Source organism: Microbaculum marinisediminis (assembly GCF_025397915.1).
In the GTDB taxonomy this organism is placed as follows: domain Bacteria; phylum Pseudomonadota; class Alphaproteobacteria; order Rhizobiales; family Tepidamorphaceae; genus Microbaculum; species Microbaculum marinisediminis.
The window spans coordinates 1-113,906 of sequence record NZ_JALIDZ010000009.1 but is presented as its reverse complement, the minus strand read 5'-3'; the positions used below and the strand labels follow the sequence as shown (position 1 = coordinate 113,906).

The window sequence follows — 113,906 nt, the reverse complement described above, 5'->3', positions numbered from 1 at the left end:
GGATTTGCGCCACTGGCATTCATGATTGGCGGTATTGGCGCGCCGGGAGCCCAACTCTTCGCGGGTTTGGTTCTGCTTCTGTTTGCCGTCGGCTTTACCCGGATGGCGATGCGCGTCCACAACCGGGGCGCGTTCTATGCATATATTGGCAAGAGCTTGGGAAAGGTCATGGGTGGCGGAGCCGCGGCGCTCGCCACAGCCGCCTATTGCGTGATCACGTTCGGCCAGCTTGGCGCATTCGGCGCGTTCGCGTCGGGTAGCATGTCGCGCCTTGCAGGTATCGAGATCGACTGGGTCTGGTTTTCCCTCGGAGCGTGGGCACTGGTTGCCTTCCTCGGCTATCAGCAGATTTCGCTGAGCGCAAAGGTTCTCGGCGTAGCGCTGATCTCCGAGGTGCTGATTCTGGTGGTGCTTGCTGTTCCGGTCCTTCTGTCAGGCGGACCTGAAGGATTTACGGCCGAGCCGATACTTCCGACGAGCATATTCGGAGGTTTGGGAACGGGCGCGATGTTCGCGATCGTCTTTGGCGCTTTCATCGGATTCGAGTCGACGGCGGTCTACGCGGAAGAGGCGCGGAACCCCGGCAAGACCGTGCCGCAGGCCACCTTTATGGCTGTCGGGTTTCTGACGGTGTTCTACGGTTTCATGGCCTGGGTGGCGGTTGTCGCGTTCGGAGAGTCGCAAGTGGTCGCGGTGGCAACGGAGAGCCCGACGGAAATGTTCTTCATCGCCACGGAAAGATATGTCGGCCACGGCGCGACGATCGTCATGGAGTTGCTCCTCATCACGAGCACGTTCGCGTCCAGCCTAGCCTTCCACAATACGGGATCCCGCTATCTCTTCACCCTGAGTCGAGAAGGCCTGCTTCCGGCATTTCTGGGGCGTATCAATCAGGTGAACCGGTCCCCGCAAGCGGCGTGCCTGACGGTCTCCGCGATCGCCCTCGCGGTGGTTCTGGTTTCACGGCTCGTCGGCCTCGATCCGTACCTTGAGTTGTTCCTGATTGCTGTCGCTCCAAGCATTCTTGCCATCATCGTTTTGCAGCTTATTTGCTCGGTCGCGATACTCGTCTATTTCCGAACAGATAAGACGTCCGACAACGGTGTGTTCGTGACGACGATAGCGCCGGTGTTGAGCATGATCGGGTTGGCCGTCGCGACATGGCTAATTACCGTGAACTTCTCTCTTCTATCCGGTCGGGAAGGTGTTGCGAACGTAGTCATTCTTTCGTCCCTGCCGATTGTTTTTCTGATTGGCATGGGGCGGACGATCGCGTTGCGTCGCTCGGATCCCGAACGATATGGCCGACTCACGGAAACCAAAATATGGTAGCGCAAAGCCCGCCATATTGGAGTTGCCGTGAAGAAGGCCCAACGAGCCGAAACGGAATCGCGTACGCGGACGAGCAGGGATCAAGCCGTTCCGCTGGATGATATCGATCAGGAGATTGTGCGGATTCTCCAAGTCGACGGGCGTACCAACAATTCGGAGATCGCCCGTCGGCTTGGCGTTACGGAAACGACCGTAAGGAAACGCCTCTCCGCCCTGATCTCGGGAAACTACATAGAGGTCGTTGCTGTCCCGTCGCCGTTCCTCGCCGGGATGAATATCTCCGCGATACTCGGGATCAAGACGACGCTTCATCACGTCAGGAAAATCGCGTCAGCCGTTTCGGAGAGATCCGAGGTGCGATATTGCGGAATTGCCACGGGACGGAGCAACCTCATCGTCGAGGCCTTCTTCAAGGACCATGATCATCTGCTACGCTTCGTGGCCGATTTTCTTGGTCAGATCGAGGGCGTGGTCGAGGTCGAAACGTCGTTGATATTGAAGATTGAGAAATATTCTTCGGACTGGATGGTTGAAGAAGGCCCCCAGTGACTGATTGGCCGGCCAATAAGGAACGCACGCGCGGCAACTGAGATCGTGTTGGTACTCAGTCGACCGAGCAGTCTGACGAATGCCGCAGTCGTTTTCTGATCCCGTCCACGGGGCAATTCCAGCCTCAGAGCGAACTCAATAGCGGTCCAGGCGAGCCGCGCTGACTCATGGAGCCTTGCCCTCGGCACGGGCTTCGCAACGCCTTTGTCAGCGACGATTACTCGGGCCGGATGACCCACTCTCCCGCGTCTCGGGCTTCGTTCCTTTAGCCTCAGTCCTGCTCCGCGCTGTCGTCGTAGAAGGACAGCATGAGGTCGAGGGCGTCGTCGAAATGGCCGCTCCGTGCCTTCGCCCAGAAATCCTCGGAGCCGAGATCCGAGTAGCCTTCGAACTTGGCGAGGTCTGCCTCGTCGATATTGCGAAAGCCCATCGACCAGTCCGGGAAATTGCGTCCGGCGATCTCGCCTTCTTCAAGAACGACCTTTGTGTGATGGCGCGCATCGGCCGCTATGCGGGCGTAAGCGGCCAGAACCTCGTCCTTCTCGCCCTCGAGCAACTGCATGAAATTGGCTCGGCCGGCCGCTGGCGTGACCTTGTAGATGAGGAGGCCAGTGATGCCGTCGCGGCCGTTGTGGTCCCGGCTCTTCTTCAGGATATCGGCAAGTTCCGGCTCGCTCATGGGGCGATCGGCCTGGCTCACGTAGATCAGATGGTACATCCGTTCGGTTTCCTTCCATTCCCGCTGTGACCGGGCCTGCGCTGCGCTTGTTCCCGGCCGCCAGGTGACGGTTTGCCCGCGCGCCCTGTCCTACGCAAGAGGATGGGCGCCGGTTCGCTGCTATGAGCGGTCCAGTGTGCCAATGCACAGTTCTCGCCTCTGGTAAATTTGATAATATCAAATTGCTTTCGACAATAGAAAATATACTTGACTCATTGAGTGGGTTTTGGCCTCCTTGGCAAGGTCAATTCGACAGGATCAATTTGGTTCGACCATGGCAACGACCGCCGGCAATAGCGCTCTAGAGGAGCAGGGGACGCAAACGGACCCGTCCGCCGTCGCCAAGGGACCGCGAACGGTCCAGTCTGTCGCCCGTGCCCTCGATCTGCTCGAGATCCTCGGAGACGCCAACGGCGAGATGTCGTTGAACGAGCTTGCGTCCAAGTCTGGACTGAACGCCTCGACTTGCCACCATCTGCTGGCGACCCTGGCGCAGCGCGGGTTCGTCGGTCGGTCGCCGCGCACCAGGGGGTATTTCCTGGGCCCGCGCATCACCGAGCTTTCGGAATCCCGGCTCAAGCAGTTCAACCTCCTCGACGAGGCGATGCCGGAGCTGCGGCGCCTCAATGATCAGACGCTGGAGGCGGTCTATCTGGCGGTGTTGCAGGGCCTCTCGCTGGTCACGCTTGCCAGGCTGGATTCGAAGCTGCCGATCCGCGTCGGCTCGGACGGCGCCGGCAAGTCGGATGCCGCGCACGCTACCGCGACGGGCAAGGCGATCCTCGCTTGGTTGCCCGAGGCCGAGATCGCGCGGGTGATCGCCCACGGCGGATTGAAGCAGTTCACGGACAAGACCATCTCGGCCATTTCCGAGTTGATGGAAGACCTGCGGCTGGTGCGCCGTAACGGATTTTCCATGGACAACGAGGAATTCCAGCCCGGCGTCGTGTGCGTCGGCGCGGCCATACGCGATCACAGCGGTGCGGTGATCGGCTCGATCAGCTGTTCGATGCCCCGGATTCGCGCCGAGGGCGAGCATCTCGAAAACGTGAAGACACTCGTCAAGCAGTGCGCTTCGATCATTTCAGCCCGGTTCGGAAGCCCGAAGGAGGTCTTGGAGCAGCCGTAGCCGGACGCAACGATACAAAGCACCACGGGGACGTGACCGTGGGCGCAACAAGGAGGAACCGATACCCATGGCAATGCCCGCCAACGTCAAGACGAACGCCGACCATCCGATCCCGGAGACCATGAAGGCCTGGGTGCTGGGCAATCCCGGCGAACTCACCCTTCAAGACAAGCCGGTGCCGGTGCCGGGCAAGGCCGAGGTGCTGGTTCGCATCGACGCCGTCGCCATCTGCGCGACGGACCTTGAGATCATCTACCACGGCCCGCCGGCCATGATTCAGGGCGGCGACCCCTACAACAAGGGCTTCACGCCCGGCCATGAATACATGGGCACGGTCGTTGCACTCGGGCCCGGCGTCGACGAATACGAGATCGGCGAGCGTGTGACGGTGGAGATCCATGCCGGTTGCGGCCAGTGCAAGCGCTGCCGGGAAGGCATGTACACGTCGTGCCACAACTACGGAAAGAACTACGGCGACGTCGACAAGGGCCACCGCGCGAACGGTTTCACCACCGATGGTGGCTTCTGCGAGTACCAGGTCAACAACATCAATACCCTGGTTCATGTCGGCGACACCATGTCGGACGAGGAAGCCACGCTGGTGGTGACCGCGGGGACGGCCATGTACGGCCTCACCGAGCTCGGCGGCCTAGTTGCCGGCGAGAGCGTCGTGGTGACGGGCCCCGGGCCGATCGGTCTGCTCGGCGTGGCGGTCGCCAAGGCGCTGGGCGCGCAGCCGGTGATCCTGACGGGCACGCGCGACAACCGCCTGGAGATCGGCAAGCAGCTCGGCGCCGACCACGTCGTCAACGTGCGCAAGGAAGACCCGGTCGAGGCCGTGCGGCGCATCGTCGACGGCGGCGTCGACTACGTGCTGGAGTGTTCCGCCGCACCAAACGGCATCAACGAGGCCGCGCAGATGGTCAACCGCGGCGGCAGGATCTGTCTCGCCGCCTTCCCGCACGAGGCGCCGGCGGTCGATATCGCCCATCTCGTGCGCAACAACATCTACGTCTACGGCATCCGCGGTGAGGGCAAGAGCGCCACGCATCGCGCCGAGGCGTTCATGCGCCAGAAGCGGTTCGACGCGACGCTGATCCACACCCACACCTTCAGCATGGACGACCTGCCGGAGGCGATCCGCTACGCCAAGGACCGCGTCGAGGACGCCATCAAGGTGGTGGTCAAGAACAAGCACGCCGCGGCGAAACACGCCGAAGCCGCCGAATAGGGCCGCCGAACAAGACCATCGAACAAGGCCTTTGTCAGAAAAGGGCGGCAGGCCCGATAATCCCCGGGAGGGAACCTTCATGACTATTCGCACACTGGCTCTCGCCACCGCACTCGCGATCTCCGCGGGTGCCTATTCGACGGCATCCGCTGAAGGGCTTTCGCCTAATGGTGTGAAGACCTTGGCGCCGGAAGGCGGCATCAAGCCGACCGCAACCTGGTCGCTCGGCACCCGAGCCGGCGACTTCGTGTTCGTTGCCGGCATGCGCGGCATCGACGCGAAGTCCAATTCGCTCGTCGAAGGCGATGAAGGCCGAGTCCGTCAGGCCTTCCTGAATATGCAGATGATCGCCGAATCCGAAGGTGCAACCCTGCGCGATGCGGTGCGGCTCGTCGTCTACGTGACGGACATGTACCGCTATCGGCCGATCGTCAACGCGATCCAGAAGGACCTGTGGGGCGACGGGCCGTACCCGCCGCGCACGATTATCGAAGTCGACCGGTTGAACCAGGACGACATTGTCGAAGTCGAAGGCACGTTCTACGCGCCGAAGAGCTGACCGCGTTGCGGATACGCGTTGGAGACGGTCCATGCTGACCTGCGATCAGTATCACATGCCGGCGACGCTTCACGAGGCGTTGGCCCTGTGGCGCGCCGCGCCGGAGGGCAGCCGGCTGGTGGCTGGCGCGACGGATATCCTGCCGTGGGCCCGGGAGGGCCGGGGCGGGAACGTGCACCTGCCTGCCATGATCGACCTTAGCCGTGTGGCGGACCTGTCCGGCTACTCCGTGGCGGACGGGCGGGTGCGTCTCGGCGCCAACGTTGCCTACCAGCAGTTCCTGACCGACGAGACGTTGCGCCGGCACCTGCCGTGCATGCCCTATTGCGCGATCTGGTTCGCGGACGATCAGATCCGCGAACAGGCCACCTTGGCCGGCAACATCGTCAACGCCTCGCCGGCCGCCGACGGGACACCGCCCGTGCTGGCGCTGAACGGCGAGATAGAGATGGCGGGGCTTGACGGCGATGCCGTCGTGCGACGGTCTCTTCCCGTCGACGATTTCCTCCAGGGACCCGGCAAGACGGCCCTTCAGCCCGGCGAAATCGTCACAGCGGTGACCTGTGACTCCCTTCAGGGCTACGGCGGTTCGTTCCAGAAGGTCGGTCAGCGCCGGTCTCTGGTCATCTCCTCCGTCTGCGCCGTTGCCTGCGTCAAGACCGATCCGGGCGGAACCGTCTTCGAGGACGTACGCCTGGCGCTCGGCGGCATAGGGCCGGTGCCGGTACGGTTGGGCGATGTCGAGGCCATTCTGAACGGCAAGCCGATTTCGCAAGACATCATCGCGGAAGCGAGCGCCATTCCGCCGTCGCGGGTCGCGTCCCGGACGCGTCAGGATTACCGGCGGGCCGTCGTGCGCGGCTTCGTCGAGGCGGCCATCGAGGAAGCGCTGGCCGATGCCGGCGCTCCGCTCCAGGCGGCTCGGGAAAGGGAGAAATCCCATGTCTGATTTGAATCTTGAACTGGAAGTCAACGGCCGCAAGGTTCGTCGGCGCACGGGTACCCACCAGCGGCTGCTCGATTTCCTGCGCGACGACCTGAACCTGACCGGTACCAAGGAAGGCTGCGGCGCCGGCGAGTGCGGGACGTGCTCGGTGTTCGTCGATGGCAAGCTGGTCAAGTCGTGCCTGATGCCGGCCGCCAAGGCGCAAGGCACGAAGATCGAGACGATCGAGGGACTTGCGGGCGCGGGTGATCTCACGCCGATGCAGAAGGCATTCTACAAGACCGGTGCGAGCCAGTGCGGCTACTGCATTCCCGGCATGGTCATGGCGGCGACGTCGGCCCTGCGCGAGAATCCCGATGCCGACATCGAGGAGATCAAGGAGCGGCTGGGCGGAAACATCTGCCGCTGCACCGGCTACAGCAAGATTTTCGAGGCGGTGGAGATCGCCCGCGACGTGATCGCCGGCACCCGGCCCGCCGCGGCGCTGGAGGCGGACGCGGTCGATGCCTCGTATATCGGCAACAACGTGCGCCGGCTCGACGCGCCGAGCAAGGTGTCGGGCCGCCTGCGCTATGCCGGCGACATGGTCATGCCCGGCATGCTGCACATGCAGGTGCTGCGCAGCCCCCACCCGCACGCCCTCATCAAGGCGATCGACACCAGCGCGGCCGAGGCATTGCCCGGTGTCGCCTGCGTCATCACCGCCGCCGACGTTCCCGGCGAGGACGGCTTCGGGGTGTTCGTCCACGACCAGCCGATCATGGCGCGCGGCAAGGTGCGCTATGTCGGGGAAGCCGTCGCCGCCGTCGCGGCCGACGATGTGGTGACCGCCGCCAGGGCGCTGTCGCTGATCAAGGTCGACTACGAGGAATTGCCCGCCGTCTTCGACGCGGAAGAGGCGATGCAAGCCGGTGCGCCTGTCGTGCACGACTATGCGCAGGACAACCTCGTCAAGCACATCCCGATCCGCAAGGGCGACGTCGAGGCGGGCTTCGCCGAGGCGGACCTGATCGTCGAACAGACCTATTCGACCCAGCAGGTCGAGCATGCCTACCTCGAGCCGGAGGCGGGGCTGGCCTATGTCGACCACGACGACGTCGTCACCGTCGTCTCGCCGAGCCAGAACATCACCCATCACCGGCACATGCTGGCCAAGATCATCGACAGGCCGATCAACAAGGTCCGCTTCATCATGAGCCCCGTGGGCGGCGGCTTCGGCGGCAAGGAGGACATGATCTATCAGGGGATGCTGGCGCTTGCGGCCATGAAGACCGGCCAGCCGGTGCGCCTGGTGTTCACCCGCGAGGAATCGATCATTTCGACCGCCAAGCGCCACCCCGCACGCATCACCTACAAGATGGGCCTGAAGCGGGACGGTCGGATCACGGCGGTGTCGTTCAGGATGATTTCCGATGGCGGCGCCTACGGCCTGTCGACGGAAGGCGTGATGCGCAAGGCGGCGATCCTGTCGTGCGGCCCGTATGATATCCCGAACGTGCAGATCGATACCTACGGCATCTACACCAACAACACGCCGTCCGGCGCGTTCCGCACCTTCGGCGCAATGCAGGCGCAGTTCGCGACAGAGTCTCACATGGATATCTGCGCCGAGAAACTGGGCCTCGATCCCTTCGCGTTCCGCCGCATCAACATGATGCGTGACGGTGCGGTGACCCATACCCGGCAGGCGCTGGACTCCGTCTCGATGGGTGAGGTGCTCGACGCCGCCGAACGCAGCTCCGGCTGGGAGGCCGGTGCGCCGACGATGCGCGGTCCGCAGCGCGCCGACCTTGCAGGCGCCGGAACCCGCCCGCCCTGCACCCTCGGCGCGCGGGTTCGCAAGGACAGCGCGGCCAATCGGCAGGAGGTGGCGTGATGCAACGCAAGATGCGCGGCCGCGGCGTTGCCGCAAGCTGGTACGGCATCGCCCGTACGGCAACGATCGACCGGGCCGGCGCCTGGGCCGAACTCGACGACGGCGGGACCGCCAAGATCGTCACCGGCGTCACCGAGATCGGCGAGGGGATCCTCACCGTGCTCGCGCAGATCGCCGCCGAGGAGCTGGGCATCCGGCCCGAGGACGTAACCATCGGCGACAACGACACCGCGCGCTCGCCGGAGGCCGCCCACGCCGGCGCCACCCGGCAGACCTACATGATCGGCAACTCGGTGGCGCTGGCCTGCCGCGATGCCCGCGCCAAGCTGGTCGACGAGCTTGCCGATCATTGGGGCGTCGGGGCAGAGACCATCAAGGCCTTCGATGGCGCGATCTGGGCCGAGGGCACCAATCTGAAGATGTCCATGGAAGAGGCCGTCGACATCTGCAAGAAGCGCGGCGTCGTGCCGGTCGGCTCGGGCTCCTTCACCGCGCACGGCACCGGCCTCGATCCGGTCGACGGCTCGGGCAGCCCCTGGCAGACCTACGTATTCGGCTGTCAGGTCGCCGAGGTCGAGGTCGACACGGTGACCGGCGAAGTTCAGGTACTCGGCATCTGGGCGGCGCATGACGTCGGCCGCGCCATCAATCCCCGAGGCGTTGAAGGTCAGATCGAAGGCGGCGTCGTCCAGGGGCTCGGCCAGGCGCTGATGGAGGATTACCAGCTCGACAAGGGGCATACGAAGACCCACGGTTTCGCCAAGTACATCCTGCCGACGTCGTTGGACATTCCGGAAATAACGACGACGATCATCGAGGACCGCGACCCGAAGAGTCCCCTTGGCGCCAAGGGGATCGGCGAGCCGGCGCTGGTGCCTACGGCGCCGGCAATCATGAACGCGATCTACGACGCCATCGGCGTGCGCATTACCTCGCTGCCGGCGACGCCGGAGAAGATCATCGCGGCCCTCGCTGAAAAGGCACGTTCCGAAAGTTCCGTCAGGGAGGCCGCGGAATAAAGCCGGAAACCGACGGGACCAGGGAGCGCCGCGCAAGCAATAACGAACCGCCATTTGGATTACGGCGGAGTCGACAAGGCGAATGGAAGGGAGACGCCCAATGGACGTGAGCATGTACCAGAAGATGCGGATCGGCATCGTTCACTTCAAAGCCTTTCCGGGCATCGAGACCGGCGTCGGTCCGATTGTCGAGACTTTGGAGAAGATCTGCGCCGACGACTTCTTCACCGCCGTCGAGGTGGGGTGGATGAAGGACTACCGGGTCCGCAACACGGCGCGCCACCTGCTCGACCAGAGCCATCTTTCGGTGGCCTACGCGACCCAGCCGAAGGTCCTCTCCAACAAGTTCAATCTCAATTCGTTCGACGTGCGTGAGCGCGCGACCGCGATCGACGCCATCAAGAGCAGCGTCGACGAGGCCCGCCAGCTCGGCGCCGAAGTGGTGCGGCTGATCGCCGGCAAGGACCCTGGCGACGAGAAGAGAGACGAAGCCAAGAAGCTTCTCATCGACTCGATCAGCCAGATCATGGACTACGCGGCGGAAGACGACGACGGGCTTCAGTTCACGCTGAAGATCTTCGACCGCGATATCGACAAGAAGAACCTGATCGGTCACGTCGGGGACGCCGTCGATGTCGCCAAGGCGCTGCGGCCGAGCTACCCGAATTTCGGTCTGCTGACCGACCTGAGCCATTTCCCGCTGCTGGACGAGGATCCGGACGTCAGCATTCCGATGATGGCCGACTATCTGGAAGCCGTGCATCTCGGTAATTGCGCCTTCCGCGACAAGAGCCATCCCGCCTACGGCGATATCCAGCCGCGCTTCGGCGTGCCCGGCGGCGAAACTGATCTGCCGGAGGTAACGAGCTTCTTCCGCGCCCTCACCAAGAACGGCTTCTTCGACAAGCCGGAGCGCCCGGTCGTCAGCGCGGAAGTGCGTCCGGTGCTGGCTGGTGAGATCTCCGAAATCATTATCGCCAACGCCAAGCGCGTGATCCGCGATGCCTGGGCGCTCTCGCAGCTTCCCGAAGCGGATACCGAGGCAAGTCTCCAGACGAGGAGGGGCAGCCGGCTGGCCCAGAAGAAGCCGCAACTTGCGTGACCAGCGCACCGAAAACACAAACAGGGAGAGAGACCGTGGAACTTAAAGCGATGAAGTGGATCGTCGGCGCCACTGCTCTGGCGCTCGTATTCGGCCAGACGCCGGCCCGGGCCGAATACCCGGAAAAGCCGGTCGAGATGACAGTGCTGTTCGGGGGGACCGCACAGACCATCGGCCAGCTGCTCGCTGATCTGATGTCGAAGAACCTTCCCAATCCGGTGGTGCCGGTCGCCCGCACCGGTGGTGGCGGGTCCGTTGGCTACAAGTATGTCAACGCGACGGATCCGGACGGATACAACATCGTCTGGAATTCGAACTCGATCAGCACCGGCTATCATGGCGGTCGGACCGATTTCGACTACACGGCGTTCAAGCCTATCGCCAGGATTAGCGTCGAAGTGCCGGCCTTTGCGGTCCGTGCCGATGCCGGTTGGGAGACGCTTCAGGACATGGTCGATGACATCAAGTCGTCGGACAAGAAGCTGAAGGTGGGCGCCTCGGGCAAGGGCTCGTTCACGCACCTTACGACGATGGCACTGCTCGACAAGCTGGGCATCGCCGACAAGGTCATCCACGTGCCGTATGACCAGGGCAAGGCGCCGGTCGAACTGCTTGCTGGACGTATCGACGCGGCACTGCAGTGGCCGGGGCAATTCATCTCCCACGCGGAGGCGGGCACCATCAACATCCTGTGCGTGACCGGCAAGGATCGTATTACCGCGCTTCCCGATGTGCCCAGCTGTGCCGAAGCCGGTGCCGGCGATCTCGACATCACCATGTGGCGAGGGCTCGCAGCACCCGCCGACACACCCGACGAGGTCATCGCTATCCTCGAGGCCGCGGCCAAGACGGCGACTGGGAGCGAGGAGTTCATCGCCGCCTCGAAGACCGTCGGTTTCGAGCCGGCGTTCGCCGATCACGCCCAGTTCGGCGAGCAGATCGCTGCCGATGACAAGTGGATCGGCGAATTGATCAAGGACCTCGGCCTGAACCAGTAGTCCGGACGGGGCAAGCTCATGCGCGCGGTTCATCGCGACCAGATTGTCGGGACGCTCCTTCTTGTATTCGGGGCGCTCTGGACGGCGGTCGTCTTCCTCACGGTTCCACCAGGATACGGCGAGAATGTCGGGCCGCGCGCATTTCCTCTCGGCCTCGGCATCCTTCTCATCCTGCTCTCGGCCTTGATGCTTATTTCCGGATCTCGGAAAGCCCAATCGAGGGCAGACGACGCAGAAGACGAAGACGTCGTGAGCGCGACGACCCGGGCCGAACTTCGGGTCGTCGCCTCGGTGTTCGTGATCATCGTTGGCTTCGGTTTCCTTATGGAGAAACTGGGCTTCGTGATTGCGACGGTGACGATCGTCTCAATGTCGATGTGGCTAGTGCTCGGCATCCGCAAACCGACCGTAATCGCCGGGATGGCGATTGGTCTGGCAGGCGGGTGCTGGCTGGTTTTCGGCAAGATACTCGGCGCCTACTTGCCGCCGGGCACCTGGCTTTCGCTTTTCTAGGGTCGGTATCGTCAAATGGACGTCTTGTATTCCGCCCTCACCGTCGCTCTCGCGCCCGACGCCATCGTGGCCGTCGTCGTGGGGACTTTCGTCGGTCTTGTCTTCGGATCGATCCCTGGGCTGACCTTCACGGTGGCGCTGGCGCTCGTTCTGCCGGTCACGTTCTCACTCGCGGCTACGCCGGCGATAGGATTGCTGCTCGGCACCTATATCGGCGGAATGACCGGCGGCTCGGTCTCGGCAATCCTGCTCGGGATCCCCGGTACGCCATCGTCTGCTGCCACGGTGATTGACGGCTATCAGCTCACCAAGCGCGGCAAGGCATCGCTGGCCCTCGGCACGGCGGTCATCGTGTCGTGCTTCGGCGGTCTCGTCAGCCTGGTCGTGATGATCGTTTCGGTCGACGTGGTGGCCAGGATAGCCCTGCATTTCGGACCGGTTGAGATCTTTGCGCTCGTCCTGTTCGGCCTGTCCACGATCTGCGGCCTTTCGGAAAAATCGCTTGTCCGCGGCCTGATCGCCGGTGTGATCGGCCTGATGCTGATGACCATCGGCCTGGACGAGATGGAAGGCGTACAGCGACTGACGTTCGGCACGATCACCCTGCAGCAGGGTGTGAACCTGATCGTCGCGATGATTGCGCTCTTCGCCGTTCCCCATGTAATCGCGGCATTCGCTGACTACTACCATAGCGAAAAGAGTGCCGTGGGTGCCTCCGACGTGAGCGTCGAACTGCCCAGCCTCCGGACTCTGAAGGAAAATTTCTGGCTGATGGTGCGGTGCGCGTTTATCGGCACCGGCATTGGAGCGGTTCCGGGAACCGGCGGGCCGATTGCCGCGTTTCTGGCCTACGCCCACGCCAGGCGCTCGTCCAAGGACAGAGAGCGCTTCGGCAAGGGCGCACTGGCCGGCGTCGTGGCACCGGAGACCGCAAACAACGCCGTGACCGGCGGGGCGATGATCCCGCTTCTCTCCCTCGGCATTCCCGGCGACCCGGCAACGGCGCTGGTCCTGTCGGGACTTCTCATCCATGGCCTCGTGCCGGGCCCGATGCTGTTCATCCAGCACACCGGCGATATCTACGCGATCTACATCACCATCATCGTCGCCTATCTCGCGGTGTTGGCCATCCAATTGCTCGGGATCCGGTTTTTCGTGCAGATCCTGCGTGTGCCGGCGCACCTGCTCGCAGTCGCGATCATCGTCATGTGCGGCTTCGGCGCCTATGCGATCCGCAATTCGGTCTTCGATGTCTACACGATGGGCATCCTGGGCGTGCTGGCCTATGGCCTGATGCGGGCGCGCATTCCGCTCACGCCGGTCGTGCTCGGCCTCGTCCTTGGCCCGACCCTGGAGCGCGAATTCCGTACGGCGATCATCTTGTCGGAAGGCGACATGACCACGTTCTTCTCCTCCGTGACGGCCGTCATCTTCTATCTGATGGCCATCGGTGTCATCGCCCTGCACTTCGTCGGGCAGGCGCGCGAGGCGCGGGCGGAAAAGCTGAAAACCAAGCAACAACAGCAGGAAGAGGCTGTCTGAGCGATGCTGGAGCGCAGACCTGAAACCGAACTGAGCGAAGCCATGCGCCGGCGCGCGCGCGTCATTCGGCAAGCGGGCGGTCTGGACGAGGCGATCGCGTCGGGCGCGCTCGACCGCATCGTCGAGGTGAGTCTGTCCGAAGGGCTGGTGCTCGGGCTGTTGAAGCAGGGGGTGCGCAAGTACTTCGCGATCTTCGGGCACGGCTCGACGGATCTCGGCGAGGTGCTGCGCGTCTACGAGGACGAGGGCGTCACGCGGACCATCAACTGCCGCAACGAGGTTGAGATGGCCCATGCGGCCACCGCGCTCGCCTGGCAGTACGGCGATACCTGTGCTGCCATCACCTCGATCGGTCCGGGCGCCCTCCAGGCGATGGCCGGATCGCTGGCGGCCTCGTCGAACGGTGTCGGCGTCTATCACATCTATGGTGACGAGACGACGCAGGGCGAAGGCTACAACATGCAGCAGATCCCGAAGGAACAGCAGGGGCTGTTCGGACAGATCACCGCGATCATGGGTCAGTCCTATGTGCTGCACACGCCCGGCGCGCTGCGCGACTGCCTGCGCCGCGGGACCGCCTGCGTGCACCATCCCTTCAAGGCCGGCCCGTTCTACCTGCTGTTGCCGCTCAACACGCAGCCGCAGATGACCGAGGTGAACCTCGGCACGCTGCCGGGCCGGACGACGGTGGCGCCGATGGCGCCGCAGTCGAAGGCGGTCTTCGCCGAGGCGGTGACGCGGATCGCGGCTGCCGAACGGCCGGTCATCAAGGCCGGCGGCGGCACGCGCAGCCACGCCGAGGCGGTTCGCCGGCTCGCTGAGCGCATCGGCGCGGCGGTGGTCCTGTCCCCCGGTTCGACCGGGGTCCTCGCCGACGGCGATCCCCACAACATGCATGTCGGCGGTTCGAAGGGCTCGATCTCCGGCAACTATGCCATGGAGAACGCTGACCTGTTGATTGCCATAGGCACGCGCGCGGTTTGCCAGGCCGATTGCTCTGGCGTCGGCTACCCCAATGCCAGGGCTGTCGTGAACATCAACGGCGACCTGTCCGACCTCATGCACTACGCCAACACGACGGGCCTGCCCGGCGATATCTCGGCGGTCATCGGCCAGTTGCTGGAGGAGATCGCCACATCGAACGCCGTCGACCCGGCGGCCACGGCAGGGTGGCTTGAGGCGTGCGGAGAGAAGAAGCGTGAGTGGGAGGCGTTCAAGCACGCCCGCTTCGCCGCCCCGCCGCAAATGGACGAGGTCTGGGAGCGCACGGTCCTGACCCAGCCCGCCGCCATCAAGATCGTCGCCGATTTCGCCAAGGCCCGCGATGCCACCAAGTTCTTCGACGCCGGCGACGTTCAGGCCAACGGCTTCCAGATCGTCGAGGACGACCGGCCTGGCGACACCTACACCGAAACCGGCGCGTCCTATATGGGCTTCGCGGTTTCCGCCTTGCTGGCCTCCGCCGCGGCCAACGAACCGCGCTACGGCATTGCGTTCACAGGCGACGGCTCGTTCATGATGAACCCGCAGATCCTGATCGACGGCATAGAGCACGGCGTCAAAGGCATGGTCGTGCTGTTCGACAATCGGCGCATGGCCGCGATCACCGGTCTGCAGCATGCGCAATACGGCAACGAGTTCCGCACCAATGACGGCGTACCGGTCGACTACGTGCAGCTCGCTTCCTCGGTCGACGGCGTCAAGGCGGTGTTCGCCGGATACGATGCCGACAGCCTTCGCGCCGCGCTCGAGGACGCTGCGTCCCATGACGGCCTGTCGCTCGTGCACGTACCGGTCTATGGCGGCACGGACGAGATTGGCGGCATGGGCGCGTACGGGTCGTGGAACGTCGGCAACTGGGTCGCCGACGTCCAGGACCGTTATCTGAGACAGAATATCTGACGAGAGGATTGCCCGTGTATCAGGACTTCGAGCTTTACATCGGCGGGGCGTGGGCGGCGGCGATGAACGGCGCGACGAAACAGGTTTTCGACCCGGCGACCGAGGAGGAAATCGGCAAGATCGCCGACGCCGGCCCGGACGACCTCGCTCGCGCGCTCTCCGCGGCCGCACAAGGTTTTGAGATCTGGCGCCGGACCGGGACCTGGGACCGTGCGGCGAAGATCCGACGCGTCGCCGACCTGATCCGTGAGCGTGTCGATACGATCGCCCGGGTCATGTCGATCGAGACCGGCAAACCGCTGGCCGAAGCGGTCGGCGAGACCAACGGCGCCGCCGATCAGTTCGAATGGTACTCGGAAGAGACCAAGCGCATTTACGGTCAGATCATCGGGTCGCGCACCGCCGAGTCCCGCCTTTCGGTGATCTACCAGCCGGTCGGGGTCGTCGCGGCGTTTTCGGCGTGGAATTTCCCGGCGCTCCTGCCGGCCCGCAAGATTGCCGCGGCCCTTGCAGCCGGCTGCTCGGTGATCGTCAAGCCGGCCAGCGAGGCGCCGGGTTCCTGCGGCGCGATCGTCCAGGCCTGCCACGACGCGGGCATTCCCGCGGGCGTCGTGAATTTCGTCACCGGCAATTCCAGCATGATCGCCAGGCACCTGATTTCTTCGCCGGTGGTGCGCAAGGTCTCGGTGACCGGTTCGGTGCCGGTCGGCAAGCAGATCCTGCACCTGGCCGCCGACGGCGTGAAGAAGGTGTCGATGGAACTCGGCGGCCACGGTCCGGTCATCGTCTTCGACGATGCCGATGCGGAACAGGCGGCGGCCGTATGCGCTGCGACCAAGTTCCGCAACTGCGGTCAGGTCTGCATATCGCCAACGCGCTTCTACGTGCACGAAAACAGCTACGAAGCCTTCGCCGCGAAATTCGCGGAAGTGGCCAGGTCGATCAAGCTCGGCAGGGGCCTCGACGAGGGGGTCCAGATGGGTCCGATGGCCAATGCGCGCGGGCTCGACACGATCAAGACGATGGTCGCCGATGCCGTCGACAAGGGCGCCGATGTGCTGGCCGGCGGCAACGTGCCGAGCGAGTTCAATCGTGGCTTCTACTTTGAGCCGACCGTTCTCGGCCGCGTGCCGGACGACGCCCTGGTGATGAACGAGGAGCCGTTCGGGCCGATCGCCCCGCTGGCGACGTTCACCGAGTACGATGATGTGATCAGGCGGGCGAATTCCCTGCCGTTCGGCCTCGCCGGCTACGTGTTCACCAGCAATCTCGGCAACGCGACGCGCGCGTCGGAAGACCTGGAGGTCGGCATGGTGGGCGTCAACGAGATGCTGCTGGCGACTGCGGAAGCGCCGTTCGGCGGCATCAAGGAAAGCGGCATGGGGCGGGAAGGCGGATCACTGGGTATCCACGACTACCTCGAGCCGAAATACGTCAAGATGAAGCTCTGAGGACCGGCACCACCCCATGTCCGATACCGAAGACCACGGGTTTGCGCGCGGGCTGACCAATTACGGCGACCGCGACTTTTCGCTCTATCTGCGCAAGTCCTTCGCCAGCTCCATGGGCTACTCCCGCGAGATGCTTTCAAAGAAGATCGTCGGCATCGCCTATACGCCGTCCGGCTTCAACAACTGCCATCGGCACTTTCCGGAGATGCTGGAGGCGGTCAAGCGTGGGGTGCTGGCGGCCGGCGCCTTGCCGGTCGAGTTCCCGACCATCTCGCTGGGCGAGGTGTTCCTCAATCCGACGAGCCTGAAGTTCCGCAACCTCATGTCGATCGACACGGAGGAGATGATCCGCGCCCAGCCGATGGACGCGGTGGTGCTGATGGGCGGCTGCGACAAGACGGTGCCCGCTCAGCTGATGGGGGCGGCCTCCGCCGACCTGCCGGCGATCCAGCTGGTCGCCGGCCCGATGATGACATCGCGTTATGGCGAGGAAAGGCTTGGCGCCTGCACGGACTGCCGACGCTTCTGGGCCAAGTACCGTGCCGACGAAATCGACGGCGAGGAAATCGGCAAGATCGAAATGCGGCTCGCCACCACCGCCGGAACATGCGCGGTGATGGGCACCGCCTCGACGATGGCCTGCCTTGCCGAGGCGCTGGGCATGTCGCTGCCGGGCACCGCGGCCATTCCCGCCGTTCATGCCGACCGGCTGCGGGCGGCCGAGGCGACCGGTGCGGCAGCGGTCCGCCTGCTCGCCGATCCCGTCAGGCCGAGCCAGGTGATCACCCGGAAGTCGGTCGAGAACGCCTTGCGCGTCCTCCTGGCGCTCGGCGGGTCGACCAACGCGATCATCCATCTGACGGCGGTCGCCGGCCGCCTCGGGATCGATATTCCGCTGACCTGGCTCAACGAACTGTCCGACACCACGCCCGTGCTGGTGAACCTCAAGCCGGTCGGCTCGCACTACATGGAGGACTTCTTCTTCGCCGGCGGCCTCGGCGCGGTGCTGCGTGAGCTGAAGCCGCTGCTGAACCTCGACTGCCTGACGGTGACCGGAGAAACGCTCGGCGAGCGTCTGGACGCGCCGGCCGACCCGGTGGATCGCAAGGTGATCGCCAGCGCCGCCGAACCGCTGGAGCCGCAAGGCGGGCTCGTCGCCCTGTTCGGATCTCTGGCGCCGCGCGGTGCGATCCTGAAACGGTCGGCCGCCGACCCGACGCTTTTCGAGAAGGAGGGGAGGGCGGTCGTCTTCTCTTCGCTGGAGGATCTCGCCAACCGCGTGGACGATCCCGAGCTCGACATCACGGCGGACGATTTTATGGTGCTGCAGAACGCCGGCCCGACCAGCGCCTCCGGCATGCCGGAAGCCGGCTACCTGCCAATCCCCAGAAAGCTGTCGTCGAAGGGGGTGAAAGATATGGTCCGCATATCCGATGCCCGAATGTCCGGCACCGCTTTTGGCACCATCGTGCTGCATGTGACGCCCGAAGCGGCGCAAGGCGGGCCACTTGGCCTCGTGCGCACGGGCGACCGGATCCGCCTGTCGGTCGCGAACCGGAGCATCGACCTGCTGGTCGACGAGGTCGAGCTCGCACGGCGCCGCGCGGCGTTTTCACCGACCCTGCGCGACCCGGAAACGCTGCGGGGCTATGACCGTCTCTACGCCGAGCAGGTGCTGCAGGCCGATGAGGGGTGCGATTTCGCGATCCTGAAGCCAACGAAATAGCGGCATCCGGGCGGTCGCTCCCTGGACCTTGTGCCAACCGCCCGGCGGCCTTAGCCGCGACAAATAAAACTTCCCGCCTCGCGAACCTTTCCTGCCGATCCGCATCAAAGGGATCGGGTGCCGTTGTTACGGCGCCGATGTGAAACGGAAAGGAACACGACGTGAAAACCTCTCTTGCGCTCGCCGCCGCCCTTTTTGCCGCGACTTCGACCGTCGCGATCGCACAAGACGATACGGCGCTTGTTCAGGCCCCGCCGGGCGAGCCCTATATCCGAGTCAGCGACGCGTTGCCCCTTCCCGAGTTCATCCCCGGTCTCGGCACGCTGTTCGTCAATCCCGATACGCTGCCCGCCGGACCGTTCCTGGCCTATGACCACGACGGCAAGCTCTCCGCCACGGTCTACATGACGCCGCTCGAGGCGCTGGAGAACGGAAAATCCTTTGACGATCTCGGGATCGGTTCGCATGCGGTCCGCGGCGTGGACGTCTATTACAACGCCGGACATCCCGGCGTGGACGAGCCCCATGCCCATGTCGTGCTGTATCACGACGAAGGCGCCAAGGGCCGGCTCGCGAAATGAGCCGGACCCGACGACAGGTACTGGCACTGGGGGGTGGCGCGGTCGCCACCCTCGCCCTGCCGCGCTCGATTCCGGCATCCCCGATCGGAGAGGTCGAGATGGTCGGCACCGCCCGCGGGGAACGGATATGGTTCGCGCCACGCGGTCTGGCGGTTGCCCCCGGCACCACGCTGCGCTTCGTCAACCGCGATTCCGGGAACAGTCATACGGCCACGACCTATCATCCGGACCTCTACGGCAGGCCCCGCCGAATTCCGGCGGCGGCGGAGCCCTGGGACAGCGGCTTTCTGTTGCCCGGGGAGAGCTTCCAGGTCACGCTGACCGTTCCCGGCGTCTACGACTACTACTGTATTCCGCATGAGATGGCCGCGATGGTCGGCCGCATCGTCGTGGGCCGTCCAGGCGCCGCGGAGTGGGAGGGCTTGAGCGAAGAGACCGACGACATGATGCCCGAAAAGCTCGCGGCATTGCCGTCGGTGGACGCCATTCTTTCCCGCGTCCGGATCGGAGAAGACGGATCCCAATGACGACCGCCACGAAACCATCCGCCGAACCAAGGGCCGGGCCGGATACACCGGAGGAAGCGCTGGTCGCTGCAGCCCGCGCCCGCGACGACGCCGCGATCCGTGAACTGATCCGTCGGCTTAATCCGCGCCTGTTTCGCGTCGCGCGAGGGATCCTGCCCAGCGATGCCGAAGCCGAAGAGGTGGTGCAGGACGCCTATCTCGCGGCCTTCACCCGGCTGGACGAGTTTCGCGGCCGCGCGCGATTTTCCACCTGGGTCACCCGGATCGCGATCAATACCGCACTGATGCGGGTGCGACGCGCGCGCCCTCAAGAGGGGTACGACACCGTGAACGAAGAGGACAGCAGCCGCATCATCAGTTTCCCGGGGCAGCAGGCGGACTCGCCTGAGGCGTCCCTCGGTCGGTCCCAGATGCGCGGTGTCCTGGAAGCAGCGGTTGCGGATCTGCCGTCGGATCTGCGGCTGCCGTTCCTGCTGTATGAAGTCGAGGGGATGGCGATCCGCGACATCGCGCACGATCTCTCACTCAACCCGATCACCGTGAAGACCCGTCTCTTCCGCGCGCGCCGCCGACTGCGGGCAACACTGGAACAGCAGGTTCACGGCGGGTTCGGCACGATATTTCCGTTCGATGGGATGCGGTGTGTGGCCATGGCGGATCGCGTCGTAGCGATGCTGAAGGCGCAGCGGCACAACTAGCCCGGCGCCTTCCCCGACAGGGATCGCATCGTTGACATGGAGCGCCTCGGACGGGGGTGTAGCGGTCAAACCGCTGTGGCGACATCGTTCCGGTCGGGAGTTGTTGTCGGATCCTGCCTTGCTTGGCGACGCCAAGGTGGTCGGTCGACAGCATTGGCCGTAATAGCTTGTGGCCGACCGCATTGATCGACCGTTGTCGATGCATCATTTGACGGATTGATATTTTTTGAAGCTGAACCGTGCTGCTATGAATCCCGTGTTCTTTGCGATCGGGGCTCCAGCACATGAACACCTATGATAGCGGGCGGCTGAATCTTCCCTTCGTCGGCCATTGCACCTTCGCCAAGAGCCCTGTCTGCCTCGACTGGGACAGGATCGAGGCCGATGTCGCGGTGCTCGGTGTTCCCTACGACATGGGAACCCAGTACAGACCGGGAAGCCGGTTCGGCCCGCGCGCCATCCGTGACGCGTCCACGTTGTTCTCCTTCGGTCATGGCGGTGCCTACGATCACGAGGACGACGTTGTCTACCTGCCCGCCGACCGCGTCCGGATCGTCGATGTAGGCGATGCCGATATCGTCCACACCGATACGGTATCGAGCCATCGCAACACCGAGCTTGCGGTGCGCAAGATCCTCGCCAGCGGCGCCATGCCGGTCGTGCTCGGCGGAGACCACGCGATCAACATCCCCTGTGTCCGCGCCTTCGCCGACGAGGACCCGATCCATATCGTCCAGATCGACGCGCATCTCGATTTCGTCGATGTCCGTCACGGTGTCAGCGAAGGCCATGGGAATCCGATGCGGCGTGCCGCCGAACAGACACATGTTACCGGGCTGACCCAGCTTGGAATCCGCAACGTCTCTTCGACGGCGCGGGAAGGCTACGAGGAAGCGCGCAGGCGAGGCTCGCAGATCCGCTCGGTTCGCCAGTGCCGCGCGCTTGGCACCCGGGGAATGCTGGATCTCGTTCCCGAAGGGGCGCGCTACTACGTCACGATCGACATAGACGGCTTCGATCCGTCCATCGCGCCCGGCACCGGCACGCCGAGCCATGGCGGCTTCCTGTACTGGGAAGTCATGGAGTTCCTGCAGGGGCTCAGCAAGCGTGGCGACGTGGTCGGGATCGACCTGGTCGAGGTCGCCCCGGCCTACGATCCCTCGGGCGTCACATCGATCCTTGCCGCCCAGGTCTTGATGAATTTCCTCGGCTACATCTTCCACGAACGGCAGCTGCGCGCCGGGTAGACGATCCGCCGGTGCCAAGGGAGGACGCAGATGATCGCCAACCCCATCACCTGGCCGGACGGCAAGAAATGTGCTGTCGCCGTCACCTTCGACATGGATGCCGACAGCCTCGTGCATATCGCGGACCCGGCGCGCGCGCCGAAGCTGGTGTCGGCGACTTCGATGCTGCGCTACGGGCCGGAGATCGCGATCCCGCGTATTCTCGAGACCTATCGGCGGCTCGAAATCCGGCAGACCTTCTTCATTCCGGCATGGTGCGCCGAGACTCATCCCGGGGCTGTCGAAGCGATCGCGGAAGCGGGACACGAGGTCGCGCTCCACAGCTATATCCACGAGCATTCCTACGATCTGTCGCGCGATGCGGAGGCCTATCTGCTGGCCCGCAGCGCGGCCATCCTGGAACGGGTCGCCGGCACGCGCCCCCGGGGCTGGCGCGCACCGATGTATTCCTTTTCTCCAGCATCCGGTGAGCTCCTCGTCGAGGCCGGCTTCGCCTACGATTCCTCGCTGATGGGCGACGACATCCCCTATCTGCTGGATACGCCGAAGGGGCGACTGGTCGAACTGCCGACCCATTGGGGCACGGACGATTATCCTCAGTACGCCCAGACGCCGGAGCTCGACTACGCGATGCCGGTGCGGGCACCGCGCGAGGCGATCGCAAACTACACGGACGAGTTCGAAGCACATTACGCGCATGGGGGCATGTGGATACCGGTCTGGCATCCCTTCCTGACGGGAAGGCTGACCCGTTGGCACCATATCGAGAAGATGCTGGAGAGGTTCCGCGAACGCGACGATGTCTGGTTCGCGACCCTAGGCGAGATCGCCGACCACACGCTTTCTTGTCAGGCGGCGGGCACCTATTCGCCACGCGTCTGCAAGGTCCCGTTTTACGATCAGCCACTGTCGACGATGCCGCTGCCGAAGACTGGCGGCTAGAGAGACCGCATGGGAGGGATTGGGATGAACGAGACCCTGGAACCCGTTACCTCGAAGCCCTATCAGGTCCGCTTCGACAACGGCCGCCATCACCGCGCCAAGCTCGGTTTCGTGGTGCTTGCGATGGAGCAGACGGTCGAGGACGACGTCTACAAGCTCGCGCCGCCCGGCGTCGGTGTGCATTTCTCGCGCGTGCCGATGTCGAACGACGCGACGCTGGACACGCTGCGGCAGATGGAAGGCGGCATCGAAGGCGCCGCCCGGCTACTGCTGCCGGACGACGACCTGGACGCCTGCTGTTTCACCTGCAATTGCGGGGTGATGGTGATCGGCGAGGAGCCGGTGATGGCCGCGTTGAAGCGGGCGAAGTCGGAGGCCGAGCCAACCACCGTGATGACCGGGGTCGTGCGCGCGCTGCGGGCCGTCGAGGCGAAGCGGATCGTCGTCGGCACGCCGTATCTCGACGAGGTCAATGCCCATGTCCGCGCCTTCCTGCGCTCCAAGGACTTCGAGATCCTGGACATTCAGGGCCTGAACCTCCGCACCAACCAGGAGATCGATACGGTCGAGCCGGAATTCCTGCTCGAGTTCGGCGCCAGCCTCGACCGGCCCGACGCGGATGCGCTGTTCATCTGTTGCGGCGCACTGCGCAGCCTCGACATCGTCGGTGCCCTGGAGGCGAGGATCGGCAAGCCGGTCATCGTCTCCAACCAGGCGATGATGTGGGATTGCCTGCGCCGCGCCGGTATCGACGATGTGATCGAGGGATACGGCCGCCTGTTTCAGTTGCGTCGCCGCGACGTCGGGCTCGCCGGCTGAGCGACGAGCGTATCGGGGATCTCGCTGAAGACCTGGATCAGGTCGTTGCGGAAATGCCGGACAGCGAGCGACTGGCGCTCGCTCTTGCGCGAGATCAGTTCGAGCGTCGAGTTGAAGCGCAGGCGTTCTGACATCAGCGGACGCAGCCGGCCGCTTTCCACCCACTGTCGGGCGAAGTGTTCGGGCAGGTAGCCGATATAGTCGCCCGAGAGGACGAGAAACGCGACGGCCTCCATGAATTCCGTCAGCGCCGCCGGCTGCATGGAGCCGATCTCCGGCAACAGCTCATCCGGCACGTAGGGCCGTTTCACCAGGCGGCATTCGACGATGTCCTCGAGGCGAACCTTGTCGGGCCGCACGTCGAAAAGGGGGTGACCGCGGCCGCAATAGAGGGACTGTTGCTCGTTTACGAGGCGGACGTAGTCGATCCCCGACAATTGCTGGGTATAGCCGCCGATACCGAGGTCGAAACGGCCTTCGAACACGTCGCGTTCGATCGTGGCCGGTGCTGCGATGTGCAGGTAGATCTTGACGTCGCCCTGGCGCTCCTCGAACCGGGCGATGGCGGCGCTGAGCGGAAAACGCGGATTGGTCACGATGCTGTCCACCATGCCAATTTGAATCTCGCCGGAAAGCCGGCCGCACAACGCGTTGACTTCGGAACTGAAGGAATCGATTGAGCGAAACAGTCTCTGCGCCGCCTCGTAGACCTCTCGGCCCTCCGGTGTCACCCGAAAGCCTCCGCGGCCGCGTTCGCACAACCGCATGTTCAGCCGTTCTTCCAGCGCAGCCATATGCGCGCTGATCGTCGACTGGCCAATATTCATCATGATCTGTGCCGGGGTGAAGCCGCCGCTCTCCACGACCGTCATGAAGACACGCAGCAAGCGAAGGTCGCTCTGGCCGAAATTCTGCGTCCTCAACATGCGGTTTTGCCTTAGTTTAATGTTTGTCGATGTAAATTCGATAACTTTAATATTTTTCGGAGATAAATCGAGTGTCAAGATGTGTGGTTAGTGGCGCAGGCTGTCGGCGGACGGTGGACGTCACCACAAAAGAAAACAGGGGGAGTGCTCGCTGATGTCGATCATGATGTCGGAGTTGAGCTGGGACGAATATCAGCGGCGGATCCGTGACGACGCCATCGTCCTGCTGCCGGTCGGCGCGGTAGAGCAGCACGGTCACCACCTGCCTCTCGGCACCGATTGGATGATGGCCACCTACATGGCCCGCCGCGCGGCCGAGAACGTCAACGGAATTGTCGCCGCCCCAATTTCCTACGGTTATCGCTCGCAGGTGCGTACCGGCGGCGGCGCCCATCAGTGCGGGACGACCAATCTAGACGGCGGCACCCTAATCAATCTGGTCAAGGACGTGGTCAAGGAACTGGCCCGTCACGGCGCGCGGAAGATCGCTGTGATCGACGGGCATTTCGAGAACCGCTTCTACCTCGACGAGGCGTGTTTCCTCGCCATTCGGGAACTTCAGTGGGCCGGCATCGAGGATGCCCGGATCCTGAAGATGATCTACGCCGAGAAGATCAGCGACGAGACCATGGAGAAGGTCTATGCCGGGGGCGATTATCCTGGCCTAGACCTCGAGCATGGCGGCATCCTCGAAACCGCGATGATGCTCTACTGCTACCCGGATCTCGTACACTTGGACCGGGTGAAGGACGAGCCGCTTCCCGAATTCCCGCCCTACGACATGTTCCCCGGCAACCCCGATTGGGTGCCGACCTCCGGTGCCCTTTCCTCGGGAAAGCTGGCGACGGCGGAGAAGGGAAAGCTGCTTGTCGAGGAATTCGTCGCAACCGTGACGGAGTCGTTGCGCAGGGAGTTTCGCAACCCCGCGTGACCAAAGAACAGAAGAAAACTGTCGAGAATTTTCGTTTCGCCTCACGCCATTCCAGGGAGCAAGACCATGAATTCGACCAGACGCAGTTTCTTCGCCGCCACCGCAGTGGTTGCGATGTCGATCTTCAGCGCGCCGTCCGTGGCATCGGAATTCAAGGCCGCGGCGGTCCTGCCCGGTTCCATCACTGACCAGGCCTTCAACCAGGTCGTCTACGAGGGGCTGATGAAGGCCAAGGCCGACCTCGGCATCGAGGTCGCCTTCTCCGAGAAGGTCAAGCAGGCCGACCAGGCCGAGGCGATGTCCGACTACGCCCGCCGCGGCTACCCGGTCGTCATCGGCGCCGGCGGCGAGTTCACGGCCGCGGCGACCCGCGTCTCCCGCCAGTTCGACGACACGCTGGTCGTCGTGATCAACGGCTCGCCCACCGAGAACGTCGCCACGATCAACTACAACAATCCGCAGTTCGGCTACATCCTCGGCTTCATCGGGGGCAAGATGTCGAAGACCGGCAATGGTGGGCTCATCGCCGGTCAGGAGATCAAGGCGTTCGTCGACATCGCCGAAGGCTTCCGCAAGGGCTGGAAGGATGCCGGCGCGTCGGGCGAGGTGACCATCACCTATACCGACGATTGGGATGACGTCGCCAAGGCCAAGGAAGCGACCCTCAACCTGATCAACCAGGGCGCCGACGTCGTGTTGCCGTATCTCGACAACGGCATCGTCGGGGTCGTGCAGGCGGCAGAGGAAAAGGACATCTGGGTGACAGGCGTCATCACCGACCTGGGTAAGTCCTCGCCCAAGGCGAACCTCGCTTCCACCGTACTCGACTTCGCCTCCGCGACCGCCACGGCCATCGCCATGGCCAAGGACGGCAAGCTGGAGCGTGCCGACTTCCGCTTCAACCTCGGCAGCCCCGAGGGGCACATGGGGACCATCAGCGAAGCCGTTCCCGCCGATGTCCGCGCCGAAGCCGACGCGCTCATCGAGAAGATGAAAGCCGGCACCTTCCAGCCGTGATCTAGACAGCCGGGCACGGCGCGGCCGTGCCCGGCGCTATCGCCGTCTCGTCGCTCAACCGGCGATTCCGGGAGGATTCGACCGTGGCAGAATACAAGCTGTCGCTTGAGGGCATCACCAAGACGTTCGGCCAGCTGAAGGCGAACGACGACGTCAATCTGCATATCCGTCCTGGCAGCGTGCACGCCATTCTCGGTGAGAATGGCGCGGGCAAGAGCACGCTGATGAACGTGCTGTTCGGCCTCTACAAGCCGGACACCGGGCGGATCCTGCTTGACGGCAAGGAGGTGTCCTTCGCAAGCCCTCGCCACGCTCTCGAGGCGGGGATCGGCATGGTCCATCAGCACTTCAAGCTGGTGGGGCCGCTGACCGTCATCGAGAATGTCGTGCTCGGATCGCGCGACGACGGCGCCATCCTGAATCTGGCACAGGCATCGCGCAAGCTGGTCGATCTGGCCGACAGATTCGGATTCGAAATCGATCCAGACGTGCCCGTGTCGAAGCTTCCGGTCGGCATGCAGCAGCGCGTCGAGATCCTCAAGCTGCTGTATCGCGAGGTCGACGTTCTTATCCTCGACGAGCCGACCAGCGTTCTCACTCCCAGCGAGACGCGCGGCCTGATTCTGCAGCTCGACCAGATCAGGAAGGCCGGGAAGACGATCATCTTCATCACCCACAAGCTCGACGAGGTGATGGAGGTCTCCGACCGCGTGACGATCATGCGGCACGGCCGGTGCGTCGAGGAAATCGACACCGCCGAAACCGATGCGCGGTCGCTGGCCACGGCGATGGTCGGCCGCCAGGTGGTCTTCCAGGTGTCGCGCACCAAGCACGACATCGGCGATACGGTCCTATCCGTGGACGGTCTGAGCGCGCGAAACGAGCGCGGCCTGATGGCCCTGGACGGTGTCTCGCTCGAGGTCAGGGCGGGTGAGGTATTCGGCATCGCCGGTGTCGACGGAAACGGTCAGGCCGAGCTGGCCGAGGTCATTACCGGGCTGCGCCCAAAAGATGCCGGAGACATACACGTGGACGGGCGTTCGATCGCCGATGCCAGCGTCGCACAGCGATCGCGCGAGTTCGGCATCGCCTACGTACCGGAGGATCGGCAGCGTGACGGGCTCGTCCTGTCGGAGACGATCGCCCGCAACACCATTCTGCGCCGCTACAATTGCGCACCGTTCCAGCACTACGGTCTGATGGACCGCAAGGCCATCGGGTCGCACGCCGCGCGGCTCGTCAAAGCCTTCGACGTGCGTTTCCAGTCCCTGCAGCAGATAGTCGCCGACCTGTCCGGCGGCAATCAGCAGAAGATCATTCTCGCTCGCGAGATCGACACCGAGCCCAAGCTGCTCATCGTCGCCCAGCCGACCAAGGGACTCGATGTCGGCGCGATCGAATTCGTGCAGAAGCAGATCCTCGGCCAGGCCGAGCGCGGCGCCGCGGTGCTCTACATTTCCACCGAGCTCGAGCATCTGCTCCATGTCTGCGACCGTGTCGGCGTGATGTTCCGCGGCCGTATCACGGGAACCCTGTCGGCCGCGGAGGCGACCCCGGAAAAGATCGGCCTGCTAATGGGCGGCGTGGCGGAGGTGGCCTGACAGTGCAACGGTTCGTGAACTCGCTGATCTTCTTCAAGAGCGTCTTTGCCGTCCTCGCGGCCCTGATCGTCGGATCGGGCCTGATTGCGATGACCGGAAAGAACCCCATCGAAGCCTATGCGACGCTCTTCCATGGCGCGTTCCTGGACTACTGGGGTATCGCTAGCACCCTGGTCAAGACAACGCCGCTGCTTCTGGCCGGGCTTGCCGTCATCCTGCCGCTACGCGCCGGCCTGTTCAATATCGGTGCCGAAGGCCAGATCTATATCGGGGCCCTGTTCGCGACCGCCGTGGCACTCTACGTGCCCGGCATTCCGGGGCCGTTGCATATCCTCTTGTGCACGCTTGCCGGTGCTGTTGGCGGCGCGCTGTGGGCGCTGATACCGGCGCTGCTCAAGACCTACCGCAACATCAACGAGATCATCGTCACGCTGCTGCTGAACTTCGTGGCGTTGCATCTCGTCAGCTTCGTCGTGTCCGGGCCGATGATGGAAAAGGGCGCGCCCTATCCGTATTCGGAGGAGATCCCCACGGGCGTCTTCCTACCGAAGATCCTGCCGAGTACCGACGCGCATATGGGGGTTCTGGTCGGCCTGGCGCTGGCGCTGATCATGTTCTTCGTGTTTCGCAACAGCTGGGTCGGCTTCTCCCTCCAGACCGTCGGCAACAATCCGCGCGCGGCCCTCTACGCCGGCATGTCCGTGCGCAGGCACATCATCATTTCGTTCCTGGTCGCCGGCGCGCTCGCGGGCCTTGCCGGCACCTTCGAGGTGCTGGGCCATCGCTATCGGCTCTTCCACGCCTTCAGCCAGGGCTACGGCTACGACGGCATCGTTGTCGCCTTCCTCGCCAATCTCCATCCGCTCTACGCGGTGCTGTCGGCGGTCTTCATCGCCGGTCTGCGGTCGGGAGCCAACATCATGCAGCGCGCGGTCGGGATCGAGACGACGGTGGTCGAGGCGATCCAGGGTCTCGTCATCCTCTTCGTCGCCGTCAGCCTGGCGGTGCGCTACCGCGCGTCCGCCTTCGCCGGGGCGATGCGGCGCCGTCAGGCGCTCGACAATGATCTGGCCAGCGAGCCTGAAAGCTAGGGGCGCGTCATGGAGAGTTTCTTCAACCTCAATCTGCTCAGCGACTTCCTGTCGACGTCGCTCCGGCTGTCGGTGCCGCTGGCTTTCGCCGCGCTCGCGGGCGTCCTCTCGGAGCGCAGCGGGGTCTTCAACATCGCGCTTGAGGGCAAGCTTCTGGCCGGCGCGTTCGGCGCCGCCGTCGGTGCCTTCATGTTTAACGATCCCTTTGCCGGCATCGCCGTCGGCATGTTGTTCGGAGCGCTCGCGGGCACATGCCTCGCAGTGCTCGGCGTCACTTTCGGCGTCAATCAGATCGTCGCCGGCATCGCCATCAACATCTTCGTTCTCGGCATCACCGCCTTCCTGTCGCGCGTGGTCTTCGGCGCCCAGGCCAATACGTTGCGCCTGCCCGGGTTCCTTCGCTTCGAAATGCCGTATCTGTCGGAGATACCGCTCATCGGCCCGGCGATCTTCAGCCAGGATCTGCTCGTCTATGTGATGATCGTGTGCGTGGTCCTGGTGCACCTGTTCTTCTACCGCACGCGGTGGGGCCTTCAGGTCAGGGCGGTCGGCGAGAATCCGTCGGCCGCCGACAGCGCCGGGGTCTCCGTTGCCGGCGTGCGCTACGGCTGCGTCATCGCCGCCGGTGCGATCGCCGCTCTCGGCGGCTGCTATCTGGTGCTGTCCCAGGTCTTCCTGTTCTCCGAGCACATGAGCGCGGGCAAGGGCTTCATCGCGCTCGCCGCGGTCATCCTCGGGCGCTGGACGCCAGTTGGCGCGCTGCTAGCCTGCCTCCTGTTCGGCTTCTTCGACGCGCTGCAACTGCGGCTTCAGTTCAACTACCAGGAGGTGCCGCACGAGTTCTTCCAGATGCTCCCGTATCTGATTTCGATCCTCGCGCTCGTGGGGCTCGTCGGAAAGCCGACGCCCCCCGCGGCGATCGGCAAGTTCTACCGCCGGGAAGCGCGCTGACGGTTTCCAGTTCTCAGAATACCCATCACGGAGATTCCTTCCATGTACGACGAAAAGGCGATGCGCGCTGCGGCGCAGAAAGTCTCGGACGGTTCCGATCCGGTCTTTGTGCGCGCCGAGTGGGGTGAATTGAAGGAATGCGTCTATGGCGGTTACGACCAATTCGTGTTCCCCAAGTTCCTCCAGGACGCGGATGTCCGGCCGTCCGGCGCCTTCCGCCAGTTCTGGTACGAGAACCAGGAGCGCGACGTCCGTGATGCGGACCCGGAATACTTCGCCCGCTGGCAGCAACAGATCGAGACCACGATCCGGCGGCTGGAAGACCTCGGCATAAGCATTCACCTACCCACGAGGATGAGCGACGCCAACATGAAGTTCCCCCGCGGGGAGAACCACGGCGTGCTTACCGGCTGGCTCCGAGATCCCTTCGTCACCATCGGCAACAACGTCATCGAGCTCGCCCCGCGCTCGATGTTCCATCGCCGCCAGCGCTTCGCCATCCGCCATCTGCTGGCCGCCACGATGGAGCGCGGCGCGCGCTACTTCGCCCAGCCGGATTCCGGCGCCGACGACAGCAACGAGGGCCTGCCGGGCTGGGGCTATCTTGAAGGCGGCGACATTCTGGTGCTCGGCAAGACCGTGCTCGTCGGCAATTCCGGCAACTGTAGCAATCCGGAAGGGGCGCGCTGGCTCCAGCATATGCTTGGTCCGGACTACGATGTGCAGATGGTCCGCGTCGATCCGCGTTTCTCGCATCTCGACTGTGTCATGCTGGCGCCGCGCGAGGGCGTCGCGGTCGTCTCGCTCGAATGCCTTCCCGACGGCGTTCCCGACTGCATCAAGGATTGGGACCTGATCGACGTGCCCTTCGAGATCACCAAGGTCCACATGGGCTGCAACCATCTCGTGCTCAACGACCGCACGGTGATGATGCCGGAGGGCGAGCCGCAGGACGCGCTGGCCGCGGCGCTGAAGGAGCGTCGTTTCGAGATCATCCGCATACCCTATGACGAGGTCTACTGCCTCGGCGGCTCGTTCCGCTGCGCGCACCAGCCCCTCATCCGCAGCTGAGGGCGGCGCCATGCGTGCGATAGTGATCGAAAGCCCCGGCGACATCGATCAGCTGGTCTATCGCGAAATCCCCGACCCCGCCCCAAGGAGGGGCGAGGTCGTGATCGACGTCGCCTATGCGGCGGCGAACTGGGGCGACACGCAGAAGCGGCGCGGCGTCTATCCCGACCCGCTCTCCTATCCGGCGGTCATCGGCCTGGAGGTATCCGGCCGGGTTGCGGCGCTGGGCGAGGGGGTCGAAGGAATGGCGGTCGGCCAGCGCGTCGCCGCCATTACCGGCCCGACCATGTTGGGGGGGTACGCGGAACGCTGCGCGGTCGGCGCCGCTTATGTCATCCCCTTGCCCGATGACATGCCGCTGGATATCGGGGCCTCGTTCCCCGTCGTTTGCCTCACGGCCTACCATCTGCTGCACAGTGCCTATTCGGTGCGTGCCGGCGAATGCGTTCTCGTCCATTCGATCAGTGGCGCGGTCGGCCTTGCGCTCACCCAGCTCGGGGTCGCTGCCGGCGCGACCGTGATCGGCACCGTGGGGAGCCCGGGACGGGACGCGCCGGCACGCGATAAAGGCGCGGCGCTGGTGATCGACAGGTCAAGTGAGGATTTCGTGGAACGCGCGCTCGATTTCACGGAAGGTCGCGGTGTCGATCTCGTTATCGACTCCCTTGGCGGCGACGTACTGCCACGCAGCTTCGACTGCCTCAAGACCTACGGGCACATCATCAATATCGGCGAGGCCGCCGGCTACCCGGATTTCGAAATCCGGCCGAAGCTTTATGAGCGGTCAACCTCGCTTGCCGGGTTCGAGGTGCTCCATGCGATGCGCGTGCCCGGTCGCTGGCAGGCTGGCGTGGACCATGTGCTCGCCGCTATCCGCGAAGGCACGCTTTCCGTACCGATCGCCCGGTGCTTCCCTTTCGGGGAAATCAGAGAGCTGCACCGCGCCTTCGAGACGCGCACCGTTAACGGCAAGCTGCTGCTCGAGGTTGCCGGCGAGGGCGTCTAGGCCCTGTTCTAGGCTTCCAGGCTTGCCGCGAGCACCTGCACGCCGAGGACCAGATGCTCCTCGGCGGTATCCTCCGCGAAGTCGTGGCTGATGCCCCCGATCGACGGCACGAAGAGCATCGCCGTCGGCATCAGCCGCGCGAGGTTCGCCGCATCGTGCAGGGCACCGGAGGGCATGCGCCGCCACTTACCCGGTGCAAGGCGATCCGCCGCCCCACTGAGATTGCTCATCAGTCCACCGTCCATGGCGGTCGGGGCGAGGGCGGAGAAATCCGATCTCTCCAGACCCAGGCCGCGGGCGGCTGCGGTCTCGGCGGCGCAGTCGCGGATCGTCTGTGTCATCGCCTCGAGCCGCGCCTCGCTGCCGTCGCGCCACTGCACGGTGAATTCGACGTCGCCGGGGATCACCGACGGCGCGTTGGGATGAAGCCGGACATGGCCGATGGTCCAGACCGTGGTCGGCGTGACGATGCCAGTGAGCCGGGCATTCAGGTCGTTGACGAATGCGGCCAGGCCCTGGAAGGCGTCGCGCCGCATCGCCATCGGCGTCGTGCCGGCATGGTTCTGTGCGCCGGTGAACCGGAACCGTTCTGTGCGGATGCCGACAATGGCGTCGACGACACCGATGGACTCGCCCTGCTGGTCGAGCACCGGACCCTGTTCGATATGGGCTTCGACGAAGCCGCTGAAGCGGTCGGCCGGCAGGAAATCGCCAGTCACCATAGGCTCCATCCGGCGGCGGGCCTCGACGAAGGTGACCCCACTTGTGTCGACCAGGGCGTCGGCTTCGGCGAGTGGCAGGACACCGGCCCAGATGCGGCTTCCGGTGAGGACGCCAAAACGGCCTTCCTCGTCCTGGAAGGAAACGACGGCGACGGGCGGGCCGCCGGCCTCGCGCGAGGCGCGGGACACTTCCAGCGCGGCGATGACGCCATAGGCCCCGTCAAGCCAGCCGCCCTCCGGTTGCGTGTCCGAATGCGACCCCATCAGCAGGCATTTGCCCGGCTCCGGCGGCAGGCCGAACAGATTGCCGGCCGGATCGAAGGCGGGATCTAGACCCGCGTCGCGCATGCGCCCGGCAAGCCATTGGCGCGCTTCGATATCGGTATCGGAAAATGCCGGGCGGATGACGCCGTTGCCGGACGCGCCGATCGCACGCAGGTCATGCAGGTCCTTGAGCAGTCGCTGGGGATTGATGGCGATTGGCATGGACAATTCTCCCGTTCAGGCCGGCTGCAGCCAGGCCATGCGGCTTTCGAGGCGCCGCGCGATGGCGAGGATGACGAGTACGAGGGCGAGATAGAGCCCGCCGATGATCGCCCACACCTCGAAGACCTTGAATGTCTGGGCAATGACCACCTGGCCGGCGAAAGTGAGTTCGGGGACCGACACCGCGGACAGGAAGGCGGATTCCTTGGCCACCGTGCCGACGAGATTGACGCAGGCCGGCAGCGCGAAGGGCAGCAATTGCGGCAGGATGATCAGACGGAAACGTCTCAGCGAGCGGAGGCCCAGCGCGGCCGCCGCGTCCCACTGGCCTTCGGGCACGGACTTGAGGGCGCCGCGGATGATCTCGGCCATATAGGCGGACGTGTAGATGGCGACCGCCAAGACGCCGGCGAGCTGCGGATCGATCCGCAGCCGGAACACGCCCACCGTCGCGAAGATAAGCATTGCCTGGATGAGGAACGGTGTGTTGCGGATCGCTTCCACGTAACACCGGACCGGCAGCCGCACGGCCGCCCGTTTTGCGCCGAGCGGAAAGGCGAGCGCCGTTCCGGCGATCGCGCCGGCGGCGAAGCCGATCGCGACGATGGCGATCGTGTTGAACAGGCCGCGCAGGATGTCGCCACCGTGATTGTGCAGAAGCTCGATCACGATGCGCCCGCCGTGACCGGCTCGAGCCGCCGTTCGAGCCACCGCGACAGCATGGCGATCGACCACAGGACGACGAAGTAGACCAGCGCCGCCGCAAGTGTCGGGGCCAGCGGGTCGAAGGTCTGCATCGCCACCTGCTGAGAGCGGCGGGTCAGGTCGACCAGCGTGATGAGCGACAGGACGGGGGAGGCCTTGACCAGGAAGCCGATCTCGCCGGCCATCGCGGGAAGCGCCACCGGCAGGACCTGCGGGATCAGGACGAGACGCCAGGTCTGCGCCCTGTTCAGCCCGAGCGCGCGCGCCGCTTCCGCCTGGCCGTCGGGAATGCGCTGGATCGCGCCGCGGAAGATCTCGGCGAGGAAGGCGGCGCCGTTCATGGCGAGCGCCACCACCCCGACCCAGAAGGCGGAAACCCGGCCGAGGCCGAGAAGCGCCGGTAGTCCGAAGTAGAACAGGAAAACCAGGATGACGATCGGGAGGCCCCGCATGAGGGCGATGTAGGTGGTCGCCGCGTAGCGAAGCCACCTGTTTTGCGACCGGCGCGCCCCCAGGAGAGGGAGAGACAGGATGAGCGCGCCGGCCGCCGCCAGCAGGCTGACGGCCAGCGTGATGAGCAGGCCGTCAACGAGCAGGGGGATGATCGCGAAAATGTCTACCAGGTAATCCAAACCGCGGAGCTCTTCGCCGGTCTACTTCGTCTGGGCCGCACCCTCCGGCAGATATCCGTCTGCCGGGCTGTCCGAGCGAATGCCCACCCACTTCTCCTGCATAGCGTAAAGCTCGCCGCTTTCCGCCAGCCGGCTGATCGTCGCATCGACGCTCGCCAGCAGGTCGCGGCTGTCCAGACGCGTCACCCAGGAAATATAGACGGGGTCGCCGTATTCGGCGACGACCTTGAAGCTGTCTGGCGAGGCCGCCATGAACTCGCCCGCGCTGACCGAGCTGATAACGATGGCGTCGATCTGGCCCGAACGCAGTGCGAAGGCGGTGTCAGGGAAGGTCTGGAACAGCCGCAGGTCGGAGAAACCGTCGCCGCCGGCCGCCTTCAGCTCTTCGTCGATCTGCCGGGCGACAGCCTCTGTCGAGCTGCCCAGCTGGGTGCCGACGACACGGCCGTTCAGCGCCTCGATCGCAGTGATCTCGGACTCGCCGGCCGGCACCACGATGACGTTGGAGATCGCGGCGAACGGGCGTGAGAAGGCATAGGACTTAGCCCGCTCCGGATTGATCGCGACCGAGGTGGCGACGAGGTCGTACTGGCCCGCCGCGAGACCGGCGAGAATGCCCTGGAAGGGCAGGTCCAGCTGCTCGACCTCGACATCGAGGTCCTTCACGACTTCGGCCAGGAGATCGGAGCCGAAGCCGACGATCTCGCCGTTGTCGACATATTCGAACGGCTTGAAGGCGGCTTCCGTCGCCACCGTGATCTTGCCGTTGGACTTGATGCGGTCGAGCGTCTCGTCGGCATGCGCCACGGACGCGCCGAGTATTGTCAGGAACACGAAAGTCAGCAGCTTATGGATCATGGTTATCTCTTTTCGACGGCCACCGGAGACAAGCCCTGCAACGGCAAGGCGGGGCCGGAAGCCTATAAAGCCCCAGGAAGTGCGGGAACCGGAATTTTTGTCACTTCACTTGCGTAGAGACGCAAGTAAGGATTAGGTCCCGTCCATGTTCGCGGTGTCCAAATACGATATCCGGCAACTGCGCGTCTTCGCGACGGTCGTCGAGCATGGTGGCGTCTCCAGTGCCGCCAGCAAGCTGGGCGTCAGCCTGTCGACCGTCAGTCGCGATCTCTCCGCGCTCGAGGAACGCATCGGTGTGCATCTTTGCCGCCGCGGACGCGGCGGGTTCGCGCTCACGCCGCAGGGCGAGCACATCTATCAGGCGACGGTGGATCTGCTGTCGCGGCTGCACGGCTTCGAGCAGGAAGTGCAGGCGGCGCGCGAAAGCGTCTCCGGCGTGTTCAATCTCGGCGTCATCGACAACGTCATCTCCAACCCGGCCGCCGGCATCGTGGACGCGTTGTCGAAGATGCACCGGGACTATCCGGAAATGCTGGTGAATGTCAGCGTTCACGAAAGCCCCACCGTCGACATCCTGGTCCGCGAACATCGCCTCGACATCGGGACGACGGGAACGCCTGCCTGGCTGCCGCAGATCCAGTACGTTCCCGCGTTCGCCGAGGAGCACCGGCCGTTCGTGAGCCGCAAGTCGCCCTATTACGATCGCATCGTGGATGGACTCGGCGGCAAGCCGGTCGGCGATATTCCCTATATCGCGCGCGGCTTCCGCGCCGACACGTTCCGAGGCTTCGAGGAGAGCTTTCCGCTGCAGATCGCCGGCCGCGGCGCGACGCTCGAGTCCATCCTGGCGGCGGTGCTCGCCGGCGTCGGGTTCGCGCTGCTCCCAACCCATTTCGTCGAGACGGTCCGGCGCAGCGACCTCGTCGAAATTCCCCTCGATGCGCCGCCCGTCCGCGTCCAGTTCTATCTCGCCTATCACGGCGAGCTGGCCAGCCATCCGGCAATAAAGGCGTTCATGGACCGCTTCCACGGCACGATCGCTGGTGACGATCCTTTCGCTATCGCGCAAGCGTGATTGCAAGCTTTGGGGTTCTCCGGCGGTCGCCGCGCGCGTTATCTCGGCGGACTATCACAACCGGAGATGCCCGTCATGGCCGACAACGAGACGCAGACCAGCGAAGCCCCGATCCATGTCGAATCCGAGTGGGCGGATCTCAAGGAATGCGTCTATGGCTCGCCTGACACCTGGGTGCTGCCGGTCTTTCTCGACGACGTGAAACTGCGCGCGCAGGGCGAATTCGGAAAGTTCTGGACGGCGAACCAGGGGCGTGACGTCAAGGAGGTCGCGCCCGAGCTGTTCGCCGAGTTCAGCGGACAGATCCAGGGTGCCATCGACCTTCTGGAAAAGCTCGGCATCCGCGTGCACGTCGCCGGCCCGATCAGTCCGGACAACCGCAAGTTTCCGCGCGGCCAGGACCACGGCGTGTCCACCGCATGGATGCGCGATCCCTTCGTGACCATCGGCAACAACGTGATCGAGCTGGCGCCGCGCAGCCTGTTCCATCGCCGCCAGCGTTTCGCCATTCGCGAGATCTTAGCTTCGACCATGGAGCGGGGCGCACGCTATTTCGCGCAGCCCGACAGCGGCGCCGACGACTATCGCGACGGCAAGGGATGGGGCTATCTCGAGGGCGGCGACGTCTTCGTGCTCGGCAAGCAGATTCTCGTCGGCCATTCCGGTGGCTGCAGCAACCCCGAAGGCGCCCGCTGGCTGCAGCATGCGCTCGGACCGGACTACCAGGTCGACGTGGTGCCGATCGACCCGATGTTCCCGCACCTGGATTGCGTGATGATGACGCCGCGCGAAGGCGTGGTCTTCACCGCCCTCGAGGCGCTGCCCGCGGGCCTGCCCGCCTTCATGAAGGACTGGGACGTGGTCGACGTGCCGAAGACGCTCGCCAAGGCCCATATGGGCTGCAACAACTTCGTGCTGAACGATCGTCTCGTCGTCGTCCCGTCCGAGGAACCGCTGGACGTGATCGCAAAGGCACTCGAAGAGCGGAATTTCGAAGTGATCCGGATTCCCTACCGCGTGCCCTGCATGGTCGGCGGTTCGTTCCGCTGCGCCCATCAGCCGTTGATCCGACAGTAAGGCTCTGGGCCGACCCGCAACGGAGGCGATAGACTAAGACGCGGCCCATCCCTAGAGTTGGCTAACAAAACTCGATTGGGAGGAGGGCCTTGGCCCAGGAGCGCGTCCAGCGGCGCCTCGCCGCGATCCTCGCTGCCGACATGGTGGGCTATTCGCGCCTCATGCGGGCCGACGAGGAAGGCACGATCGAGCGGCAAAAGGCCCTGCGCCGCGACCTGATCGATCCCGAGATCGCCGGGCACGGCGGCCGCATCGTCAAGACGATGGGCGATGGACTGCTCGTCGAGTTTCCCTCCGTCGTCGACGCGGTCAAGTGCGCGGTGGCCGTCCAGGAGGCGATGACCGAACGCGAAGCGACGATTCCCGAAGATTTGCGGATCCGCTACAGGGTCGGGATCAACCTGGGCGATATCGTCATCGAGGACGAGGATATCGTCGGAGACGGCGTCAATGTCGCGGCGCGCCTCGAAGGCCTCGCCGAGCCGGGCGGCCTCTGCATCTCCGATCTGGTCTATCGCAGCGCTCATGGCGGCCCCGGTCTTCGGTTCGAGGATCTGGGCGATCAGAAACTGAAGAACATCCCTGAGCCGGTACGGGTCTGGCGGTGGAGACCGGAAGACATGGAGAGCGCAAAGCTCCCGGAGGTCTCGCCCGGCGCAACGCCGACCCTGCCCGACAAGCCGTCCATCGCGGTTCTGCCCTTTACCAACATGTCGGGCGACCCGGAGCAGGAATATTTCGCCGATGGCATGGCCGAGGACATCATTACCGAGCTGTCCCGCCTGCCGTGGTTCTTCGTCATCGCGAGAAATTCGAGCTTCACCTACAAGGGCCAGCCGGTTGACGTCACGAAGGTCGGGCGGGAGCTGGGCGTGGCCTATGTTCTGGAAGGAAGCGTCCGCAAGGCCGGCAACCGGCTGCGCATAAACGCGCAGCTGATAGACGCGGAAACCGGAAATCACATCTGGGCGGAGCGCTACGACCGCGAGATTGCCGACATCTTCGATATTCAGGACGAGATCAACCAGGCGATCATCAACGCGGTCGCGCCGGAACTCGTCTCCGCCGAGCAGAAGAAGACACGGCAAAAAGACCCGGCCCAGCTGAGCGCCTGGGAATGCGTGATGCGCGGCCGCGCCCATGTCTGGAAGCTTGGCCGCGAAGACGCCCGGATCGCGCGCCGCCTGTTCGAACAGGCCATAGCCCTGTCGCCCGGCAGCGGGCTGGGCGCGAGCGACCTGGCGCTGGTGCATTTCCTTGATGCCTTCTACGGCTGGAGCCGTTCGCGCGAACAGTCCTTCAAGGACATGGTCAAGACCGCGGAGAACGCGGTGGCGATCGACGACACCGATCCGATGGCGTTGACGATCCTGTCCTGGGCCTACAATTTCGCCTACCAGTGGGACGAGGCGCTCGCCACGATCGACCGCGCGATCGCACTCAGCCCCAACTTTGCCCCCGCCATCGGACTCCGCGGGGCGATCCTGGCCTGCGCGGACGAACCCGATCTCGCGATTGCGACGGTGAGGGAAGCCATCCGGTTGAGCCCGCGCGACGGGTTCATGCCCTACTGGCTGATGGGGCTGTTCTGGGCCTATCACTCGATTCAGGACTACGAGCAGGCGGTGCTGACCGCACAGCGGGCGGTCCGCGTCGCGCCCGACAACCCGACCTTTCGCCGCCAGCTGCTCGTCGCCAACCATATGCTCGGCCGAAAGGCCGAAGCCGCGGCCGCGCTTGCCGACTACCTGGCGCTGGATCCGAAGGCCACGGTTGACGACTCCCGGATCATCCCGTCCCGGAACAAGCAGCACCTCGATCGCTATATCCAGATACTGATCGATGCCGGTGTGCCCGAAAAATCCGCGTGAGATCCTGTCGCGAATATCGAGACGAGGCGACACGCGGATAGGTTTGGCCTGCCGCGATCGAGCACCGGGATCTGACGGAAGCTGCGACCATAAGACAGCACTTCGTTCCCTTGCCCGTGTCGCCGCGTCATTCGACAATGCGCGAATATGGCGCGACGACGTTCGGCCTAGTAAGGTGGCGCCGTCGCGGATCTGAATTCAAATCAAGGGGAAGCGTTGATGCGCTACGTGGCGCCCGAAACGATTGAAAGCGCGGTCGGAATTCTTGCCGGGGAAACTGGCACCGCTCATGTGCTGGCCGGAGGAACCGACCTTCTGGTGCGGTTGCGGTCCGGAGCCACCGAGCCGGACCTTATGCTCGACATCAAGCGCATTGCCGGGATGCGGACGATCGCCGAGGAAGATGGCGGTTTTCGGATTGGCGCCGGTGTCTGCGCCGCCGAAATGGGCGAGCACGCCGGCCTCAAGGCGTCCTGGCCGGGGGTGGTCGAGGCCGCCGAGCTGATCGGCTCGACGCAGGTCCAGGGTCGCGCCACCGTCGCCGGAAATCTCTGCAATGCGTCGCCCGCCGCCGACAGCGTCCCGGCGCTGGTCGCAGCCGGCGCGATCGCGCGCATCGCCGGGCCCGATGGAACGCGAGAACTCCCGGTCGAAGCCGTGCCGCAAGGCCCCGGCAAGACTGCCCTGCAGCGTGGCGAATTCATCGCGTCCATCTTCCTGCCCAAGCCTGCGCCGCAGTCCGGCGACGCCTATCTGCGCTTCATACCGCGCACGGAAATGGACATCGCCGTGGTCGGCTGCGGGATTGCCGTCACGCTGGATGAAAGCGGCGTCTGCACCGCCGCCCGCGTCAGCCTCGGCGCCGTCGCGCCGACGGTCCTGCTCGTCGATGACGCGGCCAAGACGCTGATCGGCACGGATATCGGCGACGCGGCTTTGGATCGTCTGGCCGAAGCCGCCTCCGCCGCCTGCCGTCCGATCGACGACAAGCGCGGCACCGTCGCCTTCAGAACCCAAGTTGCCGGCGTCCTCGCGCGCCGCGTCGCGGTCGTCGCTCGCGACAGAGCCCGGAGTAAATAATGAGTCAGATCCACGTTACCGCCACTATCAATGGCGACGTCACCGAGTTTCTCTGCGAGCCCGACGAGACGCTTCTGGACGTGTTGCGCGATCGCCTCGGCCTGACTGGCTCCAAGGAAGGCTGCGGCACCGGCGACTGCGGCGCGTGCTCCGTCACGGTCGACGGCCGTCTCACGTGCTCCTGCCTGATGCTCGGTGCCGAGGCGGACGGCGCCAGGGTCGATACGATTGAGGGCATGGCCGACGGAGAGACCCTGCATCCGTTGCAGCGCAAGTTCCTGGACCATGCCGCCTTGCAGTGCGGGATCTGCACGCCGGGCATTCTGGTCGCGGCCAAGGCGCTGCTCGAGCGCAATCCCGACCCGACCGAGGAAGAAACCCGATACTGGCTTGCCGGCAACCTTTGCCGTTGCACCGGCTATGACAAGATCATCCGTGCCGTTCTGGATACGGCCGCCGAGATGAGGGAGGCGCGCTGATGCTCGACAGACCAACCCCGGAAAGCCGCGTGTTCAAGGTTGTCGGCACCAGGCCGGTTCGCCCCGACGGCATCGACAAGGTCACTGGCCGCGCCCGCTTCGGCGCCGACATGACCGCACCCGGCGCGCTCGTCGGACTGGTTCTGCGCAGCCCGCATGCCCATGCCCGGATCCGGTCGATCGACGCCTCCGAGGCGGAAGCGCTGCCGGGCGTCAAAGCGGTCGTCACGCGGGCCGATTTCGCCACAGCGCAAGATCCCGACGACGACACGCTCGACAATTGCATGGCCGGCGAGAAGGCGCTCTATGACGGGCACGCGGTGGCGGCCGTCGCCGCCGTCAACCGGTCGGTCGCGCGCAAGGCGCTCAAGCTGATCAAGGTCGACTATGAGGTGCTCCCGCACGTCACCGATGTCGACGAGGCGATGAAGCCCGGAGCCCCGATATTGCACGAGGGGCGGGCCAGCGAGACCGTGCCGGAGGGGATGTCGGCCAACGTCGTCGACCGCTTCCAGTTCGGTCACGGTGACGTCGAGGCGGGCTTCGCCGCCGCCGACCGTATCGTCGAGCGGACGTTCAGGACCGCGGCCACGCATCAAGGCTATATCGAGCCGCATGCCTGCCTCGCCACGATGGGCGGCGACGGGCAGGCCGATCTGTGGTGCTGCACGCAGGGCCATTACATGGTGCGCGAAGCGTGCGCGGCGATGCTCGGGATCGAGCTCGGCAGGCTGCGTGTTACCGCCTCGGAGATCGGCGGCGGGTTCGGCGGCAAGACGACCGTCTTCCTCGAGCCGGTGTCGCTGGCGCTGGCGCGCAAATCGGGCCGGCCGGTGAAGATGGTGATGAGCCGCGAGGAAGTCCTGCGCGCGACCGGACCGACCGCATCGACGTCGATCGACGTGAAGATCGGCATGAAGGCGGACGGCACGATCACCGGCGCTTGTGCCGAGCTGCGCTATCAGGGCGGCGCCTATCCCGGTTCGCCGGTCCAGTTGGGCGCCATGTCCGCCTTCGCCCCCTACGACCTCCAGAACGTCAAGACGATCGGCTGGGACGTTGTCACCAACCGTCCGCGCCAGGCCGCCTATCGTGCGCCGGGCGCGCCGATGGCCGCGTTTGCGGTCGAGTCCGTCATCGACGAACTGGCCAAGGCATGCGGCCTCGATCCGATCGACGTTCGCCTGAAGAACGCGGCACAGGAAGGCACCCGGTCGTCCTATGGACCGACCTTCCAGCAGATCGGTTGCGCTGCGACGCTCGAGGCGGCCAAGTCGCACCCGCACTGGTCGGCACCGCTCGGTCCCAATCAGGGCCGTGGCGTAGCCTGCGGCTTCTGGTTCAATTTCGGTGGCAACACCTGCGTTTCGCTCAACATCAATGCGGACGGCACGGTGAGCCTGTCGGAAGGCAATCCGGATATCGGCGGATCGCGCGCCTCTATGTCGATGATGGCGGCTGAAGAACTCGGCGTTCCTTACGAGAAGGTGCGCACGGTCATCGCCGACACGGGCGCGCTGGGCCTGAACGACGTCACCGACGGCAGCCGGGTCACCTTTGCCGTCGGCCTCGCCACCATCGAGGCCGCGCGCGCCGCGATCCGCGAAATGTGCGGCCGCGCCGCCAAAATATGGGGGATCGATCCCGACGCGGTCGTCTGGGAGGACGGTGCGGCACGGCCTGCCGGGCCGAATGCCGGACAGTTCCCGCCGATGACGCTCGCCGAGATCGCCGCCGTCGCGTCTAATACCGGCGGACCGATCGCCGGCCATTTCGAGGTGAACGCCGAAGGGGCAGGCGTGAGTTTCGCCACGCACATCGTCGACGCCGAGGTCGATCCCGCGACCGGTGCAGCGAAGATACTGCGCTACACGGTCGTCCAGGACGCAGGCAAGGCGGTCCATCCCTCCTATGTCGAAGGCCAATTGCAGGGCGGGGCCGTTCAGGGCATCGGCTGGGCGCTGAACGAGGAGTACATCTACGGTTCCGATGGCCGGCTGCAGAACCCGGGCTTCCTCGACTATCGCATTCCGGTCGCCTCCGACCTGCCGATGATCGACACGGTCGTGCTCGAGATCCCCAATCCGGGACATCCCTACGGCGTGCGCGGCGTTGGCGAGACGTCGATCGTGCCACCGCTGGCGGCCGTGGCGAATGCGGTGTCGGAAGCCGCCGGCGTACGGCTCACGGAGCTGCCGATGTCGCCTCCGCGCGTCCTGGCGGCGCTGGAGGCAACGCGGACCTGATCGATGGTGAAGGTGGTTGTCTGGGGCTCCCTGCAGGCGCTCACCGAAGGCAAGGCCGAGGTCGAGGTTGAGGCGAACACGCTGCGCGAGTTGCTGCAAGAACTCGGCGAGCTCTACCCCGGCCTCGAGCCGCAACTGAAACGAGGAATTTCGGTCGCGATCGACGGCCGTATCTATAATGATTCCTGGTTCAAGTCGGTCGCGCCGAACAGCGAGGTCGTGCTGCTGCCGCGCCTGAGCGGCGGGTAGGTCGCCTGCGGTCCTCCGTACTCAACCGAGCCGGCGAACAAGGCGCCGGGTAGGCCGTCGGCTGCCCGTTCCCGCCCGCTGCCGCCGTCAGCACGCTGATCTATCAGCGCGCCGACGGGGGCGCCCTCTCCAGGACGGAGCGGTCACGAACTGGCGGATGGCCGTACCAGCGCCGGTAGGCGCGGGTGAAGTGGGACGGGTCGGAATATCCAAGAAGCAGGGCTATCCGGCCGAGAGGCAAGGTCGTATCCGCGAGCAGTTCCCGCGCGCGGGTCCGGCGGACATTCTCGAGCACGTCCCGGAAGCCGAGGCCCTCGCTGTGCAACCTGCGTTGCAGTGTGCGCGCGCCGGTGTTGAGATACTTGGCGACGGCCTCGATGGTCGTGTCGCCGTGATCCAGGCAGAAACGCAGGGCAGCTTCGGTCTTACCCGCGTCGCTCTGCGGCGGGCGGGTCCGCATGTAGCGGATCAGGTCGAGATACGTCAGCGGCGCGGTGTCTCCGATCGGTGGATACGCGGTTTCGTGGAGCAGCGAGGCGGGGAACGCCAGGTAGTTTGTTTGACGTGACCAGCGTACTGGCGCGGCGAATTCCGTTTCGAGAGATCCGGGCGGGCCATAGGCCGGTGCCTCGATCCCGACCTCGCAAAGATATGGCCGAGCTCCGAGATAAGCAGTCATGAGTTCGCTCATCTGCCATAGGACGTGCAAGGCGTGATGATGTCGGCCCGTGGTCAGCGGCAGATCCACCCTGTAGGACCAGATGGCCCGATCGCCTTTCTCGGCGAGTGCCATCGTGGTGCCGCCCTGGTGCAGGGGCACGCCGCGCCGTACCCGATCGATCGCGGAACGCAGGTCCTGCGCTTGCAGCGCATAGGCCACGAATAGCCCGAACGCATCGGGCCGGATCGACCGGGCGGCGAAAAATCCGAAGGTCGTATCGCCCCGTTCGCGCGCGAACCGCTCGAAGAGGCCGATCAGGTCGCGCAACGGCAACACCGCGTTCGGGCGGAAAACAAGGTCGGGGTCCAGCCCCTGTAATGAAAAGGCCCGGTGAATGCCGGCAGATCCGACGTCGCCGCGAACAGCCTCGACGATCGGTCGCAATGTTGGAACACGTGTAAATTCAACGTATTTCACAAATCAAAATCCAGCGGATATACCGAATATCTGCGTCGTAGAGTGACGTTTCCTCATCTCCGCTTGGGGGAGGTCGGAATATTTTGTCGCGATATGGCAATTGCGCTCTAAATTCTGTCATTTTGCAACTATATTGTCCGGCTAATATGCTTGAATAATTTCATTTCAATAGGGAGGTCCTCCGTGTTTCGAACAATGCGAACGCTGTCCGCGGCAACGTTGATTACCGCCGCAATGATCTGCGGGGCGAATGCCCAGGACGCAGAAAAACCCAATATCCTCGTCATCTGGGGCGATGATATCGGCACTTGGAACATCAGCCACAACAACCGCGGCATGATGGGCTACGAGACGCCGAATATCGATCGCATCGCGGACGAGGGCCTGTCCTTCACCGACTACTATGCACAGCAGAGCTGCACCGCCGGCCGCGCCGCGTTCATCGGCGGCAGTGTTCCGGTGCGCAGCGGCATGACGAAGGTCGGTCTTCCCGGCGCCGAGCAGGGCTGGCAGGAGACTGACGTGACCATGGCGACGGTCCTGAAATCGCAAGGCTATGCGACCGGCCAGTTCGGCAAGAACCACCAGGGCGACCGCGACGAGCACCTGCCGACAAATCACGGTTTCGATGAATTCCTGGGCAATCTCTATCACCTGAATGCCGAGGAAGAGCCGGAAAACCGCGATTATCCGGGCGACAAGGTGCTAGCCAACGGCAGGACGTTCCTCGATCAGTTCGGCCCGCGTGGTGTCCTGCACACCTACGCCAACGAAGACGGGACCCAGACGATCGAGGATACCGGACCGCTCACCAAGAAGCGGATGGAGACCATCGACGACGAGACCGTCGCCGCCGCCAAGGACTTCATCATCCGCCAGAATCAGGAGAACAAGCCCTGGTTCGTCTGGTGGAACGGAACGCGGATGCACTTCCGTACGCATGTCAGGGAAGAGCACACCGGCATCTCCGGGCCGAGCGGCGACGAGTATCACGACGGCATGGTCGAGCACGACATGCATGTCGGTGAGCTTCTCGACCTGCTCGACGAGCTCGGCATCGCCGACAATACCGTGGTGATGTATTCGACCGACAACGGTCCGCACTACAACACCTGGCCGGATGCCGGCACGACGCCGTTCCGCAGCGAGAAGAACTCGAATTGGGAAGGGGCCTACCGTGTGCCGACGTTTGCGCGCTGGCCCGGCCGTTTCCCCGCCGGCGAGACGCTGAACGGCATCGTCGCGCATGAGGATTGGCTGGCGACGTTTGCCTCGATCGCCGGTGCTCCCGACATCAAGGAGCAGCTCCGCGAGGGGGTCGAATTGAACGGCCGCCGCTATCGTAACTACATCGACGGCTACGACATGCTTCCCTACTTCACCGGCGAAGCGGACGAGTCGCCCCGCCACGAGTTCTGGTACGTCAACGACGACGGCCAGATCGTCGCGGCCCGTTACGACGACTGGAAGATCGTGTTCCTGGAGAACCGGGGCCAGGCTTTCGGGGTGTGGCGGGAACCGTTCACCGAACTGCGGGTACCGTTGATTTTCAATCTGCGCCGCGATCCGTTCGAGAAGGCCCAGCACAACGCCAACATCTATGATGACTGGCTGTTGGACCGCGCGTTCGTGATCGTTCCGGTCCAGGCTTTGGCAGCGCAGTTCCTGCAGACCATGAGCGACTATCCGCCGAGCCAGACGCCGGGTTCCTTCAATCTCAGCGCCATCGAGGCGAAGTTGAAGGAGGGCATGGGCAGATAGACCCAGCCAATGCGGCGCGACCGCAACGCGGGGCCGGGCTTGCCCGGCCCCGTCGGTCGTGAGGCGCCGAGACGTCGGCAGGAGCAGTTGAAATGCGTGCGCAGTTCGGTGTTTCAACGCGCGTTGCAGAAATAGCGCAGTCCCCCGGAACTTGTGATCGACGATTAACCGTCTCTGTATCTGTCGGTCCGCTTGGCGGTAACTTTCGAGTGACTTGGACGCGTTGCTCCTGTGACGAGCGGGGCAGGGCAGGGGGAGATCTTCAACGATGCGGTTGGATCATTGCGCAAGGGTAGCGGTCCTGACGGCCGGACTGGCGATTGTCGGAACCGGGCAGGGGCAGGCGGCGGATATCGCGACCGTTCCGGAGACAGTCGTCGTCGAAGAAATCGCCCCGTCATGGACATTCGCCGTGGCGCCGTATTTCTGGATGGCGGGGCTTTCCGGTGATGTTGCCACTTTCGGCGCGCCGCCGGTCAATGTCGATGTCAACTTCTCCGACATTCTCGATGCGCTCGATTTCGGCGGGATGGCTGTCGCCGAGGCCCGCTACGGCCGGTTCAGTTTTTCCTCCGACGTGCTCTACCTGAAGGCCTCGACGGACAAGGCGACGCCGTTCGGCGTCATTGCCAGCTCGGTGGGGCTTGGCAACGAGACATTCGAGCTCTCGGCGCTGGCCGGCTATGCTCTCATCGACACTCCCAATGGCCACCTGGATATTGTCGGTGGCGCCCGGGTCTGGTCGGTCGACATGTCGTTGTCGTTCTCCGGCGGCATTCTGAACGGCCGTCGGGTCTCCGACAGTGCCACCTGGGTCGACGCCCTGGTGGGCCTGAGGGGGCGGGTCGGTCTCACCGAGAGACTACACCTGACCGGCTGGGCCCTTGCAGGCGCAGGAGCGGCGGATTCCGATTGGGATCTCTTTGGTGGCGTCGGCTATGCCTTCAACGACCGCTTCTCCGCGGTTCTGGGCTATCGCGCCGCTGGCGTCGATTACAGCGACGGCCCGTTTCTGTTCGATGTCGTCATGCAGGGTCCGGTCGCCGGCGTCGTGTTGCGGTTCTGATCGTCAATTCCGCGTATCGAATAACTGCGGGCGGCCCGCCTTTGGCCGTCAGAACCGCCGGGTAACTTCGAAGGTGCCGGCCCAGGCGCCTTGCGCATCCTGGATGCCCGCGATCGAGGGGTCGAGATCGAAGCCTCGGTAGTCGATCCGCCCATAATGGATATCCAGCATGAACGTGGTGCGGGCTGTGGGTTGCCACTGCACGTTTGCGAAGCCCTCCAGGCTCGCCACCTCGAGGGCGGCGGGAACGGCCGGCAGGCCTTTCAGCGCTGTGCCGACGGCGCCGTAGTCCGTGCGCGAATAGCCTGCGCCGAAAGACGTCGAGACCCGCGGTGACCAGTAATGCGTGAGCGATGACACCACGGACCACTTGCGGATATCGTCAAGGATGCAGTTCGCGGATCCGCATCGGCCCCAGACGATCTCGGTACTGCTTCCGTAATCGTCCTGAAGGTATTGGCTGGCGCCCTCGGTGTAGTTTGCCAGCAAGGTGAACTTGTCACCGTCCCCGCTGGGCAGGTCGAGCGCGAGGCCTGCCAGAAGCGCGAAACCCATGGACGTGTCGTCCGATCCCGGCACCGGCGTGCCGGCGATCGTCAGCATCTCGGCATAGCTGTTTTGGTGCAGGGCGGCGGATATCTGGGCCGAGCCGGTGCCGACCTTGTCCCATTTCAGGGCCGCGACCAGGTCCGGCATGTTGCTCTTGTCGTTCGATACCGAAAATGACGTCGCCGACGCGGGGACGATTGGCGCGTCCGGTCCGAGGCCGACGATCGCCGCCGGCGGCGTGTTGTAGTTCTGATCCTCGATGGCGACGGCGAGCGAGAATTCGCGGCCGAACGTCTGCGTATATCGGATCTGGTTGCGCCGTATGGCCGTCGAGTTGTCGCCGACGACACTGTAGGGATCGGAATAGGACGGTCCGGACGCCTGGTGGAGGAACGTCGACCAGATCTTGCCCAATGTCCAGTTGCCGAACTGGACGTAGGCGTGCCTCAGGCCGAAAGGCCCGCCGGTGCGGGTCTCGTTGTCGGTCGCCTCGATTTCGACCAGCCCGCGCACGGTGCCGTATTCGGTATCCGCGCGCACTTCGGTGTGCAGTCGGCCCTCGCTGTACATCTCGATGATATCGCTGCGCGATTGGGCGTTGATCGTCGGCACGACGCCGCTCGGGACGACGGAGTATCCGTCGACGGCGATGTTCTTGACGACGTATCCGTTCGTGCCGATCCAATTCTTGCCGACAGCGCTCATATCGAACCGCACGAAACCACCGAACTTCATGCAGATGTCGGTTTGCGGCACGGTGCGCAGCCCCTGCGCTTCACAGCGATCGACGACCGGCCGGTTTGTCGGGAGGGTATCGAAATCCGCGGCAAGGCCGATGGCGGGCATCAGGGCGAGCATTGCCGCCATGGCCGTGAAAGCGATCGGAAATCGTCGCTGCTGTCTGAACGGATCGATCATTGTCAGGAAAATCCGCCGCTCTCGGTATGAAGGTAGCGCGTCGTCGCCGACCATCCAACATGGGCGACCCCGGGCTGCGCAACGCGCGAACCTAGGTAGCCCACGCTCTTTATTCGCCAGAACATGATTCCTTGGAAGCGCCGATCTGGCGTGCCAGAATGCGTGTCCTCATCGAAAATCCGCGTTGCCGGCACGCGCGTTCGGCAGACAACGAGTAGCGACCATGCCGAACCCCCGAACCACCGAATCCTGGACGTTGCTCGGGGGGGCGATCGCCGTGGTTTTCCTCGTTCTTTCGGTCGGCCTGGTCTGGTCCGGCGATGCCGCCGGCTCGGATGACGTGCCAGCCGCGACGATGCCCGCTCAAATGTCGGAGCGGGCGGACTACGTGGCGGACAGCGTCTGCGCAACCTGCCACGCAGCCGAGACCGCGGCCTGGTCGGACTCGCACCATGCCCATGCGATGGAACCGCCGACCGAGGACACCGTCCGCGGCGATTTCGACGACGTGTCCTTCGAAAGCCCCTCCGGCCACTATCGCTTCTTCCGCCGCGACGGCGGCTATTTCGTCGAAACGGAAGGCCCCGACGGCAAGACCGCCACGTTCGAGGTCGCCTACACCTTCGGCTGGACGCCGCTTCAACAATATCTCGTCGCGCTCGACCGCGGCCGGTTGCAGGCGTTGTCGGTTGCCTGGGATACCGAGACAAAGCGGTGGTTCGATCTCGCCGAGGAACCGGTGACGCCGGGCGATCCGCTGCATTGGACCGGGCGCGAGTACAATTGGAACTTCCGCTGCGCCGACTGCCATTCGACCGACCTTCGACGCAACTACGACCTCGAGACCGACAGCTACGAGACGACCTATTCGGCCGTGAATGTCGGTTGCCAGGGGTGCCACGGCCCCGGCAGCGCTCATGTCGCCTGGGCCGAGGAAACTCCCGCCGGCGGCGACTACGGTCCGGGCACGGATGTCGGCCTGGTGACGGAGCTGAAAGCCGGAAATCAAATCGGCACCTGCGCGCAATGCCACTCGCGGCGTCGGCAGATCACCGACCACAACGTTGCCGGCGAGCCCTTTCTCGATCACTACACACCGTCGCTACTTCAGGATGGTCTCTATTTTCCGGACGGTCAGATCGATGACGAGGTCTACGTCTACGGCTCCTTCCTGCAGAGCCGGATGAACGCGAAGGGCGTTGTCTGCACGGACTGCCACGAGCCCCATTCCGGCGCGCTCCTCGCCGACGGCAACGCCGTATGCACGGCCTGTCACAGCGAGACGCCGCCGGACCGCTTCTCCAGCATCAGGCCGCTTGCCTACGACTCTCCGGCTCACCACTTCCACGACGAAGGCAAGCCGGGATCGTTCTGTGTCGACTGCCACATGCCGGAGCGCATATACATGGTCGTCGATCCGCGCCGCGATCATTCCTTCCGCATCCCAAGACCCGACCTCGCCGCGATGACCGGTGCCCCCGATGCCTGCACCGGCTGTCATTCGGACAAGGAGGCCGCCTGGGCCGCGGACAGGATCGCGGAATGGTATGGCCCTGACCGCCGCAAAGAGCCGCATTTCGGCGAGACGCTGGCGCTCGGGCGCTCCGGCGCGCCTGGGGCGGGCGAACGGCTCGCCGCGCTCGCGACCGACCGGGACCAGCCGGCGATCGCACGCGCCACGGCGGTGGAGATGCTGCGTGCCTATCTCGACGAGGTGACAGGTCCTTCGGTCGTCGCCTCGCTCGAGGATCCCGACCCGATGGTTCGCGCCGCGGCGCTGGAGAGCCTCGAAGGCGTTCAGCCCGACGCGCGTGTCGATCTCGCCGCGCCACTGCTGGACGATCCCGTGCGCTCGGTCCGGATCATGGCGGCACGCGTGTTGGCGCCGGTCCCGCCCGAGACGTTCCTTGGAGACCGCCGCGGCGTCTACCAGGCGGCCGTGGACGAGTATGTCGCGTCGGAACTGGCCGCGGCCGAACGCCCGGAATCCCATCTGAATCTCGGAGGCTACTGGGCCGAGCGCGGCGATGCCGGCAAGGCCGAGGCCGCTTACCGCACCGCCCTGCGTCTGGCGCCGGATTTCATCCCCGCGATGATCAATCTGGCCGAGCTCCAGCGCGCGCTCGGCAACACGAGCGAGGAAGCCACGCTGTTGGAACGGGCCTATCTGGCGGAGCCTGACAACGCCGCCGTGGTGCACGCGCTGGGCCTCCTGCGGGTGCGGCAGGGCCGCCGCGAGGACGCGCTTCCCCTTCTCGCCGAAGCGGTCGAACAGGCGCCCGGCGCCGCCCGCTACGCCCACGTCTATGCGGTGGCGCTGGAGTCGCTCGGAAACCCGCAAGCCGCCCGTGAGGTCCGCGAGACGGCGTTGGAAAACCACCCCTATGACGTTGATCTGCTCGCGGGATTGCTGCGCGACCAGCTGAACGCCGGCGACCGGGACGGCGCCCGCGATACCGTCGAGAGGCTCTTAGCGCTCAGGCCGCAGGACGCCGAACTGGCCCGTTTGAAGGCGCAGCTCGGCGCACGGTAGATCAGTGATTGCTATTGTGCAGCGCGCGCCCGCTTATACGCCCAGCGCGCGGATCACCTCGTCCACGTTCGTCACGGCGGCCACATTCTGCATCGCATAGTCGATGGAGGCGCGGTGCCAGTCGGCATTCATGGTCGAGCAGGCGTCTTCCGGAATGATCATCACGTAGCCCTTGTCGGCACCGGTGCGCGCCGTGTGCTCGATCGACATGTTGGTCCAGGCACCGGTCTCGATCAGGATGTCGCGGCCCTGTGCCTTGAGGATCGTCTCGAGGTTGGTGCCCTCCCAGGCGCTCATTCGCGTCTTGCGCACGACGTGATCGCCGGGCCTGGCCTCGAGACCGGGAACCGGCTGCGCGCCCCAGCTGCCCTCGACCATGGCGTTGGCCTCGACGAGGCCCTCGAAAAGCGGCGCGTTGAGCGTCACCCCGGCGTGGCCGGGCGGGCACACGAACCAGACGTGGATCACCGGAATGCCCAGTCTGCGGCAGTGCTCGGCCAGACGCGCCGCGTTGGCAATGGCGTTCTGCTCGCGGCAGTGCTGCGGCGATCCGGACTCGGCGAAGGCGCCGCCGTCCATCACCACGTCGTTCTGCATGTCCTGGATGATGAGCGCGCAGCGGGAGGGATCGAGGCTGAGGCTTGTGTCGGCGGCCGGGGAGGGCGCCGCGCCGGAGCCACCCGGTGCCGGAACAGATGCCGTCTGTGCGCCGCCCGCGTCGGCGCGCATGAAGGGTTCGTTGCACGGGCCGATGATCGTGTCGACGGCATAGACGGACGTGCTGGCGCAGACGAAGAGCGTGCGCCAGTTCTCGCCGCCCCAATGCAGGTTCGCGGGCAGTTCGGGGATCGACACCTTGCCGATCAGCTGGCCCTGCGGGTTGTAGACCCATAGGCCGCCCGGCGCCGTGACCCAGACATTGCCGGACTGGTCGCATTTCATGCCGTCGGGCACGCCCGGTTTCAGACTGTCCTTGATGCCGGAGGCGAAGATACGGCCGTTGCGCAGCGATCCGTCCGCCTCGACGTCGAAGACCCGAATGTTGGTCTGCTCGGTATCGTTGACGTAGAGCAGACTGCCATCCGGCGAGAAGCACAGCCCGTTCGGCATCGAGAACATGAAGCGGTCAACGAGCAGGTCCGGGTCGCGGCCCTCGCGTCCCGGCCGGATACGGAACACGCCCTGCCAGCCGAGCTCGCGCGGCCGCTCCACCCCGTAGTGGGGCATCCGCCCGTACCAGGGGTCCGTGAAGTAGATCGAGCCGTCGGGCCCGACGCACAGGTCGTTCGGACTGTTGAGCTCCTTGCCCTCGAAATGAGAGGCCAGCACTTCGCGGCGCCCGTCCGGTGTGAACCGCGCCACCGAGGACGTCGAATGCTCGCAGACCAGCAGATTCAGGCCGGCATCGTAGGTCATGCCGTTGCCCTTGTTGGAGGGCCGCAGGACCTCGCGCACGCCCGCCCGGTCCCAGCGTCGTCTGACGTCGGCCGGCATGTCGGAAAACAGCAGGTAGTGTTCGCGGGGGTGCCAGATCGGCCCCTCGGTGAACGTGAAGCCCGTGCCGATCTGGCGCACCGGCGCGTGTTCGTCGATCAGGTTGCGGAACTCCGGCCGCAGCGCTTCGTGGGCCATGACGGGCACTCCCTCAACAATGCGGTCGGTCAGGCGGGAAACCACTCCCGGCGCGGAACGGTTTCGGTGATCGGACCGGGAACCTGCATGCCGAGGCGGCCGACGACCTGATCCGCCTCGATCTTGGCCGGACGGTCGTGGACGGGGAGCAGGAACTTCGATCCGTTCAGCAGTTTCTTGATGGCCGCCTTCTCCTCGCGCTTCGATACCGAATGGTTGCCGGTGACGCGGGGCTCGTGATTGTGGATCTCGTTCAGCGGATTCACGACCTGGTCGTTGAAGTCGTAGATCACGTCGCCGCAGATCGTCGCCCGGCCCTCGGCCGTCTCCACATGGATGTTCATCGAGCCCTCTGTATGGGCGCCGGCCCAGTCGAGCGTTACGCCGGGGATCAGCTCGATCTCGCCGGTGAGCTCCGTGTCCTCCAGCCGGAGCGCGTCCTTTGTGTGCAGGCGCTCGATGAGGTGCTGGATGTCCGGCTTCGGGTATTGCGGGTGCATGAGGCCCGAGACCGAATGCTCGAGTTCGCGGCGGTTGAGGACCACGGTGGTGGTCATCGGGAAATGGTCGTCCTTGCCGGCGTGGTCGATATGCAGGTGGGTGTGACAGACATAACGGATATCGCCGGGCTTCAGTCCGTGCCGGGCGAGCTGATTCTCGATCATGTTCTCGTGGAACTGGAGGCCGCGCATGCCGAGCGTCTCCATGATCGCGTTGTCGCGATAGCCGGTGTCGACGACGATCGGGTATTTGCCCCCGGTGATCAGGAAGCCGTAGGTATAGACGCGCCGCGTGCGGCCGCAGTCGCGGCCGAGCACCAGGAAGCTCGACTCGAGCTCTATGTCCCCATAGTCGAGGATGTGGATTTCAAGCGCCATGTCGATTCCCTCCCTTTGGCGTCTGTTCGCTCACAGCCGGTAGATCCGGCTTGCTGTGTCGTGGAAGATCGCGGTCCTGCGCGCCTCGCTCATGTCGGCGGTCGCGGCCAGATACGCGTCGAGAAGCGTGCTGTAGTTCGTCCAGAGCTTTTCGATTGGGAAGTTCGAGCCGAACAGGCAGCGCTTGGCACCGAAGATCGCGGTCGTCTCCTTCACCATCCAGGCGATGTGGTCGGCGTCATTGCGATGGATGAAGGTGCCGAAGGCGGACAGTTTGGTGACGACGTTGGGCCGTTTGGCCAGTTTCTTCATGGCGGCCCGCCATGTCGCCCGGCCGTCGTCGGACAGGTCTTCCAGCATGCCGGCGTGCTGCAGCACGAAGGTCACGTCCGGGCAGGCGTCGGCGAGTTCGCAGGCGCTGTCCATCTGGTCCGGGAACACCTGCAGATCGAACGTCCAGCCGTAGTCGGCGAGCCGTGCGACGTTGCGCTGGACATTCCGGTCGCGGGCGACGTCGGGGGTCGGTGCAAAGCGATAGAGCGGATTTTGGTGCCAGTGGAACTGCTGGCGGATGCCGCGCATCAGCGAAAAGGACGCCAGCCGGTCGAGATCGGGGCGCGCGTCCGGCTGGCTCATGTTGCAGAAGCCGACGATGCCGTGCGGCCATCCCGCCCGGTCCGCGGTATCCTGCACCCAGGCGACCTCGTCGACGAACCAGTTCGGGGCCCAGTTCGCCTGCACGTAGACGGATTTGGTCACTCCGGTGTCGGCGATGTCGTCGAGGAATTCCTCGATCGGGTAGTCGCGCTTGATCCCGTCATAGGGGCCGAAAATGCGCGGTTGGGTGGGCCCGAGCAGCCATGGCAGATCGGTCTGGCGCCAGATATGATGGTGTGCGTCGACAATCTGCATCAGGCCGCCCTCCCGGCGAACTGGAGGACTTCCTCGCACATCGCCGCTATGCCGGCCGCGCTGCCGAAACGGGTGACGTGCGGGGCGATCCCCTCCATGGCCTCTGTCCGGGGCACGAAGGCGGTGCCAGATGTTGCCAGCGGGGTCAGCCACTGGATCTTCCAGGCAAGTCGCCGCAGCCGCGCGATCGCCTCGTTCAGTGCCGCGGGATCGCCGCGCTCAAGGCCGTCGGACACGACGATGACCAGCGCGCCGCGCGCGAAGCCCGCGAAGCGCGGCACCGCCAGGAATGCTTGGAGAGCGTCGCCGATCCGGGTGCCGCCGTCCCAGTCCGCGACCAGTCCCGCGGCATTGGCCAGTGCCTGGTCGGGATTGCGGTGCCGAAGCGCCGGCGTGACCCGGGTAAGGCGCGTGCCGATGGTGAAGGCCTCGTACCGCTCGGCCGCGCGCATCAGCGCGTGCGCGAAACGCATGGCGCCCTCGGTCTCCGCCTTCATCGACCCAGAAACGTCGATGAGCAACAGCAGGCGGCGCTGGCGCAAGGCCCGCTCGCGGGTGGGCAACTGCAGCAGTTCGCCATCGCGGCGCACCGCCTGGCGCAAGGCGCGCCGCAGGTCCGGCTGGCCACTGGATTTGGTCGTCACGCGCCGGCGCGAACGGCGGCGCGGCAGCGCGGCCGGTGCCGACCGGCGCAGGCGGACGAGGGCAGCGGCATCCTCACGTTCGCCGAAGGCGCGCCGCGACAGGATTTCGGCCCCGGAGGCTTCGCCGCCGGACTCCTCCGGCTCCTCTGCCTCAGGCGGCTCCGCGCCGCCTTCCCGAGCGTCGTAGGCCTGGACTTCGTCCTCGTCTCCCGCCTGCGCGGCCGCCGCGATCGTCTGGCCAAGGAAGACCATGCGGAACAGGGCATCGAACTCGTCCCGGCGCTCCGGCGGCGGGGCAAGTGTGGCGACGGCCGCCCTGTGAATGTCCTGCATGCCGCGCGGGCCGAGCAGCCCGACGCCGGCGATGAAGTCCTGCGTCTGTTCCGGCGCGACGGCGAACCCGTTCGCCCTGAGCGCCTGTGCGAAGGCGATGAACGGCTCGGCCGCGCGGGGGAGGTTGGAGGCCGTGCTCATGCCGCCGCCTCCTGCAGCAGCGCGTCGAGCCGGTCGCTGAGGAACGTGATGTCGTCCTGATCCTTGAGCGCCACGCCGATCGCGCGTCTGAACGCCTGCGGCCACGGTGCGCCCTGCTCGTGCAGGACGGTGGCCGCTTCCGCCCACTCCACCGTCTCGGCGACACCTGGTGGTTTGGCGAGCGGCTCGTCCCGGAGCGCCCCGACGGCGCGGACCACCTTGTCCGCGGTGTCGCGCGCGACCGCGCTGGCGCGCATCATCACGATCTGCGCCTCGCGCTCCGGCGCGGGATAGCCGATCCAGCAGTAGACGCAGCGCCGTCGCAGGGCTTCGTGCAGCTCGCGCGTCCGGTTGGATGTGAGCACGACGACTGGATTCTCCTCCGCGCGGACCGTGCCGCGCTCGGGGATCGAGATCGAAAAGTCCGACAGGAACTCGAGCAGGAAGGCTTCGAATTCGTGATCGGAGCGGTCGACCTCGTCGATCAGCAGGACGGTGTCCCTGGGATGGCGCAGCGCCTCCATCATCGGCCGTGAAATCAGGAAGTCGTCGGCGTAGATGTTGACGTACTCGTCGCCCGCCTGCCGGATCGCCAGCATCTGCCGCGGATAGTTCCATTCGTAGAGCGCGGCCGCCGCGTCGATGCCCTCGTAGCATTGCAGGCGGACGAGCTGACGCCCGAGCACGGAGGCGATCGCCTTCGCGGCTTCCGTCTTGCCGACGCCGGGCGCGCCCTCCAGCAGGAGCGGCTTGCCGAGGGCGAGCGCCAGATAGGCGGCGGTCGCGAGTTCGTCGCCGGCGAGATACTGCGCGGCCTGCAGGGCCGCCGTGAGGGCGTCCGGGCTGTCGATGCCGACGATGGAGCGCGTGATCGCCACCGCTTCGTGCCTTCCTACCGCCGCGTCTGCGGCCGAGCGCCGCCATTGGCCTTCAGGCCCCGCAGGATCTTCTCGGGCGTGATCGGCAGGTCGTCGACCCGCACGCCGACCGCGTTGTAGACGGCGTTGGCGACCGCCGGCAGGACGGGATTGGCGCACATCTCCCCCGGCCCCTTGCCGCCGTAGGGGCCGTCCTCGGCCGGGCGTTCCAGCACGGCGATGTTGTGCGGGGCGATGTCGCCGGGGCCGGGCATCGTATAGGTGTTGAAATCCACCGGCCCGTGCGAGCGGGCGGGATAATAGGGCTCGGTCGTCTCCCAGGCGGCGTGGCTCATTCCCATCCACGCCCCGCCGGTAAGCTGCTGTTCCACCAGCTTGGGATTGAGCGCCCGGCCGACTTCGTAGGCACTGTTGATCTCGATCACGGACAGCTCACCGGTCTCGTCGTCCACCTCCACTTCGGCGATAAGGGCGGCATGCGCGAAGCAGGAAACCGGTGTCATCTCTCCGGTCTCTGGACTGACGTCCGACATCGGGATCAGGAAGATGCCGCGTCCCGACACGGTCTTGCCCTGCTTGAACTGGGCGGCGCCGCAGGCCGCCGCGGTGGTGATCGAGCGTGACGGCGCACCCTTCACCTGGATATTGCCCTTGCCGTCCGTCTCCAGGTCCGACGCGTTGACCTCAAGCTCCTCCGCGGCGGCCTCGAGCATCACCGCGCGGGCTTCCTGCGCCGCCTGGATGACCGCGTTTCCGACACGGTGCGTGCCGCGCGATGCGAAAGAGCCCATGCAATGGGGGCCGGTGTCGCTGTCGGCGGTGTCGACATAGACGTCCTCGACCGGAACGCCGAGCGTTTCCGCGGCGATCTGGCGAGAGACGGACTTCATGCCCTGTCCCAGGTCGATCGAGGAGAGGGCGACCATGAACTTGCCGTCGGGATTGGAGTGGACCAGGGCCTGGCTCGGATCGCCACCGAGGTTCATGCCGATCGGATAGTTGATGCAGGCGAAGCCCTTGCCGCGGTGTTTTGTCATGTCAGCGCCTCCTCAGGCCCGAAACCGATGAGAACCGCAGTGGTGCGCGGGACGCGCCCTGCGAAGGCGCCGGTTGCGCAGGAGCCGGTGCCGGTGCGGGCGGGGTCGGTGCGGGCGATGTCGATGCAGATGGTGGCGCACTCGGCACGCCGGCCGGCTGCGGCGCGGGCTGCGTGGGTTCCGGCTGCACCGGTGCCGGCCGAACCGGGGCGGCCTGGTCGGTCGGCTGGCCGGCCGCCGCATAGCTCTGATGGGCGTAGCCCTCGACGCGGCCGTTCTCGTCGAGCGCCGTTTGGTTCGGGATCTGGCCGCGCGCGCCGCCGCCTCCGGTCAGCGAGGTTTCGCGCCGGGCTGTGTCGTTGATCCGCCACGAGGCCTTTTCGGCGGCGACCTGGCAGCACTCGATCAGCGCGGTGTTCTTGGCTAAACGCCGGTGCGCCTTCATGTCGCCGTCGCGATAGGCGTTGAGAATGCGCAGTTCGATCGGATCCATGCCGACCGTTTCGGCCACCTTGTCCATATGCGCTTCGATGGCGAAGTCGACGCCGGTGATGCCGAAACCGCGCATTGCGGTTGCCGGCGTGCGGTTGGTGAAGACGCAATAGACGTCGGCATGAACATTCGGGATCGTGTAGGGGCCGGGCAGGTGGCCGACGCATTTAATGATCGCGTAGCTCGACAGTCGCGTGTAGGCGCCTGAGTCGAAATAGCCGCGGAACTGGCGCGCGACGAGGCGCCCGTCGTTCATGACGCCGTCCTTGATGTACCAGCGCTCGGCGCCGCGCGGCGCGCCGACCTGCATTTCCTCGACACGGTCGAACATATACTTGACCGGTCGACCCGTGAGCATGGTCCCGAGGATAGCCAGCGGCTCGTGCAGGCTGTCGACCTTGCCGCCGAAGCCGCCGCCGACCGTGCCGCCGATGAAATGCAGCCGGCTCGACGGCATGTTGAGCAGTTTGGAGGCCGTGCCGAGCGAGAAGAACAGCGCCTGCGTGCTGGTGTAGCAGACGTAGCGATCGTTTGTTTCCGGCGCCGCGATCGCGCCGCACGTCTCGGTCGGCGCCTGCTCGATCGGCGACATCTGGTAGCGGCCCTCGACGACGTGGTCCGCGGTGCGGAACGCCGCCTCGACGTCGCCGTAGCGCAGCTTCTGGTGGTCGTACTTGCCGTGGTAGACGAAGGCGTTCTTCGGATAGGTCTCATTGACCGAGGGCGCGCCGGACTTGATTGCCTCCTCGACATCGAGAACGTGGGGCAATACCTCCCAGTCGACGCGGACCTTGGCGCAGGCATCGCGTGCCTGGCGCTCCGTCTCGGCGATGACTGCGGCGACGGGCTCGCCCTTGTAGGCGACCTTCTTCGTCGAGATGAGCGGCTCGTCGTCGAGACCAAAGTCGAGCAGGCTCAACAGCGTATTGAGATTGTTCGGTACGTCCTTGCCGAGCACGATCCGTTTCACGCCCGGCATCCGCTCGGCTTCCGACGTGTCGATCGATCGGATGCGGGCGTGGTGATGCGGGCTCCTGACGCAGCGCAGGTGCAGCAGTCCGTCGAACAGGTGGTCGTCGTAGAACGGCGAGCGGCCGGTGACGTGGCCCATCATGTCCTGGCGCTGGGTCGGCTTGCCGATCTCGTTGAGATTGTCGTCGCGCTCGTCGGCGAACAATTCCTTCCGAAACTCGATCGCCATGTCAGCCTCGCGCGTAGCTCGATCCCGATGCGGCATTCGCGGCATCAAGGATTGCGTTGATGATCGCTTCGTAGCCGGTGCACCGGCAGATGTTGCCCGAGATCGCCTCGACGACGTCTTCGCGGGTCGGGCGCGGGTTGCGGTCGAGCAGCGCCTTCGCCGCGATCAGCATGCCCGGCGTGCAATAGCCGCACTGGGCCGCGAAGTGGCACATGAAGGCGTCCTGCAGCGGATGCAGGGTCGCGCCGTCGGCAAGTCCCGCCACGGTGGTGACGGCATGGCCGTCGACCGTCTCCGCCAGCGTCAGGCAGGACAGGCGCGGCTCGCCGTCGATGAGGACGGTGCAGGTGCCGCAGGTGCCCTGGCCGCAGCCGTATTTCGGGGTCAGGTCGCCGACCCCGCGGCGAAGTACGTCGAGCAGGTTCTGTCCGTCGTCGACGAAGGCGGCCTTCTCGTCGCCGTTGAGACGGAACTGAACGGGTTTCTTCGCCATAGCTCAGGTCCTCCCCAGAAGCACGCGCTTGAGATGGACCGGCGCCACCTCCCGGCGGTACCAGTCGCTTGCCAAGGCGTCGGTCGGCGGGTTCATGCCGTCGGTCGCCAGCGATGCGGCGCGCGACACGCTCGCCTCGTCGAGGCTTCCGCCTTGCAACGCCTGCTCGGCGGCAAGGGCGCGGGTCGGCACCGGGTTCATGTTGTTGAAGGCGATGCGGGTCTCGCCGCTGCCGGGTCTGCCGATCCTCACGGCGATCGAGATCAGCGCTGCGCCTTTCGGCTTGACCCGCGTAACCTTGAGGAAGCGGAACGCGCTCGGATCGCTGATCCGGGGGACGCTGACGGATCGGACGATCTGGCCGCGGTAGCGGTCCCGGTTCGAAAGGAACTCGTCGATCGCGACTTGGCCGCCATGGCCGGCGAAGCGGATCGTCGCGCCGAGCGCGAGCAATGCCGTGGTCATCTCGCCGAAGGGGGACCAGGCGAAAAGGTTACCTCCGATCGTCGCCGCGCTGCGGACGGCCGGTCCGCCGATGCCGCGCGCGACGGGGGCAAGGAAGGCTAGCTCGCGATGGGCCATGATCTCGTTCATGGTGCAGGCGGCGCCGACGACGATGGCGTCGCCCTCGAGACGGATCTCCTTGAGGGCCGGATCGGTCGCTCGGATGAGGGTATCGAACGACGGGTTGGCTTCGTTGATCGCGCGCATGAGCAAGGTCCCGCCGGCGAAGAACCGCGCCGCGGAATTGGCGGCGAGTGCTCCGGCCGCTTCGTCCAGGCCCGCGTAGGTTTCGACGCGTACCGGCATCATGCTTCTCCCGTTTCGGCGTGCGCGAGGCCCATATGCTCGCGCACGGCGGTAAAGCCGCCTTCGTAGATCTGTTCGCCGACCATGGCCGCGAGTTCCTCCTCGCGTCCGGCGGGCGTGTCGAACCGCGACTCCCAGTGCCAGAAAGCCCGGTCGCCGTCGGTCACCGGCAGCAGCCGGACATGGGCGACGTAGTTGAGCAGGGGCACCGGCGTATCCAGCAGGCAGTAGGAGAACGCCATGTCCGAGTCCGACAGCGTCAGCAGTTGCTCGCGCAGCTCCGAGCCGTCTGCAAGATGGAACCGCCGCACGCAGCCGATCTTGTCGGAGGGCAGGCCGCGCTCGATAGCGCTGTCGGCGACCGCCGGGTGCCATTGGTCGTGACCGTTGAAGTCGCGCAGCACCTCCCACACCGCCTCGACGGGGGCGTCCATGATCGTGCTCTTGACCACCTTCACCATTGTGCGGCCTAGCCTCCGAAGTGCCGCTTGAGGCTGTCGAACCCGGCCTGGAAGACGTTCAGGCCGATGCCGCCGACGAGATCCGTCGCGGCGTCCGGGGCGCACTCGAACTCGGCCGACCATTCGGCGAACGTCCTGTCGCCGTCGGTTACCGGCGTCAGCCGCAATGTCGCGATGTAGTCGGTCAGCGGCATCGGGCTTTCGAGGATCGAGTAGGTGCAGAAGTAGTCGTAATCCGACAGGCCGAGCAGCTTTTCGCGGATGCGGTCGCCGTTCTGCAGGCGAAAGTCGCGGACGCAGCCGACCTTGTCGGATGGCTCGCCGTTTTCGATACGGCTTTCGCGGATCGCCGGGTGCCAGCGCGGCAGGCCGTTGAAGTCCCGCACGCGCTCCCAGACACGGGCCGTGGGCGCGGCGATTACGCTCGATATGTACACGCGGGCCATGGCTTATTCGCCTTTCCGGCTGCGGCGGGACCGGGATCCGCCACCAGCGCCGCCACCGGAACCGCCGCCCGAGGCGCCCCCGCCGGAGGAATCCCCTCCCGATGGGCCGCCGTCACCGCCGCCGTCCGACGACCGCCCGGCCTCCTTGGAAATGCGCTGCATGTCCGAGGCCTCGCGGATCAGGCCTGCCTGCTTGGCGATGTTCGAGCCTTCGATGCCCATCTCCGACAGGAGGCTGTCGATCAGCGGTGCCTGCACGCGGTAGCGCAGGGCCGAGTTGATCACCTCGTCGGTCGGGCTGCCGCCGCGGCCGACGCCGTCGCCCTGGGTGAGGCCATCCATCTGCACGATGCGGATGTCGTTGATCTTCTCCAGCGGCTTGACCGAGGCGGCGACGATGCCCTCGACACGGTCGAGCAGCTTCCGCTTGAACAGCGAGGCGCGGGCGCCGTCCGTGAGCACGTTCTCCGCCTCGTTGACCAGGCGTTGCGCCTCGGCTTCGACGGCGCGGCGCACCTTCTCGGCGGCTGCGGCGATCTTTTCCTGCTCGGCGGCCTTCTGCGCCATCAGCACGTCGATCGTCTTGCGGCGGTTGGCCTCCTCGGTTTCGCGGGTCGTCTTGACCAGTTCCTCGGCTTCGGCCGCGCGCGCCCTGGCGACGTCGGCCTCGATCTGGGCCGCTGTCTCCTCCAGCGACTTCTGGTAGAGCGCGATGGCCTTCTCCATCTTCGCGGTCTCGACGTCGCGCTCGCGCTGCACCTCGAGGCGCCGCCGCTCGGTCTCGTGGCCGATGCGGGCGTCGTCGAGGCCGCGCTCCGAGGCGATCCGGGCCCGTTCGATATCCTCGTTGGACGCGATCTCGGCCTCCCGCAGGGCCTGAACGCGGGCGATTTCGAGCTGTTCGAGCGAGCGCCGCCGCTCCAGGCGCGCCGCCTCGATGGCCTGCTCGCGCTGCACGTCTGTTGTCTCGACGTCGCGCGTCGCCGCGATCTCGGTGCGGCGCAGCTTGGCATCGGCCTCGGCGCGCTGGCCCTTGATCGCCGCGATCTCGATGATGCGGGATTCGTCGGCTTCCTCGACGTCCTTCTTGCGCTTGATGTCGAGGACCTCGCGTTCCTTCTGCGACGCGATCCGCTCCTGTTCCAGCCCCAGCTCGACCTCGATGCGCTGGCGCTCGACGGCGTCGCGGCGCTTGAGGTCGCTCGCTTCCACGACTTCCTCGCGGGCGATCTCGCGTTCGCGCACCGACTGTTCCGCGGCGATCCGCTCGGCGTCGAGCGTCCGCTTCTGCGAGATGCGTGCCGCTTCGACCGCCTGTTCTGCAGCGATCGCGGCCTCGTCCAGAACCTTGTTGCGGGCGATTTCCAGGTTGCGCAGCTCCTCGTCGCGCTGGACCTTGTCGCGTGACGTCTCGAGTTCCTTCTCGATCCGGACGCGGTCGACCTGGCGGCGGGAGGCGACCTCTTGGGCCTCGATATTCTCGTTGCGCTCGATTTCGCGGGAACGGGTCTCCAGTTCCGCCGCGATGCGCTCGGCATCGATCGTCTTCTGCCGTTCGATACCGGCCGCGTCCGTCTTGAGCGCGGCAGCCGTCTCGGCGAGCACGGTTTCCTCGCGGCGGGCGATGCGGTCCTGGTCGATCTTCGCGTCGATGTCGATGCGCTGCGATTCCACGGTCTGGCGGGCGGCGAGTTCGGCCACGTCGACCGCGCGGGTGCGCGCGATCTCGCGCTCGCGCACGTCCTGCTCGTAGGCGATGCGCTCGGCGGCGATCCGCTTCTCGCGGGCGATGCGCGCGGCTTCCGTCGCCTGCTGGGCGGCGATCTCGGCTTCCTCGAGCACGCGCTGACGCTCGATTTCCAGCTCGCGGACACGGCGATCCGTCGAGATGCGCTCCTCGTTGACACCTGCCGCCTCGGCGATGCGCAGCTTCTCGGTCGCCTCGCGCGCCGCGATTTCCGCGGCCTCCACCGCGCGGTTGCGTTCGATCTCGCGCCGGCGGGTCTCCTCCTCGCTGGCGATGCGGGCGTCGGCAACGGCCCGTTCCTGCGCGATGCGGGTTTCCTCGACGACCCGCTGTTGCTCAATGCGGGCGCGCTCGGTCGCTTCGTTCGCGGCGATCTCGGCTTCCTCGATGGCGCGCCGGCGGGCGATGTCGCGCGATTGTGTCTCCTGCTCGTTGACGATGCGGGATTCCTGGACCGCCCGTTCCTGCAGGATACGGGCCTTTTCCGTCTCCTCGCGTGACCTGATCTCGGCGGAATCGATCGCCTGCTGACGCTCGATCTCGCGCTGACGGATTTCGCGCTCCGACTCGATCCGCGACGCGGTAATCGACTGATCCGTGACGATGCGCGCGCGCTCGATGACTTCGCGTGCGCTGATCTGCGCTTCCTCGGCCTCGCGCTCGCGCTCGGCCCTTTCACGGGCGAGTTCGGCGCGTTGCTGGGCCCGGCGGAATTCGACGTCGCGTTCCTGCAGCAGGCGGGCCTCCTCGCTCTCCCGTTCGATCGAGAGCGCTTCCTTTTCCGCCTCCAGGTTCCGCGCTCTGATCTGGATCATCGAGTCCTGCTCGATGTCGTTGCGCAGCTTCCGGCGGTCCTCGATATCCTTGATGAGGGCGGTCAGGCCTTCGGCGTCGAAGCGGTTCGAAGGATTGAAGAATTCGAGGCTGGTCTGGTCGATGTCCATGATGGCGACGGACTCGAGCTCCAGTCCGTTGGTCGCCATGTCCTCGAAGGCGGCTTCCTTCACGCGGGTGACGTAGGCGCCACGCTGCTCGTGCATCTCCGCCATGGTCATGTCGGCGGCGACGGCGCGCAGCGCGGACTCGAAGCGGCTCGACAACAGGTTGAACAGATATTCGGTATCAAGCGTGCGGCGGCCGAGCGTGGCGGCGGCGCGGGAGACGGCCTCCTTCGTCGGCTTCACCCGGATGTAGAATTCGGCCTCGACGTCGACGCGCATGCGGTCGCGGGTGATCAGCGCCTGCTCCTTGGCGCGGACGATCTCCAGCGGCACGGTGTTCATGTTCACCGGCGTGATGTCGTGGACGATCGGCCAGACGAAGGCACCGCCGTCGATGACGACCTTCTCGCCGAGGAAACCGGTTCTGACGAAAGCGACTTCCTTGGTCGAGCGGCGATAGAGGCGATTCATCACCCAGTAGATGATGGCGATCGCGACAACCGCGACTATGAGCCAAAGGATGATCTGGCCAATGATCTGTCCAGTCATGGTCTTTCCTCCCGAACCGGCAGCGGCTGCGTCATGAGTGCCTCCAGCCGTTACCCAAGTGTCCCGCCGATTTCCTTGAACCGGCGCGTTTGTTCCGTCAGCGCAACCTCGGTCGGCAGGCGCTCCATCGAGGAGGCGCCGTAGAAGCCGTGGCAGTTGCGGGTTTCGTTCAAGACGAAGCGTGCGTCGTCCGGCATCGCCACCGGTCCGCCGTGGACGAGCACGATCGCGTCCTTGTTGACCTTGAGCGCGGCCTCGGCCCAGGCATCGACCCTGGCCGGGCAGTCCTCGAGCTTCAGCGCGGTCTCGGCGCCGATCGAGCCGCCGGTCGTCAGGCCCAGGTGGCAGACGATGATATCGGCGCCCGCCATGGCCATCGCCGCGGCGTCATCCTCGTTGAATACGTAGGGCGTGGTCAGCATGTCCTTGGCCCGGGCCTTGGCGATCATGTCGACCTCCAGCCCGTAGGACATGCCGGTCTCTTCCAGATTGGCCCGGAAGGTGCCGTCGATGAGCCCGACCGTCGGGAAGTTCTGGACGCCGGAGAAGCCGATCCGCTTCAATTCGTCGAGGAAGACGTCCATGACCCGGAAAGGGTCGGTGCCGTTCACGCCGGCGAGCACGGGCGTGCGTTCGACGACCGGCAGCACCTCCGCGGCCATATCGACCACGATCTGGTTCGCGTCGCCGTAGGCCAGGAGCCCGGCCAACGAGCCGCGCCCGGCCATGCGGTAGCGCCCGGAATTGTAGATCACGATCAGGTCGATGCCGCCGGCTTCCTCGCATTTCGCCGACAGGCCGGTTCCGGCCCCGCCGCCGATGATCGGTTCGCCGCGATCGATCATGGCGCGGAACCTTTCGAGGATCTTCGTGCGTTCGATCGGCATGTCCGGCGTCTACCTCGATGCTCGTCTGGGTTTCGGCCGCGTCGAGCCGTGCAGAGACCGGAACGTCGAGACCAGCTCGGCGGAGAACGCGGGATCGTTGATGTTGTGGGGAAGCCGCACCAGCTGCCGGCTCGCGGTCTGGCGAACCGTCTGCTCCAGGGCATCGAACAGGGCCTTGTCGGCCGTCGGATCGTGGAACGGCTGCCCGGGCTGATCGAGCTGCGAGACGCCGCCTTCGGGCAGGAAGAAGCGGACCGGGCCTTCCATCTCGTTGAGACGGTTGCCGATCCAGCGGCCCATCTCCGCGTTTTCCTCCGGCGTCGTGCGCATCAGGGTGATCTGCGGATTGTGATGGTAGAAGGTACGGTGCCGGTATTTCTCCGGAACGGTGTCCGGGGCGCCGAAGTTGACCATGTCGAGGGCGCCGCACGAGCCGATATAGGGGATGCGCGTGCGGATGATCGCGCCGAAGCGATCCTCGGTGGCCGGGAAGATTCCCCCAGCAATCATGTCGCAGATCTCGGTCGTGGTGATGTCGATCACCGCGCGGATCTGGCCACCGTCGATGAGTTTCTCCATCGACTGACCGCCGATGCCGGTCGCGTGGAAGACGAGGCAGTCGTAATCCGTCTCCAGCGCATCGGCCACCTGCCGGACGCTCTGCGTCGTCACGCCGAACATGGTCAGGCCAACCGCGGGCTTCACGCCGCCCGACTCCCGCCGTGCGGGCTCGCGCCGGTCGAGGACCATCCCGGACATGGCCGCGGCTGCGTTGCGCAGAACCTGCCGGGTGATCGAGTTCAGGCCCTGCACGTCGGCGACCGAGTACATCATGGTGATGTCGGAGGGCCCGACATAGCGGCGCACGTCGCCGGACGCGACGGTCGAGACGATCAGCTTGGGCGTGCCCACCGGAAGCGCGCGCATGGCCGGTGCGACGATCGCGGTCCCGCCGGACCCGCCCGCCGAAATGATCCCGGCGATGCCGCTTTGCCGCGCCACCCAGCGCTCGAACGCCAGCGTCATGCCGGCCACCGACTCGCCGCGATCATGGGTGAACACGCCGCTGGCGCCGCGCGGATGGAAGGCGGCGACCTGATGCGCGGGGACCTCCGCGCCGGAATGGCGGCCGGAGGTGGAAAGGTCGACCATGCGCACCGGCAGGCCGTGCTCGCGGATCACGTCGCGGATGAACCGCAGTTCTTCGCCCTTGGTGTCGAGGGTGCCGGCGACCAGCACGACGTTCTCGCCGGGCGAGGCCAGCGGTCTCAGCTCGGCGTGCGGCAAGGCGGCATCCATCCCCGGCGCCCGTCCCGCAGACACGATGCGCGCCGCCTGTTCGATCTGGCGCACCGGAACCGGCTGCGACCAGCGCGTCGGCGGCTTGGGATTCGAAATGTAGACGCGTTGCACGGCGTGCTCGGGCGCGGCGCCGCGCTCGGTTTCCGACCGACGCGTCGGCGTTTCGACGTCGGGCGTCTCGTCATGGGCATGACGGCCCACGCCGAGAAGCCGCTGCTGCAGGTCGCGGTCGCCGGAGAGCTGGCCGGAATCGATGATCCGGTTGATGCGCCCGTTGACCATGATCGCGACCTCGGGGGCGACCTCGGTCGCCACGCCGATGTTCTGTTCGATCAGAAGGACGTTGATGTCGCCGGATTCGGCGAGATTGATCAGAAGCTCCTCGACCTGGGCGACGATGACCGGTGCGAGGCCCTCGGTCGGCTCGTCCATGACGAGGAGCTGCGGGTTGAGCAGGAGCGCGCGGGCGATCGCGAGCATCTGCTGCTCGCCGCCCGACAACTGGCCGCCGCCGTTGTTGCGCCGGTCGGCGAGCCGCGGAAACGTCGAATAGATGCGCTCCACCGTCCAGGCCCCGGCGTGGCCGCTGGAAACCATGCGCAGATGCTCGTCGACCGTCAGCGAGCGCCACAGGCGCCGGCCCTGCGGCACATAGCCGATGCCGAGGCGCGCGATCTCGGCCGGGGTGCGTCCGGCGAGTTCGTGGCCGGCGAACCGGATCGCACCAGACGCGATCGGCACCAGGCCCATGATCGCCTTGCACAGCGTCGTCTTGCCCATGCCGTTGCGGCCCACGACCGCAAGCGCGCCGCCCTGGAGCTTGAGGTCCACGCCCTGCAGGGCGTGCGAGGCGCCGTAGTAGACGTTCAGTCCACGGATCTCGAGGACCGGAGTGCCGGTGCGGTCACGTTCAGCCATGGGCGCCCCCCAGATAGAGCGCCTGGACTTCCGGGTCTTCCTCTATTTCCTCCGGGCTGCCTTCCTTGAAGATGCGCCCGTTGTGCATCATGGTCACGCGCTCGGAGACGCGCAGCGCGACGTCCATGTCGTGCTCGATGATGATGTATCCGATGTGCTCGGGAAGCCCGGAAAGGATGTCGATAAGGTCGCGCCGTTCGGCCGGAGACAGCCCGGCCGCGGGCTCGTCGAACAGGATGAAGCGCGGCGCGCCGGCCAGCGCCAGCGCGATTTCGAGCTGGCGTTGCTGACCGTAGGACAGCTCGGCGACGAGCGTATCGCGTGCCGGCGTCAGGTGGACGGCGGTCAGCAGTTCCTCGGCCGCCTGCATCAAGGCGTCGTTGCGCCGCGGCCTGATCAGCGAGAACCGGCCGCGCGATACGCCGCGGCAGGCGAGATAGATGTTGTCGAGGACGGTCAGGCCGCCGAACAGAAGCGAGATCTGATAGGTCCGGCGTAGCCCGCGGCGGATGCGTTCGTAGGCGGGGAAGGCCGTGACGTCCTCCCCGAACAGCCTAATCGTGCCCGATGTCGGCAGGAAGTCGCCGGTGATGCAGTTGAACAGCGTGGTCTTGCCGGCGCCGTTGGAGCCGAGCACGGCGCGGCGCTCGCCGGGACGGACCGTCATGGTGATATCGCTGAGCGCGGCGAGCGCGCCAAACATGCGCGATACGCCGCGCAGCTCCAGCGCGTTGGCCGCTCCGGCCGAGGACAGGCGCTGGGCGACGGTTTCCGCCATCACGCGTCCTCCCGCGGCTGGCCGGTCAGCGGATCGCGGTTGCGCGCCCGCTCGCGCCAGCGCGCCCACAGGCCGAGCACGCCGTCCGGCGACCAGAACACGATGACCAGGAAGCCGACGCCGATCAGAAGCTGGAATCGCTCGCCCGCCAGTCCGACCGAGACCAGGGCGTCGAGTGCGAAAGTGCGCAGCAGCACGTAGATGATCGCCCCGATGAACGGGCCGATCGGATGGCGCAGGCCGCCCACGACGGCGATCACGAGGATGTCGATGGCCGGTCCGACGGAAATGGCGCCGGGCGAGATGCCGCTGTTGAGCCAGACGAGCAGGATGCCGCCGACGGCCGCGATCACGCTCGCGAAGGCGTAGGCGGCAACCCGGTGCATGTTGACGTTGAAGCCGAGCGCGGCCATGCGGCGGGGATTGTCCCGCACGCCCTGCAGCGCCAGCCCGAACGGCGAGCGCGATACGTAGAGCACCAGCAGATAGGCGGCCACGGCCCAGAACAGGGCCAGGTAGTAGAACGGGATCGGATCGCGCCAGTCGACCCCGAACAGCTGCGGCGGCAACACTTGGTTGAAGCCGCTGAAGCCGTTGAAGATCACGTAGTTCTGGCGGCAGAAGTAGAAGAATGCGGTGGCGATCGCCAGCGTGATCATGATCGTGTAGATGCCTTCGGTGCGCACGGCGAGCGCGCCTATTATCGTGCCGAAGGCGACCGCGACGAGGATCGCCACGGGGAGGTACAGCCACCACGGCCAGCCGAGCGAGATATTGGAGATGCCGCTCGTTCCCAGGATCGCCGTCATGTAGGCGGCGACGCCGGCGATCGACATCTGGGCAAGGCTGACCATGCCGCCGTAGCCGCCCAGGAACGTCAGCGACAGGGCGATCGTGCCGAGGATGAACGCCCAGCCGAAGATCTGGAACAGCACGAAATCGCCGGCGAAGGCCGGCATGATCAGGAGGATGGCGCCGATCGCCCAGTAGGCGGCCGGAATTCGCGACAGGTCGAACCACTGCGCGAAACCGCCTGTGCGCGTTTCGAGGCCGTTGGGATGTTCGGTCACGGCCATGGGGCTAGCGCCTGCTCGCAACGAGCCCCTGGGGCCGGAAGGCCAGCACGAGCACCATGATGAGGAAGGTGAGGACGACCGCGTAGGTCGGGAAGTAGACGGAGCCGAACTGCTCGGCGAGCCCGATGATGACCGCGCCGAGGGCGGCGCCCGGGATCGAGCCCATCCCGCCGACGATTACGACCACCAGCGAGGCCAGCAGGAAGCGCGTGTCTTCGCCGGGCGCGAGCGACTGGAACGTCCCGCCGACGACGCCGGCCAGTCCTGCCAGTCCCGCTCCGACGGCGAACACGAGCACGAAGACAAGCTGGATACGCACGCCCGTCGCCGACAGCATGTCGCGGTCGTCCACGCCGGCGCGCACCAGCATGCCGATGCGCGTCCGGTTGAGCGCGATCCACATCAGCGCGCCGACCACGATCGCCGCAACGAGGATGAACAGGCGCACGACGGGGTATTTGAGGTAGACCGCGTCGCCGCTGCTCTTGACGGCGGTAATCAGCGGCAGTTCGACCGGGCCGGACAGCCATTCGGGGGCAAGGATCTGATAGAAATCGCCGCCCCAGATCCACAGCATGATGTCGGCCAGGCAGATCGAGATGCCGATCGTGACCAGCGTCTGCTTGAGGTCGTCGCCTTCCATGCGGCGGAACACGACGTATTGCAGGACGACGCCGAAGGCACCCACGACGATGAACGCGACGACGAACGAAAGCAGCCACCATTCGGTGGCCGTGGCGACCTCGTAGCCGATGTAGCCGCCGAGCAGGTAGAGCGAGCCGTGCGCCAGGTTCACGTTGCGCATCAGGCCGAATATCAGCGTGAAGCCGCTGGCCACGAAGAAATAGAGCGCGCCCAGGGTGATGCCGTTGAACAGTGCGTTCAGGAAGACCTTCTTGCGGCCCAGGATGTTTTCGACGCCGTCCGACCACGGCGCGAAGATCAGCCAGAGGAAGATCGCCACCAGGATCAGGATGATGAACGACCAATAGGGATGGCGTTCGAAGAAGCGCATTGCCTAAGCCCCCGACACCCTGTCACGTCGGGTATGCGGAGGCAGTACGACTCGCTCCCTCGCTTTGGCCCTGGCAGGCATCCTTTGCGCCTCTCCCCCCGTTTGATGTTTTGGAGAAGATTACGGCGCGGGACCCGGACCAGGCATACCTTTGAGTATTATTGTTGCCGGCCTCGTGACAACGGCCCTATTGCAGCACCATCGTGGCGCGCCGGTAATCGCTTGGCGGAATCCCGACATTGGTGCTGAAGAACCGGGTGAAGCTCGCCTGCGACGAAAACCCGAGATCGAGACCAATCGTGGTGACCGGATCGCTGCTCATCGTCAGCCGGTCGAGCGACGTTTCCATCTTGAGGGTGTTCAGGTACGTGTTGGGCGTGACGCCGACGTTCTGGTGGAACAGCTTGTAGAAGTGCGGTCTCGACAGACCGGATTCCCGCGCGATGTCGTCGAGCACGAATTCGTCGCCGATGCGATCGCGCATGAGACGGAGCGAATTCCGGATCCGGAAGTCGGAGATCCCGCTCCAGGTCATGCGGTTGGTCGGCTCGTCGGATTTCCATTGCCACGACTGATCGAAGCATTCGCGGGTCAGTTCGTAGAGATACCCGTCGAAAAGGCTCGAGGACTCGTCGTCCAGCAGCATGGATGTTACGCGCTGCGCGAGACGGCCGACCGCGGACGTGATCTCGATGGAATTGCGCCCGAAGCGCAGGGCGTTGTCGGCACTGCGGCCGGCTTCGAGGAACCACAGGGGCTTGATGTAGAGAACCAGCAGCACCGATCCGTTGACCGGGTCGGCGGCGATGAAATTGTGTGGCTGCCACGGATTTACCGCGACACCGTGAGAACCGGTCAGGGCGTATGTGTGATCCGAAATCGTAAGCGCGCTGTCGCTCGCTCCGATCAGTAGAATTATATGACCTTCCCGGTGGGCGTGTGTCGCGAGTGATTTGTCGAGCCGATAAATCGCGGCACGCCCAAACCTCCCGTGATACACGGAAAGTGCCGTGCTCATTCCTCCCTCCGCATCTTGGCGATACGCGCCCCCGTCTTTGCGCGGGGGATTGTCGAAAAGTCTGACACAGCGGATATTCGGCTGTCAAAGTATGCGCAAACGTACACGCATGTGCTCATAGGGCCATTCGCATGAGGGTTCGGTAGTCCTCGGCCGAGGCCATCCGCGGATTTGTGCTGTTCGTGTGGTCTTTCTCGGCGAGAGGCGCGGCGCGGTCGATTGCGGCGCTGTCGATGCCCAGCGCGGCCAGACGGCCTGGAAGCCCAAGCCGTTCGGTGAGCCGGACCAGCCCGTCGATCAGGGCTTGTTCCGGACCGATACCGAGCGCCCGGCCCAGTATCGCAAACCGGTCGCCGACGGCCGGTGCGTTGAAGTCCATCACGTATGGCAGGACGATGGAATTGAGCGCGCCGTGGTGGAAGGTGTTTCCATCGGGTCGTCCGAGCGCATGGCTGATAGCGTGGACGCCGCCGAGGCCCTTCTGCTGGGCCAGCGCCCCGTTCAGGGCCGCCGCCATCATCTCGCGGCGCGCGTCTATGTCCCGGCCGTTCTGCACGGCCCTTTCGATGTTGCAGGCCGCGCGCATCAGGCCCTCGATGGCAATGCCATCGGCCGGCGGGTTGTAGGCGACGGAGAGATAGGTCTCGATGCAGTGGGTAATGGCGTCCATTCCGGTGCTCGCCGTCACTTCCGGCGAAACGTCGAGCGTCAGCGTCGGGTCGCAGATGGCGACCTTGGGCACGAGAAACGGGCTGACCAGGCCGAGCCGCCTGCCGTCGTTCATTACGATGAGGGCGCCGCTGCCGACCTCCGTTCCCGAGCCGGCCGTCGTGGGGATCGAGATCACCGGCGGAAGGATGTCGCGGATGCGGCCGAAGCCGCCTTCCACCTTGGCGTACCGCGACAGCGCGCCGCCATGGCTCGCAAGCAATGCGATTGCTTTGGCGAGATCGATGCACTGTTCCGATCCAAGCGCGACGATCCCGTCGCATCCGCAGTTCGCGAATTCGGCGGAAACGAACCGCGCCGTCGCTTCATCCGGAAACCGCTCGGGTTTGCGGAACAGGACGGGGGCGAAATTCGGCTCGAGCGCGTCGATCAGTTGTTCGAGCACCTCGCTGTCGGCCAGGGCCTGCTCGTAGATCAGCAGCGCCCGGCGGATACCCAGTGCCCGCGTCTCCGCGCGGACCGCCTCTTCGAGGACGCCGGCGGCGAAGTGGATCTTGGTGACGTAGTTGATCAACGACATCGTGCGCCCCTCACGCTGGGTGCATTGACGCCATCTCAGCCTCGCCAGCGCAGGCGGACGAGGGGTCGGACAGTCGGGCCGGATGTCGTCGACACCCGGCCCGGGTTCTGTCTTGGGAGCGTCAGTCGCAGTCCACGATGTCGCGGGACGGCAGGCCGAGCTTGCGGAACTCGTCCTCGGGGACGCCGAGGGTCTGGGTCACGTTGTCGACCTTCTTCACCATCTTGGTGCCGAGGTTTCCGTCGGGCATCTCGACCACTTCGAAGACGAAGTTGGAGCCGATCGCCTGCCGGTTCTTGTCGAGGGTGATCTTCCCGTTCGGCGCGTCGAGCTCGATGGACGCCAGGCAACCGCGGAACTTCTCCTGGCCGTCCGACAGGTCGCCATTGACCTCATCGAGGCAGGTGAAGGCGGCGTCGGCCGCGTTGTAATAGCCGGTCGCCAGCAGCGACGGGCTCGGGAAGCGCTTCTCGGGCGGGAATGCGTCCTGGTACGCCTTTACGTATTCCTGCCACTTGGCATCGTCCCAGGTGTCCGCCTGCGGGCCGGAGGACGGCGTGCCGATGAGCTGCTTCTTGGCGTTGCCCTTCGAGGACAGCACCGTGCCGTCGACCATGATCGTACCGCCGATGAGGCCCACGTCGCCGCCGCCGGCCTGCTGGTACTGGTTGAGGAAATTGACCGCATCGCCGCCGCCGAGGCCGAGATAGATGGCGTCGACGTCGTCGGGCAGAGCGGCGATGATCGACGCGAAGTCCTTGGTGCCGAGCGGCACCCAGAGACGTTCGGTTATTTTGCCGCCGGCCTTGCAGTATTCGTGGGCGAAACCGAGGAAGTTGGTGTAGCCGAACGAATAGTCCTCGGCGACGGAAGCCACGGTCTTCCATCCCTTGTCATTGTAGACGTAGTCGCCGAGACCCACACCCCACTGGGCGCCGTCCATGTTGTAGCGGAAGAAGTTTTCCGCCGGATCGACGAAGGTCGTTTCCTGGGCGCCGGAGGACCCGTTGATGATTGTCACCTGCGGCTGCGTCTTGGCGTAGTCCCGCAGCGCGATGCCCTCGGAACCGGAGAGCGGGCCGATGACGAAGTCGACCTTGTCCTGCTCGACGAGCTTGCGCACGGCGCGCAACGCGCTTTCCGGGCTGGCGTCGGTCGGGGCGACGATCACTTCGATATCGCGGCCTCCGGCCTTGTTGCCCCATTTCTTGAGCGCGACCTCAAACCCGCGCTGGCCGTCTTCGCCGAGCACGGTGTAGGTGCCTTCGAGGGTGGCCATAAAGCCGACTTTCACCGGATCTGCCGCGTGTGCGCCTGCGGCCATCAGGATGGCGGTTGCCGCAACGGCACCAAAGAGCCTTGATTTCATGAGTATTTTCCTCCCGTTCGCTGCCTCGGGCCTAGTCGTTAAAAGCCAGAGGGCTGGCGGGATATGGTATGGCGCGAGCAGGGAGGCGGGCGTTCCCGCGAGTGTAGGCGTATATCTAACGGTCTGTTTTTTCGTTGCCGAGGCGCGAGGAGCGGGGCGTGCGACGAGTCGTTGACCGCGCCGGGGGAGGGGGCGGTCTCAGTAGAGTGTGCGACGATGTGGTCGGGTGGCGTTGTCGCGGCCCGAAGGCGCGGAGGCTGGCGGTTGGGGCCTAGCGCAGCTGCCGCGGCGCGATGCGCCAGTCCGGCCTGCCCAGGCCGTCGGGCCAGTCAGCGACCTCACGCATGTTGAAGTAAAGCGTCGCCTTGACTCGCGGAAAGAGCTCGCCCGCTTTTTTCAGTTGCCTGAGCCACCGTCTTTCGTACCAGCGCGTACCGCTGACGCCGAGTTCGGCGAGGATGACCGGTTTGTTGAAACGGGTGACGCGATTGTATTTCTCCGCCACCGCCTCCTTGAAGGTGCGGCTGCGATTGAACCATTTCCTGTCGGCTTTCTGATAGCTGTAGATCGGCAGCCCGATGAAATTCACAAAGGCGTCGCCCGGATAGTACGGGGCAAGGTCCCTGTGACCGAGCGGAGACCAGATGAACCGCGCTTTCGGCGCGATCTCCCGGCAACTCGAAACGAAATACCGGAAGGCTCGGACATAACCATCACTGTCGTCGCGTGCCCATGGATAGCGGCCCCTGACCTCTTCCATCTCATGGCCCCAGCGCACCAGCGGCCTGCGCCTGATCCTGGAAACCTCGCTGCAGATTGCGGTGATCTCCCGGTCGTATGCACCATTCACGATGTCGCTGAACAACGTGGCGCCGGTGTCGCCGGGGGACTTGGTCCACGGTTCGACGGTAACGAGCATCTTGCGGCGCCGTTTAGCCGCATACCGGGCTTTCTTGCGCAGCCAGTGCGCATCGAAGGTCTGCCATTTGACGAAAACGTGCTCGAAGGCGAGGTTCCGCGTCTGCTTGAACGTCTTGTGGGGGTCGTAGATCCCCAGCGGCAGGTCGTGCTGGGTGGTTTCGCTGCGGCGCTCCACCGACATCGAGGGGCTGGATGTTCCGGCTAGGCCTGTCGCCGCGATCGCGACCGGAAGGAAAGCCAATACCAGAAGTCGAGTCACCCGCGCGCCCCATTCGTTGCGAAAACCAGGTCCGGTCACCCCCCTTGGATAACGACGAGACCGGACGGATCGCATCTCAAAATTCGAATATAGCCTACGTATGTAGAGTTAATTGGGGCGGCAATTTGTTTAGCTATCGATAATTTCTCGTGGTTTTTCATTGACGTTACGTAAGACTCTGCTCCTCGCTAGAGTTGGAGTCTACTGCCGGGGCGATCCATCATTTCCGGCCAATCATTTCCGGCGGTTCGTCGGCGCGAACTCCGCGCGAAGCGGTGCATCGTGCTCGCCGAGTTTCGGCACCGGCCGAAGTGTGGGGCGCTCTCCGTTGACGAAAGCGGCTGGCGCCAGCACCTCGGCGTTTCCACCGGTCACGGCGACGGACATCTTCGCCACGCTGCGATGGGCGATCAGGTCGGCGAGCGAGGATAGCCGGCCGTATGCGATGCGGGCGCGGTCGAGAGCCTCGTTGAGGGCGGCAAACGTCCATGCATCGAGGCTGCCCTGGACCGCCGCGTCGACAGCGGCCCGATGGCGGACGCGCGAGACATTCGTCCCAAAGCGCGGATCCTGCGCCAGGTCCGGCCGTCGGAGGACATCGGCGCACAGCACCGTCCACTCGTTGTCGGTCTGGACCGCCAGCACGATGTCCCCGTCCTTGAGGCGGAACACGCCGTACGGGGCGATCGAGGGGTGGGCTAGTCCGGCCCTCTTCGGCGCCTTGCCGCCATAGCGCGCCTGCAGGTAGGGCACGTTCATCAATTCGGCGATGGTGTCGAATAGCGAGATCTGGATATGCGATCCTTCGCCTGTCCGCCCGCGTCTGAGAAGGGCTTCGAGGATGGCCGCGTGGGCCGCTTGCCCTGTGGCGATATCGACGATCGAGATCCCGACCCGGCTCGGCCCGCCATCGGGCGTTCCAGTGATCGCGGAAAGCCCGACATCGGCCTGTATCAGCAGGTCGTACGCCTTGCGCCGGTAGTCCGGCGTGTCGGGAGCGTAGCCCGAGATGTCGCAGACGGTGAGGCGGGGATGGCGGGCACGTAGCGCGGCCGCCCCCAATCCGAGCCGTTCGGCCGCTCCCGGCGCGAGGTTCTGCACGAAGACATCGGCCTTCGCCAGCATCGCGGCGACCAGCGCCATGTCGTCGTCGCGCTTGAGGTCGACGCGGCAGGATTCCTTGCCGCGATTGATCCAGACGAAATAGCTCGACTCGCCGAGAACCGCATCGTCGTAGCCGCGGGCGAAATCGCCCTCGGCCCGCTCCAGCTTGATGACGCGTGCGCCCGCGTCGGCGAGGCGGCAGGTCGCCAGCGGTGCCGCGACGGCCTGCTCCAGCGCGACCACGACAATACCTTCCAGCGCTCCATCCATCTGATCGGTGCCCGCCCGTGTCTGCCCGGTTCCACAGGTCACACAGTCCCCGATGCATCGTCGAAGTCAAAGCCGAAACCGCGGGCCGATCGTTCCGCGGTACACAAATCCGGTGAAGCGGAAATAAACCGGCCTTTGCCGTGCGGCCCTCGGACTGCCATTCTGGTGCGGCTTCAACATTCGACGAGACGACATGCAAACGACCGATCTTCCGCAGGCCGATACCGACGACATCAAGGCGATCCGGGAGGCGGTGCGGGGGCTCTGCGCCCGTTTCCCCGGCGAATACTGGCGCAAGCTCGATCGCGACAGGGCCTATCCTACCCAGTTCGTCGAGGCGATGACCGAGGGCGGGTTTCTGTCGGTTCTGGTGCCGACCGAGTATGGCGGCAGCGGTCTGAACCTGACGGCCGCGGTGGCGATCCTGGAAGAAGTCCATGCCAGCGGTGGCAACGGGGCCGCCTGTCACGCCCAGATGTACACCATGGGCACGCTGCTCCGGCATGGCACCGAGGAGCAGAAGCGCCGCTATCTGCCCGCGATCGCGTCGGGCGAACTGCGGCTGCAGGCCTTCGGCGTCACCGAGCCGACCGCCGGCACCGATACCCTGTCGATCCGCACGACGGCGACCCGCGACGGAGATCACTACGTGGTCAACGGGCAGAAGGTCTGGACCAGCCGCGCCGAGCACTCCGACCTGATGGTCCTGCTGGCCCGCACGACGCCGAAGGACAAGGTCGAAAAGCGCACCGAGGGGCTGTCGGTCTTCCTGGTCGACATGCGTGAAGCGCCGGAACACGCGCTGCGCATCCGCCCGATCGAGACGATGATCAACCACGCCACCACGGAAGTCTTCTTCGAGGATCTCCGGATCCCGGCGGGAAACCGAATCGGCGAGGAGGGAAAGGGGCTGCGCTACATCCTCGACGGCATGAATGCCGAGCGCATCCTGATTGCTGCCGAGTGCCTGGGGGATGCCCGCTGGTTCCTCGACAAGGCGACCGCCTATGCCCGCGACCGGGTCGTCTTCGGACGCCCCATCGGCCAGAACCAGGGCGTCCAGTTCCCGATCGCGCGCAACTACGTCGAGTTCCAGTCAGCCCGGTTGATGGTCTATCACGCCGCCGCCCAGTTCGATGCCGGCGAGCCGGCCGGCGAATTCGCCAACATGGCCAAGCTCGCCGCCTCCGAGGCCTCCTGGCACGCCGCCGACACCTGTCTGCAGACCCACGGCGGCTTCGGCTTCGCCACCGATTTCGATGTCGAGCGCAAGTTCCGCGAGACCCGGCTCTATCAGGTCGCCCCGATCTCGACGAACCTCATCCTGTCCTATGTCGCCGAGCACGTGCTCAAGCTGCCGAGGTCCTACTAGATGCCGCTCGATGTCGATCATCTGCGCCGATGGATCGGCAACGGCGAGGAAGCCCGCGATCAGATCACGCCACAGCTCGTCAAGGGATACCGGGCCATGCTCGACGAGGACCCGGGCGAGCCCGCGCCGGGCGAGGAGGCGCCGCTGGCGATCCACTGGTGCCTCGCCCCGCCGGTCGCGCCGATGTCGGCGCTCGGTCGCGACGGCCATCCCGCCCGTGGCGGCTTCCTGCCGCCGGTGCCGTTGCCGCGCCGTATGTGGGCGGGCGGCGAGATCGAATGGCTCGGCGATCTGCGGGTCGGCGACCGTGTGACGCGCCGCTCCACCATCGAGGATGTGACGGCGAAGCGGGGACGCACCGGCGACCTCTGTTTCGTCGCCGTGCGCCACCACTACGAAACCGAGCGCGGCGCGGCGGTTAGCGAACGCCACGACGTCGTCTATCGGGAGGAGGGGGCAGGCGCCGCCGCGCCGCGCTACGCGGAAGAGGCCGCCGAACTGGAGCGCGTGATCGACCCGACGCCGACACTTCTGTTCCGCTATTCGGCGCTGACGTATAACGGCCACCGGATTCACTACGACCGTCCCTACGCGACCGGGGTCGAGGGTTATCCCGGCCTCGTCGTGCATGGTCCGCTGCAGTCGACATACCTGCAGTATCTGGCGCGCGACATGAACGCCGGCGAGAGGCCGCGCGTCATGCGCTATCGCGGCGTCGGAACGCTGTTCGATGGGGCGCCGTTCCGGGTCTGCGGCCGGCGTCTGCCCGACGGGACCGCCGCATTGTGGACCTGCGCCGAGGACGGCCGCCTCGCCATGACGGCAACCGCGATCTGGTAGGCCGTCAGGCCGCGCGACAACGAACCTGCAGGCAGTGTCCGCTAGGGCTGATCGGGGGCTTGCGAATCCGGGGCGATGCCATCGGTCAGGTGGGCGACCAGGGTCTGCTGCGCCAGCGTCGCGTGGCGGTCGCGGTGGCGCACCAGCGCGTATTCGCGTTGCGGCAGTTCGATCGGGATTTCGGTGAGCTTGCCCGCGGCGATGGCGGAGGCGACGACGTGGCGCGAGATGATGGTCGCGCCGGCGCCGGCCTCGATCGCTTCCCGGACCGCCTCGTTGCTGGGCAGGACCAGGAAGATGTTGAGGTCGTCCAGCGTGAGGTCTTCCTTGGACGCCAGGTCCTCGAGCGCGCGGCGGGTGCCCGAGCCGGCCTCGCGGATCACCCAGTTGATGGCGCGAAGATCGAGCCGGCCCGAAGCATTGACCGGCAGGGAAGGCCGCCCCGAGGCGACCACCAGCACGATCTGGTCATGGTCGATCTGCTGGCGGATCAGGGCCGGATGCTGCGTCGGCCCCTCGACCAGGCCGATATTCACCTCGCCTTCGACGACCGCGTGCTCCACCTCGTTTGTATTCCGGATCACGACGTTGAGCCGGACGCGCGGATTGGCGGCGTGGAAGGATGCGAGCCGGCGGGGCAGCCAGTAGGTGGCGATTGTCTGGCTGGCGGCGATGTCCACCGGGCCGGCGGGAGAACCGGCGAGATCCTGCAGCACCGATCGCGCCATCGACGCGCGGTCGAGCACGGCCCGTGCCTCGCGCAGGAATATCTGGCCGGGTCTGGTCAGGCGGATCCCGCGGCCGATCCGGTCGAACAATTTGATCTGATAGTAGTTTTCCAGCGCGGCAACGGCGGCGGATGCGGCCGACTGGCTCATGCCAAGGGCCTCCGCGGCCCGGGTCATGTGGCCGCGTTCGGCCACTTCGATGAAAACACGGAGCTGGTCGAGCGTCATTAATCGATTATAGCGATCAAAACGACCTATACAATAGATAAATGCAAACATTTTATTGCTGTTCGATAGCCGGCCGGCTAGTGTGAATCGATACCTCACCGGGGGGAAACATAATGTTCACCAGTAATCCGTTCGCCGAGCTGTCGGCGTCCGTGTCGCCGAGCGTCATGCAGACCTACGTCGTCATCATGGCGCTGCTTGTCATCGGCGGCACGCTGTTCGACGTCGTGCACAAAAAGAGCGCCACGTATTTCTTTCGGAATTGGCGTGAAGGCAGGGACAAGGCGAAGAAGCAGGTCGGCGGCGGCCAGAAGATGTCGATCGCGGTGCAGACGGCCGTAGTCGACGTCGCGTTGTCGGGCGAGTTCTGCAACCCGCGCCGTCGCATTGCGCACCTGCTCGGCATGTACGGCTTCGTGATCTACGTCATCGCCACTGCGGTTATGGTGTTCGCCTACCCGACGCCCGCGACCCCCACGCCGGCCGGCCTCGCCGCGCTCTGGTACATCGGCGCGCTGATGGTCTGCGTTGGCGGCTACTGGTTCTGGTTCTTCATCCGCGTCGATGTCGCCGCCGAGGGCAACTCGCCGTTCCGGTTCGTGCGCGCCGATCTGTTCATCGTGTCGCTCGTGCTGGGCGCCACCTTCGGCCTCCTGTGGGCGTGGCTGCAGACGGCGGGTTCCGTGCCCTGGGCCACCCTGTTCCTGGCGCTCTACCTGATCGCCACGACGGTGCTGTTCGTTTCGATCCCGTGGTCCAAGTTCTCGCACATGTTCTTCAAGCCCGCCGCTGCGTTCGAGAAGAGGGTGTCCAAGGCCGACGGAACCGCCTCGAACCTGCCGACGCTGACGCGCGACGATCCCGAGCAACAGAAAAGACACTCGATGGAACTGTTGGCGGACGCCCCGATGAACATGGGGCTCGGCATCAAGCGCGAAGCGCCCCGTCACTATTAACGCAGCCCGCACGTTCGCTTCGAACAGACAAGGAGCCGGCTTATGCCTACATTCGTCTATATGACACGGTGCGACGGGTGCGGACACTGCGTCGACATCTGTCCCTCGGACATCATGCACATCGATAAGACCTATCGGCGCGCCTACAACATCGAGCCGAACATGTGCTGGGAGTGCTACTCCTGCGTCAAGGCGTGCCCGCAGCATGCGATCGACGTGCGCGGCTATGCCGATTTCGCTCCCCTCGGTCACAGCGTTCGCGTCGACCGCGACGAGGAGAAGGGCACGATCGCCTGGAGGATCAAGTTCCGGAACGGCACGGAAAAGGACTTCCTGTCACCCATCACCACCAAGCCCTGGGGGCAGGCGATCCCGCAGCTCGCGGAGGTTCCCGGGCCCAGTCAGGAAATGCGCGACAGCCAGCTGTTGTACAACGAGCCGAAGTACATCCGCATGGATGACGGCGGTTTGCATACGCTGGAGACCAACGGTCTCAAGATGAAGAAAGGCGTGTATTACTGATGGCTTACAAAACGATCGTCGAAGACGGCATTGATATTCTGGTCGTCGGTGCGGGTCTTGGCGGCACCGGTGCCGCCTGGGAGGCGCGGTTCTGGGGGCAGGACAAGAAGATTGTCATTGCCGAGAAGGCCAATATCGATCGCTCCGGAGCGGTCGCCCAGGGGCTGTACGCCATCAACTGCTACATGGGCACCCGCTGGGGAGAGAATAACCCGGAGGACCATGTCCGCTACGCGCGCATCGACCTGATGGGCCTCGTGCGGGAAGACCTGCTGTTCGACATGGCCCGCCACGTCGACTCCACGGTGCACCAGTTCGAGGAGTGGGGCCTGCCCATCATGCGGAACCCGAAAACGGGGACCTATCTGCGTGAAGGGCGATGGCAGATCATGATCCACGGCGAGTCCTACAAGCCCATCGTGGCCGAGGCCGCCAAGAAATCCGCCGACAAGGTGTTCAACCGCATCTGCGTCACCCATCTGCTGATGGACGACAGCAAGGAGAACCGGGTCGCCGGCGCCGTCGGCTTCAACGTCCGCACCGGCAACTACCACGTCTTCAAGTCCAAGACCGTGATCTGCGGCGCGGGCGGGGCCTCCAACATCTTCAAGCCGCGTTCGGTCGGCGAGGGATCGGGCCGCACCTGGTATGCGCCCTGGTCGTCCGCGTCTGCCTACGGCCTGATGATCGAGGCCGGCGCCAAGATGACGCAGATGGAAAACCGCATCGTGCTGGCGCGCTTCAAGGACGGGTACGGCCCGGTCGGCGCCTACTTCCTGCACCTGAAGACCTACACGCAGAACGGTCTGGGCGAAGAGTACGAATCCAAGTGGTTCCCCGAACTCCAGAAGATGGTCGGCAAGGAATACCTGGATCCGGAAGCCTCGCACCTGACCCACAGGCCGATCCCGACCTGCCTGCGCAACCATGCCTTGATCAGTGAGGTGAATGCCGGCCGTGGCCCCATTCACATGGTGACCATGCACGCCTTCCAGGATCCGCATCTGGAAGAGGTTGGTTGGGAAAACTTCCTCGGCATGACCGTCGGCCAGGCGGTCCTGTGGGCCGCCACCGATGTGGACCCTAAATACGAGAACCCGGAACTGACCACCTCCGAGCCCTACGTCATGGGCTCGCACGCGACCTGCTCGGGCGCTTGGTGCTCGGGGCCGGAGGACATTTCGCCGCCCGAGTACTTCTGGGGCTACAACAGGATGACGACGATCGAAGGCCTGTTCGGCGCCGGCGACGCGGTCGGCGGCACCCCGCACGCCTTCTCGTCCGGCTCGTTCACCGAGGGGCGCCTCGCCGCGAAGGCCGCCTGCAAGTACATCGACGACGGCAAAGCCGAGGGCATCGTCGTGTCCGACGAGCAGATAAGCCGCCGCAGGAAAGAGATCTACACGCCGCTTGAGCATTACAAGATCTACCGCAACGAGATCGTCGCGGGCGATGTCAATCCGCACTACATCAATCCCAAGCAGGGGCTGGATCGCCTGCAGAAGTTGATGGACGAGTACTGCGGTGGCGTGACGGTCAGCTACATGACCAACGAGAAGCTCCTCCATATCGGTCTGAAGAAGCTCAAGATCCTGGAGGAGGACCTCCAGAGCATCGCCGCCAAGGATATTCACGAGCTGCTGCGGGCGTGGGAACTGAAGCACCGTCATCGCGCCGCGGAGTGCGTCACCCAGCACACCCTGTTCCGCAAGGAGACGCGCTGGCCGGGCTACTATTACCGGGGCGACGCCATGAAGGTGGACGACGAGAACTGGCACGTTCTGACCGTTTCGCGTCGCGATCCGAACACCGGTGAATACACCATGGAGAAGGCGCCTTGTTATCACCTGGTCGGTGAGGACGAGTAGCACTATCCCCGGGCGGCGCCTCGCTTTGGACGTCCGCCCGGGCACGAAGAAGACCAGCAGGGCGCGTGGCGATCTTTTTGACGCCCCCGGTCGAGCTGGTGTCCTACGGTGACAGAGAGCCGCGCGTGAACATTATCGAAAAGACCGACGAGGAAATCCTGGCCATAGCCGATCCGCTGTGGCGCGACCTCGTCAAGCACTCGAACGAAGGCAAGTACGGAGAGTTCGTCAGGAACTTTTCCACGTCTCTGGCGCTGGCGATGAACCAGGTCGCGGTGGGGCATCAGTTCGCCAACAGCGAACTGGCGCGAAGCCTCTCCGAAGACATCGACAATCTTGGTGTGATCCGCCGGGGCGAGTATGTCACGGTTCTGTACCGGCAACGGAGCACCAACAAGGCGGGCGAATGGCTCGGAAGACTTGTCCTCGGCTATGAAGATGGCGAGGTCAGGATCTTCGGGGCCTCCATTTTCTGAGCGATGGGATCGAACCCGGCATGAGTGAAACCATCCAGGACGGCAAGTTCGTCGAGTTGACCTACAAGGTGACCGACAGGAAGTCGGGGCACGTCCTGACCAAGGTCGAATTCCCGTTGGGCTACGTTCACGGACACAACGAGATCCTGGCCCCGTACGTCCACAAGGAGCTGGAGGGCAAGGCCGTCGGCGACGTGATCGAGGTGCCGATCGACGGCAACCAGATCTACGGCGCCAGGGACGAGTCGCTGGTTTTCACCGACCACATCGAGAACGTTCCCGAGGAGTATCGGCAGGTCGGCACCTCCATCCTCATGGAAAACGACAAGGGCCAGACCCGCAGCTTCCTCGTGACGCGGATGGACGACAAGACCCTCACCGTCGATGGCAACAATCCGCTTTGCGGCAGGGAGGTCGTGTTCACGCTCGAGATACTGACCGTGCGCGACGCGACCGATGAGGAGACGAGGGCCGGCGGGACGATCGGAGCGCAGCCGGATATCGACCCGTCCCTCACGAGACCGGTCTGAGCAGCGATGCCGATCCAGTTTTCAGTGATCCGATGCAGGTGTCCTCAGGCAGGTCGGACCGATCGACCGCATTCGAGCCCACATTCGAGCAATGCCATGAATGATATCCGACAAGTATCGGCCTCTTTCGGTGGCAATCCCGGTTTCTTGGCAAAAGGTGACTCATGAGCGAGAAAAAACCCGTCCAAAAAGTTCCCGAGGGCCAGTCGCGCTTCGTGAAGACGCGCCAGATGGAGCCCAACGAAAAGGGGTTCGTCGGCTACGAGACCGTCTGGGATTCGTTCCAGAAGGAAGTCGAATACAAGACCCCGAAACGGCCGTAGCGGTTTCGCCGTAGCGCGGACAGGCAGGATCGCGTGGCTGCGATCCGAACCGCGTGCACGGGATTCCGTCGGCGGTGATTGCCCGCTTCACGATCTGCGCCGGGAGCGTTGCCGCCCGGTGCCCCCCGCCAGCCGGATCAGCCAGCAATGACCGTCCCGTCGGACACCGCTCGATATCAGGAAGGACTTGCCATGCCTCAGCTCGTGCCGCCGCACAATTCCGAGCAGCTCAAGCCGCTCCTGCTGCCGCAGACCGAACGGGCCGAGGAGCGCGCACGCGCGGAGACGCTGAAGAAGGTACCCCTGGATTCGCGGGCCGTCTCCGACGTCTTCATGCTGGCGATGGGGGCCTATACCCCGCTCGACGGCTTCATGGGGCATGACGACTGGCGCGGCGCCTGCCTAGACATGAAGATGGCCGACGGCGTCTTTTGGCCGATCCCGATCACGTTGCCGGTCGACAAGGATCTCGCCGACGGCATCCGCCTCGAGGAGGAGGTCGCGCTCGTCGACGCGGAGACCGGCGAAGCGCTGGCGATCATGGAGGTCCGCGAGAAGTACGGCATCGACAAGCAGCTTGAGGCCGAGCACGTCTATCGCACCACCGATCCGAAGCATCCCGGCGTGGAAAAGGTGCTTGCCCAGGGCGACGTCAACCTGGCCGGACGGGTCATGGTTCTGAGCGAAGGCCAGTATCCCGAGAAGTATCCGGATCTCTACATTCGGCCCGCCCAGTCGCGGGCGATGTTCCTGGAGAAGGGCTGGTCGAACGTCGCCGCCTTCCAGACCCGTAATCCCATGCATCGCAGCCACGAGCATCTGGTGAAGATCGCCATCGAGGTCATGGACGGTGTCTTCATCCATCAGGTGCTGGGGAAACTGAAGGCCGGCGACATTCCCGCCGATGTGCGGACCCGGGCCATCCAGGCGATGATCGACAATTACTTCCGCCCCGGGACGATCGTTCAGGCGGGCTATCCGATCGAGATGCGCTATGCCGGCCCGCGCGAGGCGCTGCTGCATGCGCTCATCCGTCAGAATTTCGGCTGCTCGCACCTGATCGTCGGGCGCGACCACGCCGGCGTCGGCAGCTACTACGGCCCGTTCGACGCCCATCACATCTTCGACGAGCTGTGGCCGGGCGCGCTGCAGACCAAGCCGCTGAAGATCGACATCACGTTCTATTGCCGCAAGTGCTACGGGATGGCCACGGCGAAGACCTGTCCGCACGATCCCGAACACCACATTTCGATCTCCGGCACGCAGCAGCGCGAGATGCTCTCCTCCAATGCCGACATTCCGCCGGAGTTCAGCCGGCCGGAGGTGGTGGCGATCCTCAAGGAGTACTACGCCAGCCTGCGCTAGGCGGGCGAGCGGTCGGCTGCATGATAATCGCGCAGATCTCCGATACGCATATCGCGCTGGACACGCCGGATGCCGACCGGCGGATACGCGATTTCGAAGTCACGATCGCGGATATCAACGCGCTTGATCCGCTGCCGGACGTGATCGTCCACACTGGCGATATCGTTCACAACGCCCGGCAGGACGAGTACGCGGAGGCGGTCCGCATCCTCGCGCAGGCCCGCGCGCCGGTCTATATCATTCCCGGCAACAAGGACGACCGGACGAACCTGCGCGCCGCCTTCTCTCCGCGCGGCTATCTCGAACCGGGCTCCGACTTCGTCCAGTACGCGATCGAGGACTATCCCGTCAGGCTGATCGCCGCCGATACCCTGAACGCCGGCAGCAACAAGGGCGACTTCTGTCCGCAGCGGGCCAGGGATCTTATGGAGCTGATCGACGCCGAGACCAGCAAGCAGATCGCCGTTCTCGCGCATCATCCGCCGTTCGAGGTCAAGGTCGGACCCGATCCGTTCAATTTCGAAAAGCCCGAGATGATGGAGCGGCTGGCGCGGACCGTGCAGCACTCCAACCGGGTAGCCGCAATGTTCTGCGGCCATGTTCACCGCGGCACCGCCGGCCATGTCGGATGCATTCCCGTTGCCGTGATGCCCTGTATCGCGACGACCCTGCGCAAGGGCGACTATCCCGAGCGCATGAAGACGGTCCCGGTCTACTACGTTCACCGGTTTGATCCGGCCTGGGGCTTCGCCACCGAAGCGCGCATCGTCGCTCCGGAATGAGTGGCCGTCCGGTGCTGGCGGCCGACGATTTCCAAGGCGTCCCGCATCGTCCAATGGGCGAAAGTCGATCAATCGATAATTTCGATGAAAAAGACAAAAATAATATGTTGGAACGATTATTTTAAACTTGGCACAGTGGCGGCTCGCTAACTGGACAAGAATCGAAATGAACGGCCAGACCAAGAAATCGTCCGAACCCGGCCTCCTGGAACGTGTTAAGAACTGGTTCCGTAGACCGCTGAAGAAAGCGCCCCCGGCGGGTGCCGAGCGCTATCACCCGGAGAAGCACTATATGCGCGGACCCGGACCGAAAACGCGCGCCAAAGAGCGCCTCGAAATGCGGATTGAGCCGCTGGCATAATGAGTTCTTCCTCCGCTGGAGCCAACAGCAGGGCTACGCAGGCTCCGCTGGCCGTTACCGCTGCGCCTGACGAAGGCGACGGCGTCGACACCTCGCCGCAGGTCGCCGACACGGTCGAGCGTACCACCTGCTACATGTGCGCCTGCCGATGCGGCATTCGCGTCCACCTGAAGGACGGCAAGGTCCGCTACATCGACGGCAACCGAGACCACCCGGTCAATCGCGGCGTGGTCTGCGGCAAGGGCTCGGCCGGCATCATGCAGCATTATTCGCCGGCCCGGCTGCGCGCCCCGCTGCTGCGCGTCGGCGAGCGCGGCAGCGGCGAGTTCAAGGAGATCAGCTGGGAGGAGGCGCTGGGGCTCGCCACCGAATGGCTCGGCGACGTGCGCAAGTCCGACCCGCGCCGGCTGGCTTTCTTCACCGGCCGCGACCAGTCGCAGTCGCTCACCGGCTGGTGGGCGATCCAGTACGGCACCCCGAACTACGCCGCGCACGGCGGTTTCTGCTCGGTCAACATGGCTGCCGCCGGTCTCTACACGTTCGGCGGCTCGTTCTGGGAGTTCGGCGAGCCTGACTGGGACCACACCCGCTATTTCCTGCTGTTCGGCGTTGCCGAGGACCACGCCTCCAATCCGATCAAGGTCGGCCTTGGCAAGCTCAAGGAGCGCGGCGCCAAGGTGGTGTCGATCAACCCCGTGCGCACCGGCTACAACGCCGTGGCCGACGAGTGGGTCGGCATCAAGCCGGGCACGGACGGCCTGTTCGTCGGCGCGCTCATCCACGAATTGCTGCGCACCCGCAAGATCGACCTCGACTATCTCGTACGCTATTCGAACGCCCCCTGGCTGGTGATCCAGGATCCCGGCGCTGCGGACGACGGGCTGATCGTGCGCGACGACAAGGACCGGCCGCTCGCATACGACACCACGACCAAGGCCTTTGTCACCGCCCGCAAGCCCGACATCGCCCCGGCCCTGCACGGCGAGTTCACCCTTGCCGACGGGCGCAAGGCGGTTCCGGTCTTCGAACTTCTCGCCAAGCGCTATCTGTCGGTCGACTACGCCCCCGAGCGGGCAGAACGCGAGACCGGCGTGGCGGCCGACACGATCCGGCGGATCGCCGCCGAACTCGCCGAGGCGGCCTTCGAGCAGGAGGTGGTGCTCGACATTCCGTGGACCGATATCTATGGCCGCCGCCATGACAAGATGGTTGGCCGCCCGGTCTCCATGCACGCGATGCGCGGCATCTCGGCGCATTCGAACGGTTTCCACACCTGCCGGCTGATCCACATCCTGCAGATCCTGCTCGGCACCATCGATAGCCCCGGCGGCTTCCGCTACAAGGCGCCGTATCCCAAGTGCATCCCGCCGCGCCTGAAGCCGCGCGGCAAGCCCGGCGAGGTTCTCCCCGACGAGCCGCTCGGCGGCCCGCATCTCGGCTTTCCGACCGGCCCCGAAGACCTGCTGATCGACCGCAACGGCCGCCCGCAGCGCATCGACAAGGCGTTCAGCTGGGACGCCCCGCTGTCGGCCCACGGTCTCATGCACATGGTCACCACGAACGCCGCGCTCGGGACGCCCTATCCGATCGAGGTCCTGTTTCTGTACATGGCCAACATGAGCTGGAACTCGGCGATGAACACCGCCGACACGCTCAAGCACCTGACCGACAAGGATCCCTGGACCGGCGCCTACAAGATCCCGCGCATCATCTATTCGGACGCCTACTACTCGGAGATGGTCGCCTACGCCGACCTGATCCTTCCCGACACCACCTATCTGGAGCGGTGGGACTGTATCTCGCTGCTCGACCGGCCGATCTCCGAGCCCGAGGGGCCGGCCGACGCGATCCGCCATCCGGTGGTCAAGCCGGACCGCGACGTGCGGCCGTTCCAGGAAGTGCTGATCGATCTCGGCGCGCGGCTGAAGCTGCCCGGCTTCGTCAACGAGGACGGCAGCCCGAAATATCCCGGCGGCTATCCCGACTACATCGTCAACCACGAGCGGCTGCCCGGGATCGGCCCGCTCGCCGGCTGGCGCGGCAAGGACGGCTCCGAGTTCGGAACCGGCGATCCGAATCCCGACCAGCTCGACCGCTACATCGAGAACGGCTCGTTCTGCGTCCATCATCTGAAGCCCGGCCAGCGCTACTTCAAGCACGCCAACGCCGAGTATCTGGACTGGGCGGTCTCGATGGGCTTCGTGCGGTCGGACGCGCGGCTGACCTTCGAGCTCTATTCGGAAACGCTGCAGAAGTTCCGTCTGGCGGCGCAGGGGCACGGCGAGGTGCAGCCGCCGGAGACGCATCGCGCCCGTGTGGAGACGCATTTCGATCCGCTGCCGTTCTGGTCGACCCCGCTCGAGCAGGAGACCGTCGATGCGGCCGAATTCCCGCTCTATGCCATCACCCAGCGGCCGATGGCGATGTATCATTCGTGGGGCTCGCAGAACGCCTGGCTGCGCCAGATCCACGGGTTCAATCGCCTGTTCATGAACCGAGACAGGGCGCTCGCGATGGGGCTTGCCGACGATGACTGGGTCTGGGTGTCGAGCCCGACCGGCCGCGTCAAGTGCCAGATCCAGCTGATGGATGGCTGCAACGCCGACACCGTGTGGACCTGGAACGCCATCGGCAAGCGCTCGGGCGCGTGGAACCTTGCCGACGACGCGCCGGAGGCAACCCGCGGCTTCCTGCTCAACCACCTGATCGCCGAGCTTCTGCCCGAGCGCGGTGGCGGCTACCGCTTCTCCAATTCCGATCCCGTCACCGGGCAGGCGGCCTGGTACGACCTGCGCGTCCGTATCGAAAAGGCCGCGCCCGAAGAGGCCGGCGATACGGCACCGCGCTACGAGCCGATCAGCCATGCCGTGCTGCCGGCGGCGCCCGAGGTCTCGACCTACGGCGCCCAGTTCCGGGAGCGGTCGAAATGACGTCCCTGCCGACAAGCACCGCGAAGAAGCTCGGCCTGGTGATCGATCTGGACACCTGCGTCGGCTGCCAGGCCTGCGTGACGAACTGCAAGGAATGGAACACCGGCGGCCACATGGCCCCGTTGACCGACGTCGAGCCCTACGGGGCCGAGCCGGACGGCGTCTGGTTCAACCGCGTCCACACCTTCGAGCACACCGCCGACGGCTGCGGCCGGACGGTGCATTTCCCGCGCTCGTGCCTGCACTGCGAGACGCCGGCCTGCGTCACCGTCTGCCCGACGGGTGCATCCTACAAGCGGACGTCCGACGGCATCGTGCTGGTCGACGAGGACAAGTGCATCGGCTGCAAGCTGTGCAGCTGGGCCTGCCCCTATGGCGCGCGCGAATTCGACACCCAGGTCGGGGTGATGAAGAAGTGCACGCTGTGTGTCGACCGGATCTACAACGACAACCTGCCTGAAACCGACCGCGTGCCGGCCTGCGTCGCCGCCTGCCCGGTCGGGGCGCGGCATTTCGGCGACCTCGGCGACCCGCAATCGCCGGTCTCCAAACTCGTCGAGGACCGCGAGGGTGTCGCGCTGATGCCCGAGCTCGGCTACGCGCCGACGAACCGCTACCTGCCGCCGCGCAAGAAGCAGCCGGCGGCTGCCGCGCCCGCGCCGGGCGAGCACGAACCGGACGCGTCGGCCAGCGGCTTCTTCGCGTGGGTCGACAAGGTGCTGTCGAGGTAGCCATGCATCCGGCATTCTCCGTCATCTTCTTCACCACATCGTCGGGCGCCGGCTACGGGCTCCTGGCGCTGATGGGACTGGGCGCGGCCGTCGGCCTGATGCCCGACAGCCGGGTTTTGGCGATCGTCGGCCTGGGCCTGGCGCTGGTGATGATCACCGCGGGTCTCCTGTCGTCGACCTTTCATCTCGGTCATCCCGAGCGGGCCTGGCGCGCCTTCTCGCAGTGGCGCTCCTCGTGGCTGTCGCGGGAGGGCATCAGCAGCGTCGTCACCTATGTTCCGGCGGTGGCCTTCGCCGGCGGCTGGGTCGTATTCGGTGTCGACGGGGCGGCGGTGCGAGTCGCCGGCCTGCTTGCCGCTGCCGGCGCGCTGGCGACCGTCTGCACCACGGCGATGATCTACGCTTCGCTGAAGCCCGTCCCCGACTGGTCGAACCGCTGGACGCTGCCGGTCTATCTGGCCTTTTCGCTGGCGACCGGAGCGATCCTGCTGAATGCGCTGCTGGCGCTGTTCGTCGGCTTCGTCCCGCTCGCTGCCTGGCTGGCCGTCGTGTTCATCGCGCTGGCCTGGGGGCTGAAGCTCTCGGCGTGGCGTCACAATGACGCGCTGGCGCTTCCCGATGCCGCCGCCGCGACCGGCCTGGGCGCGGGCGAGGTGCGCTCGGTCGAGTGGCCGCATTCGCAGGCGAACTATGTCCTGAAGGAGATGGGCTACCGGGTGGCCCGCAAGCATGCGGCCAAGCTGCGCCGCTACGCCCAGGTGCTGGCCTTCGCCCTGCCGCTCGCCGCGGTCCTGCTGGGCCTTCTCGCCGGAGGCGGCAATGCTGTCGTGCCCGTGGCGACGGCCGTGCTCGCGATCGTCGCCATGGTTCCGGGCCTTCTCACCGAGCGCTGGTTGTTCTTTGCCGAAGCGCGACATATCTCAACGCTTTACTACGGATATCAGCACGCGCGCATGACTTGAACGGAGGAACAGGCTTTCAGGCACCGTGAAGAGTGCCGCGGTCGAAACGTCGATGATGGTTTCTACCTCGATTACGATCCGATACGCTTCAAGCGAGTGTGGTGCCTGTCGGCGAACTGAGACAGGCGTCGGGTCATTTCGGAGGTAGGAATGCGGCTTCGCGTCATAGATTTCGGATCGGTTTCCCCGCTACGCAGCCAGGCGGGCTTTCACGGGATGGCAAAGGCGATGGGCCCGGACGACGATCCGGTCCTGACGTTGACCAACCCGGATGATCCCTATGTCTGCGTCGGGCTGCATCAGGAGATCGCCAAGGAAGTCGACGAGGATTTCTGCAAGGCCAACAGCCTGCCGATCTTCCGCCGCCGCATCGGTGGCGGCGCCGTCTATCTCGACACGAACCAGCTGTTCACGCACTTCATCTATCCGCGCAAGAAGGCGCCGGAATTCGCCGTAAACCTGTACCCGATGTTCATCGAGCCCGTGGTGCGGACCTACCAGGATCTCGGCGTCAATGCGGTGTACCGCCCGGTCAACGACATCCAGGTCGACGGCCGCAAGATCGGCGGCACCGGCGCCGCCTCGATCGGCGAGGCGACGGTGATGGCCGGCAGCTTCATGTACGACTTCGACACCGCCAACATGGCGCGCTGCCTGAAGGTTCCCTCCGAGAAGTTCCGGGACAAGCTGAAGACGACGCTCGACGACTACATGACGACGATGGTCAAGCAGCTCGACGAGGTGCCGGACCGCGCGCATCTGATCACCCTGTTCCTCAAGCATTGCGCCGGGGCGCTCGGCGTGACGCCGGAAATGTCCGAGCCGACGGAAGCCGAGATGAAGGCCATCGAGGAAGAGGAGAGGGCGCTTTCCGATCCCGAGTGGACCTACAAGCAGGGCCGCAAATTCGTCGACATGGGGGTCAAGATTTCCGCCGGCATGCACCTGACCGAGAGCGCCCACAAGGCACCGGGCGGCATGATCCGCGTGCACCTGCTCGAGCGCGACGACAAGATCGCCGACCTGATGATCTCCGGCGACTTCACCTGCCTGCCACCCGGCGGCATCGACCGGCTGGCCGAACGGCTTGTCGGCGAGAATCTGGACTTCGATGGTCTCGCCGCGGCGGCCGCCAGCGGCTTCGAGGAGATCGGCATCGAGATGCCGGGCGTCGAGCCCGCCGACATCGCCACGACCGTCATGGCGGCCAAGGAGGCATCGACCTGACATGACCTGCGGACCGGCCCTTCAGTTCACCTTGAAGAAGCTCGCCTCGGCCACCGGCGAGGCGGTCGAGGAGGAGCGCTCGCCGTTCTTCACCGCACCGATGAAGACAATCTGCGTCCTCCAGCATACCGAGACCGAGTATCTCGGCCTGATGGAGGACCATCTGGAGGCCCGTTCGGTCCGCTTCCTCTATTCCCGTCCGTTTACCGCCGGCGGCAAGATTCCGCCGGACGCCGAAGGGTTCGACGGCCTGGTGGTGCTCGGCGCCGGTCCGCTCGGCGTCGTCAGCGGCAACCTGATGCCGAGCCTCGGCCCCGAGCTGCGCCTGATCGGCGATTTCCTCGAGCGTGGTCTGCCGGTGATTGGCGTCGGTCTCGGCGCGGTCATGGTCGCCACGGCGGCCGGAGGCGGCGCCGAGGAAGCGCCGCTGCGTTTCACCGTGTCCACGGCCCATCGCAAGGTAGACGACGCCCTGAAGGGATTTCTGCCGGAGTCGTTTCCGGTTGGGGTCTACATGCGCGACCGTCCGGTGCTGCCGGAAGGGGGGACGGTATTGGCCGCGGGCGACGACGGCGAGCCTCTGGTCTTCCAGATCGGCGACAACGTCTTCGGGTTCGTCGGCCACCCCGGCCTCAAGTCGGCCATGGTCGAGGACCTGATCATGGAATTCGAGGAGTGCCCCGACAATACCGCGCAGACGCTCGAACGTTTGCGCGAAGCGCAGCCGCAGATCGCCGGGGCGCTGACCCCGATCATGGTCGGCCTCGTGATGAGCGCCGAATGGATGTCGGAACAAGGGCTTGGGCAATAAATGCGATTGCCCGGATTACGGGTCGTAATTTCCTTGCGTTGAACGCATTCAAAAATTAGAATATGAAAATAAGTATAGGTTAGGAAGCATATCGACCACCGCGTCGGGAAGGTCGAAGTCGGGACAGCCACAAGGAGAGGTGTACTGTAAATGGCGAGCAAGCTCATCATCGTAATGGTCAACACGGATCCTCGCAACGGCGAGGAACTCGGTGCGCCCTTCTTCCAGGCGACCGTTGCCGCGGCCATGGACTACGAGGTCGACGTCGTCTGCACCGCGACCGCTGGCCAGCTCATGAAGAAGGGCGTGGCCGAGAAGCTGTACGTTAAGGAAGGCTCTCCGAAGACGGTCTACGAGTTCATCAAGGACGCCCATGATGCCGGCGTGAAGTTCTATTGCTGCTCGCCGAACCTCGATCTCTTCGACATGACCGAAGACGACCTGATCCCCGAATGCGAAGGCATTGTCGGCGGTGCCAAGGTCATCGAGGACATCATGGAGGACGACGACGCTAAGGTGCTGACCTACTAAGGCGCCAGACCAGGGAGCACGCGCTATGCACGCGACAGGCGAACGCAATCCCGTAGGCGATCCGGTATCGGAACATCCCGTGATGCCCAGGGAGGATCTCGAGGAGATCTTCGAGGACATCCGCTCGCACATGCTGTACGACCACGAGTTACACGGCTGCCTGAACTGCGGCATCTGCACCGCCACATGCCCGGCCGCGTTCTACTACGACTACTCGCCGCGCGAGATCGTCCAGCTTCTCTGGACCGAGAACCTCGAGGGCGTCTACGACGCCATGCAGGAGAAGATCTGGGCCTGCGCCCAGTGCTACACCTGCGCCGCCCGCTGCCCCTTCGAGAACTCGCCCGGGGGCCTCGTCATGATCATGCGCGAGGTGGCGATCAAGCACGGCATGCAGTCGGCCAAGGACGTGCTGCGGCCGTTCTCGCGGGTGCTGCTGAAGGTCATCTCGACCGGCAATCAGCTCGCCCCCAACATGATCACCCGCGAGGCATTCCCGGACTGGGGCCCGGACGTCTCTAAGGTCGAGGCGCCGCTCAACATCCTGCGCAAGGCGATCCCCGTGCCGACCATGCACACCATGGATACGGCCTGGGAAGTGAACCTCAAGACCTCGGTCGAGCTCTATTCGATCTGGGAGGCGACGGGCGTCCTCGACCAACTCGAGATCGTCGACGAGAACCTGTTCGACGTCGTCTCCGACGTCATGGACGAGAAGCGCGACGAATACGAGGAATGGCTCGAGGAACAGGAAGAAGACGAGGACGAGGACGCGTAGTCCCCCGGATTTCGCCGGAACAACCGTACGCGTCGGCGCCCATGAGCAATTGGAGGAGAAATTGGACAACTCAGATACCGAAAATACGGCCTACAAGGGTTTCGGTTCCGACTGGAAGCCGTCCAATCTGACGCCTGACGAGGCCCAGCAGGCCACCTCCTGGGTGGAGGCCCGCATCAACAAGCGCTCGATGCTCACCAAGAAGGATCGCGTCGAGGACATCCGCGACGCGATGTGGCAGCTCGAGAAGGACGGCGAGATCCTCGTCCACCGTGTCGACGAACGGCACGCCCCGGTCATGGCCAAGACGCTGTACGGCTGGGACAAGAAGATCCCCACCAACAACCTTTGGCACCACAAGTCGTGCGGCCAGTGCGGCAACATCCCCGGCTATCCGTCGAGCGTGATGTGGCTGATGAACGAGATGGGCATCAACTATCTCGACGAGACCGACCAGACCTCCTGCACGGCCTGGAACTATCACGGCTCCGGCATCGGCAACGTGGTCAGCCTCGCCGCAGTCTTCCTGCGCAACTTCCACCAGGCCTACGTCTCGGCGAAGGCGCAGGGCCTGGACATGGGCACCTACTACCCGCTGGTCCATTGCGGCACCTCCTTCGGCAACTACAAGGAGATGCGCATCTTCCTCATGCACTCCGCGGAGCTGCGCGAGGAGGTGAAGAAGATCCTCGGCAAGCTCGGCCGCCTTGTCGACGGCAAGCTGCTGATCCCCGAGGAAATCGTCCACTACTCCGAGTGGCTGCACGTGATGCGCCACCGCATGCAGGAGCGTCAGAAGATCGACGTGTCCGGCGTCCGCGCGACGATCCATCCCGCCTGCCACGTCTACAAGATGGTGCCGGAGGACGTGATCTACGACGACACCGTGCTGAACGGTGACCGCGTCGCCGTCTCCACCGGTCTGATGGAGACGCTCGGCGCCGAGGTCGTCGACTACTCGACCTGGTACGACTGCTGCGGCTTCGGCTTCCGCCACATCATCGGCGAGCGCGAGTTCACCCGCTCCTTCGCCATCGACCGCAAGATCAAGGTGGCCGTCGAGGAAGCCCAAGCCGACGTGATGATCGGCCACGACACCGGCTGCATCACCACCCTCGACAAGAACCAGTGGATCGGCAAGGCCGTCGACAAGGTCTACGCCCTGCCGATCATGGCGGACTGCCAGTTCGCCGCGCTGGCGCTCGGCGCCCACCCCTACAAGCTCGCACAGCTTCACTGGCACGCTTCGCCCTTCGAGCAACTGCTGGAGAAGCTCGGCATCGACTGGGAGAAGGCCAAGGCCGAGTTCGAAAGCTACCTGGAAGAGGTCAAGGCCGGCAGGATCGAGACACTGTACGATCCCAAGCGCGCCATCACCTCCGGTCCGGGCTACGTCAAGCCGAAGGCGCTCGCCGCTTCGGGAGGAGATGAATGAGCAAGCCAGTTCTTATCGTCGGCGGTGGTCCCGCCGGTCTGTCCGCCGCCCAGTCGCTGGCCGCGGCCGGGCAGTCGGTGGTGATGGTCGACAAGGCCGAGTTCCTGGGCGGCGCGCCGATCCAGTCGGGCTACGCCAAGCTCGTCCCCTCCGGGCTGTGGGCGAAGGATGCGATCGGCGGCATGGTCTCCCGCGTCGAGGGCGACGGCAACGTCACGGTCCATCTCAACACGACGGTGAAGACCTTTGCCGGCGAGCCCGGCGACTTCACCGCGACCCTGTCCGATGGGACCGAGGTGAAGGCCGGCGCGACCATCCTGGCCACCGGGTTCACCCATTTCGACTCCGTCAACAAGCCGGAATGGGGCTTCGGCACTTATCCCGACGTGGTCACGACCACCCAGGTCGAGCAGATGATCTCGTCCGGCAAAGGCGTGCGTTGCCCCTCCGATGGCCGCAAGCCAGATCGCGTCGCGATCCTGCTCTGCGTCGGCTCGCGCGATCGCCAGATCGGCCGCGAGTGGTGCTCGAAGATCTGCTGCACGGTGTCCTCCAATCTCGCCATGGAGATCCGCGAGGAGCTACCGCAGTGCAACGTCTACATCTACTACATGGATATCCGTACCTTCGGCCTCTACGAGGACCTCTACTACTGGCAGAGCCAGGAGGAGCATAAGGTCAAGTACATCAAGGCGCGCATCGCCGAGGTGACGTCGGACGGCAAGCGGCTGATCGTCAAGGGCGAGGACACCCTGGTCAAACGCCCGATCACCATTCCCTTCGACATGGTGGTGCACGCCATCGGCATGGACCCGAACGTCGACAACATGACGCTGTCGGCCATCTTCGACGTCAAGCTGGAGAAGCACGGCCACATCGAGAAGGCGTCGGCCTATTCGTCGATGTCGCACACCTCGCGTCCGGGCGTCTTCGTCGCCGGCGCCGCGACGGGGCCGGAGACGATCGACGACTCCATCGCCCAGGGGCAATCGGCCGCCATGGCGGCGCTGACGCTTGCGCACACCCCCGTTCGCGAGGCAGCCGAGTAATGTGGCCGATCGGCGCAGTCAGGCCCAAGGCCCCGGCGCCGTCCGGCCCCGTTCTCGATCTGTCGGGGCCGGTGCTCCGGCGCGCGTTCGAGCATCTGGCCGAGTCCGCCGAGGACACCGGTGGCGTCGAGCGCTACGTCGGCGCGTTGGCGCTGAAGGCCTCGCTCTTCGAGGAGGTGCTAGGCAAGGGCAAGGTCGCGGAGCTGACCGAGCCGGAGTTCTACGATCTCGCCGCCTTCATAACCCCGGCCCGCCGCCGTATCGGCGCCTGGCTTGGAAGGCATGGTTTCGCCGACATGCGCCAGCGGCTGGAAGCATTGCTCGAGGGGTGGTCCGACGTCTCCACGACCGACGATCGCATGGCCGCCTTCATCAAGGGGTTCCCGGCCGATCGCGAGCATCGCTGGGTCCGCGATCTTGCCGCCGAGGTGCTGCACTTCACCGCGCCGCAGCGCTATCCGCTGATGACGCGCTGGATGTGGGACGCCCGGGTCAACACCGGAGTTCTGCGCGAGATCTGGTTCTCCAACGACGGCCGCGAGGCCGGCAATATCGACGTGGCGGACGATTTCGCCACGTTCCGGGTGCTGCGCGAGGAGCTGGAAGGCTTCCTGCACGACAACGGCGTGTTCCGCGAGCTGCCGTTCTACATGGACCTGCTCTGCGCACACGTCTACGCGGACTACATAAACGATAAGGGCAGTCAGTTTCTGCGGGCCGATTTCTGCGGCACCGCCAAGACGGATGCCATGGCGCACACGCGCCGCCTGCTCGGCCTCGACGCGGTCGATACCGAGTCCGGCCGCACCCGCCTGAAACTGATCGACGGCGAAGCCTACGTGCTGGGCGAGCCGCGCCGGCTGACAAGCTGAGGAAACGCTAATGCCGATCCATGAGAAATCACTGATCAGGCCGGAAAATCTGGTCACCCACGAACATCTGGAGCTCGACGGCATCGATGTCTCCGGTCACTGGTCGACCTTCATCGAAAGCCGTGAGATCACCGATTACAACGAGGCGCTGCAGGACGAGATCGCCGCGCTTCCCGGCGGCGAATTCATCCATCGTTGCTGGCAATGCGGCTCGTGCACCAACGCCTGCACCGTCAACGCCCTCAACCCGGACTTCAACCCGCGCTACTGGATCTACCTGATCCGCATGGGGTTCGAGGACGAGCTGGTGCGCGACAAGGACATCATCTGGCAGTGCGTGTCCTGCAACAAATGCACCTATGCCTGCCCCCGCGACGTCTTCCCGGAAGGGGTCATGAAAGCGACCTCGCACTGGCTGGAGCTCAAGGGCTACACCCCGAAGTCGCCGGCGATGGTGTTCGACGAGGAGTTTTCGTCGCAGGTCTTCGCCACCGGCAAGATCGAGGACGGCAAGGTGCTGCGGCGGTTCTTCGCGCGCACCGGGCAGTCCCTGTTCCAGGACTGGCTTATCGCCTTGGTCCGCGGCCTGCTGACGCAGTTGCCGGTCAGCCTGCTGATGAAGATGGGCCTCGCCTCGGTGTTCCATCCGCGCACCCGCAACTGGGACGCGGCGAGCGCAGCGATCGCCGAATATGTCACCGAGCGCAAGGAAGCCGACCGGCGCGCACTCGGTCTCGATACTCAGGGAGCGGAATGATGACTGGCAAGCACAAGAAGGTCGCCTATTACCCGGGCTGCGCGCTTGAGGGCACCGGCCACGCCTACAACCGCTCCACCAAGGCGGTCGGCAAGGCCCTGGACCTCGATCTGGTCGAGCTGAAGAACTGGAACTGTTGCGGCGCGATGGAGGTCAAGAACATCGATCCCAAGCTGCAGACCTATCTGTCGGCGCGCAATCTCACGATCGCCGAGGATATGGGCTTCGACACGGTGATGGCGCCCTGCAACGGCTGCTATCACAACCTCAAGAAGGCCGAGTACGACCTGGCGAACGACGAAGGCTCGCGCGAGGTGACTGAGCGCCTTTCCTCGAAAGCGGGCCACAAGACCTACGAGGCCGGCAAGGTCGAGACGATCCACGCCCTCGACTGGATCAAGGACTCGATTGGCGAAGAGGGCATCAAGGCGCGGGTGAAGAACTCGCTGAAAGGCCTGAAGGTCGCCAACTACTACGGCTGCATGTACACGCGCCCCAGGCACATCTTCCCCGAGAAGGACAAGGGGCCGGGCTCGGAATCGACGCTGCAGCCGCATTTCATGGACGACATTCTCGCCGCCGCTGGCGCCGAGAACGTCGACTATCCGCTGAAGACGGCCTGCTGCGGCGGCGCGCACACGCTATCGGATTCCGACACCTCGACAAAGCTCGTGCTCAACCTGCTGACCACGGCCGAGGCATGCGGCGCCGACGTGATCGCCACCGAGTGCCCGACCTGCCATACGGGCCTGGAGATGCATCAGGTCCGCGCCGAGAAGGTGCTCGGCCGCAAGACCAGCGTGAAGATCCTCTACTTCACCCAGCTCCTGGGCATCGCGCTGGGGCTGTCCCAGCGTCAGGTCGGCGTGCAGGAGAATTTCTCCGACGCAACCGACCTGTTGCACGAGAAGGGGCTCGTGTGATGGGACACGCCGCCCTGCCGACCTTTGACGCCATGTCGGAGCGCATCGATTGGTTCCTCGATGCGCCGGACGGGATATTGGCCGCCGACGCGCCCGAACTCGCCGACGAGCTGTTGGCGATCGGCGAAGCGGTTCTCGAACGCTGGCTGGTGGCGCACGACCGCGAGCCGACCGACGCGCAGGTCGAGGGCTTCCGCCTCTTGGCGCTGCACCGTCAGGCGGCAAAGGGCGATCCGAGCTTCAACGCCTGCCGGGAGTCCTGCCGCGAACTCGTCTATCACCGCAATCTCGTAAAGGACGATCCCTCCGCCGAGGATGTCGTTCGAAATCTGCGTTTCGGTGCTATGGTGGCGCGTCATCTGATATTATTTATTGGCGGTAAGCTGGAAAATTCCGGGCTCGGCGAGTTCTGCTGCTCGTCGCGGCCGTTGCGCCAAGATGAAACGGCGCAAGGCAGCGCCCGGCACTTATGAACTCAAGGAGCGACTAATGGCTACTGTACGCGGCTGCGATCTCCCCGACGATCTTCTCTACGACGTCGACAACAACATCTGGTACCGCGACAATGGCGACGGCACGCTGACGCTCGGCATGACCGCCGTCGCCTCGGCGATGGCCGGCGAGCTCGTCGCCTTCACGCCCAAGAAGGCGGGCCGCACGGTGAAGGCCGGCAAGTCCTGCGCCACCATCGAGTCGGGCAAGTGGGTCGGCCCCGCCAAGATCGCCTTCGATGCGGATGTGATCGAGGTCAATGAAGATCTCAGCTCCAACCCCAAGATGGCCAATGCCGATCCCTACGGCGGCGGCTGGCTGGTGAAGGTGAAGCCCGCCGAACCGGGCGCAGCCGACGGTCTGACGCCGGGAAGCGCGGTCGAGGGCCCCTACGAAGCGAAGATGGCGGCCGACGAGTTCGCCGGTTGCGCCTAGACCTTAGGATCCGGCCGGGCAGGGGATGGTCTCCGGGCCCGGTTCGTGAGGCGAAAACAGACAGGAGGACGGCATCGTGAGCACGCAAACCGCAGGTGCCGATTTGGCAAATAACAAGAGCATGTCGATCATCGTGACCAAAGGGTCGCTCGACTGGGCCTACCCTCCGTTCATTCTGGGGACGACGGCCGCGGCGATGGGCCTGAATGTGACGATGTTCTTCACCTTCTACGGCCTCGCCCTTCTGAAGAAGAAGCTAAACCTCGGCGTGACGCCGCTGGGCAATCCCGCGATGGAAATGCCGATGATGGGCATGCATATCGGGATGCCGAACATCGCCTCGGCCATTCCCGGTGTCGACTCGGCGGCGACGGTGATGATGAAGAATCTTATCAAGAAGAAGGGCGTCGCCTCGATCGAGGAACTGCGCGAGATGGCCATTGAGGCCGACGTCAACATGATCGCCTGTCAGATGACCATGGATCTGTTCGAGTACACCAAGGACGACATGATCGAAGGTCCGGTTCTCGGTGGCGCCGCCACCTATATCGAGACGGCGACCAAGAGCGATATCAACCTGTTCATCTGAACGACAACAAATTCACAGTAGTATCGGAGAAGAACCCCCATGGCCGACCAGGTACTCGACGTCAAAGGTCTGAACTGCCCGCTGCCCATTCTGCGCGCCAAGAAGACGCTCAAGGACATGCCCGCGGGCGCGACCCTCGAAGTCATCGCGACCGATCCCGGCGCGGTGAAGGACTTCGAAGCCTTCTGCCGCACGACCGGCAACGAGCTCTTGGAGTCCAAGGAAGAGGGCGGCAGCTTCACCTTCGTCATCAAGCACACCGCCTGATTTCGGCGGCGGGACAGGGAGCAGGTCGATGACGCAACCGCTATACATCCTGCTTTGCTCCGGCGAGCACGAGAAGGTGCAGATGGCTGCGATGATGGCGTCCGTCGGAGCCGTTTCCGAGCGTCCCGTCGAGGTGTTCGTCTCCATGAACGCCATGTTCGCCTTCGAGAAGGGCGCGGACCCCGACAAGCGCTACCAGGGCGGTGCGTTCTCCGCGCTTCTGAAGGAAAAGAAGGCGCCTGACGCCGTCATGCTGTTTCAGCAGGGCAAGGATCTCGGCGATTTGAAGATGTGGGCCTGTTCCATGGCGCTCGACGTCAAGGGATGGGAGCTGGACCGGCTCGAGGACGGCCTGTTCGACGGCGCGCTCGGCCTCACCAAGTTCCTGTCGGACGCCGAAAACGGCCAGTTCATTACGTTGTAAGGAAAGAAGAAGGCTCGTCCGGATGGCTCAGAGAACCAAGATCGACGCGCGCGGCGCCTATTGTCCTGGCCCGCTTATGGAGCTCATCGCGGCGCTGAAGCTGGTCGAGATCGGCGACGAGATCGAGGTCCTGTCGAGCGACAAGGGGTCTGCAGACGACATCCCTGAATGGGTCAACAAGGTGAAGCACGAGATGGTCGGTGTGGACAAGGAGGGCGACCACTGGTCGATCGTCGTGCGTAAGGCCAAGTAAGCTTCGAGACGGCTCCACGGGATCGCGCCATTGTGGCGCGGCGGGAGGGATGCCGATTGGGGAGGGAAAACCATGGCTAAGAAAATACTGATTGTCGGCGGAGGCCTCGCCGGCACGATTGTGGCCAACGGCCTGTGCCGACAGCTTCACGAGGAAATGTCCTCGGGCGCCGTCTCCATCACCATGCTGGGGACGTCCGACACCCACATGTACCAGCCGGGCCTCTTGTACATTCCGTTCGGCCGCATGCGCGAGGCAGAGCTGTTCCGCCCGCAGCGCAAGGTGCTGAACCGCAAGGTCCCCTACCATATCGATCCGGCCAAGCACATCGATGTCGAGAACAAGGCGGTCACGACCGAATCCGGCAAGACCTACGACTACGACTACCTTGTGATCGCGACCGGGTCGCGCATTCGTCCCGACAACATTCCCGGCATGGTCGAGGGCGGCCACTGGTTCTACGATCTCGACGGCGCCCGCAAGCTGCGGGAGGCGCTCGACGACTTCCAGGGCGGCAAGATCGTCCTCAACGTCAACGTGCCGCACAAGTGCCCCGTGGCGCCGCTCGAAGTCACCTTCATGTTGAAGGACTTCCTCGAGTCCAAGGGCGTGCTCGACAACAGCGAGATCACCTACACCTATCCAATCGGCCGGCTGCACACGCTGGAGCCCGTCGCCGCCTGGGCGGTGCCCGAGTTCGAGAAGCACGGGATCAAGTCGGAGACGTTCTTCAACACCAAGGACGTCGACCCCGCCGCCAAGACGATCACGTCCGAAGAGGGCACGACGCTTCCCTACGACCTGCTCATCACCATTCCGCCGCACACCGGCCAGCAGGTCATCCTCGATTCCGATCTCGGCGCCGGCGGCTGGGTGCCCACCGAGCGCAATACGCTTCTGCGCGAAGGCTCCTCCGACGTCTTCATTTGCGGCGATACCACCAATCTGCCGATCTCGAAAGCCGGCTCGACCGCGCATTTCGAGGCTGACACGATCATCGACAACCTGACCTCGCTCATCAAGGAAGGTCGCTGGGCGCGCCACTACGACGGCAAGGTCTTCTGCTTCGTCGAGACGGGCCTGAACACGGGCACCTATGTATGGTTCAACTATACGACGCCGCCCAATCCGGGCCCGCCGTCGCAGATGATCCACTGGTTCAAGCTCGCCTATAACCGACTTTATTGGCTGTCGGCCCGCGGCTTGCTGTGAGGAGGCGACGATGACCGACTCAAACAACCCGCCAGCCGACGAAATGGCGCGGCTGACGCTGGCCATACGCGAAGCCCTCACCGACTCGATGGTCGAGCGGCTCGCGATCACCGGCGGCAGCGCCTTCGAGCTGGTCGACCGGCTCAACGACGAGCAGACAAGCGAGGCCGTTCACGGCCTACTCGACCGGCTCACCGAGCTGCACAAGGTCGGGGCCCTCGACACCCTGTTCGAGCTCGTGCTGTTGATGCACGCTGCCCGGAACGCCTCGACCGACAATATCGTCGAGCGGATGTTCATGTTCTTCGAGCAGATGATCAACACCGTCGGCAACGAGGCGATGGGAACGCTGGCCGAGAACACCCGTGAGGCACTGGAGGAGGCGGCCGAAGAGGCTGCCCGCAAGCCGGCGAAAGGGGGCATGCTCGCAACCGTCTCGATGCTGTCGAAGCCCGAGGCGCAGAAGAGCCTGGCCTTCCTGCTGGCCTTCTCGGAAAAGCTGCAGCAGCGCGCCGCGAACGCCTAGGCACTCGCGGCTTTGCCAACGAATGAGACGGCCGGGCGGTGTTCCCCCCGGCCGTTTTTCATGCCAGCGCGCCCGGCGTCTGCGAGGTCCGTACGACCACGCGCGCGCCGTTCGGCACGCGGTCGTGGAGGTCGATGATGTCCTGGTTGAGCAGCCGGATGCATCCCGACGAGACCGCCTTGCCGATGGTCCACGCTTCCGGCGAGCCGTGGATCCGGTAGAGCGTGTCCTCGCCGTTCTGGAACAGATAGAGCGCACGGGCGCCCAGCGGATTCGTCGGCCCGGGCGGATAGCTGCCGTTCGCAGCGGAATACTGCTCGAGCTCGGGCTCGCGCGCGATCATCTCGGCGGGGGGCGTCCATTTCGGCCAGCGCCGCTTGTACTGGACCTTGGCCTCGCCGGCCCACTCGAACCCCGCCTTGCCGACGCCGATGCCGTAGCGCATCGCCGTGCCGCTCGGCTCGACGAAATGCAGATAGAACGCGTCCGGATCGACGACGATGGTGCCCGGTGCTTCACCGGTCGGATCGGGAACCCGCTGGCGCCAGTAGCGCTTCGGGACGACGTTGGCCGGAACGGCCTCGATCGGAAACTGTTCGTCGTTCACCGCGGCATAGTAGAGCGGCATCGTCGGGGCGATGGGACTGAGAGAAGCTGCGGAATCCGCGGTAGGGGTCATGCAGCCGGCAAGCCCGCCGGAAAGGCCCGTTGCCGCCATGACCCCGCCAGCCCTGAGCAGGCTGCGACGTGTCAACATGATGTACTCCTGTCTGATCGGATGGAAGTTGCAACGAGAGCGTTGCGGGCTTGGGGATCAGACCAATCTGGGTGGGTCGAGAAGGCCCGTCGGCCGGAAGGACTTGCACCAGCGTCCCAGGGACATGGTGGTGCGCAACGACGGTTTTGACGTCCAGGCTTCCGGTACGGGGATCAGCACCGCGAACCCGATGCTGCACGGACCAGGGGCGAGGCCCGTCAGGGCACGCGTGCAGCGGGTCTTGGCGTGCTTCTTCGCAGATGCCGGCTTCGCGCCCGTCCGATGCAGGACGGGCACGCCTCCGGCTTCCGTCGCCAGGGAGATGGCGGCGGCGCCGGCGTGTGCCGGGAGGGCTGCGAACAGTAGCGCGAGGCCCATGAGAAGAAGACCGGAAAATCCATTCATGTTGCGCTGCATATAAGCGGGGTGTGGCGAAAGCAAGGATCGTTGGCGGCGATCGGAATGCTTCACGGCGTTGTGTTGCAAATTGGCCCGAAACGGAAACAGCGGGGCGCACCTTGGCCTCGTGCGGATCCCGATGCAGAATAGCGTTCGGGTGACGATTGGCGACGGCAATGATCGCCGCACCCGGAGGAAACCACAGGAGGGAACGAGGGGTTGGCTTACGTGGCAGCCGAGCCCGCGGAAGCGGGCGATGTGGCGACGGCACGCAAGGCCGTGCCGACCATCAACACAATAACCCTTGCCGATGTCGGGGCATCGCTCGGCGATGGACTGCGCGACCTGCAGCGGGCGCCCGCCTGCGGCATTGCCATCGGTGCGTTCTACGCTGTCGGCGGAATGGTGATCTATCTGCTCACCAGTTGGGCCGGGCTGTTCTACCTGACCTATCCTATGGCGGCAGGCTTTGCGCTTCTGGGCCCTTTCGCCGCGATCGCGCTCTACGAGGTCAGTCGTCGGCTGGAGACGGGCGAGCCGCGATCGCTCGGCCGGGTCTTCGGTGTCGTCACGGGGGCGGGGGGGCGCAGCCTCGGCTGGATGCCGATGCTCAACCTGTTCGTGTTCTTCATCTGGATCGACGTGGCCGCCGCGATCTATCTCGGTTTCTTCGGCCTGCGCCGGTTCGATCTGGTGAGTCTCGTCACCGAGGCGCTGACCACGCCGCACGGTCTGCTCTTCCTCGTGATCGGCAACGCTATCGGGGCGGTTTTCGCGGTGCTCGTGTTCACGACGACCGTGGTCGGCTATCCGCTGCTCCTCGATCGCGACACCGACTTCGTCACAGCCATCGTCACCAGCTGGAAGGCGGTTCGCGCCAACCCGCTGCCGATGCTGTCCTATGGCATGATCGTCGGGGTGCTGACCTTTCTCGCAATCCTGCCGGCCTTGCTCGGCCTGATCATCGTCCTTCCCGTCCTCGGCCATGCTACCTGGCACCTCTACCGGCGCGTGGTGAGCTGGCCCGAGCCCTGAGTGCGGGGTGCACGTCCGCGCCTTTATCGCGCTTTCCCGCAAAAGCCGGAACCGGCGCCGGGCTGCGAAGGGGGAAAGGACTGCTGGTCCGGGGCAGGGCGTCCGGCTAGCCGGTCCGGCCCATTGCCTCCCGGTAGTCGCTGGCAAGCTGTGCGCACAGATCGGCGGCCGAGGGAATGTCGTGGATCAGCCCCACGCCCTGGCCGGCCGACCAGATGTTCTTCCAGGCCCGGAACTCGTGCTGGCCGACCTCGATTTCGCCGGGCGGCGGCAGGTTGTCGGGATCGAGCCCGGCCGCCTCTATGCTCGGGCGCAGGAAGTTGGCGTTCACACCGCTGATCGACGGCGTGTAGACGATGTCGGCGGCGCGGGCGTCCAGCAGCATCTGCTGGTAGACCTCGGGCGCCATGCTCTCCTTCGTCGCGATGAAGCGCGTGCCGAAATAGCCCATGTCCGCGCCGATCATGCGCGCGGCGGCGACATGGGCGCCTGTCGACAGGGCGCCGGACAGGATCACCGTGCCGTCGAACATGCGCTTGATCTCCGGCACCAGGGCGAAGGGGCTCATCGTCCCCGCGTGGCCGCCGGCCCCCGCGCACACCGCGATGATACCGTCGACGCCGGCCTCCGCCGCCTTCTCGGCGTGGCGCAGATTGATGACGTCGTGGAACACGAGACCGCCATACGCGTGGACCGCGTCGACCACGTCGCGTACCGCCCCGAGCGAGGTGATCACCAGCGGCACCTTGTGCTCGACGGTGATCTTCAGATCCGCTTCCACCCGCGTGTTCGATCGGTGGACGATCAGGTTCACGCCGTAGGGGGCCGGGCCCGGCCGGTCGCCGCAATCCGCCGTTGCCAGCCGCTCCTCGATCACTCTGAGCCAGTCCGCGTAACCTTCGCTGGTGCGCTGGTTGAGCGCCGGAAAGGTTCCGACGATCCCTGCCCGGCAGGTCTCGACCACGAGGTCGGGGCCGGAAACCAGAAACATCGGCGCGGCGATGGCGGGGACGGCGAGGCGCCCCTCGAAGGATTTCGGCAATGGCATGCAGCATCCGTCCGGATTTTCTGACACGGGAGTGAAGTGCAACGCACCTTTACCCGACCCCGCCGGCCCGCGACAACGCTTCACAGGGCGATTTCGGGCAATATAGTCGGGAGGAACAGCAGTCGCCGGTTTCCGGAGTACAGCAAGGAGACTCCCGAATTGCCCGTTGACCCATCGAGTGCGTCGTCCATCGGCACCTTCGATTACATCATCGTCGGTGCCGGGTCCGCCGGCTGCGTGCTGGCCAATCGCCTGTCCGCCGATCCGCGCAACCGCGTTCTGGTGCTCGAGGGCGGCGGACTCGACAACTGGATCTGGTTCCATATCCCCGTCGGCTACCTGTTCGCCATCGGCAATCCGCGCTCCGACTGGATGTTCCGGACCGCCGAGGAGCCCGGCCTCAACGCCCGCTCGCTGGCCTATCCGCGCGGCAAGGTGATCGGCGGCTGTTCGGCGATCAACGCGATGATCTATATGCGTGGACAGTCGGCTGACTACGACGGCTGGCGCCAGCTGGGGCTGACCGGCTGGGGCTGGGACGATGTGCTTCCCTATTTCCTGAAGCACGAGGACCATGTCGATCCGCCCAACGGCATGCATCGGTCCGGCGGCGAATGGCGTGTCGAGCATCCGCGGGTGCACTGGGAAATCCTGGACCGGATCCGGGACGCGGCGGAACAGGCTGGGATCGCAAAGGTCGACGACTTCAATTCGGGTGACAACGAGGGCTGCGCCTATTTCCATGTGAACCAGAAGACGGGCCGGCGCTGGAGCGCGGCCCGCGGCTTTCTCAAGCCGGTCCTCAAGCGCCAGAACCTGCGGCTGGAAACGGGGGTGACGGTCGACCGCGTGCTGTTCGGGGGCAGGACGGCGGTCGGGGTCACGTTCGTGAAGGACGGCAGGCGCCTGGTCGCCCGCGCCGACGGGGAGGTGATCCTGTCGGCGGGCGCGGTCGCCTCGCCGGTGATCCTGGAGTCTTCGGGTATAGGCGATGGCGATCGGCTGAAGGCGCAGGGCATCGCGCCGGTCCACCATCTGCCCGGGGTGGGCGAGAACCTGCAGGATCACCTTCAGATCCGGCCGATCTACAAGGTGCGTGGCATCGAGACCCTGAACGACATCTACGCCAATCCGGTCCGGCGCGGGCTGATGGCGCTCGACTACGCTCTGCGCCGCAAGGGGCCGCTGACGATGGCACCCTCGCAGATGGGCGCCTTCACCAGATCGTCGCCCGACTACGCCACCGCCAATATCGAGTTCCACTTCCAGCCGCTGTCGCTGGATGCCTGGGGCGAGGGATTGCACCCGTTCCCCGCCTTCACCGCGAGCGTCTGCAACCTGCGCCCGTCGAGCCGCGGCAGCGTCCATCTGAAGCGGGGCGGGGAGGGTGCCGCCCCCGACATCCGGCCGAACTATCTGTCGACCGACGAGGACCGGCGTGTCGCCGTCGACGGATTGCGCATGGCCCGCAGGATCGTCGCGCAGCCGGCGCTGCGGCCATATAGCCCGGAGGAATACAAGCCCGGCGCCCATGTCGAGGCCGACGAGGATCTGGTCACCGCCGCCGGCGATCTCGGCACCACGATCTTCCATCCGGTCGGCACCGCCAAGATGGGTGTCGACACCGACCCGATGGCGGTTCTCGACGAGCGCCTGCGGGTGCGCGGCGTCGCGGGCCTGCGCGTTATCGACGCTTCGGCGATGCCCCGTATCACATCGGGCAATACCAATTCGCCGACGATGATGATCGCCGAGAAGGGCGCAGAGATGATCGCCCGGGACTCGAAGGGCTAAGGCACTACAGGACCTCGGCGCTGTAGGGCGCCATCGCATGCATCATGTCGATGGCGATCGCTTTCGTTACCGCCTCGACCATCTCGGCCGAATGCGCCCGATCTTCGCCCGGGATACCGCAGATCGCGCCGCTCAGGAGCGACAGGATCTTCAGATAGGACAGGACGTAGAGGTCTTGCGGCAGGCCGATTTCCAGGTGCCGGATGGCAATCCGGCGCGCCGTGTTCTCGTAGCACTCGTCGAAATTGCCCTGGAACATCTGGTGCCAGTGGCCTTTCTGCCGCTTCTTCAGGTCTTCGCGCCGCACGCCATAGGCTTCCGGTCCGGAGCCGATTTTGTCGAGGGCGCTGTAAAATTCGTCGAGGATGGTATCGAGCCGCGGTCCAACGACGTCATACGCTTCATGCAGCCACTTGCGGTCTTTTTCGGTGAAATCGAGAAACGCGATGCCGGTAGAAGACTCCATCCATTCCCCCAGGACGTCTTGTTTGTCTTGCTGGGCTGGATCGTGCATTGGTATTATTAATATTCTCTTGGGCGGCATTTAGGTATTCACAATATCAATATTAAATAAAATGCGGCCCCATTGTTGTCATTCGCGATCTGAGTGTGCAGGCGCGAAACTAAGAGCCATTTCCGCCGTTCATCGGTGGCCGGAGGCCGTCAGGGTGGCGTTTTTTCACCATCTGGTCGAATCTGCGGCTTCATGGATAACGGCCGGCGCCGGAAGGGGGCCTGGTCCTTCGCACTTGATGCGCGCCGCGGCAAGTCGCCCCTCATCGACGCCGGACCGGTGTCGCGGAGCGATCAGGTAGTCCGTCCTCAAGTCGCACTTGAAGGCATCGCCTCGATTGACCTCCCGCAAGGCGGCTGGCATGGATTGGTGTATCGAACCCTGGCGGTCGGCGATAACGACCACCCCCAATCCGGAGTGCCCGCCATGGCCCCTGATCCAGCTTCGATGCCAGAACTGTCGATCTCGGCGGAAACCGTCTGTTTCCTGATCGTGAAGGCGCGCGAGTTCGACGCGAAGGATCAGGTCAGCGAACCCGATCCGGGATCTAATGCCGCCGACGACCACATGATCTCGGTGCTCGAGGACCACGGCGACGACCCGAGCGTCCAGGAGATCACGCAGACGATCGACGCGCTCGACGTCGACGAGCAGGTCGATCTGGTCACGCTCGCCTGGCTCGGGCGCGGCGACTACACGGTGGCCGATTGGGCCGAATTGCGCGACGAGGCCGCCGGCGCCCACAACAACCGGACCGCGTCCTACCTGCTCGGCATGCCGCTGCTGCCGGACCACCTCGAAGAGGGCCTGTCGATGCTCGGCATGTCCTGCGAGGAATTCGAGATGGGACGGCTCTAGGACCCACCGTTCCAGGGCGCACGGCCGAGGCTCGCGGCGCCTAGGGGCATCGTTGGACGCTCTTGTTGAGATCGAGGGACTTGACGATCAGCGAGATGTCGGCCGCGTCCGTCGTGGCGCAGACCGCGTCCAGGTCGAACGGCATTCCCTCGTCCGACCAGGCTTCGGGGTATTCGGCGTCGAAGACCGGCTTGCCGGCGGCGCGATAGACGGCCGCGTCGCCGCAGAAATCATACAGCGCGCAATCTTCCAGAAGCAGGGCGCCGAAATGGCGCTGTAGCCTGCTGGCAAGTTCGGTTGCGTTCTTTTGGATCGGTACGAGGCCGACACGCTTGGCCTTGCGGGCAAGGGCGCGCGCATAGCGGACCGCATGACGCTTGCGGATCTTGAACCCGGTACGGTTGGCATAGCCGTCGAGATTGTCGAACTCGATCATGTCGAAGCCCTTGGACCGGCAGCGCTTCATGCGCTTGACCATCAGCGGCAGGAACACCTTGTGGCGGGCGAAATTCAGCCAGCGCTCGCCCGGCCAGTCTGGGTACTTCCTGCCGATGATGGGGGGATTGCCCCTGCGGCGCTGCTGGCGATCGAGCTTCCGGAACGCCCCGCGATCCGGCCGCCAGTTTTCAAGCGTGCCCGCGGAGATGTAGCAGATCGTCGTCGTCCCGTTTGCCTTCGCCGCGGCGACGAAATCCGCCGGCGTGTCGAACGCGTCGGTATCGAGATAGTCGACCGCTGGCGGCGGCGACGGCAGGCGACCGCTCAGGATCCAGTCCCAGGTGAGTGAAGAATCGGCGCGGGCCCCGGACGAAAGGCCAAGGCACGCCAGGGCAAGCAGGAGAACGCGGGCCCCCGGGACGAGGGCAGGCGGGATACGGTCGATCATCGGCGGTCCTTTCGCACGCGGCACACGAGCGTAGCGACGAATCTGCCGTAACGATAGCTCCTGGTCCCGATGGGCGGTTGAACCCGCGCGGCGCCGTCACGGCGCGTCCCTGCGGGTCCGCGCGGCCGTCCACCACGTTGTCAGATGGTCCGAGACGAGCGAGGGGGGATCGCAAAAGAGCAGGGCCCGACGATAGCAGGCCCGATGGACCCGGCGGGCGCGCAGGACTGTGATCGAGTCCAGGAACGGCTCCGGGGTCTCCAGGCCTTCGAAACCGCCCTCCGCGGCGCGGATGCGCGATTCCAATAGAACCAGGTCGTTGTGCTGGCCGAGATCCTCGCGCAGGTCCTGCAGCTCGCGCACCGTCGCTTTCAGGACGCGCGGCCACAGGCTGGAGAACAGATCCATCTGGTATCGCCAGTGGATGACCCGCTTGCGCGCCTCGTGCAGATCGACGGGCAGGCGGGTGTCGAGACCAAGCTGCAGCCGTCGGCGCGCGGTCTTGTATGTCGTGGTCAGTCCGTCGACATAGGGATCGGCGTCGTCGGGCAACGTCCAGGCGCGGACTGTCTCGCGGCACGGCCCGAGCAATTTGGCGACGTCGCGCGACGCCGCGCGGATGACGGCGTCGCTGGCGGCTTGGCGCCGTTCCGCATCGGCGGCCTTGCGGAGAACCGCGATATTCGGCCGTTTGCGCCGATGAGCGAAGTACGCTTCCACCTGGTCGATGGCGTCGTGCAGCGCCACGCTGTCGCGCGCGCCGGACAGGGTGCGGGCCGCATCGCGGGCCTGGACGTTCAAGGCGCGGTAATCCTCGCCGATGAGCGAACGCAGGAGGCGCAGGTAGCTGCGGAACGCCTTGAGGTTCTTGCGGGCGTCGTGCACCGCCTCATGGATGTTGCCCTTCCTGGAGGACAGCCGGGCGACGGCATCCTTGAGCAACTCGTCCATGACGCTGCGGACGTCCTTGCCGACCGCGCGCGCGACGTCGACTTTGGCCTTCAACGCCCGGCCCGCCGTGGTTGTCTCGAGGCGACCGACACCGCATCGGCGCTCGATCGAGGCCACGGGTCGCCAGCGCATGTGTAGAGTTCCAACACCCGCAAGGTCTTTGTCTCCCCCAATTATTTTCGCAGGGCGCCAGTCGTATCGATGCATTCTATGACGTGATTGTGTCGGGAAAACCGCGGCAAATCGAGGCTTTCGCGATTTATCCACCCCCGGTTTGATCAAAGTGTCACGGGGGTTTGCAATTCGCCGATGGGATTGCTACATAAGCGCCACGGCCGGTCGCGGTCGTTCTCAGACAACGATCCGGTCAAACGTCCGGCTCGTCCCTGTCGCGGGGTGGAGCAGCCCGGTAGCTCGTCAGGCTCATAACCTGAAGGTCGCAGGTTCAAATCCTGCCCCCGCAACCAATCTTATCAAGGGCTTAACCCATATGCGGGTTGAGCCTTTTTTATTGTGTCCGCATAGTGTCCGTAAAAAGGGCGTTCTGTCTCGGATGCCGTGCGACGGCGGTTCGCAAGAGCGGGACTTGTCTACCAGCTTTCAAAGCTCTGCAGATATCTGCCGCATTGAGTTTTCGTTGGCTATGAAGCTCCCTCAGATACGCGGCCAACTAGTAGCGCTAGGCCCTGCGTTTTGTCCGCGTTGCGGAGAGTTCCAAAGACCGGCAACAAGCAAGCGGGCTACCGCTTCACCCAGTGTGGCTTTGGCATCCGAGAATAGATTTCCCGGCGCGGGGCCTCGTGCCAGCTGGTCTGCTCCCCGGAAAGTGGCCATTGGTCTAAGTTAGAGTTCGGCTCCAAAACTGGAGCTGAGAATGCCGAGAAAGCGCTATTCCCCTGAAG

109 protein-coding genes and 1 tRNA gene (1 of these 110 running past the window's edge) are annotated in these 113,906 nt (G+C 65.0%); 73 read left to right on the top strand and 37 right to left on the bottom strand.

Annotation, left to right across the window (positions count from 1 at the left end; all coding sequences use genetic code 11):
- On the top strand, positions 1-1,332 hold the 3' portion of the coding sequence (locus MUB46_RS18805) for an APC family permease (protein WP_261617498.1). It extends 123 nt beyond the left edge of the window; the window shows 1,332 of its 1,455 coding nt (coding positions 124-1,455); its start codon lies beyond the left edge, outside the window; its stop codon occupies positions 1,330-1,332.
- Positions 1,333-1,359: 27 nt separating this feature from the next.
- On the top strand, positions 1,360-1,881 hold the full coding sequence (locus tag MUB46_RS18800; RefSeq protein WP_261617497.1) for an Lrp/AsnC family transcriptional regulator: 522 nt from the start codon (positions 1,360-1,362) through the stop codon (positions 1,879-1,881).
- Between the two features lie 271 nt (positions 1,882-2,152).
- Here the strand turns inward: MUB46_RS18800 and MUB46_RS18795 are convergent, their stop codons facing one another.
- Positions 2,153-2,599, bottom strand: a complete 447-nt coding sequence (locus tag MUB46_RS18795; RefSeq protein WP_261617496.1) for a BLUF domain-containing protein — start codon at positions 2,597-2,599, stop codon at positions 2,153-2,155.
- 274 nt (positions 2,600-2,873) lie between these two features.
- Here MUB46_RS18795 and MUB46_RS18790 point away from each other — a divergent pair, with 274 nt between their 5' ends.
- From MUB46_RS18790 to MUB46_RS18700, 19 genes are all read left to right on the top strand, one after another.
- Entirely contained in the window at positions 2,874-3,728 is an 855-nt protein-coding gene (locus tag MUB46_RS18790) for an IclR family transcriptional regulator (protein WP_261617495.1), read from the top strand.
- Positions 3,729-3,795: 67 nt separating this feature from the next.
- The gene (locus MUB46_RS18785) at positions 3,796-4,959 is read left to right on the top strand and encodes a zinc-dependent alcohol dehydrogenase (protein ID WP_261617494.1); all 1,164 of its coding nucleotides are present in this window, start codon (positions 3,796-3,798) and stop codon (positions 4,957-4,959) included.
- A 79-nt stretch (positions 4,960-5,038) separates the two neighbouring features.
- Entirely contained in the window at positions 5,039-5,518 is a 480-nt protein-coding gene (locus MUB46_RS18780; protein ID WP_261617493.1) for a RidA family protein, read from the top strand.
- A 31-nt stretch (positions 5,519-5,549) separates the two neighbouring features.
- Positions 5,550-6,467 (top strand): FAD binding domain-containing protein, encoded by a 918-nt coding sequence (locus MUB46_RS18775; protein WP_261617492.1) that lies wholly within the window; start codon positions 5,550-5,552, stop codon positions 6,465-6,467.
- Complete coding sequence (locus MUB46_RS18770; protein WP_261617491.1) at positions 6,460-8,340, top strand: molybdopterin-dependent oxidoreductase; 1,881 nt, start codon at positions 6,460-6,462, stop codon at positions 8,338-8,340. The genes MUB46_RS18775 and MUB46_RS18770 overlap by 8 nt, the downstream gene beginning before the upstream one ends.
- A complete protein-coding gene (locus MUB46_RS18765) occupies positions 8,340-9,359 on the top strand; it encodes a xanthine dehydrogenase family protein molybdopterin-binding subunit (protein WP_261617490.1) in 1,020 nt (339 codons plus the stop codon). The genes MUB46_RS18770 and MUB46_RS18765 overlap by 1 nt, the downstream gene beginning before the upstream one ends.
- 100 nt (positions 9,360-9,459) lie before the next feature.
- Positions 9,460-10,461 carry a sugar phosphate isomerase/epimerase family protein gene (locus MUB46_RS18760; RefSeq protein WP_261617489.1) on the top strand — a complete coding sequence of 334 codons (1,002 nt, stop codon included), beginning with the start codon at positions 9,460-9,462 and terminating at the stop codon, positions 10,459-10,461.
- Between the two features lie 35 nt (positions 10,462-10,496).
- Positions 10,497-11,459: a Bug family tripartite tricarboxylate transporter substrate binding protein gene (locus MUB46_RS18755; RefSeq protein WP_261617488.1), complete on the top strand. Its 963-nt coding sequence runs from the start codon at positions 10,497-10,499 to the stop codon at positions 11,457-11,459.
- An 18-nt stretch (positions 11,460-11,477) separates the two neighbouring features.
- On the top strand, positions 11,478-11,972 hold the full coding sequence (locus MUB46_RS18750) for a tripartite tricarboxylate transporter TctB family protein (protein ID WP_261617487.1): 495 nt from the start codon (positions 11,478-11,480) through the stop codon (positions 11,970-11,972).
- Between the two features lie 15 nt (positions 11,973-11,987).
- Positions 11,988-13,514: a tripartite tricarboxylate transporter permease gene (locus MUB46_RS18745; protein WP_261617486.1), complete on the top strand. Its 1,527-nt coding sequence runs from the start codon at positions 11,988-11,990 to the stop codon at positions 13,512-13,514.
- Positions 13,515-13,517: 3 nt separating this feature from the next.
- On the top strand, positions 13,518-15,416 hold the full coding sequence (locus MUB46_RS18740) for a thiamine pyrophosphate-dependent enzyme (protein WP_261617485.1): 1,899 nt from the start codon (positions 13,518-13,520) through the stop codon (positions 15,414-15,416).
- Between the two features lie 14 nt (positions 15,417-15,430).
- A complete protein-coding gene (locus MUB46_RS18735) occupies positions 15,431-16,867 on the top strand; it encodes an NAD-dependent succinate-semialdehyde dehydrogenase (protein WP_261617484.1) in 1,437 nt (478 codons plus the stop codon).
- A 16-nt stretch (positions 16,868-16,883) separates the two neighbouring features.
- Positions 16,884-18,593, top strand: a complete 1,710-nt coding sequence (locus tag MUB46_RS18730) for a dihydroxy-acid dehydratase (RefSeq protein WP_261617483.1) — start codon at positions 16,884-16,886, stop codon at positions 18,591-18,593.
- A gap of 161 nt (positions 18,594-18,754) precedes the next feature.
- Positions 18,755-19,174: a hypothetical protein gene (locus MUB46_RS18725; RefSeq protein ID WP_261617482.1), complete on the top strand. Its 420-nt coding sequence runs from the start codon at positions 18,755-18,757 to the stop codon at positions 19,172-19,174.
- Positions 19,171-19,701, top strand: coding sequence for a cupredoxin domain-containing protein (locus MUB46_RS18720; RefSeq protein ID WP_261617481.1), 531 nt, complete (start codon positions 19,171-19,173; stop codon positions 19,699-19,701). Before MUB46_RS18725 ends, MUB46_RS18720 begins: the two co-directional genes overlap by 4 nt.
- Positions 19,698-20,399 (top strand): RNA polymerase sigma factor, encoded by a 702-nt coding sequence (locus MUB46_RS18715; RefSeq protein WP_261617480.1) that lies wholly within the window; start codon positions 19,698-19,700, stop codon positions 20,397-20,399. The genes MUB46_RS18720 and MUB46_RS18715 overlap by 4 nt, the downstream gene beginning before the upstream one ends.
- 284 nt (positions 20,400-20,683) lie before the next feature.
- Entirely contained in the window at positions 20,684-21,646 is a 963-nt protein-coding gene (speB, locus tag MUB46_RS18710) for an agmatinase (protein WP_261617479.1), read from the top strand.
- Positions 21,647-21,676: 30 nt separating this feature from the next.
- The gene (locus tag MUB46_RS18705) at positions 21,677-22,588 is read left to right on the top strand and encodes a polysaccharide deacetylase family protein (protein ID WP_261617478.1); all 912 of its coding nucleotides are present in this window, start codon (positions 21,677-21,679) and stop codon (positions 22,586-22,588) included.
- Between the two features lie 24 nt (positions 22,589-22,612).
- The gene (locus tag MUB46_RS18700) at positions 22,613-23,407 is read left to right on the top strand and encodes a maleate cis-trans isomerase family protein (RefSeq protein ID WP_261617477.1); all 795 of its coding nucleotides are present in this window, start codon (positions 22,613-22,615) and stop codon (positions 23,405-23,407) included.
- Here the strand turns inward: MUB46_RS18700 and MUB46_RS18695 are convergent.
- Positions 23,371-24,411, bottom strand: coding sequence for a LysR family transcriptional regulator (locus MUB46_RS18695; RefSeq protein WP_261617476.1), 1,041 nt, complete (start codon positions 24,409-24,411; stop codon positions 23,371-23,373). The genes MUB46_RS18700 and MUB46_RS18695 overlap by 37 nt on opposite strands.
- Before the next feature lie 76 nt (positions 24,412-24,487).
- Between MUB46_RS18695 and MUB46_RS18690 the strand changes: the two genes are divergently transcribed.
- The 7 genes from MUB46_RS18690 to MUB46_RS18660 all read left to right on the top strand — a co-directional run bounded on the left by MUB46_RS18690 (position 24,488) and on the right by MUB46_RS18660 (position 32,001).
- On the top strand, positions 24,488-25,264 hold the full coding sequence (locus MUB46_RS18690) for a creatininase (RefSeq protein WP_261617475.1): 777 nt from the start codon (positions 24,488-24,490) through the stop codon (positions 25,262-25,264).
- Positions 25,265-25,330: 66 nt separating this feature from the next.
- Positions 25,331-26,281 (top strand): BMP family protein, encoded by a 951-nt coding sequence (locus MUB46_RS18685; protein WP_261617474.1) that lies wholly within the window; start codon positions 25,331-25,333, stop codon positions 26,279-26,281.
- A gap of 83 nt (positions 26,282-26,364) precedes the next feature.
- Positions 26,365-27,882: an ABC transporter ATP-binding protein gene (locus tag MUB46_RS18680; protein ID WP_261617473.1), complete on the top strand. Its 1,518-nt coding sequence runs from the start codon at positions 26,365-26,367 to the stop codon at positions 27,880-27,882.
- 2 nt (positions 27,883-27,884) lie between these two features.
- Positions 27,885-28,973: an ABC transporter permease gene (locus MUB46_RS18675; protein ID WP_261617472.1), complete on the top strand. Its 1,089-nt coding sequence runs from the start codon at positions 27,885-27,887 to the stop codon at positions 28,971-28,973.
- Between the two features lie 9 nt (positions 28,974-28,982).
- Positions 28,983-29,924: an ABC transporter permease gene (locus MUB46_RS18670; protein WP_261617471.1), complete on the top strand. Its 942-nt coding sequence runs from the start codon at positions 28,983-28,985 to the stop codon at positions 29,922-29,924.
- A 42-nt stretch (positions 29,925-29,966) separates the two neighbouring features.
- Positions 29,967-30,995, top strand: coding sequence for a dimethylarginine dimethylaminohydrolase family protein (locus MUB46_RS18665; RefSeq protein ID WP_261617470.1), 1,029 nt, complete (start codon positions 29,967-29,969; stop codon positions 30,993-30,995).
- Between the two features lie 100 nt (positions 30,996-31,095).
- Positions 31,096-32,001, top strand: coding sequence for a quinone oxidoreductase family protein (locus tag MUB46_RS18660; RefSeq protein ID WP_261617469.1), 906 nt, complete (start codon positions 31,096-31,098; stop codon positions 31,999-32,001).
- Between the two features lie 8 nt (positions 32,002-32,009).
- Here the strand turns inward: MUB46_RS18660 and MUB46_RS18655 are convergent, their stop codons facing one another.
- The 4 genes from MUB46_RS18655 to MUB46_RS18640 are packed head-to-tail and all read right to left on the bottom strand — an operon-like array spanning position 32,010 to position 35,404.
- Positions 32,010-33,209: a hydantoinase/carbamoylase family amidase gene (locus MUB46_RS18655; protein ID WP_261617468.1), complete on the bottom strand. Its 1,200-nt coding sequence runs from the start codon at positions 33,207-33,209 to the stop codon at positions 32,010-32,012.
- A gap of 15 nt (positions 33,210-33,224) precedes the next feature.
- The gene (locus MUB46_RS18650; protein ID WP_261617467.1) at positions 33,225-33,878 is read right to left on the bottom strand and encodes an amino acid ABC transporter permease; all 654 of its coding nucleotides are present in this window, start codon (positions 33,876-33,878) and stop codon (positions 33,225-33,227) included.
- On the bottom strand, positions 33,875-34,546 hold the full coding sequence (locus MUB46_RS18645) for an amino acid ABC transporter permease (RefSeq protein WP_261617466.1): 672 nt from the start codon (positions 34,544-34,546) through the stop codon (positions 33,875-33,877). Before MUB46_RS18645 ends, MUB46_RS18650 begins: the two co-directional genes overlap by 4 nt.
- 21 nt (positions 34,547-34,567) lie before the next feature.
- Complete coding sequence (locus MUB46_RS18640; protein ID WP_261617465.1) at positions 34,568-35,404, bottom strand: transporter substrate-binding domain-containing protein; 837 nt, start codon at positions 35,402-35,404, stop codon at positions 34,568-34,570.
- Positions 35,405-35,549: 145 nt separating this feature from the next.
- Here MUB46_RS18640 and MUB46_RS18635 point away from each other — a divergent pair, with 145 nt between their 5' ends.
- The 7 genes from MUB46_RS18635 (at position 35,550) to MUB46_RS18605 (ending at position 43,481) form a co-directional block, all read left to right on the top strand.
- Positions 35,550-36,479, top strand: coding sequence for a LysR family transcriptional regulator (locus MUB46_RS18635; RefSeq protein WP_261617464.1), 930 nt, complete (start codon positions 35,550-35,552; stop codon positions 36,477-36,479).
- Between the two features lie 75 nt (positions 36,480-36,554).
- Positions 36,555-37,556: a hypothetical protein gene (locus MUB46_RS18630; RefSeq protein WP_261617463.1), complete on the top strand. Its 1,002-nt coding sequence runs from the start codon at positions 36,555-36,557 to the stop codon at positions 37,554-37,556.
- Positions 37,557-37,645: 89 nt separating this feature from the next.
- Positions 37,646-39,427 (top strand): tetratricopeptide repeat protein, encoded by a 1,782-nt coding sequence (locus tag MUB46_RS18625; RefSeq protein ID WP_261617462.1) that lies wholly within the window; start codon positions 37,646-37,648, stop codon positions 39,425-39,427.
- 219 nt (positions 39,428-39,646) lie between these two features.
- Positions 39,647-40,507: an FAD binding domain-containing protein gene (locus MUB46_RS18620; RefSeq protein ID WP_261617461.1), complete on the top strand. Its 861-nt coding sequence runs from the start codon at positions 39,647-39,649 to the stop codon at positions 40,505-40,507.
- Positions 40,507-40,986, top strand: a complete 480-nt coding sequence (locus MUB46_RS18615) for a (2Fe-2S)-binding protein (RefSeq protein WP_261617460.1) — start codon at positions 40,507-40,509, stop codon at positions 40,984-40,986. Before MUB46_RS18620 ends, MUB46_RS18615 begins: the two co-directional genes overlap by 1 nt.
- Entirely contained in the window at positions 40,986-43,232 is a 2,247-nt protein-coding gene (locus MUB46_RS18610) for a xanthine dehydrogenase family protein molybdopterin-binding subunit (protein ID WP_261617459.1), read from the top strand. The genes MUB46_RS18615 and MUB46_RS18610 overlap by 1 nt, the downstream gene beginning before the upstream one ends.
- Before the next feature lie 3 nt (positions 43,233-43,235).
- On the top strand, positions 43,236-43,481 hold the full coding sequence (locus MUB46_RS18605) for a MoaD/ThiS family protein (protein ID WP_261617458.1): 246 nt from the start codon (positions 43,236-43,238) through the stop codon (positions 43,479-43,481).
- Positions 43,482-43,584: 103 nt separating this feature from the next.
- On the opposite strand, the gene MUB46_RS18600 is transcribed toward MUB46_RS18605, so the two are convergent.
- On the bottom strand, positions 43,585-44,619 hold the full coding sequence (locus tag MUB46_RS18600) for an AraC family transcriptional regulator (RefSeq protein ID WP_261617457.1): 1,035 nt from the start codon (positions 44,617-44,619) through the stop codon (positions 43,585-43,587).
- Positions 44,620-44,814: 195 nt separating this feature from the next.
- Between MUB46_RS18600 and MUB46_RS18595 the strand changes: the two genes are divergently transcribed.
- Positions 44,815-46,380 (top strand): arylsulfatase, encoded by a 1,566-nt coding sequence (locus MUB46_RS18595; RefSeq protein WP_425256287.1) that lies wholly within the window; start codon positions 44,815-44,817, stop codon positions 46,378-46,380.
- Between the two features lie 268 nt (positions 46,381-46,648).
- Positions 46,649-47,446: a hypothetical protein gene (locus MUB46_RS18590; RefSeq protein ID WP_261617456.1), complete on the top strand. Its 798-nt coding sequence runs from the start codon at positions 46,649-46,651 to the stop codon at positions 47,444-47,446.
- 48 nt (positions 47,447-47,494) lie between these two features.
- On the opposite strand, the gene MUB46_RS18585 is transcribed toward MUB46_RS18590, so the two are convergent.
- The gene (locus MUB46_RS18585; protein WP_261617455.1) at positions 47,495-48,913 is read right to left on the bottom strand and encodes a porin; all 1,419 of its coding nucleotides are present in this window, start codon (positions 48,911-48,913) and stop codon (positions 47,495-47,497) included.
- Positions 48,914-49,136: 223 nt separating this feature from the next.
- Between MUB46_RS18585 and MUB46_RS18580 the strand changes: the two genes are divergently transcribed.
- Positions 49,137-51,446, top strand: a complete 2,310-nt coding sequence (locus tag MUB46_RS18580; protein WP_261617454.1) for a tetratricopeptide repeat protein — start codon at positions 49,137-49,139, stop codon at positions 51,444-51,446.
- Positions 51,447-51,479: 33 nt separating this feature from the next.
- Here the strand turns inward: MUB46_RS18580 and MUB46_RS18575 are convergent, their stop codons facing one another.
- From MUB46_RS18575 to MUB46_RS18470, 22 genes are all read right to left on the bottom strand, one after another.
- Complete coding sequence (locus MUB46_RS18575) at positions 51,480-53,078, bottom strand: isochorismatase family protein (protein ID WP_261617453.1); 1,599 nt, start codon at positions 53,076-53,078, stop codon at positions 51,480-51,482.
- A 29-nt stretch (positions 53,079-53,107) separates the two neighbouring features.
- Positions 53,108-53,956 carry an N-acyl homoserine lactonase family protein gene (locus tag MUB46_RS18570; RefSeq protein ID WP_261617452.1) on the bottom strand — a complete coding sequence of 283 codons (849 nt, stop codon included), beginning with the start codon at positions 53,954-53,956 and terminating at the stop codon, positions 53,108-53,110.
- 30 nt (positions 53,957-53,986) lie between these two features.
- A complete protein-coding gene (locus tag MUB46_RS18565) occupies positions 53,987-54,871 on the bottom strand; it encodes an amidohydrolase family protein (RefSeq protein ID WP_261617590.1) in 885 nt (294 codons plus the stop codon).
- Entirely contained in the window at positions 54,868-55,986 is a 1,119-nt protein-coding gene (locus MUB46_RS18560; protein ID WP_261617451.1) for a vWA domain-containing protein, read from the bottom strand. The genes MUB46_RS18565 and MUB46_RS18560 overlap by 4 nt, the downstream gene beginning before the upstream one ends.
- A complete protein-coding gene (locus MUB46_RS18555) occupies positions 55,983-56,864 on the bottom strand; it encodes an AAA family ATPase (RefSeq protein ID WP_261617450.1) in 882 nt (293 codons plus the stop codon). The genes MUB46_RS18560 and MUB46_RS18555 overlap by 4 nt, the downstream gene beginning before the upstream one ends.
- Before the next feature lie 14 nt (positions 56,865-56,878).
- Positions 56,879-57,901: a xanthine dehydrogenase family protein molybdopterin-binding subunit gene (locus tag MUB46_RS18550; RefSeq protein WP_261617449.1), complete on the bottom strand. Its 1,023-nt coding sequence runs from the start codon at positions 57,899-57,901 to the stop codon at positions 56,879-56,881.
- Between the two features lies 1 nt (position 57,902).
- The gene (locus MUB46_RS18545) at positions 57,903-59,594 is read right to left on the bottom strand and encodes a xanthine dehydrogenase family protein molybdopterin-binding subunit (protein ID WP_261617448.1); all 1,692 of its coding nucleotides are present in this window, start codon (positions 59,592-59,594) and stop codon (positions 57,903-57,905) included.
- Between the two features lies 1 nt (position 59,595).
- Positions 59,596-60,087, bottom strand: a complete 492-nt coding sequence (locus tag MUB46_RS18540; RefSeq protein ID WP_261617447.1) for a (2Fe-2S)-binding protein — start codon at positions 60,085-60,087, stop codon at positions 59,596-59,598.
- A gap of 3 nt (positions 60,088-60,090) precedes the next feature.
- Positions 60,091-60,897 carry an FAD binding domain-containing protein gene (locus MUB46_RS18535; protein ID WP_261617446.1) on the bottom strand — a complete coding sequence of 269 codons (807 nt, stop codon included), beginning with the start codon at positions 60,895-60,897 and terminating at the stop codon, positions 60,091-60,093.
- Positions 60,897-61,358: an SRPBCC family protein gene (locus MUB46_RS18530; RefSeq protein WP_261617445.1), complete on the bottom strand. Its 462-nt coding sequence runs from the start codon at positions 61,356-61,358 to the stop codon at positions 60,897-60,899. Before MUB46_RS18530 ends, MUB46_RS18535 begins: the two co-directional genes overlap by 1 nt.
- Positions 61,359-61,366: 8 nt before the next feature.
- Positions 61,367-61,804, bottom strand: a complete 438-nt coding sequence (locus MUB46_RS18525; RefSeq protein ID WP_261617444.1) for an SRPBCC family protein — start codon at positions 61,802-61,804, stop codon at positions 61,367-61,369.
- Between the two features lie 3 nt (positions 61,805-61,807).
- Positions 61,808-65,041, bottom strand: a complete 3,234-nt coding sequence (locus MUB46_RS18520) for a flotillin family protein (RefSeq protein WP_261617443.1) — start codon at positions 65,039-65,041, stop codon at positions 61,808-61,810.
- Between the two features lie 50 nt (positions 65,042-65,091).
- Entirely contained in the window at positions 65,092-65,928 is an 837-nt protein-coding gene (locus MUB46_RS18515) for a phosphoenolpyruvate hydrolase family protein (RefSeq protein ID WP_261617442.1), read from the bottom strand.
- A gap of 9 nt (positions 65,929-65,937) precedes the next feature.
- Positions 65,938-68,148 (bottom strand): ABC transporter permease, encoded by a 2,211-nt coding sequence (locus MUB46_RS18510; RefSeq protein WP_261617441.1) that lies wholly within the window; start codon positions 68,146-68,148, stop codon positions 65,938-65,940.
- Entirely contained in the window at positions 68,141-68,926 is a 786-nt protein-coding gene (locus tag MUB46_RS18505; RefSeq protein ID WP_261617440.1) for an ABC transporter ATP-binding protein, read from the bottom strand. Before MUB46_RS18505 ends, MUB46_RS18510 begins: the two co-directional genes overlap by 8 nt.
- Entirely contained in the window at positions 68,926-70,002 is a 1,077-nt protein-coding gene (locus MUB46_RS18500; RefSeq protein WP_261617439.1) for a branched-chain amino acid ABC transporter permease, read from the bottom strand. The genes MUB46_RS18505 and MUB46_RS18500 overlap by 1 nt, the downstream gene beginning before the upstream one ends.
- 4 nt (positions 70,003-70,006) lie before the next feature.
- Positions 70,007-71,017 carry a branched-chain amino acid ABC transporter permease gene (locus MUB46_RS18495; protein WP_261617438.1) on the bottom strand — a complete coding sequence of 337 codons (1,011 nt, stop codon included), beginning with the start codon at positions 71,015-71,017 and terminating at the stop codon, positions 70,007-70,009.
- A 187-nt stretch (positions 71,018-71,204) separates the two neighbouring features.
- Entirely contained in the window at positions 71,205-71,798 is a 594-nt protein-coding gene (locus tag MUB46_RS18490) for a helix-turn-helix transcriptional regulator (RefSeq protein WP_261617437.1), read from the bottom strand.
- A 352-nt stretch (positions 71,799-72,150) separates the two neighbouring features.
- Positions 72,151-73,284, bottom strand: coding sequence for an iron-containing alcohol dehydrogenase (locus MUB46_RS18485; RefSeq protein WP_261617436.1), 1,134 nt, complete (start codon positions 73,282-73,284; stop codon positions 72,151-72,153).
- Positions 73,285-73,405: 121 nt separating this feature from the next.
- Positions 73,406-74,653 carry an ABC transporter substrate-binding protein gene (locus MUB46_RS18480; protein ID WP_261617435.1) on the bottom strand — a complete coding sequence of 416 codons (1,248 nt, stop codon included), beginning with the start codon at positions 74,651-74,653 and terminating at the stop codon, positions 73,406-73,408.
- A 271-nt stretch (positions 74,654-74,924) separates the two neighbouring features.
- Positions 74,925-75,908, bottom strand: coding sequence for a glycoside hydrolase family 26 protein (locus MUB46_RS18475; RefSeq protein ID WP_261617434.1), 984 nt, complete (start codon positions 75,906-75,908; stop codon positions 74,925-74,927).
- A 159-nt stretch (positions 75,909-76,067) separates the two neighbouring features.
- Entirely contained in the window at positions 76,068-77,207 is a 1,140-nt protein-coding gene (locus tag MUB46_RS18470; RefSeq protein WP_261617433.1) for a CaiB/BaiF CoA transferase family protein, read from the bottom strand.
- 193 nt (positions 77,208-77,400) lie between these two features.
- Between MUB46_RS18470 and MUB46_RS18465 the strand changes: the two genes are divergently transcribed.
- The gene (locus MUB46_RS18465) at positions 77,401-78,579 is read left to right on the top strand and encodes an acyl-CoA dehydrogenase family protein (protein ID WP_261617432.1); all 1,179 of its coding nucleotides are present in this window, start codon (positions 77,401-77,403) and stop codon (positions 78,577-78,579) included.
- Positions 78,580-79,419, top strand: a complete 840-nt coding sequence (locus MUB46_RS18460) for an HTD2 family dehydratase (protein ID WP_261617431.1) — start codon at positions 78,580-78,582, stop codon at positions 79,417-79,419.
- Positions 79,420-79,460: 41 nt separating this feature from the next.
- On the opposite strand, the gene MUB46_RS18455 is transcribed toward MUB46_RS18460, so the two are convergent.
- The gene (locus MUB46_RS18455; RefSeq protein ID WP_261617430.1) at positions 79,461-80,375 is read right to left on the bottom strand and encodes a LysR substrate-binding domain-containing protein; all 915 of its coding nucleotides are present in this window, start codon (positions 80,373-80,375) and stop codon (positions 79,461-79,463) included.
- 113 nt (positions 80,376-80,488) lie between these two features.
- On the opposite strand from MUB46_RS18455, the gene MUB46_RS18450 reads away from it, so the two are divergent.
- The 29 genes from MUB46_RS18450 to MUB46_RS18310 all read left to right on the top strand — a co-directional run bounded on the left by MUB46_RS18450 (position 80,489) and on the right by MUB46_RS18310 (position 104,762).
- Positions 80,489-81,331, top strand: coding sequence for a hypothetical protein (locus MUB46_RS18450; RefSeq protein WP_261617429.1), 843 nt, complete (start codon positions 80,489-80,491; stop codon positions 81,329-81,331).
- A gap of 42 nt (positions 81,332-81,373) precedes the next feature.
- Entirely contained in the window at positions 81,374-81,853 is a 480-nt protein-coding gene (gene aprB, locus MUB46_RS18445) for an adenylyl-sulfate reductase subunit beta (RefSeq protein ID WP_261617428.1), read from the top strand.
- Positions 81,853-83,721: an adenylyl-sulfate reductase subunit alpha gene (gene aprA / locus MUB46_RS18440; RefSeq protein ID WP_261617427.1), complete on the top strand. Its 1,869-nt coding sequence runs from the start codon at positions 81,853-81,855 to the stop codon at positions 83,719-83,721. The genes aprB and aprA overlap by 1 nt, the downstream gene beginning before the upstream one ends.
- A 125-nt stretch (positions 83,722-83,846) precedes the next feature.
- Positions 83,847-84,197, top strand: coding sequence for a hypothetical protein (locus tag MUB46_RS18435; protein ID WP_261617426.1), 351 nt, complete (start codon positions 83,847-83,849; stop codon positions 84,195-84,197).
- A 20-nt stretch (positions 84,198-84,217) separates the two neighbouring features.
- Positions 84,218-84,727: an FKBP-type peptidyl-prolyl cis-trans isomerase gene (locus MUB46_RS18430; RefSeq protein WP_261617425.1), complete on the top strand. Its 510-nt coding sequence runs from the start codon at positions 84,218-84,220 to the stop codon at positions 84,725-84,727.
- Between the two features lie 164 nt (positions 84,728-84,891).
- On the top strand, positions 84,892-85,050 hold the full coding sequence (locus MUB46_RS18425) for a hypothetical protein (RefSeq protein ID WP_261617424.1): 159 nt from the start codon (positions 84,892-84,894) through the stop codon (positions 85,048-85,050).
- A 192-nt stretch (positions 85,051-85,242) separates the two neighbouring features.
- Positions 85,243-86,415, top strand: coding sequence for a sulfate adenylyltransferase (gene sat / locus MUB46_RS18420; protein WP_261617423.1), 1,173 nt, complete (start codon positions 85,243-85,245; stop codon positions 86,413-86,415).
- Positions 86,416-86,435: 20 nt separating this feature from the next.
- Positions 86,436-87,197 carry a metallophosphoesterase gene (locus tag MUB46_RS18415; protein ID WP_261617422.1) on the top strand — a complete coding sequence of 254 codons (762 nt, stop codon included), beginning with the start codon at positions 86,436-86,438 and terminating at the stop codon, positions 87,195-87,197.
- Positions 87,198-87,363: 166 nt separating this feature from the next.
- Positions 87,364-87,558, top strand: coding sequence for a hypothetical protein (locus MUB46_RS18410; protein ID WP_261617421.1), 195 nt, complete (start codon positions 87,364-87,366; stop codon positions 87,556-87,558).
- Entirely contained in the window at positions 87,558-90,488 is a 2,931-nt protein-coding gene (locus MUB46_RS18405) for a molybdopterin oxidoreductase family protein (RefSeq protein WP_261617420.1), read from the top strand. The genes MUB46_RS18410 and MUB46_RS18405 overlap by 1 nt, the downstream gene beginning before the upstream one ends.
- On the top strand, positions 90,485-91,219 hold the full coding sequence (locus MUB46_RS18400) for a 4Fe-4S dicluster domain-containing protein (protein WP_261617419.1): 735 nt from the start codon (positions 90,485-90,487) through the stop codon (positions 91,217-91,219). The genes MUB46_RS18405 and MUB46_RS18400 overlap by 4 nt, the downstream gene beginning before the upstream one ends.
- 2 nt (positions 91,220-91,221) lie before the next feature.
- The gene (locus MUB46_RS18395; RefSeq protein ID WP_261617418.1) at positions 91,222-92,181 is read left to right on the top strand and encodes a dimethyl sulfoxide reductase anchor subunit family protein; all 960 of its coding nucleotides are present in this window, start codon (positions 91,222-91,224) and stop codon (positions 92,179-92,181) included.
- A 150-nt stretch (positions 92,182-92,331) separates the two neighbouring features.
- Positions 92,332-93,408, top strand: a complete 1,077-nt coding sequence (locus tag MUB46_RS18390) for a lipoate--protein ligase (protein ID WP_261617417.1) — start codon at positions 92,332-92,334, stop codon at positions 93,406-93,408.
- Position 93,409: 1 nt separating this feature from the next.
- Entirely contained in the window at positions 93,410-94,219 is an 810-nt protein-coding gene (locus tag MUB46_RS18385) for a type 1 glutamine amidotransferase (protein WP_261617416.1), read from the top strand.
- Between the two features lie 150 nt (positions 94,220-94,369).
- On the top strand, positions 94,370-94,750 hold the full coding sequence (locus MUB46_RS18380) for a DsrE family protein (RefSeq protein WP_261617415.1): 381 nt from the start codon (positions 94,370-94,372) through the stop codon (positions 94,748-94,750).
- A gap of 25 nt (positions 94,751-94,775) precedes the next feature.
- Positions 94,776-95,528 (top strand): 4Fe-4S dicluster domain-containing protein, encoded by a 753-nt coding sequence (locus MUB46_RS18375; protein WP_261617414.1) that lies wholly within the window; start codon positions 94,776-94,778, stop codon positions 95,526-95,528.
- A 61-nt stretch (positions 95,529-95,589) separates the two neighbouring features.
- Positions 95,590-96,963, top strand: coding sequence for a heterodisulfide reductase-related iron-sulfur binding cluster (locus tag MUB46_RS18370; RefSeq protein WP_261617413.1), 1,374 nt, complete (start codon positions 95,590-95,592; stop codon positions 96,961-96,963).
- Positions 96,960-98,012, top strand: coding sequence for an FAD-dependent oxidoreductase (locus MUB46_RS18365; RefSeq protein ID WP_261617412.1), 1,053 nt, complete (start codon positions 96,960-96,962; stop codon positions 98,010-98,012). Before MUB46_RS18370 ends, MUB46_RS18365 begins: the two co-directional genes overlap by 4 nt.
- The gene (locus tag MUB46_RS18360; protein ID WP_261617411.1) at positions 98,012-98,884 is read left to right on the top strand and encodes a hypothetical protein; all 873 of its coding nucleotides are present in this window, start codon (positions 98,012-98,014) and stop codon (positions 98,882-98,884) included. The genes MUB46_RS18365 and MUB46_RS18360 overlap by 1 nt, the downstream gene beginning before the upstream one ends.
- A gap of 10 nt (positions 98,885-98,894) precedes the next feature.
- Positions 98,895-99,641, top strand: a complete 747-nt coding sequence (locus MUB46_RS18355; RefSeq protein WP_261617410.1) for a 4Fe-4S dicluster domain-containing protein — start codon at positions 98,895-98,897, stop codon at positions 99,639-99,641.
- Positions 99,641-100,564 carry a CoB--CoM heterodisulfide reductase iron-sulfur subunit B family protein gene (locus MUB46_RS18350; protein WP_261617409.1) on the top strand — a complete coding sequence of 308 codons (924 nt, stop codon included), beginning with the start codon at positions 99,641-99,643 and terminating at the stop codon, positions 100,562-100,564. The genes MUB46_RS18355 and MUB46_RS18350 overlap by 1 nt, the downstream gene beginning before the upstream one ends.
- Before the next feature lie 32 nt (positions 100,565-100,596).
- The gene (locus MUB46_RS18345; protein WP_261617408.1) at positions 100,597-101,037 is read left to right on the top strand and encodes a hypothetical protein; all 441 of its coding nucleotides are present in this window, start codon (positions 100,597-100,599) and stop codon (positions 101,035-101,037) included.
- Positions 101,038-101,053: 16 nt separating this feature from the next.
- Positions 101,054-101,491 (top strand): biotin/lipoyl attachment domain-containing protein, encoded by a 438-nt coding sequence (locus MUB46_RS18340; protein ID WP_261617407.1) that lies wholly within the window; start codon positions 101,054-101,056, stop codon positions 101,489-101,491.
- A 76-nt stretch (positions 101,492-101,567) separates the two neighbouring features.
- Positions 101,568-102,080, top strand: a complete 513-nt coding sequence (gene dsrE2 / locus MUB46_RS18335; protein ID WP_261617406.1) for a sulfur carrier protein DsrE2 — start codon at positions 101,568-101,570, stop codon at positions 102,078-102,080.
- A gap of 39 nt (positions 102,081-102,119) precedes the next feature.
- On the top strand, positions 102,120-102,347 hold the full coding sequence (locus MUB46_RS18330; RefSeq protein WP_261617405.1) for a sulfurtransferase TusA family protein: 228 nt from the start codon (positions 102,120-102,122) through the stop codon (positions 102,345-102,347).
- A gap of 28 nt (positions 102,348-102,375) precedes the next feature.
- The gene (locus MUB46_RS18325; RefSeq protein WP_261617404.1) at positions 102,376-102,771 is read left to right on the top strand and encodes a hypothetical protein; all 396 of its coding nucleotides are present in this window, start codon (positions 102,376-102,378) and stop codon (positions 102,769-102,771) included.
- A 22-nt stretch (positions 102,772-102,793) separates the two neighbouring features.
- On the top strand, positions 102,794-103,024 hold the full coding sequence (locus MUB46_RS18320; RefSeq protein ID WP_261617403.1) for a sulfurtransferase TusA family protein: 231 nt from the start codon (positions 102,794-102,796) through the stop codon (positions 103,022-103,024).
- Positions 103,025-103,096: 72 nt separating this feature from the next.
- Positions 103,097-104,236, top strand: a complete 1,140-nt coding sequence (locus tag MUB46_RS18315; protein ID WP_261617402.1) for an NAD(P)/FAD-dependent oxidoreductase — start codon at positions 103,097-103,099, stop codon at positions 104,234-104,236.
- Between the two features lie 10 nt (positions 104,237-104,246).
- Positions 104,247-104,762: a helical membrane plugin domain-containing protein gene (locus tag MUB46_RS18310; protein ID WP_261617401.1), complete on the top strand. Its 516-nt coding sequence runs from the start codon at positions 104,247-104,249 to the stop codon at positions 104,760-104,762.
- Positions 104,763-104,820: 58 nt separating this feature from the next.
- Here MUB46_RS18310 and MUB46_RS18305 read toward each other — a convergent pair whose 3' ends face one another.
- Positions 104,821-105,519, bottom strand: a complete 699-nt coding sequence (locus MUB46_RS18305) for a L,D-transpeptidase (RefSeq protein ID WP_315902760.1) — start codon at positions 105,517-105,519, stop codon at positions 104,821-104,823.
- A 57-nt stretch (positions 105,520-105,576) separates the two neighbouring features.
- Positions 105,577-105,897 (bottom strand): hypothetical protein, encoded by a 321-nt coding sequence (locus tag MUB46_RS18300; protein ID WP_261617400.1) that lies wholly within the window; start codon positions 105,895-105,897, stop codon positions 105,577-105,579.
- 249 nt (positions 105,898-106,146) lie between these two features.
- Between MUB46_RS18300 and MUB46_RS18295 the strand changes: the two genes are divergently transcribed.
- Complete coding sequence (locus MUB46_RS18295; protein ID WP_261617588.1) at positions 106,147-106,953, top strand: DUF2189 domain-containing protein; 807 nt, start codon at positions 106,147-106,149, stop codon at positions 106,951-106,953.
- A 106-nt stretch (positions 106,954-107,059) separates the two neighbouring features.
- On the opposite strand, the gene MUB46_RS18290 is transcribed toward MUB46_RS18295, so the two are convergent.
- Positions 107,060-108,001 carry an NAD(P)H-dependent flavin oxidoreductase gene (locus MUB46_RS18290; protein WP_261617399.1) on the bottom strand — a complete coding sequence of 314 codons (942 nt, stop codon included), beginning with the start codon at positions 107,999-108,001 and terminating at the stop codon, positions 107,060-107,062.
- 159 nt (positions 108,002-108,160) lie between these two features.
- Between MUB46_RS18290 and MUB46_RS18285 the strand changes: the two genes are divergently transcribed.
- Positions 108,161-109,795: a GMC family oxidoreductase gene (locus tag MUB46_RS18285; RefSeq protein ID WP_261617398.1), complete on the top strand. Its 1,635-nt coding sequence runs from the start codon at positions 108,161-108,163 to the stop codon at positions 109,793-109,795.
- A gap of 4 nt (positions 109,796-109,799) precedes the next feature.
- Here the strand turns inward: MUB46_RS18285 and MUB46_RS18280 are convergent, their stop codons facing one another.
- On the bottom strand, positions 109,800-110,261 hold the full coding sequence (locus MUB46_RS18280) for a protoglobin domain-containing protein (protein WP_261617397.1): 462 nt from the start codon (positions 110,259-110,261) through the stop codon (positions 109,800-109,802).
- A gap of 474 nt (positions 110,262-110,735) precedes the next feature.
- On the opposite strand from MUB46_RS18280, the gene MUB46_RS18275 reads away from it, so the two are divergent.
- Complete coding sequence (locus MUB46_RS18275) at positions 110,736-111,167, top strand: DUF3775 domain-containing protein (protein WP_425256286.1); 432 nt, start codon at positions 110,736-110,738, stop codon at positions 111,165-111,167.
- Positions 111,168-111,207: 40 nt separating this feature from the next.
- Here MUB46_RS18275 and MUB46_RS18270 read toward each other — a convergent pair whose 3' ends face one another.
- Both MUB46_RS18270 and MUB46_RS18265 read right to left on the bottom strand, forming a co-directional pair.
- Positions 111,208-112,053 carry an endo alpha-1,4 polygalactosaminidase gene (locus MUB46_RS18270; RefSeq protein ID WP_261617396.1) on the bottom strand — a complete coding sequence of 282 codons (846 nt, stop codon included), beginning with the start codon at positions 112,051-112,053 and terminating at the stop codon, positions 111,208-111,210.
- Between the two features lie 96 nt (positions 112,054-112,149).
- Positions 112,150-113,136, bottom strand: a complete 987-nt coding sequence (locus MUB46_RS18265) for a CHAD domain-containing protein (protein WP_261617395.1) — start codon at positions 113,134-113,136, stop codon at positions 112,150-112,152.
- A gap of 258 nt (positions 113,137-113,394) precedes the next feature.
- On the opposite strand from MUB46_RS18265, the gene MUB46_RS18260 reads away from it, so the two are divergent.
- A tRNA-Met gene (locus MUB46_RS18260) sits at positions 113,395-113,471 on the top strand.
- Positions 113,472-113,906 lie beyond the last annotated feature (435 nt).

What these genes read in the sequence shown, in the direction of transcription:
- MUB46_RS18795 (WP_261617496.1), bottom strand. Translation starts at nt 2,599, where the DNA reads ATGTACCATCTGATCTACGTGAGCCAGGCCGATCGCCCCATGAGCGAG.
- MUB46_RS18790 (WP_261617495.1), top strand. Translation starts at nt 2,874, where the DNA reads ATGGCAACGACCGCCGGCAATAGCGCTCTAGAGGAGCAGGGGACGCAA.
- MUB46_RS18785 (WP_261617494.1), top strand. Translation starts at nt 3,796, where the DNA reads ATGGCAATGCCCGCCAACGTCAAGACGAACGCCGACCATCCGATCCCG.
- MUB46_RS18780 (WP_261617493.1), top strand. Translation starts at nt 5,039, where the DNA reads ATGACTATTCGCACACTGGCTCTCGCCACCGCACTCGCGATCTCCGCG.
- MUB46_RS18775 (WP_261617492.1), top strand. Translation starts at nt 5,550, where the DNA reads ATGCTGACCTGCGATCAGTATCACATGCCGGCGACGCTTCACGAGGCG.
- MUB46_RS18770 (WP_261617491.1), top strand. Translation starts at nt 6,460, where the DNA reads ATGTCTGATTTGAATCTTGAACTGGAAGTCAACGGCCGCAAGGTTCGT.
- MUB46_RS18765 (WP_261617490.1), top strand. Translation starts at nt 8,340, where the DNA reads ATGCAACGCAAGATGCGCGGCCGCGGCGTTGCCGCAAGCTGGTACGGC.
- MUB46_RS18760 (WP_261617489.1), top strand. Translation starts at nt 9,460, where the DNA reads ATGGACGTGAGCATGTACCAGAAGATGCGGATCGGCATCGTTCACTTC.
- MUB46_RS18750 (WP_261617487.1), top strand. Translation starts at nt 11,478, where the DNA reads ATGCGCGCGGTTCATCGCGACCAGATTGTCGGGACGCTCCTTCTTGTA.
- MUB46_RS18745 (WP_261617486.1), top strand. Translation starts at nt 11,988, where the DNA reads ATGGACGTCTTGTATTCCGCCCTCACCGTCGCTCTCGCGCCCGACGCC.
- MUB46_RS18740 (WP_261617485.1), top strand. Translation starts at nt 13,518, where the DNA reads ATGCTGGAGCGCAGACCTGAAACCGAACTGAGCGAAGCCATGCGCCGG.
- MUB46_RS18730 (WP_261617483.1), top strand. Translation starts at nt 16,884, where the DNA reads ATGTCCGATACCGAAGACCACGGGTTTGCGCGCGGGCTGACCAATTAC.
- MUB46_RS18720 (WP_261617481.1), top strand. Translation starts at nt 19,171, where the DNA reads ATGAGCCGGACCCGACGACAGGTACTGGCACTGGGGGGTGGCGCGGTC.
- MUB46_RS18715 (WP_261617480.1), top strand. Translation starts at nt 19,698, where the DNA reads ATGACGACCGCCACGAAACCATCCGCCGAACCAAGGGCCGGGCCGGAT.
- speB (WP_261617479.1), top strand. Translation starts at nt 20,684, where the DNA reads ATGAACACCTATGATAGCGGGCGGCTGAATCTTCCCTTCGTCGGCCAT.
- MUB46_RS18705 (WP_261617478.1), top strand. Translation starts at nt 21,677, where the DNA reads ATGATCGCCAACCCCATCACCTGGCCGGACGGCAAGAAATGTGCTGTC.
- MUB46_RS18700 (WP_261617477.1), top strand. Translation starts at nt 22,613, where the DNA reads ATGAACGAGACCCTGGAACCCGTTACCTCGAAGCCCTATCAGGTCCGC.
- MUB46_RS18690 (WP_261617475.1), top strand. Translation starts at nt 24,488, where the DNA reads ATGTCGATCATGATGTCGGAGTTGAGCTGGGACGAATATCAGCGGCGG.
- MUB46_RS18685 (WP_261617474.1), top strand. Translation starts at nt 25,331, where the DNA reads ATGAATTCGACCAGACGCAGTTTCTTCGCCGCCACCGCAGTGGTTGCG.
- MUB46_RS18670 (WP_261617471.1), top strand. Translation starts at nt 28,983, where the DNA reads ATGGAGAGTTTCTTCAACCTCAATCTGCTCAGCGACTTCCTGTCGACG.
- MUB46_RS18665 (WP_261617470.1), top strand. Translation starts at nt 29,967, where the DNA reads ATGTACGACGAAAAGGCGATGCGCGCTGCGGCGCAGAAAGTCTCGGAC.
- MUB46_RS18655 (WP_261617468.1), bottom strand. Translation starts at nt 33,209, where the DNA reads ATGCCAATCGCCATCAATCCCCAGCGACTGCTCAAGGACCTGCATGAC.
- MUB46_RS18640 (WP_261617465.1), bottom strand. Translation starts at nt 35,404, where the DNA reads ATGATCCATAAGCTGCTGACTTTCGTGTTCCTGACAATACTCGGCGCG.
- MUB46_RS18635 (WP_261617464.1), top strand. Translation starts at nt 35,550, where the DNA reads ATGTTCGCGGTGTCCAAATACGATATCCGGCAACTGCGCGTCTTCGCG.
- MUB46_RS18630 (WP_261617463.1), top strand. Translation starts at nt 36,555, where the DNA reads ATGGCCGACAACGAGACGCAGACCAGCGAAGCCCCGATCCATGTCGAA.
- MUB46_RS18620 (WP_261617461.1), top strand. Translation starts at nt 39,647, where the DNA reads ATGCGCTACGTGGCGCCCGAAACGATTGAAAGCGCGGTCGGAATTCTT.
- MUB46_RS18615 (WP_261617460.1), top strand. Translation starts at nt 40,507, where the DNA reads ATGAGTCAGATCCACGTTACCGCCACTATCAATGGCGACGTCACCGAG.
- MUB46_RS18610 (WP_261617459.1), top strand. Translation starts at nt 40,986, where the DNA reads ATGCTCGACAGACCAACCCCGGAAAGCCGCGTGTTCAAGGTTGTCGGC.
- MUB46_RS18605 (WP_261617458.1), top strand. Translation starts at nt 43,236, where the DNA reads ATGGTGAAGGTGGTTGTCTGGGGCTCCCTGCAGGCGCTCACCGAAGGC.
- MUB46_RS18595 (WP_425256287.1), top strand. Translation starts at nt 44,815, where the DNA reads ATGCGAACGCTGTCCGCGGCAACGTTGATTACCGCCGCAATGATCTGC.
- MUB46_RS18590 (WP_261617456.1), top strand. Translation starts at nt 46,649, where the DNA reads ATGCGGTTGGATCATTGCGCAAGGGTAGCGGTCCTGACGGCCGGACTG.
- MUB46_RS18585 (WP_261617455.1), bottom strand. Translation starts at nt 48,913, where the DNA reads ATGATCGATCCGTTCAGACAGCAGCGACGATTTCCGATCGCTTTCACG.
- MUB46_RS18580 (WP_261617454.1), top strand. Translation starts at nt 49,137, where the DNA reads ATGCCGAACCCCCGAACCACCGAATCCTGGACGTTGCTCGGGGGGGCG.
- MUB46_RS18575 (WP_261617453.1), bottom strand. Translation starts at nt 53,078, where the DNA reads ATGGCCCACGAAGCGCTGCGGCCGGAGTTCCGCAACCTGATCGACGAA.
- MUB46_RS18570 (WP_261617452.1), bottom strand. Translation starts at nt 53,956, where the DNA reads ATGGCGCTTGAAATCCACATCCTCGACTATGGGGACATAGAGCTCGAG.
- MUB46_RS18560 (WP_261617451.1), bottom strand. Translation starts at nt 55,986, where the DNA reads ATGAGCACGGCCTCCAACCTCCCCCGCGCGGCCGAGCCGTTCATCGCC.
- MUB46_RS18550 (WP_261617449.1), bottom strand. Translation starts at nt 57,901, where the DNA reads ATGACAAAACACCGCGGCAAGGGCTTCGCCTGCATCAACTATCCGATC.
- MUB46_RS18545 (WP_261617448.1), bottom strand. Translation starts at nt 59,594, where the DNA reads ATGGCGATCGAGTTTCGGAAGGAATTGTTCGCCGACGAGCGCGACGAC.
- MUB46_RS18540 (WP_261617447.1), bottom strand. Translation starts at nt 60,087, where the DNA reads ATGGCGAAGAAACCCGTTCAGTTCCGTCTCAACGGCGACGAGAAGGCC.
- MUB46_RS18535 (WP_261617446.1), bottom strand. Translation starts at nt 60,897, where the DNA reads ATGCCGGTACGCGTCGAAACCTACGCGGGCCTGGACGAAGCGGCCGGA.
- MUB46_RS18530 (WP_261617445.1), bottom strand. Translation starts at nt 61,358, where the DNA reads ATGGTGAAGGTGGTCAAGAGCACGATCATGGACGCCCCCGTCGAGGCG.
- MUB46_RS18525 (WP_261617444.1), bottom strand. Translation starts at nt 61,804, where the DNA reads ATGGCCCGCGTGTACATATCGAGCGTAATCGCCGCGCCCACGGCCCGT.
- MUB46_RS18520 (WP_261617443.1), bottom strand. Translation starts at nt 65,041, where the DNA reads ATGACTGGACAGATCATTGGCCAGATCATCCTTTGGCTCATAGTCGCG.
- MUB46_RS18515 (WP_261617442.1), bottom strand. Translation starts at nt 65,928, where the DNA reads ATGCCGATCGAACGCACGAAGATCCTCGAAAGGTTCCGCGCCATGATC.
- MUB46_RS18510 (WP_261617441.1), bottom strand. Translation starts at nt 68,148, where the DNA reads ATGGCTGAACGTGACCGCACCGGCACTCCGGTCCTCGAGATCCGTGGA.
- MUB46_RS18505 (WP_261617440.1), bottom strand. Translation starts at nt 68,926, where the DNA reads ATGGCGGAAACCGTCGCCCAGCGCCTGTCCTCGGCCGGAGCGGCCAAC.
- MUB46_RS18500 (WP_261617439.1), bottom strand. Translation starts at nt 70,002, where the DNA reads ATGGCCGTGACCGAACATCCCAACGGCCTCGAAACGCGCACAGGCGGT.
- MUB46_RS18495 (WP_261617438.1), bottom strand. Translation starts at nt 71,017, where the DNA reads ATGCGCTTCTTCGAACGCCATCCCTATTGGTCGTTCATCATCCTGATC.
- MUB46_RS18485 (WP_261617436.1), bottom strand. Translation starts at nt 73,284, where the DNA reads ATGTCGTTGATCAACTACGTCACCAAGATCCACTTCGCCGCCGGCGTC.
- MUB46_RS18480 (WP_261617435.1), bottom strand. Translation starts at nt 74,653, where the DNA reads ATGAAATCAAGGCTCTTTGGTGCCGTTGCGGCAACCGCCATCCTGATG.
- MUB46_RS18475 (WP_261617434.1), bottom strand. Translation starts at nt 75,908, where the DNA reads ATGCGATCCGTCCGGTCTCGTCGTTATCCAAGGGGGGTGACCGGACCT.
- MUB46_RS18470 (WP_261617433.1), bottom strand. Translation starts at nt 77,207, where the DNA reads ATGGATGGAGCGCTGGAAGGTATTGTCGTGGTCGCGCTGGAGCAGGCC.
- MUB46_RS18465 (WP_261617432.1), top strand. Translation starts at nt 77,401, where the DNA reads ATGCAAACGACCGATCTTCCGCAGGCCGATACCGACGACATCAAGGCG.
- MUB46_RS18460 (WP_261617431.1), top strand. Translation starts at nt 78,580, where the DNA reads ATGCCGCTCGATGTCGATCATCTGCGCCGATGGATCGGCAACGGCGAG.
- MUB46_RS18455 (WP_261617430.1), bottom strand. Translation starts at nt 80,375, where the DNA reads ATGACGCTCGACCAGCTCCGTGTTTTCATCGAAGTGGCCGAACGCGGC.
- MUB46_RS18450 (WP_261617429.1), top strand. Translation starts at nt 80,489, where the DNA reads ATGTTCACCAGTAATCCGTTCGCCGAGCTGTCGGCGTCCGTGTCGCCG.
- aprB (WP_261617428.1), top strand. Translation starts at nt 81,374, where the DNA reads ATGCCTACATTCGTCTATATGACACGGTGCGACGGGTGCGGACACTGC.
- aprA (WP_261617427.1), top strand. Translation starts at nt 81,853, where the DNA reads ATGGCTTACAAAACGATCGTCGAAGACGGCATTGATATTCTGGTCGTC.
- MUB46_RS18430 (WP_261617425.1), top strand. Translation starts at nt 84,218, where the DNA reads ATGAGTGAAACCATCCAGGACGGCAAGTTCGTCGAGTTGACCTACAAG.
- MUB46_RS18425 (WP_261617424.1), top strand. Translation starts at nt 84,892, where the DNA reads ATGAGCGAGAAAAAACCCGTCCAAAAAGTTCCCGAGGGCCAGTCGCGC.
- sat (WP_261617423.1), top strand. Translation starts at nt 85,243, where the DNA reads ATGCCTCAGCTCGTGCCGCCGCACAATTCCGAGCAGCTCAAGCCGCTC.
- MUB46_RS18415 (WP_261617422.1), top strand. Translation starts at nt 86,436, where the DNA reads ATGATAATCGCGCAGATCTCCGATACGCATATCGCGCTGGACACGCCG.
- MUB46_RS18410 (WP_261617421.1), top strand. Translation starts at nt 87,364, where the DNA reads ATGAACGGCCAGACCAAGAAATCGTCCGAACCCGGCCTCCTGGAACGT.
- MUB46_RS18405 (WP_261617420.1), top strand. Translation starts at nt 87,558, where the DNA reads ATGAGTTCTTCCTCCGCTGGAGCCAACAGCAGGGCTACGCAGGCTCCG.
- MUB46_RS18400 (WP_261617419.1), top strand. Translation starts at nt 90,485, where the DNA reads ATGACGTCCCTGCCGACAAGCACCGCGAAGAAGCTCGGCCTGGTGATC.
- MUB46_RS18395 (WP_261617418.1), top strand. Translation starts at nt 91,222, where the DNA reads ATGCATCCGGCATTCTCCGTCATCTTCTTCACCACATCGTCGGGCGCC.
- MUB46_RS18390 (WP_261617417.1), top strand. Translation starts at nt 92,332, where the DNA reads ATGCGGCTTCGCGTCATAGATTTCGGATCGGTTTCCCCGCTACGCAGC.
- MUB46_RS18385 (WP_261617416.1), top strand. Translation starts at nt 93,410, where the DNA reads ATGACCTGCGGACCGGCCCTTCAGTTCACCTTGAAGAAGCTCGCCTCG.
- MUB46_RS18380 (WP_261617415.1), top strand. Translation starts at nt 94,370, where the DNA reads ATGGCGAGCAAGCTCATCATCGTAATGGTCAACACGGATCCTCGCAAC.
- MUB46_RS18375 (WP_261617414.1), top strand. Translation starts at nt 94,776, where the DNA reads ATGCACGCGACAGGCGAACGCAATCCCGTAGGCGATCCGGTATCGGAA.
- MUB46_RS18365 (WP_261617412.1), top strand. Translation starts at nt 96,960, where the DNA reads ATGAGCAAGCCAGTTCTTATCGTCGGCGGTGGTCCCGCCGGTCTGTCC.
- MUB46_RS18360 (WP_261617411.1), top strand. Translation starts at nt 98,012, where the DNA reads ATGTGGCCGATCGGCGCAGTCAGGCCCAAGGCCCCGGCGCCGTCCGGC.
- MUB46_RS18355 (WP_261617410.1), top strand. Translation starts at nt 98,895, where the DNA reads ATGCCGATCCATGAGAAATCACTGATCAGGCCGGAAAATCTGGTCACC.
- MUB46_RS18350 (WP_261617409.1), top strand. Translation starts at nt 99,641, where the DNA reads ATGACTGGCAAGCACAAGAAGGTCGCCTATTACCCGGGCTGCGCGCTT.
- MUB46_RS18345 (WP_261617408.1), top strand. Translation starts at nt 100,597, where the DNA reads ATGTCGGAGCGCATCGATTGGTTCCTCGATGCGCCGGACGGGATATTG.
- MUB46_RS18340 (WP_261617407.1), top strand. Translation starts at nt 101,054, where the DNA reads ATGGCTACTGTACGCGGCTGCGATCTCCCCGACGATCTTCTCTACGAC.
- MUB46_RS18330 (WP_261617405.1), top strand. Translation starts at nt 102,120, where the DNA reads ATGGCCGACCAGGTACTCGACGTCAAAGGTCTGAACTGCCCGCTGCCC.
- MUB46_RS18325 (WP_261617404.1), top strand. Translation starts at nt 102,376, where the DNA reads ATGACGCAACCGCTATACATCCTGCTTTGCTCCGGCGAGCACGAGAAG.
- MUB46_RS18320 (WP_261617403.1), top strand. Translation starts at nt 102,794, where the DNA reads ATGGCTCAGAGAACCAAGATCGACGCGCGCGGCGCCTATTGTCCTGGC.
- MUB46_RS18315 (WP_261617402.1), top strand. Translation starts at nt 103,097, where the DNA reads ATGGCTAAGAAAATACTGATTGTCGGCGGAGGCCTCGCCGGCACGATT.
- MUB46_RS18310 (WP_261617401.1), top strand. Translation starts at nt 104,247, where the DNA reads ATGACCGACTCAAACAACCCGCCAGCCGACGAAATGGCGCGGCTGACG.
- MUB46_RS18305 (WP_315902760.1), bottom strand. Translation starts at nt 105,519, where the DNA reads ATGTTGACACGTCGCAGCCTGCTCAGGGCTGGCGGGGTCATGGCGGCA.
- MUB46_RS18300 (WP_261617400.1), bottom strand. Translation starts at nt 105,897, where the DNA reads ATGGGCCTCGCGCTACTGTTCGCAGCCCTCCCGGCACACGCCGGCGCC.
- MUB46_RS18290 (WP_261617399.1), bottom strand. Translation starts at nt 108,001, where the DNA reads ATGCCATTGCCGAAATCCTTCGAGGGGCGCCTCGCCGTCCCCGCCATC.
- MUB46_RS18280 (WP_261617397.1), bottom strand. Translation starts at nt 110,261, where the DNA reads ATGGAGTCTTCTACCGGCATCGCGTTTCTCGATTTCACCGAAAAAGAC.
- MUB46_RS18275 (WP_425256286.1), top strand. Translation starts at nt 110,736, where the DNA reads ATGGCCCCTGATCCAGCTTCGATGCCAGAACTGTCGATCTCGGCGGAA.
- MUB46_RS18270 (WP_261617396.1), bottom strand. Translation starts at nt 112,053, where the DNA reads ATGATCGACCGTATCCCGCCTGCCCTCGTCCCGGGGGCCCGCGTTCTC.
- MUB46_RS18265 (WP_261617395.1), bottom strand. Translation starts at nt 113,136, where the DNA reads ATGCGCTGGCGACCCGTGGCCTCGATCGAGCGCCGATGCGGTGTCGGT.